At 45.9% G+C, this 115,343-nt stretch carries 118 protein-coding genes and 2 tRNA genes (1 of these 120 only partly in view); 47 read left to right on the top strand and 73 right to left on the bottom strand.

The genetic code is table 11. The features are described from left to right. Positions 1-3 precede the first annotated feature (3 nt). Entirely contained in the window at positions 4-285 is a 282-nt protein-coding gene (locus NWE92_07900; GenBank protein MCW4029553.1) for a winged helix-turn-helix domain-containing protein, read from the bottom strand. Beyond that, positions 282-956 (bottom strand): hypothetical protein, encoded by a 675-nt coding sequence (locus NWE92_07905; protein MCW4029554.1) that lies wholly within the window; start codon positions 954-956, stop codon positions 282-284. Before NWE92_07905 ends, NWE92_07900 begins: the two co-directional genes overlap by 4 nt. Positions 957-1,244: 288 nt before the next feature. Between NWE92_07905 and NWE92_07910 the strand changes: the two genes are divergently transcribed. Then, positions 1,245-1,601, top strand: coding sequence for a hypothetical protein (locus NWE92_07910; GenBank protein MCW4029555.1), 357 nt, complete (start codon positions 1,245-1,247; stop codon positions 1,599-1,601). Between the two features lie 101 nt (positions 1,602-1,702). Here NWE92_07910 and ftsY read toward each other — a convergent pair whose 3' ends face one another. From ftsY to rpl18a, 3 genes are read right to left on the bottom strand one after another with little or no spacing between them, the layout of a single operon-like run. Further along, complete coding sequence (gene ftsY / locus NWE92_07915; protein ID MCW4029556.1) at positions 1,703-2,608, bottom strand: signal recognition particle-docking protein FtsY; 906 nt, start codon at positions 2,606-2,608, stop codon at positions 1,703-1,705. Positions 2,609-2,610: 2 nt separating this feature from the next. Beyond that, positions 2,611-3,051, bottom strand: coding sequence for a prefoldin subunit alpha (gene pfdA, locus NWE92_07920; protein ID MCW4029557.1), 441 nt, complete (start codon positions 3,049-3,051; stop codon positions 2,611-2,613). A 5-nt stretch (positions 3,052-3,056) separates the two neighbouring features. After that, complete coding sequence (gene rpl18a / locus NWE92_07925) at positions 3,057-3,335, bottom strand: 50S ribosomal protein L18Ae (GenBank protein MCW4029558.1); 279 nt, start codon at positions 3,333-3,335, stop codon at positions 3,057-3,059. A 260-nt stretch (positions 3,336-3,595) separates the two neighbouring features. Here rpl18a and NWE92_07930 point away from each other — a divergent pair, with 260 nt between their 5' ends. Continuing rightward, a complete protein-coding gene (locus tag NWE92_07930; protein ID MCW4029559.1) occupies positions 3,596-5,491 on the top strand; it encodes a hypothetical protein in 1,896 nt (631 codons plus the stop codon). A gap of 17 nt (positions 5,492-5,508) precedes the next feature. Here NWE92_07930 and NWE92_07935 read toward each other — a convergent pair whose 3' ends face one another. Together NWE92_07935 and NWE92_07940 are read right to left on the bottom strand one after the other, a co-directional pair. Next, positions 5,509-6,222, bottom strand: a complete 714-nt coding sequence (locus NWE92_07935; GenBank protein ID MCW4029560.1) for a translation initiation factor IF-6 — start codon at positions 6,220-6,222, stop codon at positions 5,509-5,511. Positions 6,223-6,232: 10 nt separating this feature from the next. After that, positions 6,233-6,424 (bottom strand): hypothetical protein, encoded by a 192-nt coding sequence (locus NWE92_07940; protein ID MCW4029561.1) that lies wholly within the window; start codon positions 6,422-6,424, stop codon positions 6,233-6,235. A 56-nt stretch (positions 6,425-6,480) separates the two neighbouring features. Here NWE92_07940 and NWE92_07945 point away from each other — a divergent pair, with 56 nt between their 5' ends. After that, positions 6,481-7,590, top strand: coding sequence for a hypothetical protein (locus NWE92_07945; GenBank protein ID MCW4029562.1), 1,110 nt, complete (start codon positions 6,481-6,483; stop codon positions 7,588-7,590). Positions 7,591-7,812: 222 nt separating this feature from the next. Here NWE92_07945 and NWE92_07950 read toward each other — a convergent pair whose 3' ends face one another. The 15 genes from NWE92_07950 to NWE92_08020 form a co-directional block, all read right to left on the bottom strand. Further along, entirely contained in the window at positions 7,813-8,109 is a 297-nt protein-coding gene (locus NWE92_07950; GenBank protein ID MCW4029563.1) for a 50S ribosomal protein L31e, read from the bottom strand. 196 nt (positions 8,110-8,305) lie between these two features. Next, positions 8,306-8,464, bottom strand: a complete 159-nt coding sequence (rpl39e, locus tag NWE92_07955; GenBank protein MCW4029564.1) for a 50S ribosomal protein L39e — start codon at positions 8,462-8,464, stop codon at positions 8,306-8,308. A gap of 4 nt (positions 8,465-8,468) precedes the next feature. Then, complete coding sequence (locus NWE92_07960; GenBank protein ID MCW4029565.1) at positions 8,469-8,801, bottom strand: DNA-binding protein; 333 nt, start codon at positions 8,799-8,801, stop codon at positions 8,469-8,471. Between the two features lie 4 nt (positions 8,802-8,805). After that, positions 8,806-9,270, bottom strand: coding sequence for a 30S ribosomal protein S19e (locus NWE92_07965; GenBank protein MCW4029566.1), 465 nt, complete (start codon positions 9,268-9,270; stop codon positions 8,806-8,808). A 205-nt stretch (positions 9,271-9,475) separates the two neighbouring features. Then, positions 9,476-9,661, bottom strand: coding sequence for a hypothetical protein (locus tag NWE92_07970; GenBank protein ID MCW4029567.1), 186 nt, complete (start codon positions 9,659-9,661; stop codon positions 9,476-9,478). 89 nt (positions 9,662-9,750) lie between these two features. Continuing rightward, complete coding sequence (locus NWE92_07975) at positions 9,751-10,257, bottom strand: shikimate kinase (protein MCW4029568.1); 507 nt, start codon at positions 10,255-10,257, stop codon at positions 9,751-9,753. Between the two features lie 823 nt (positions 10,258-11,080). Beyond that, positions 11,081-11,566, bottom strand: coding sequence for a hypothetical protein (locus NWE92_07980; GenBank protein MCW4029569.1), 486 nt, complete (start codon positions 11,564-11,566; stop codon positions 11,081-11,083). Positions 11,567-11,876: 310 nt separating this feature from the next. Further along, positions 11,877-12,146: a hypothetical protein gene (locus tag NWE92_07985; protein MCW4029570.1), complete on the bottom strand. Its 270-nt coding sequence runs from the start codon at positions 12,144-12,146 to the stop codon at positions 11,877-11,879. A gap of 1 nt (position 12,147) precedes the next feature. Beyond that, positions 12,148-12,786 (bottom strand): hypothetical protein, encoded by a 639-nt coding sequence (locus tag NWE92_07990; protein ID MCW4029571.1) that lies wholly within the window; start codon positions 12,784-12,786, stop codon positions 12,148-12,150. A gap of 129 nt (positions 12,787-12,915) precedes the next feature. After that, on the bottom strand, positions 12,916-14,523 hold the full coding sequence (locus NWE92_07995) for a hypothetical protein (protein MCW4029572.1): 1,608 nt from the start codon (positions 14,521-14,523) through the stop codon (positions 12,916-12,918). Between the two features lie 120 nt (positions 14,524-14,643). Further along, the gene (locus NWE92_08000) at positions 14,644-14,958 is read right to left on the bottom strand and encodes a YhbY family RNA-binding protein (GenBank protein ID MCW4029573.1); all 315 of its coding nucleotides are present in this window, start codon (positions 14,956-14,958) and stop codon (positions 14,644-14,646) included. Then, complete coding sequence (locus NWE92_08005) at positions 14,921-15,280, bottom strand: hypothetical protein (GenBank protein MCW4029574.1); 360 nt, start codon at positions 15,278-15,280, stop codon at positions 14,921-14,923. Before NWE92_08005 ends, NWE92_08000 begins: the two co-directional genes overlap by 38 nt. Before the next feature lie 32 nt (positions 15,281-15,312). Beyond that, positions 15,313-15,453 carry a hypothetical protein gene (locus NWE92_08010; protein MCW4029575.1) on the bottom strand — a complete coding sequence of 47 codons (141 nt, stop codon included), beginning with the start codon at positions 15,451-15,453 and terminating at the stop codon, positions 15,313-15,315. Positions 15,454-15,549: 96 nt separating this feature from the next. Next, the gene (locus NWE92_08015) at positions 15,550-16,761 is read right to left on the bottom strand and encodes a hypothetical protein (protein ID MCW4029576.1); all 1,212 of its coding nucleotides are present in this window, start codon (positions 16,759-16,761) and stop codon (positions 15,550-15,552) included. A gap of 252 nt (positions 16,762-17,013) precedes the next feature. Further along, on the bottom strand, positions 17,014-17,541 hold the full coding sequence (locus NWE92_08020) for a hypothetical protein (GenBank protein ID MCW4029577.1): 528 nt from the start codon (positions 17,539-17,541) through the stop codon (positions 17,014-17,016). Between the two features lie 1,450 nt (positions 17,542-18,991). Here NWE92_08020 and eif1A point away from each other — a divergent pair. Next, entirely contained in the window at positions 18,992-19,297 is a 306-nt protein-coding gene (eif1A, locus tag NWE92_08025) for a translation initiation factor eIF-1A (protein ID MCW4029578.1), read from the top strand. Positions 19,298-19,647: 350 nt separating this feature from the next. On the opposite strand, the gene NWE92_08030 is transcribed toward eif1A, so the two are convergent. Next, positions 19,648-19,860, bottom strand: a complete 213-nt coding sequence (locus tag NWE92_08030; protein ID MCW4029579.1) for a hypothetical protein — start codon at positions 19,858-19,860, stop codon at positions 19,648-19,650. Between the two features lie 322 nt (positions 19,861-20,182). On the opposite strand from NWE92_08030, the gene NWE92_08035 reads away from it, so the two are divergent. Further along, positions 20,183-20,611: a hypothetical protein gene (locus NWE92_08035; protein MCW4029580.1), complete on the top strand. Its 429-nt coding sequence runs from the start codon at positions 20,183-20,185 to the stop codon at positions 20,609-20,611. 189 nt (positions 20,612-20,800) lie between these two features. Here NWE92_08035 and NWE92_08040 read toward each other — a convergent pair whose 3' ends face one another. From NWE92_08040 to NWE92_08050, 3 genes are read right to left on the bottom strand one after another with little or no spacing between them, the layout of a single operon-like run. After that, a complete protein-coding gene (locus NWE92_08040) occupies positions 20,801-21,739 on the bottom strand; it encodes an NAD(P)-dependent alcohol dehydrogenase (protein MCW4029581.1) in 939 nt (312 codons plus the stop codon). Positions 21,740-21,747: 8 nt separating this feature from the next. After that, positions 21,748-22,266 (bottom strand): flavodoxin family protein, encoded by a 519-nt coding sequence (locus NWE92_08045; protein ID MCW4029582.1) that lies wholly within the window; start codon positions 22,264-22,266, stop codon positions 21,748-21,750. Then, positions 22,263-22,544 carry a hypothetical protein gene (locus NWE92_08050; protein ID MCW4029583.1) on the bottom strand — a complete coding sequence of 94 codons (282 nt, stop codon included), beginning with the start codon at positions 22,542-22,544 and terminating at the stop codon, positions 22,263-22,265. Before NWE92_08050 ends, NWE92_08045 begins: the two co-directional genes overlap by 4 nt. Before the next feature lie 123 nt (positions 22,545-22,667). On the opposite strand from NWE92_08050, the gene NWE92_08055 reads away from it, so the two are divergent. Next, positions 22,668-23,426 (top strand): DUF1724 domain-containing protein, encoded by a 759-nt coding sequence (locus NWE92_08055; GenBank protein MCW4029584.1) that lies wholly within the window; start codon positions 22,668-22,670, stop codon positions 23,424-23,426. A 78-nt stretch (positions 23,427-23,504) separates the two neighbouring features. Here the strand turns inward: NWE92_08055 and rfbD are convergent, their stop codons facing one another. The 5 genes from rfbD to NWE92_08080 all read right to left on the bottom strand — a co-directional run bounded on the left by rfbD (position 23,505) and on the right by NWE92_08080 (position 29,020). Continuing rightward, positions 23,505-24,386 (bottom strand): dTDP-4-dehydrorhamnose reductase, encoded by an 882-nt coding sequence (gene rfbD / locus NWE92_08060; GenBank protein MCW4029585.1) that lies wholly within the window; start codon positions 24,384-24,386, stop codon positions 23,505-23,507. After that, complete coding sequence (gene rfbB / locus NWE92_08065; protein MCW4029586.1) at positions 24,383-25,390, bottom strand: dTDP-glucose 4,6-dehydratase; 1,008 nt, start codon at positions 25,388-25,390, stop codon at positions 24,383-24,385. Before rfbB ends, rfbD begins: the two co-directional genes overlap by 4 nt. A gap of 6 nt (positions 25,391-25,396) precedes the next feature. After that, complete coding sequence (locus NWE92_08070) at positions 25,397-25,900, bottom strand: dTDP-4-dehydrorhamnose 3,5-epimerase family protein (GenBank protein MCW4029587.1); 504 nt, start codon at positions 25,898-25,900, stop codon at positions 25,397-25,399. Between the two features lie 67 nt (positions 25,901-25,967). Further along, positions 25,968-27,026: a glucose-1-phosphate thymidylyltransferase gene (locus tag NWE92_08075; GenBank protein ID MCW4029588.1), complete on the bottom strand. Its 1,059-nt coding sequence runs from the start codon at positions 27,024-27,026 to the stop codon at positions 25,968-25,970. A gap of 410 nt (positions 27,027-27,436) precedes the next feature. Beyond that, positions 27,437-29,020, bottom strand: coding sequence for a flippase (locus tag NWE92_08080; protein MCW4029589.1), 1,584 nt, complete (start codon positions 29,018-29,020; stop codon positions 27,437-27,439). Between the two features lie 143 nt (positions 29,021-29,163). Here NWE92_08080 and NWE92_08085 point away from each other — a divergent pair, with 143 nt between their 5' ends. After that, positions 29,164-29,649, top strand: a complete 486-nt coding sequence (locus NWE92_08085) for a hydrogenase 3 maturation endopeptidase HyCI (protein ID MCW4029590.1) — start codon at positions 29,164-29,166, stop codon at positions 29,647-29,649. A 1-nt stretch (position 29,650) separates the two neighbouring features. Here the strand turns inward: NWE92_08085 and NWE92_08090 are convergent, their stop codons facing one another. Next, on the bottom strand, positions 29,651-30,121 hold the full coding sequence (locus NWE92_08090) for a hypothetical protein (protein MCW4029591.1): 471 nt from the start codon (positions 30,119-30,121) through the stop codon (positions 29,651-29,653). Positions 30,122-30,253: 132 nt separating this feature from the next. Between NWE92_08090 and NWE92_08095 the strand changes: the two genes are divergently transcribed. Further along, positions 30,254-30,733: an AIR carboxylase family protein gene (locus NWE92_08095; protein ID MCW4029592.1), complete on the top strand. Its 480-nt coding sequence runs from the start codon at positions 30,254-30,256 to the stop codon at positions 30,731-30,733. Between the two features lie 74 nt (positions 30,734-30,807). Here NWE92_08095 and NWE92_08100 read toward each other — a convergent pair whose 3' ends face one another. The 4 genes from NWE92_08100 to NWE92_08115 form a co-directional block, all read right to left on the bottom strand. Beyond that, the gene (locus NWE92_08100) at positions 30,808-31,308 is read right to left on the bottom strand and encodes a 4Fe-4S dicluster domain-containing protein (protein ID MCW4029593.1); all 501 of its coding nucleotides are present in this window, start codon (positions 31,306-31,308) and stop codon (positions 30,808-30,810) included. Positions 31,309-31,310: 2 nt separating this feature from the next. Further along, positions 31,311-33,167 (bottom strand): aldehyde ferredoxin oxidoreductase family protein, encoded by a 1,857-nt coding sequence (locus NWE92_08105; GenBank protein ID MCW4029594.1) that lies wholly within the window; start codon positions 33,165-33,167, stop codon positions 31,311-31,313. Positions 33,168-33,364: 197 nt separating this feature from the next. Beyond that, entirely contained in the window at positions 33,365-33,865 is a 501-nt protein-coding gene (locus NWE92_08110; GenBank protein ID MCW4029595.1) for a 4Fe-4S dicluster domain-containing protein, read from the bottom strand. A gap of 5 nt (positions 33,866-33,870) precedes the next feature. Beyond that, a complete protein-coding gene (locus NWE92_08115; GenBank protein ID MCW4029596.1) occupies positions 33,871-35,742 on the bottom strand; it encodes an aldehyde ferredoxin oxidoreductase family protein in 1,872 nt (623 codons plus the stop codon). A gap of 317 nt (positions 35,743-36,059) precedes the next feature. Between NWE92_08115 and NWE92_08120 the strand changes: the two genes are divergently transcribed. Next, positions 36,060-36,371, top strand: a complete 312-nt coding sequence (locus NWE92_08120) for a hypothetical protein (GenBank protein MCW4029597.1) — start codon at positions 36,060-36,062, stop codon at positions 36,369-36,371. Between the two features lie 8 nt (positions 36,372-36,379). Here the strand turns inward: NWE92_08120 and NWE92_08125 are convergent, their stop codons facing one another. Both NWE92_08125 and NWE92_08130 read right to left on the bottom strand, forming a co-directional pair. Beyond that, positions 36,380-36,886: a 4Fe-4S dicluster domain-containing protein gene (locus NWE92_08125; protein MCW4029598.1), complete on the bottom strand. Its 507-nt coding sequence runs from the start codon at positions 36,884-36,886 to the stop codon at positions 36,380-36,382. 1 nt (position 36,887) lies between these two features. After that, on the bottom strand, positions 36,888-38,774 hold the full coding sequence (locus NWE92_08130) for an aldehyde ferredoxin oxidoreductase family protein (protein ID MCW4029599.1): 1,887 nt from the start codon (positions 38,772-38,774) through the stop codon (positions 36,888-36,890). Positions 38,775-38,934: 160 nt separating this feature from the next. Here NWE92_08130 and NWE92_08135 point away from each other — a divergent pair, with 160 nt between their 5' ends. After that, on the top strand, positions 38,935-40,011 hold the full coding sequence (locus NWE92_08135; protein MCW4029600.1) for an aminopeptidase P family protein: 1,077 nt from the start codon (positions 38,935-38,937) through the stop codon (positions 40,009-40,011). On the opposite strand, the gene NWE92_08140 is transcribed toward NWE92_08135, so the two are convergent. The 4 genes from NWE92_08140 to NWE92_08155 all read right to left on the bottom strand — a co-directional run bounded on the left by NWE92_08140 (position 39,982) and on the right by NWE92_08155 (position 41,656). Next, positions 39,982-40,677 (bottom strand): hypothetical protein, encoded by a 696-nt coding sequence (locus tag NWE92_08140; protein MCW4029601.1) that lies wholly within the window; start codon positions 40,675-40,677, stop codon positions 39,982-39,984. The two genes, NWE92_08135 and NWE92_08140, sit on opposite strands and share 30 nt — an antisense overlap. A 177-nt stretch (positions 40,678-40,854) precedes the next feature. Further along, entirely contained in the window at positions 40,855-41,064 is a 210-nt protein-coding gene (locus NWE92_08145; GenBank protein MCW4029602.1) for a hypothetical protein, read from the bottom strand. A gap of 175 nt (positions 41,065-41,239) precedes the next feature. Beyond that, positions 41,240-41,416 carry a TRAM domain-containing protein gene (locus tag NWE92_08150; protein ID MCW4029603.1) on the bottom strand — a complete coding sequence of 59 codons (177 nt, stop codon included), beginning with the start codon at positions 41,414-41,416 and terminating at the stop codon, positions 41,240-41,242. Between the two features lie 166 nt (positions 41,417-41,582). Beyond that, positions 41,583-41,656: transfer RNA gene (locus NWE92_08155), tRNA-Ile, on the bottom strand. A 171-nt stretch (positions 41,657-41,827) separates the two neighbouring features. On the opposite strand from NWE92_08155, the gene NWE92_08160 reads away from it, so the two are divergent. Beyond that, entirely contained in the window at positions 41,828-43,594 is a 1,767-nt protein-coding gene (locus NWE92_08160; GenBank protein ID MCW4029604.1) for a PQQ-binding-like beta-propeller repeat protein, read from the top strand. Here the strand turns inward: NWE92_08160 and NWE92_08165 are convergent. After that, positions 43,591-43,842 (bottom strand): hypothetical protein, encoded by a 252-nt coding sequence (locus tag NWE92_08165; protein MCW4029605.1) that lies wholly within the window; start codon positions 43,840-43,842, stop codon positions 43,591-43,593. The two genes, NWE92_08160 and NWE92_08165, sit on opposite strands and share 4 nt — an antisense overlap. A gap of 164 nt (positions 43,843-44,006) precedes the next feature. Between NWE92_08165 and NWE92_08170 the strand changes: the two genes are divergently transcribed. Further along, positions 44,007-44,336: a non-heme iron oxygenase ferredoxin subunit gene (locus NWE92_08170; protein MCW4029606.1), complete on the top strand. Its 330-nt coding sequence runs from the start codon at positions 44,007-44,009 to the stop codon at positions 44,334-44,336. A 5-nt stretch (positions 44,337-44,341) separates the two neighbouring features. Here NWE92_08170 and NWE92_08175 read toward each other — a convergent pair whose 3' ends face one another. Continuing rightward, on the bottom strand, positions 44,342-45,202 hold the full coding sequence (locus tag NWE92_08175; protein ID MCW4029607.1) for an 8-oxoguanine DNA glycosylase: 861 nt from the start codon (positions 45,200-45,202) through the stop codon (positions 44,342-44,344). 2 nt (positions 45,203-45,204) lie between these two features. Beyond that, positions 45,205-47,319 (bottom strand): GTP-binding protein, encoded by a 2,115-nt coding sequence (locus NWE92_08180; protein MCW4029608.1) that lies wholly within the window; start codon positions 47,317-47,319, stop codon positions 45,205-45,207. 111 nt (positions 47,320-47,430) lie between these two features. Here NWE92_08180 and NWE92_08185 point away from each other — a divergent pair, with 111 nt between their 5' ends. The 3 genes from NWE92_08185 (at position 47,431) to NWE92_08195 (ending at position 49,783) form a co-directional block, all read left to right on the top strand. After that, positions 47,431-48,204 (top strand): serine/threonine protein kinase, encoded by a 774-nt coding sequence (locus NWE92_08185; GenBank protein MCW4029609.1) that lies wholly within the window; start codon positions 47,431-47,433, stop codon positions 48,202-48,204. A gap of 104 nt (positions 48,205-48,308) precedes the next feature. Continuing rightward, entirely contained in the window at positions 48,309-49,202 is an 894-nt protein-coding gene (locus NWE92_08190) for a PQQ-binding-like beta-propeller repeat protein (GenBank protein ID MCW4029610.1), read from the top strand. Beyond that, entirely contained in the window at positions 49,124-49,783 is a 660-nt protein-coding gene (locus NWE92_08195; GenBank protein MCW4029611.1) for a PQQ-binding-like beta-propeller repeat protein, read from the top strand. Before NWE92_08190 ends, NWE92_08195 begins: the two co-directional genes overlap by 79 nt. 10 nt (positions 49,784-49,793) lie before the next feature. On the opposite strand, the gene NWE92_08200 is transcribed toward NWE92_08195, so the two are convergent. The 3 genes from NWE92_08200 to NWE92_08210 are packed head-to-tail and all read right to left on the bottom strand — an operon-like array spanning position 49,794 to position 53,028. After that, on the bottom strand, positions 49,794-50,879 hold the full coding sequence (locus tag NWE92_08200) for a formate--phosphoribosylaminoimidazolecarboxamide ligase (protein MCW4029612.1): 1,086 nt from the start codon (positions 50,877-50,879) through the stop codon (positions 49,794-49,796). Then, positions 50,876-51,973, bottom strand: coding sequence for a formate--phosphoribosylaminoimidazolecarboxamide ligase family protein (locus tag NWE92_08205; protein MCW4029613.1), 1,098 nt, complete (start codon positions 51,971-51,973; stop codon positions 50,876-50,878). Before NWE92_08205 ends, NWE92_08200 begins: the two co-directional genes overlap by 4 nt. Next, positions 51,970-53,028, bottom strand: coding sequence for a phosphoribosylaminoimidazolesuccinocarboxamide synthase (locus tag NWE92_08210; GenBank protein ID MCW4029614.1), 1,059 nt, complete (start codon positions 53,026-53,028; stop codon positions 51,970-51,972). The genes NWE92_08205 and NWE92_08210 overlap by 4 nt, the downstream gene beginning before the upstream one ends. 308 nt (positions 53,029-53,336) lie before the next feature. Between NWE92_08210 and NWE92_08215 the strand changes: the two genes are divergently transcribed. From NWE92_08215 to NWE92_08230, 4 genes are all read left to right on the top strand, one after another. Next, positions 53,337-54,368, top strand: a complete 1,032-nt coding sequence (locus NWE92_08215) for a CorA family divalent cation transporter (GenBank protein MCW4029615.1) — start codon at positions 53,337-53,339, stop codon at positions 54,366-54,368. Positions 54,369-54,728: 360 nt separating this feature from the next. Then, positions 54,729-55,217 carry a hypothetical protein gene (locus tag NWE92_08220; GenBank protein ID MCW4029616.1) on the top strand — a complete coding sequence of 163 codons (489 nt, stop codon included), beginning with the start codon at positions 54,729-54,731 and terminating at the stop codon, positions 55,215-55,217. Positions 55,218-55,824: 607 nt separating this feature from the next. Beyond that, complete coding sequence (locus tag NWE92_08225) at positions 55,825-58,536, top strand: glucosidase (protein ID MCW4029617.1); 2,712 nt, start codon at positions 55,825-55,827, stop codon at positions 58,534-58,536. Positions 58,537-58,700: 164 nt separating this feature from the next. Beyond that, positions 58,701-59,585 carry a hypothetical protein gene (locus NWE92_08230; GenBank protein MCW4029618.1) on the top strand — a complete coding sequence of 295 codons (885 nt, stop codon included), beginning with the start codon at positions 58,701-58,703 and terminating at the stop codon, positions 59,583-59,585. A 47-nt stretch (positions 59,586-59,632) separates the two neighbouring features. Here the strand turns inward: NWE92_08230 and NWE92_08235 are convergent, their stop codons facing one another. After that, positions 59,633-61,414: a M3 family oligoendopeptidase gene (locus NWE92_08235; protein MCW4029619.1), complete on the bottom strand. Its 1,782-nt coding sequence runs from the start codon at positions 61,412-61,414 to the stop codon at positions 59,633-59,635. A gap of 272 nt (positions 61,415-61,686) precedes the next feature. Between NWE92_08235 and NWE92_08240 the strand changes: the two genes are divergently transcribed. The 3 genes from NWE92_08240 (at position 61,687) to NWE92_08250 (ending at position 63,014) form a co-directional block, all read left to right on the top strand. After that, positions 61,687-62,346, top strand: coding sequence for a hypothetical protein (locus tag NWE92_08240; protein MCW4029620.1), 660 nt, complete (start codon positions 61,687-61,689; stop codon positions 62,344-62,346). A 99-nt stretch (positions 62,347-62,445) separates the two neighbouring features. Then, complete coding sequence (locus tag NWE92_08245; protein ID MCW4029621.1) at positions 62,446-62,754, top strand: translation initiation factor; 309 nt, start codon at positions 62,446-62,448, stop codon at positions 62,752-62,754. Between the two features lie 32 nt (positions 62,755-62,786). Continuing rightward, a complete protein-coding gene (locus tag NWE92_08250) occupies positions 62,787-63,014 on the top strand; it encodes a hypothetical protein (GenBank protein MCW4029622.1) in 228 nt (75 codons plus the stop codon). Here the strand turns inward: NWE92_08250 and NWE92_08255 are convergent. Next, positions 63,011-63,958: a transcription initiation factor IIB gene (locus NWE92_08255; protein MCW4029623.1), complete on the bottom strand. Its 948-nt coding sequence runs from the start codon at positions 63,956-63,958 to the stop codon at positions 63,011-63,013. The genes NWE92_08250 and NWE92_08255 overlap by 4 nt on opposite strands. A gap of 382 nt (positions 63,959-64,340) precedes the next feature. On the opposite strand from NWE92_08255, the gene NWE92_08260 reads away from it, so the two are divergent. From NWE92_08260 to NWE92_08270, 3 genes are all read left to right on the top strand, one after another. Further along, a tRNA-Gln gene (locus tag NWE92_08260) sits at positions 64,341-64,413 on the top strand. A gap of 191 nt (positions 64,414-64,604) precedes the next feature. Continuing rightward, a complete protein-coding gene (locus NWE92_08265; protein ID MCW4029624.1) occupies positions 64,605-65,840 on the top strand; it encodes a hypothetical protein in 1,236 nt (411 codons plus the stop codon). Positions 65,841-66,311: 471 nt separating this feature from the next. Beyond that, positions 66,312-66,665, top strand: a complete 354-nt coding sequence (locus NWE92_08270; GenBank protein ID MCW4029625.1) for a hypothetical protein — start codon at positions 66,312-66,314, stop codon at positions 66,663-66,665. A 32-nt stretch (positions 66,666-66,697) separates the two neighbouring features. Here the strand turns inward: NWE92_08270 and NWE92_08275 are convergent, their stop codons facing one another. From NWE92_08275 to cobD, 4 genes are all read right to left on the bottom strand, one after another. Beyond that, positions 66,698-67,129 carry an OsmC family protein gene (locus NWE92_08275; protein ID MCW4029626.1) on the bottom strand — a complete coding sequence of 144 codons (432 nt, stop codon included), beginning with the start codon at positions 67,127-67,129 and terminating at the stop codon, positions 66,698-66,700. Between the two features lie 149 nt (positions 67,130-67,278). Beyond that, positions 67,279-67,968 (bottom strand): PT domain-containing protein, encoded by a 690-nt coding sequence (locus tag NWE92_08280; GenBank protein ID MCW4029627.1) that lies wholly within the window; start codon positions 67,966-67,968, stop codon positions 67,279-67,281. Positions 67,969-68,134: 166 nt separating this feature from the next. Continuing rightward, positions 68,135-69,115: a cobalamin biosynthesis protein gene (locus NWE92_08285; protein MCW4029628.1), complete on the bottom strand. Its 981-nt coding sequence runs from the start codon at positions 69,113-69,115 to the stop codon at positions 68,135-68,137. A gap of 8 nt (positions 69,116-69,123) precedes the next feature. Further along, positions 69,124-70,254, bottom strand: a complete 1,131-nt coding sequence (gene cobD, locus NWE92_08290; protein MCW4029629.1) for a threonine-phosphate decarboxylase CobD — start codon at positions 70,252-70,254, stop codon at positions 69,124-69,126. Between the two features lie 150 nt (positions 70,255-70,404). On the opposite strand from cobD, the gene NWE92_08295 reads away from it, so the two are divergent. Genes NWE92_08295 through NWE92_08315 form a run of 5 tightly spaced genes read left to right on the top strand, consistent with a single transcriptional unit; the run spans position 70,405 to position 72,744 of the window. After that, complete coding sequence (locus NWE92_08295) at positions 70,405-70,587, top strand: hypothetical protein (protein MCW4029630.1); 183 nt, start codon at positions 70,405-70,407, stop codon at positions 70,585-70,587. Between the two features lie 19 nt (positions 70,588-70,606). Continuing rightward, positions 70,607-71,404 carry a diphthine synthase gene (gene dph5 / locus NWE92_08300; protein MCW4029631.1) on the top strand — a complete coding sequence of 266 codons (798 nt, stop codon included), beginning with the start codon at positions 70,607-70,609 and terminating at the stop codon, positions 71,402-71,404. Next, entirely contained in the window at positions 71,401-71,694 is a 294-nt protein-coding gene (locus NWE92_08305) for a DUF357 domain-containing protein (protein ID MCW4029632.1), read from the top strand. Before dph5 ends, NWE92_08305 begins: the two co-directional genes overlap by 4 nt. Next, entirely contained in the window at positions 71,652-72,119 is a 468-nt protein-coding gene (locus NWE92_08310) for an FAD synthase (protein ID MCW4029633.1), read from the top strand. Before NWE92_08305 ends, NWE92_08310 begins: the two co-directional genes overlap by 43 nt. Positions 72,120-72,132: 13 nt before the next feature. Then, positions 72,133-72,744: a rhomboid family intramembrane serine protease gene (locus tag NWE92_08315; GenBank protein MCW4029634.1), complete on the top strand. Its 612-nt coding sequence runs from the start codon at positions 72,133-72,135 to the stop codon at positions 72,742-72,744. Here NWE92_08315 and NWE92_08320 read toward each other — a convergent pair. After that, positions 72,741-73,433 (bottom strand): CTP-dependent riboflavin kinase, encoded by a 693-nt coding sequence (locus tag NWE92_08320; GenBank protein MCW4029635.1) that lies wholly within the window; start codon positions 73,431-73,433, stop codon positions 72,741-72,743. The genes NWE92_08315 and NWE92_08320 overlap by 4 nt on opposite strands. Positions 73,434-73,683: 250 nt before the next feature. Between NWE92_08320 and NWE92_08325 the strand changes: the two genes are divergently transcribed. The 3 genes from NWE92_08325 to NWE92_08335 all read left to right on the top strand — a co-directional run bounded on the left by NWE92_08325 (position 73,684) and on the right by NWE92_08335 (position 76,126). After that, entirely contained in the window at positions 73,684-74,235 is a 552-nt protein-coding gene (locus NWE92_08325; protein MCW4029636.1) for a hypothetical protein, read from the top strand. Positions 74,236-74,307: 72 nt separating this feature from the next. Beyond that, the gene (locus NWE92_08330; protein MCW4029637.1) at positions 74,308-75,033 is read left to right on the top strand and encodes a class I SAM-dependent methyltransferase; all 726 of its coding nucleotides are present in this window, start codon (positions 74,308-74,310) and stop codon (positions 75,031-75,033) included. A 97-nt stretch (positions 75,034-75,130) separates the two neighbouring features. Further along, on the top strand, positions 75,131-76,126 hold the full coding sequence (locus tag NWE92_08335) for a zinc metalloprotease HtpX (GenBank protein MCW4029638.1): 996 nt from the start codon (positions 75,131-75,133) through the stop codon (positions 76,124-76,126). Here the strand turns inward: NWE92_08335 and NWE92_08340 are convergent. From NWE92_08340 to NWE92_08355, 4 genes are all read right to left on the bottom strand, one after another. Then, positions 76,123-76,740 (bottom strand): MBL fold metallo-hydrolase, encoded by a 618-nt coding sequence (locus NWE92_08340; GenBank protein ID MCW4029639.1) that lies wholly within the window; start codon positions 76,738-76,740, stop codon positions 76,123-76,125. The genes NWE92_08335 and NWE92_08340 overlap by 4 nt on opposite strands. Before the next feature lie 104 nt (positions 76,741-76,844). Further along, positions 76,845-77,111 carry a hypothetical protein gene (locus NWE92_08345; GenBank protein ID MCW4029640.1) on the bottom strand — a complete coding sequence of 89 codons (267 nt, stop codon included), beginning with the start codon at positions 77,109-77,111 and terminating at the stop codon, positions 76,845-76,847. A 108-nt stretch (positions 77,112-77,219) separates the two neighbouring features. Beyond that, complete coding sequence (locus tag NWE92_08350; protein MCW4029641.1) at positions 77,220-79,115, bottom strand: phosphoenolpyruvate carboxykinase (GTP); 1,896 nt, start codon at positions 79,113-79,115, stop codon at positions 77,220-77,222. Positions 79,116-79,261: 146 nt separating this feature from the next. Then, positions 79,262-80,233: an asparagine synthetase A gene (locus NWE92_08355; GenBank protein MCW4029642.1), complete on the bottom strand. Its 972-nt coding sequence runs from the start codon at positions 80,231-80,233 to the stop codon at positions 79,262-79,264. A gap of 118 nt (positions 80,234-80,351) precedes the next feature. Between NWE92_08355 and NWE92_08360 the strand changes: the two genes are divergently transcribed. Beyond that, positions 80,352-80,852, top strand: a complete 501-nt coding sequence (locus NWE92_08360) for an Lrp/AsnC family transcriptional regulator (GenBank protein ID MCW4029643.1) — start codon at positions 80,352-80,354, stop codon at positions 80,850-80,852. A gap of 13 nt (positions 80,853-80,865) precedes the next feature. Here NWE92_08360 and NWE92_08365 read toward each other — a convergent pair whose 3' ends face one another. After that, on the bottom strand, positions 80,866-81,882 hold the full coding sequence (locus NWE92_08365; GenBank protein MCW4029644.1) for an FkbM family methyltransferase: 1,017 nt from the start codon (positions 81,880-81,882) through the stop codon (positions 80,866-80,868). Between the two features lie 70 nt (positions 81,883-81,952). Further along, entirely contained in the window at positions 81,953-82,384 is a 432-nt protein-coding gene (locus NWE92_08370; GenBank protein ID MCW4029645.1) for a helix-turn-helix transcriptional regulator, read from the bottom strand. Positions 82,385-82,479: 95 nt separating this feature from the next. On the opposite strand from NWE92_08370, the gene NWE92_08375 reads away from it, so the two are divergent. Continuing rightward, a complete protein-coding gene (locus tag NWE92_08375) occupies positions 82,480-83,844 on the top strand; it encodes an NAD(P)/FAD-dependent oxidoreductase (GenBank protein ID MCW4029646.1) in 1,365 nt (454 codons plus the stop codon). Between the two features lie 257 nt (positions 83,845-84,101). Here the strand turns inward: NWE92_08375 and NWE92_08380 are convergent, their stop codons facing one another. Next, positions 84,102-85,520 (bottom strand): MFS transporter, encoded by a 1,419-nt coding sequence (locus NWE92_08380; GenBank protein MCW4029647.1) that lies wholly within the window; start codon positions 85,518-85,520, stop codon positions 84,102-84,104. A gap of 250 nt (positions 85,521-85,770) precedes the next feature. On the opposite strand from NWE92_08380, the gene NWE92_08385 reads away from it, so the two are divergent. The 3 genes from NWE92_08385 to NWE92_08395 all read left to right on the top strand — a co-directional run bounded on the left by NWE92_08385 (position 85,771) and on the right by NWE92_08395 (position 87,900). Continuing rightward, on the top strand, positions 85,771-87,240 hold the full coding sequence (locus NWE92_08385; protein MCW4029648.1) for a hypothetical protein: 1,470 nt from the start codon (positions 85,771-85,773) through the stop codon (positions 87,238-87,240). Positions 87,241-87,306: 66 nt separating this feature from the next. Continuing rightward, positions 87,307-87,657 (top strand): zinc-ribbon domain-containing protein, encoded by a 351-nt coding sequence (locus tag NWE92_08390; protein ID MCW4029649.1) that lies wholly within the window; start codon positions 87,307-87,309, stop codon positions 87,655-87,657. A gap of 24 nt (positions 87,658-87,681) precedes the next feature. Next, positions 87,682-87,900, top strand: coding sequence for a hypothetical protein (locus tag NWE92_08395; GenBank protein ID MCW4029650.1), 219 nt, complete (start codon positions 87,682-87,684; stop codon positions 87,898-87,900). A gap of 123 nt (positions 87,901-88,023) precedes the next feature. Here the strand turns inward: NWE92_08395 and NWE92_08400 are convergent, their stop codons facing one another. Further along, positions 88,024-90,111 carry an SMC family ATPase gene (locus tag NWE92_08400; GenBank protein MCW4029651.1) on the bottom strand — a complete coding sequence of 696 codons (2,088 nt, stop codon included), beginning with the start codon at positions 90,109-90,111 and terminating at the stop codon, positions 88,024-88,026. Beyond that, positions 90,108-91,313, bottom strand: a complete 1,206-nt coding sequence (locus NWE92_08405) for a DNA repair exonuclease (GenBank protein ID MCW4029652.1) — start codon at positions 91,311-91,313, stop codon at positions 90,108-90,110. The genes NWE92_08400 and NWE92_08405 overlap by 4 nt, the downstream gene beginning before the upstream one ends. A gap of 344 nt (positions 91,314-91,657) precedes the next feature. On the opposite strand from NWE92_08405, the gene rpsJ reads away from it, so the two are divergent. Next, positions 91,658-91,966 (top strand): 30S ribosomal protein S10, encoded by a 309-nt coding sequence (rpsJ, locus tag NWE92_08410; GenBank protein ID MCW4029653.1) that lies wholly within the window; start codon positions 91,658-91,660, stop codon positions 91,964-91,966. Positions 91,967-92,066: 100 nt separating this feature from the next. Further along, positions 92,067-92,234, top strand: coding sequence for a hypothetical protein (locus NWE92_08415; GenBank protein MCW4029654.1), 168 nt, complete (start codon positions 92,067-92,069; stop codon positions 92,232-92,234). 8 nt (positions 92,235-92,242) lie between these two features. Here NWE92_08415 and NWE92_08420 read toward each other — a convergent pair whose 3' ends face one another. The 3 genes from NWE92_08420 to NWE92_08430 form a co-directional block, all read right to left on the bottom strand. After that, positions 92,243-93,067 carry a hypothetical protein gene (locus NWE92_08420; GenBank protein ID MCW4029655.1) on the bottom strand — a complete coding sequence of 275 codons (825 nt, stop codon included), beginning with the start codon at positions 93,065-93,067 and terminating at the stop codon, positions 92,243-92,245. An 84-nt stretch (positions 93,068-93,151) separates the two neighbouring features. After that, positions 93,152-93,685, bottom strand: coding sequence for a DUF4184 family protein (locus tag NWE92_08425; GenBank protein MCW4029656.1), 534 nt, complete (start codon positions 93,683-93,685; stop codon positions 93,152-93,154). A gap of 419 nt (positions 93,686-94,104) precedes the next feature. Continuing rightward, positions 94,105-94,449 (bottom strand): transcription factor S, encoded by a 345-nt coding sequence (locus NWE92_08430; protein ID MCW4029657.1) that lies wholly within the window; start codon positions 94,447-94,449, stop codon positions 94,105-94,107. A 348-nt stretch (positions 94,450-94,797) separates the two neighbouring features. On the opposite strand from NWE92_08430, the gene NWE92_08435 reads away from it, so the two are divergent. Genes NWE92_08435 through NWE92_08450 form a run of 4 tightly spaced genes read left to right on the top strand, consistent with a single transcriptional unit; the run spans position 94,798 to position 98,675 of the window. Next, the gene (locus tag NWE92_08435; protein ID MCW4029658.1) at positions 94,798-95,352 is read left to right on the top strand and encodes a 4Fe-4S dicluster domain-containing protein; all 555 of its coding nucleotides are present in this window, start codon (positions 94,798-94,800) and stop codon (positions 95,350-95,352) included. After that, entirely contained in the window at positions 95,315-96,235 is a 921-nt protein-coding gene (locus tag NWE92_08440; GenBank protein ID MCW4029659.1) for a CoB--CoM heterodisulfide reductase iron-sulfur subunit B family protein, read from the top strand. Before NWE92_08435 ends, NWE92_08440 begins: the two co-directional genes overlap by 38 nt. After that, positions 96,232-97,221 carry an oxidoreductase gene (locus NWE92_08445; protein ID MCW4029660.1) on the top strand — a complete coding sequence of 330 codons (990 nt, stop codon included), beginning with the start codon at positions 96,232-96,234 and terminating at the stop codon, positions 97,219-97,221. Before NWE92_08440 ends, NWE92_08445 begins: the two co-directional genes overlap by 4 nt. Next, entirely contained in the window at positions 97,218-98,675 is a 1,458-nt protein-coding gene (locus NWE92_08450) for a Ni/Fe hydrogenase subunit alpha (GenBank protein MCW4029661.1), read from the top strand. Before NWE92_08445 ends, NWE92_08450 begins: the two co-directional genes overlap by 4 nt. Positions 98,676-98,733: 58 nt before the next feature. Here NWE92_08450 and NWE92_08455 read toward each other — a convergent pair whose 3' ends face one another. After that, positions 98,734-100,317, bottom strand: a complete 1,584-nt coding sequence (locus tag NWE92_08455) for an oligosaccharide flippase family protein (GenBank protein ID MCW4029662.1) — start codon at positions 100,315-100,317, stop codon at positions 98,734-98,736. Between the two features lie 473 nt (positions 100,318-100,790). Here NWE92_08455 and NWE92_08460 point away from each other — a divergent pair, with 473 nt between their 5' ends. Then, entirely contained in the window at positions 100,791-101,681 is an 891-nt protein-coding gene (locus NWE92_08460) for a hypothetical protein (GenBank protein ID MCW4029663.1), read from the top strand. Positions 101,682-102,016: 335 nt separating this feature from the next. Beyond that, positions 102,017-103,417 carry a nucleotide sugar dehydrogenase gene (locus NWE92_08465; GenBank protein ID MCW4029664.1) on the top strand — a complete coding sequence of 467 codons (1,401 nt, stop codon included), beginning with the start codon at positions 102,017-102,019 and terminating at the stop codon, positions 103,415-103,417. A 101-nt stretch (positions 103,418-103,518) separates the two neighbouring features. Here the strand turns inward: NWE92_08465 and NWE92_08470 are convergent, their stop codons facing one another. Next, positions 103,519-105,108, bottom strand: coding sequence for an oligosaccharide flippase family protein (locus NWE92_08470; GenBank protein MCW4029665.1), 1,590 nt, complete (start codon positions 105,106-105,108; stop codon positions 103,519-103,521). Positions 105,109-105,563: 455 nt separating this feature from the next. Here NWE92_08470 and NWE92_08475 point away from each other — a divergent pair, with 455 nt between their 5' ends. Then, positions 105,564-107,105, top strand: a complete 1,542-nt coding sequence (locus tag NWE92_08475) for a right-handed parallel beta-helix repeat-containing protein (GenBank protein ID MCW4029666.1) — start codon at positions 105,564-105,566, stop codon at positions 107,103-107,105. Positions 107,106-107,172: 67 nt separating this feature from the next. Here the strand turns inward: NWE92_08475 and NWE92_08480 are convergent, their stop codons facing one another. The 4 genes from NWE92_08480 to NWE92_08495 form a co-directional block, all read right to left on the bottom strand. Continuing rightward, positions 107,173-109,326, bottom strand: coding sequence for a hypothetical protein (locus NWE92_08480; GenBank protein ID MCW4029667.1), 2,154 nt, complete (start codon positions 109,324-109,326; stop codon positions 107,173-107,175). Between the two features lie 482 nt (positions 109,327-109,808). Further along, complete coding sequence (locus tag NWE92_08485; GenBank protein ID MCW4029668.1) at positions 109,809-113,987, bottom strand: hypothetical protein; 4,179 nt, start codon at positions 113,985-113,987, stop codon at positions 109,809-109,811. A 116-nt stretch (positions 113,988-114,103) separates the two neighbouring features. Beyond that, complete coding sequence (locus tag NWE92_08490) at positions 114,104-115,294, bottom strand: glycosyltransferase family 4 protein (GenBank protein ID MCW4029669.1); 1,191 nt, start codon at positions 115,292-115,294, stop codon at positions 114,104-114,106. A gap of 29 nt (positions 115,295-115,323) precedes the next feature. Continuing rightward, positions 115,324-115,343, bottom strand: partial view of a glycosyltransferase family 4 protein gene (locus NWE92_08495; GenBank protein ID MCW4029670.1) — the 3' end only. The gene runs 1,093 nt beyond the window's last position; only the last 20 of its 1,113 coding nucleotides appear in the window; its start codon lies off the right edge, out of view; the stop codon is at positions 115,324-115,326.

Consider the following 115,343-nt stretch of genomic DNA (forward strand, 5'->3'; position numbering starts at 1 on the left):
AGATTAGGGGTGAGTTATCCCCATGTCATCCATGAACCTAATGATTTTCTTATATTCCGCAAGATATTCTCTTCCCTTCTCAGTCAAATTAGGGGATGTTTCATTATCAATTAATCCCAGATGGTTTAGATCAGAGAGGTAACTTTTGAAGCGATCAAAGGGAACATTGAGTTTTAAGGAAATGGTTGTTAAGGGAAATTTATTTTTTCTATATTCAACGCTGTTGAGGATAGATAAGAGATCGTTGTAGATTTTTAGTGTGTCTCTACGAGCGGTCTTCCTCATGGGGGGTTCTCCGTTTTCGCTGGGCGGATGAAATTCTTGGTTACAACATATAGAAAAACTGCAAAGGCCAAAAAGCGAAATACTAAGCCTCCAACAAAGGCTAAACCATACGCGTAATTCTGGTCTACCATCCGAATCAGTTGCGAATATTCGCTAATTAACAAAAAGAAAAAGCCTAAGGGAATCCAAAAGGTCATCGGAACGGTCTTATCAAGTTGGCTTCGCAGTATGTGGATGCAGATATAGGCGAGACAGAATAGACTAAGAACCCTAAGGAAGATACTGAAACTTACTGGAACCAGCAAATTAAGCGCAGGAGCAACAAACAAAACCAAGCATACAAGGGTAAAACTTAAAATTGTTACACTAAGGGTTGCGCTCCAAATTAATTGGCTATCTTTGGAAGGCTTATTTGAGAAGTAATAGGTCAGGGCAATAAAGACAAACGCAAACGCCCTAATGGTAACGGAAAGGCCATTTAGCTGAGTAATGGGGTAGATGATTTGTGAGGCTAAAATAATTTCGGAGACGCCAAGAAAGAAAAAGCCCAAAGGTAAACCCAGATAACGGGTTTCTTTTGTTAATTTGTAGGGTTTTATCATGTAGTACAGTAGAATAAAATAAATTATGACCGAAACAATCTCGACTATGAAGCGTGGAATCTCATACATATAGCTTAAAACATTGATATGCTGACAATTTATCCTTATCTATCGGCACAATTTTTGGGTTTGCAGCTGTTTTCCTGCGTTTGAAGCTGAGATTGACGCCTAATAGGAAGTGGATGCAGTGCCTAAGGGGGGTAGGTCAGTATTGGTGGAAAACAAGCTCATTAGCATGTTGAAATACAGTAGAAATCCCAGCTTACCTCTGCGCCCAGCACATTGAGAAGTCCACCAGTTTTAGGCGGTTATGAGTAGACTAAAATATTGAGTTGCCTTCTTTTATTGGTGGTTTTTATGTCGGCATCTGAGCTTGAAAGTGAATGGAACTTCCGAGTTTTCGACCAACGCCTAATCGTAATCCGAACCAAAAGCGAAGCGGCGCACAAAGCAGCAGCCCTAGACGTGAAAACTAATTTGCTGTTTGCCCTCGAAGTCACCAACGAAGTGCCTATCGATAAAGTTGCCTTAAACCACCCCTACATGGCGAACCTACGCGTGTACACGATAAAAAAAGTCGGCGAAGTAGACGACGAATTCATAGACTTCTTCAGAGCGCTTGACATAGACCAGTCAACAGAGGACTTTATCCGCGCGTACTGGATTTATCCGGGCAAAATCCGCTTTGAACTCGTAGACATCCAAGAACCCTGAGCTTAGAGACAGGTTATAGTTCCAGATACACCCGCCAAAGCGCCCGAAACCAACTCAACCACTAGCACAAATTCAAACCAAATACCTAAAAAGGAAAGGGTTTATCGGAGGACCATGTTGACGAATTTTTCGGGATTAAACAATTCGAGGTCCTTGTAGGTTTGACCCACCCCGATGAAGAGAATCGGCTTCTGCGTCACGAACGTAACGCTCAACGCGGAGCCGCCTTTAACGTCGGCGTCTACCTTGGTGAGGATGGTTGCGTCAATGCCAACGGCTTTGTTGAATTCCTCCGCCTGCATCACCGCATCATTACCGATAAGCGAATCCACAGTGAATATTGTTAGGTCGGGTTTTACAACGCGTTTGACTTTGATAAGTTCGTTCATGAGGTTCTGGTTAGTCTGCATACGCCCAGCCGTATCAATCAAGACAAGGTTGATGCCGTGCGCTTTCGCATGGTTAACTGCATCGTACGCCACAGCCGCGGGGTCTCCGCCGTAGTTGCTCTTAATCACCCGAACGCCTAAGCGTCGACCGTGCTCTTCAAGCTGTTCAATGCTGCCCGCACGGTAGGTGTCTGCACCCGCCAAAACTACGGTATAGCGTTTGTCTTGGAAGTACTGGGCGACTTTGGCGATGGTGGTGGTTTTGCCGGTGCCGTTTATGCCGACAAACATTAAAACCAGCGGCTCCGACTTCGCACGCTTATCCGCGGCAAGCTGGAGCAAATCAATGCGTTTTTTGGTTAACATAACTTCGAGGAGAACTTGACGCAGGTTTTCGTCAACGAATTGTTTGCGGTCATCAAGCCGTTTTAGGGTGGTGCCAGTTAAACGTTTTTCGAGTTCATCACAGATTTTGTCTGCGACGGGAAAAGCCACGTCGTTTTCGGCTAGGCTCATTTTGAAGTCTGATAAAATTGGATTAAGATTGTCGGCTTTTAGCTCAGCCATGGTGACTTTGTTGACTAAGCCTTTAAAACCAGACTTGAGCTTCTCAAACACGACTACTGTTTCCCTTCTCTTGCTTGTGCAAGTAGGGCTTCAAGGCGGCCTCTGCCATTGTTTATGCGGTCAGCAACTTGGTGGAATTGCTGCTGGGCAGAAGTGAGGGTTTTTTCAAGTTCGTCGAGGCGTTCTTGGAGGGCTGCTTTGGCTTCTGGGAGAGTTTTCTCAATTGATACGCCAGAACCCATGCCGACGATGACTTTGTTTGTATCTGCGATTTTTGCTTTAACATAAGAGCTGCCACCGATGGGAACGAGCATTTCAGCGTTTTCCTGTTCTTTCTCGATACCTTCCAATGTTGCGGTTGCATAGGTTAAGTCGGTTATTGCGGCGTTAACCATGCCGATGCGTTGCTGGAGGGCATCTGCTGTTTGTTCTAAATAGCGCATTTCGACGCTGAGTCTGCGAAGTTCTTCTTCAGCTGGGGCTCTTTGTGCCAAACCGTTTACTCTCCGCTTAATAATCGTTTAAGGATTGGGTTTTCGACTTCTTCTGCGGTGACTTCTTGGACGCTTGTGATTTTGATTTGGAAACGTTTTACGCGGTGGCGACTGCCGATTTCAGCGTAGACTTTCTCTACAGCATGCTCGTTTTTGTCAGCTATGAGTTCTCTGACAAAGGGAGTTTTGAGTTCAGGTTTGGCGATTAAGCCAGTTACTTTGAAAGCTTTCATTTTTAATTCCTGCACAACATCCAATGCATTCCCAATTATAAACGTATTCACAAAAAAAGCGGCTCTATACCGTATTTTGTAAAATTTGGATTTTGGTTGGTTTCAGGTCGAGGACAGGAGCTACTCTCAAAGAGCCTACCCCTTTGATTATTTAAAGTATAAATAAGCTAAACGTTCGCTGGTTCTAAATGGGAGTTTGCAAGCCTCTAAAGAGTTGTTGCACGGTTTTGGTTTGAGCATTTTTCAGATTCACAGAAGTATAAAGGCTACCAAGGGCAAGTAGTATCATCAAACCCAAGGTTAGACCCCAAATGAAGGGTACCTCAAAACAAGCCACAAAGCCACTGCAATCAGCAACAGCGCTGCTATGGGTAGCTTTGATGGTTACGGTTTGCTTTGTGGGGATTATCGGTTTTGCTGTGGGCGCTGAGGACCAAACAGGCGAAGTAGCGACCCAATCGACGGGCTCTGCCGCGATAATTGAAGAGTTGGTAGCCACTGTTGCCGATAATGGTGGTTGGAATAGCAGTTTACAAACAATCTATGACGGCATAGCCTTAGGGCAAACCACAGTTAGCCAACTCCAAGCCGCCGTTGACTCCATAAACGTAACATCCACAAGCAGCGCAGAAAACGTGTTTTACTGGTATGTCCAGCTAAACAAACTTGGAGTACCAATCAACGAAACAACAATCAAAGCCGCATTAGATGCGGTTCAAATGCTTCCTGACGTCGGCGGCTTACCCTACAACTTCTACAACAGCAACACGCTAAAGGCTTCTTTTATAGTCTACAACCGACATGACTTATACGCCTATCAATGGGCAGACCAACTAAATTATCAAACCTCCAAATGGAATCTCACCCAAGCCTACGACGTCTTCAATAACAGCGTCACCGCCTATGGAAAACCGGTCCTCTGTGTCGGTGCTAATCAAGTCGGCTGGGGCATAAGTTACGGTCCCCGATACTATGACGAATGCGCAGAAACCATTGATATGTACGCGACTTTTTGGAAGCTGGGCATACCTGACGGGTTAGTTCAGGCTGAGCGCTGGTGGAATTGGGCAAATGCCCATCTTTGGGTCAACAGCACGGCAGGATACTTTTACAAGTATGGGCTAAGTTCGCAGCAATTTGAGTGCGAAGCAGGCGGGTTTGACCAGATTATTTGGAAACTCTACAACAGCAGCCCCCAACTCTCAAACACCACTAACCTGTTTATTGACATGAACACAAGAGCGCTAAGCCAAGGCTGGAGCAGCCCTCAATGGGGCAACTACGTGGTTAAGCATGCATCCAGCAATTCACAACTACGCCTACAAAACACAATAACCGCATGGGCGTCTCTGATTGGCTTCTACAGCAACCTGACTGCCCCTATGCAGAGTAAAGTTCAGGCGCTTCTAAACGGCACCGCAGGCTCTGCACCAGCATGGAACCTGACCCTTCAAAACAGACTCTACGATAACGCCACAGGAATGTTCAGAATGCAGTCAGACAAGGGGCTTAGCACGGAAGCCACAGCAAACGGCGCCGTCTTGTTGCTGTTGCTGTCTACTGTTCCAGTTACGGGTTCTTTAGCGGTACCCTTGCAAGATTATGTCTATGAAGATATCAACGGCATAATTGACGGAGGCTTAAGCAACATAAACATCGCTGAAAGGACAGTGACTGTTAGCGTTGCCTCGCCGGGAACGTTTCTGTCCATGTTTGGGACCAGCATCTTTGAGTATGAACTGGACAGTATCGGGGTATGGCAACTCACATTTGATAGCAACTGGAATACTCTTGTTTCCAAAACGTTGCTGTCAGAGTTACCTACCTCAAGAATGTATATTGGACTTACAGGTCAAACGGATTCCACCATTGCGCCCTTGCCCACGCCGACAGCTGAGCCAACCCCCACTCCTAGCCCATCCGCTGCGCCCCCAGCGATTATAGTTACCCCCACGGTGCCAAAAACAACATACACCCCCACTCCAACCACAACACCCAAATCAACCCCGACCCCAACCCCCACCCCTACCCCTGCTGAACCAACTACCACACCATCCACCGCACCAACCCAGAACCCTAAGCCTACATCCTCAAATCAGCCATTATTCAAAATTTCACAAATACCCCCCGTGATTATCTTAATTGTAATTTTACTGGCTGCCGTTGGAGCGTCTGCTGGGCTATTTTTCTTCCGCAAACACTCATAGAAAAAAGAAAAATTTGGTTATAGGGTTCCTAGGGCGTGTTCGATGATGAACATTTCAGGACCAGTAGTCATGGAGCCTGCCACTGCTGCTTTGCTATTGGCAAGTAAACCTGTCCCTACATAGGGGATACCGCAGTTTATTGTGCCTACATCGACGGGAACCTTAAAGACGTTTTCAAGGATTTTTTTCTCTTCTTCTTTAAGCAACGGATGTGCCAAGACTCCTTTGTTGGTTGCCACAGCAAGAGCACCCACATAGGGCAACGCGGCAATTTCAGTCGGTACTGCCTCTACGCCTAAAGCTTCAGAGATAAGTTTGATTTCATTTTCTTTGAAACGTGGATCCACAACTGCGCCTTTATCGTTTGCTAATACGAGGTTGCCATAGGCGGTTTTTTTGGTTTGCATTATGGTGATGTTGCCGTCGAAAACGGATTTTATATTTGCTATTTCTTCTTCACGAACCGAATTGGGGAGCAGCATACCGTGGGAGTTTGCGCAAGCTAACGCGCCAGACAAAACGGAACCGCTTATGTGGGTGTATGCAAGTTTAACTTGGAGCCAATCGGCGTATTCTTGGGCTTTCTCGCGTGGAACCATAACAGGAATTATCACTATGTTTTCGGTTGCTAATGCGTATACGCCTATGCTTGAGCTTCCAACTATGCTGGATAAGTAAACTGTCAAGAAACGTTGTCTCCTGAATTCTTTTAGCCTCGATGTTTGAGGCATTCTTCCTATTTTAGCTTGTGGTTAAATTCAACAGTTGAGGTGTTTTATTGACTAAAATTTGTGCAGCATCCAAAAAAGCTCCAGTTACACCAGAAAAAGGTCCACAAAAATAGAACATTGCCCCGTTTAATCTATAAATCTGCTGCTCTATTAACGTAGAATTCTGCTGTATTAATGTAGAACAGTAAAACAAGTTATCCATATCATTTTATATATCAATTAAGGGTTTCTTCATACTTGTATAAGGAGAGGCTCTACGTGCGATTTATAGCCATGTCAACCAACGAAGGCATACAGCCTAGACAACTCAGCAGACGCAATAGATTAGCCATAGTGCTTTTAGTTGTCACACTTATCATTGTAGGAAGCTGCGTTGCCACCATATCACTTTTAACAACAGGCCCAGGAAACACGCCAACTGGACCCGAAAGTACACAAACCACCCTATCTGCATCAGGCAACGCCGTACACTTTGACCACAGCGCAACCACAAACATCATCGTAGACATCACAGGAGATAGCATCCCTGACGGGACAGAGTTCACGGTAACCACCCTAAGCACAGGCACCGAAATTCCAGAAGACGCCGACGGTCACCCCCTAAACGTCAACGGAGCAGTAACCTACTATTACGATGTGAAAGTCACCTCAGCCGCGACCCTAACCCCCGACATAATGGCACAAATAACCATAACAAACAACGCCTTTGACAGCACAAGCGTCATGTACTACTATGACGCATCCCAGGCTGAATGGATCGCGTTAACCACCCAGTTTGAAGCTCCACACACCGTAATAGCCAGCTTACCAGCATCCACCTTAGCCGGAACCCCCATAGGCGTCCCCGGTGGAGGAGATGAACCCACACCAACCCCATCTACAACACCAACCAACGCCCCAACCAATGCACCCACAGCTACGCCAACTTCAAACCCAACTTATGCACCTTCAGCCACCGCAACCCCGGCACCTGAGCGTCACATCACAATCGAAGCAGCAGTCGGTGGAACAACTAACCCACTGCCCGGCACCTACATAACTAGCGGATATCCAGTAATCACCGTTACAGCAAACCCAGGCTACACGTTCACCCGCTGGGACATTTACCTCCATGACCAGTATGGTGACCACTATTGGAGTGAAAACCCCTGGAACCCATGCACAGTCATCTATGACTATGCAGTCATGACTCCAGTATTTACCTCCAACTCTGAACCTACACCTGTTGAACCCACACCCACGGGTATATGGGTGGTTCCAGAGTACACATGGGGTCCACTGCTGGTGTTGATGGCCTGCTTTGCTGCATTCGCTGTGCTAAAGTTCGCGAGTAAAATTAACTTTAATCGAAACTCTGTGAAGCTTTAACTTCCTTTTTCTTTTTATTTTTTTATTTAATCTGCAGCCTCTGAGTTTGAAAATACAATCCGCGGGTCAATTATTCACTAACACGGTAACTGCCTTATCCAAGAAGCATCAACCCGACAAATAGCACAACCAACTAATCAAGCAGAAAGCCACGGCTCATATAGACTACTAAAAACGAAAAATTACGCCTAAAACAAAGAACAAAAAATGAGAAAGAAAGGTTTATTGATTTTCAGCCAAAAACACGGTGACGTTACCGTCGCGGTCTTTGGTTGCACGCACCTTGATTTTGCGTGGTGGCTTCTCGATGCCTCGACCCCAGATTTTCTCGTTAACTTCTTGGCTAACGATTAATTGAGGTAACTCTTCTTCTTCCTCTTCGTCAGAAGCCTTCATCTCGACCTTCATGTGCTTGTTTATGAATTCTTGGACAAGCTGCATGGCGCGTGGCGCACGTTTTTTGGGTGGACGAATCAAGGCTTTCTGGAGGGGTATGGTGTAGAAGCGTTCTTCAACGATTTCGTCTTCTTTCTTTTTACGTTTCGGCTTCTCTTTTGCTTCTTCTACGGGCGCTTCTGCTTCTGCTGGAGTTTCCTCTTTAGCTTCGGCTTCAGCTACTTCTGTTTCCTCTTCAGGTAACTCTAATTCTTCAAGTTCTTCTTCTTGAGGAACTTGTTCTTGTTTAGATTCTTCTTTGGACATTCTATGCTTTCTCCTAAGCCTTTATCTTTCTAGTTCTCCAGTTGCGCCGCTGCTTAGGGTTAACTCTAACCTTACCGTCAGTTCGCGCAATAACCCAAGTTGGAACAGACTGTGATTCTTTGCCAGCCTTGGCTAATCGGAGCTTTTTCGCAGTTGGTTTTACTCGTGCCATTTTTCTATATCCTTCTAATTTTTGTCTCTCGCTTTCTTGATTGAAGCTGAATCAGGATTGATTTTAGCTGCGCATCAGAGAGCGGAATCGGCAACCTGCCGGTTTGCGCCATCTCGATGAGCTGCACTTCTATTTGCTCAGCGAAATCTTTTCTAACCATTTTAAGGTTATTGATTCTTTGTCGTGCTTCAGGCGACAATATCTTGCTGAGCAGAGCCTGTTTCTGTTGTTCAAATTGCTGTTCGGCGTGAGCTTGTCTTTGGTCTTCACTCATGCGAGCATTCTGCATTGAGAGAAGTTTCCGTTTACGGATTTGTTCAAGCTCATCATCCGACATCGCGTTATTCGCCTTGATACTTCTTGAGTTCAGGGACAGATTTAACCAGTTCTTTAGCTAGGTCTCCAGCTACTTCCTGCATCATTTTGCGTCCCTTTGGCGTCATGATTCTGCCCTTAGGACGTGTAACCTGGATTAAACCGGCGCTTTCTAGTTGCTGCATAGCCTTTCGTATGCCGCTTCCGCCTGCTTTGGTTACGCGGTTAGGTTTAGAACCACGGTTTTTTCTTCCGCCGTAGTCGGCACGTAATGCTTCAAGACCGATGGGACCATGGACGTAGACTTTGCGTAGAACGCTGGCGCTTCTTGTGTACCACCAGTTAGGGTTCTGTGGCTGCTTCTCGACGTGGGTGCCTGTTTTTGCGAAGGTAGCCCATGTTGGAGGCTGGACTTCGTCAACGTTTTCCCTAAGATACTTTGCTAATCTATCGATGAATTTTGAAGCTGGAACGTCATGAGGAGTCGTCAAAGATTCTCTATCCTATTGGTTTTTCCTTGCAGTAAAACAATGAAGCCTAATATAAATATTCTCTGAACAACTAAGCCGCATACAACACTTAATCCCCAATAAAAGGACTAAGCGTTTGAATGATGCCGCCTCAATTTTTGTTCGCAGAGACTATTTGACGTATAGGCACGGATGCATATTAAGTGTTTTTCTCTTCTCTGCAGGGCTATGCTTTTCTTCGTCTACGCACCAAATAGGCGAAGTTCATAACTAAAGATAAACCCAGCAGCAGCCCTTCAAGAAAAGAAGAAACGTTAAAACCTAAATATTCAAAATTCGAAAACGTGCCAATTAAGATGCCAATAGTCAGAGATAACATGCCTACCGCCAAAATGTTTTCATCTTTGAGCAACAGGACAGCCCACCCCAGTTTCTATTTATTCCACTAAAAATTTAACCTTTCTGCCCTAAACAAAAGGCAATAACATCAATTGGCGACTGTCACCGCAAAGTTCCCAAGGTTTTTTGAATAATCATCTCAACAACCGCCTCGTCACCAAGACCATCCACATCTATAGTTACGTCAGCGTATCTTCTGTAAAGCGGCAACCTCTCCAAAAAGAGCTGCTCCAACCCCTTCTGCTTCAACCCAACAATGCCGCGCTCCGAAAAATCCACAGTTCGCCGCTTAATTTCCTCTAAAGAAGCATTCAAAAAGACCACCACAGAGATACCTTTCAAAAAAGCCATAGCACGCTCCGAATAAATGGAGCTGCCACCTGAAGAAATGACTGTTTCGTTAACTTCGCCTAAGTTGAGGACAGCAGTCTTTTCTAGCTCCAGAAACTTGGCATCACCCAAACTATCAACCAAATCCTGCAATTTCTTGCCAGAGACATCCTCAATGACCCTGTCAACATCAATAAACCGATAATTCAACTTCTCAGCCAAAAGCAACCCTATACGACTCTTCCCAACACCAGACATACCAATCAAAGAAACATTCATAATAACAACCTAATGTGATTGCAGCTATTTTCGTTTATCGACATTTCATGTGGAAGTGATGCTAAATTTTGGGTAGCGCCTGTTTGAGGGTGATGAGCGGGCTAACTATTTGAGGTCTGCACAATGGGGTTGATTGTCTGATTTATGAATATTGAAATTTTTTGAACGCTAGTTTTTAGTGTCCCCTTCATTTGAAACGGGGAAAAATGTCTCAACCCGTTTGGTGTTTTGATATTTCTTTTTAACCCCCGTTTGGGGCTTAAATTTAGTGAAGTCTGTTTTGTGTGTTAAGTCATGATTTTTTGATTTTTTCGACGTCATTCTTTTCTACCTCTAAAATTTTGTTTCAAAGAATTGATTTCATCCGAGCAGGGAAATGCTGTTTTTAATAATTTCTCGCCTGAGGCGGTAGTGAATAAGCAGTTTTCAGTTTTTCATATCCCGCATCAGGTGGTTCGGGTTGGAAATTTACCTATTTACTTACTTTCGCCTTAGACTCGGATGGTTTAGTTCTGTTTTTTACGTTTACCATCCGAATACTTGCCCATTCCACAATCAAAACATTTTGCTTCTTTTTCCGAGCTTTCAATTTTGCTACTTCCACAATAAGGACAAGCCTTACCAAATTCCTTAGACATAATAAATCATATTCTCCAGACCTTCTAGGCAATACGTCTCCCTGTTAAAGATTGAGTAAAAAATTTTTAATTCCGAAAGGGCATCCCCATAAGTACTTGCAATTTTTGAGTGCGGGCGGCATTCTTCAAACCAACCGCCTTTAACTACTGAATGCTTAGCACAAGAAAACAAAAAAGAAAGAAGGTCAGGGATGTTGATTGCGGACTTGGCGGTTTTTCACCACCACAAAACCAGCAATACACGCAATCAACGCGCCCAGCGCGCCAAAGGCATATTCGGGCACTACAAATAGTCCTTCCTGACCCGTAAACGCGTTGGATGACAGGTAGGGGTTGCCGTCGCCTGTGTAAACGTCTTGAACCATATGAATCCCATTAGCTAAACCGGACGCTGTCCACAGATAGGAATAGGAGCCATCGGGTTGGGTGGTTGCTGAGCCGAGGTCACGCCATGCACTGCCGTCATCGTATGAGAGCATAATGGTTTGACCACCGATGGGTAAACAACCATCAGTAGTTAAGACGCCAGAAATCACAGTATTCATTGAACCAGCTGTGTCGACGGTGTCGGGTGTGCAAATGACGTTTAGATTTGTTGCAATTGGTGTGAGGGCAAAGGTTGCGGTTGGGGTGTGGGGTTCTTGAACGTCGACAAAATCATAGTGGTACATACAAAAAAATGATGCTGACTATTTTAACAGAGATAAAAATTTTTGTTTGTGTGCGTGTACGCGTTGTTGGTTCTTGTGAGAAAAAAACCAGTCTATACATGCCTCCGCATGCACATTGCGGCGGTTTCAACATACTTCTATGTTGGGCGTGTGGTACCCTTTTGTTATGCCACATCCAAACAGACCCCAAAACACATTGTAACCCCAAAAAGCAACCCAAACCAACAACCATCATGTGGTTTCCTGTAAACCGACACACCCACACAAAGAGAAAAATCAAAAATTTGATCTACCGTTTTAAAAAGGAAAGCTAAAGCCTGAACTCGGGGATATCATCAAAAAGTTCCCGATACGTCTTGTTAAATAACGCAATGTATTGGCTAGCCGCTTCGGTAGATTTTAGCAGGGTCATGCCGTCTTTTTCGATTTCGACCAAAAACTGCCTTTTCTTCAGGAAATCGATGTGGATCTGCCCAATCTTGGAATTAAGATTGCAACGGTTTATGACACTGGTGAAAGACTTCGGCTGTTTGCAGAAGGTGAGGATTTCCCAGAAAATCTCGTAATGCGTCCGCTTCATCTTAAACTTCCCCTAACACCTTTTGCAGTTCCACTTCAGCCTTTGCGGTCTGGCTTAATCGTTGGTCCCAGATTTCGGAGTATTTCCTCAAAAAATGAGGGATAATGTAGCAGGCAACGGCTACACCGTAGCAGACGCCAGCGTTTAAGATGCCCAGCCAAAAGGACATGTCAAAGACGCCGCCTGCGATTAGAGATATTATTTGCAGAGAGGCTCCCAACGCGAAGAGGGCGCAGGCAACTTTGCTTATGGTCATCATTAGTTTGATGGTGGGTTTGTTTTCTCGGTAAGCAGCCGTTAACCCAACGATTAAGCCAGTTAGTGTTTCGTCGTCGAGGGTTTTTTCTTTTTTATGCTCGGTTAGGTTGTTGCCCATGTCGAAGGAAAATTCCAGTATTTTGATTGTGGAAAACATCCATCGGAAGCCAATTGCGAAAGCCAAGCCGCCCAGCACCATTAACCCTAATTGGTCAAGCGGCGGAATGGTGAGCGTTGTTGCGGCTAAGACAAGGTTGGGCATCAAGAAGTACGCGCCGAAGGCAAACGCCATTGCGCTACACATTAGGTTGATTATTGATAGCCCTTGTAGGCTGTTGAGTTCATGTTGGAGTTTTAGGGCTGTGCTTTGCATGTTTATCATCAAAGCGTAGTTATGCTTAAAAAGCTAATAAATAACCACGAAACATCGTTACATACCCAAGTTATACCGCAAAGATAGTAACATATTTTTTCTGCTGAACCCAAAAAACGGGAAAAACAAAAAAGAAGTTTATTTATGCAGGCTGCGGCGTGCTCTCACGACCACAAATCCTGCAAGACATGCGCCTAAAGCGCCAAGTACACCTAGACTGTACTCAGGTACGACGAAAAGTCCGCCACCTTGAGAGCTGCTTGTGGTTTCAGCGCTACTTGATTGATACGTGTTTTCATCTCCAGTAAATTCGGCTTTTACCACGTAGAAGCCATTTGGCAAATCTGGCGTAGCCCAATTATAGGTGTAGGAACCGTCAAGTTGCGTGGTTGCTGTGCCTATGGTGTGCCATGTGTCATCGTTGTAGGAGAGTGTGATTGTTTGTCCATTAAGGGGTGTACCTGAGGCGGTTAAGGAGCCAGATATTGTGGTGGATTGGCTGCCGTCATTTTGGATTGTGTCGGGAGTACAAGATACGGTTACGGTTGTGGGGAGGGCTGCCTCAAATGTGGCTGAGATAGTGTGGTCTGTGACTACGCTGTAGAATGTGTAGGTGGATACTGCGCCAACTGAGTTGTCGTCGACTAGGACATCTTTAATGTGGTATCCGCTGTCGGGGGTGATGCTGAATTGCTGGTTGGCATTGGCTGCGACGTTTACGTTTCCAGAGGGGTTGATGCTGCCGCCTGTTCCTGCGGACGCCGTTATGGTGTTGTATTGCAGTGTAGCGTAGAGGTTGTAGTTTTTGGTTCCTGAAGAGGAGAGGGTAGTGGTGGCAAAGGTTCCTGAGCCAGTGAAGGCTGGGGCGGTGGCTCCGTTGTAGAAGAGTTTTGCACCAGAGTCAGATGACCAAGCAGCCAGAACGTATTTTGTGTTTGCAGTCAATGTGGGGTTGGTGTTGAGGTTGAATGTGACCCATTTACCGGTGGTGGAGGTTAGGATTTTTTGTTCGGTTACAGCAAGTTTGGTGGTGCCGTCTGCTGAGTATAGGGCGCATTGTACGTTAGCAACGGTTTCGTAGTTGCACCAGATGAAGTAGTTCCGGTTGGTTTGGGTTGAAAAGCTCACTGATGAGGGCCAATCTCCGTAAGTCGCGGATACAACTCTACTGTTGGAAGTTTCTTCAGTGTAGACTAAGTTAGCGTCTGCTGTTTGGTCTTGTGCCCAAACCACTAGGATGTAGGTTGTAGAGGCAGATAGCACAGGGTTGGTTGTTAGCATAAAGGTTCGGTCTGCAGTTGTGGGGGCACTCAACGATACTGGATTGCTGTAGGCTACGAGGTTACCGCTTGCATCATAAATTGCTGCCTTAACATCATGCGACATTGTGCAAAATATGCGGGCAGAGACACTTGTGGCAACAACGGGATAGGCAGGTGTAGTGAAAGCTTGGCCGCGAATGCTGTTGTCAATGCTGACAAAGTTGAGGCTGAATTTGGTATGTTGACCAAAATCGCCGGTAGAGGGAGTGTAGCTAAAGTAGGCGCTTACGCTGGCGGCTTGGCCAGTAACTGTGTTTAGGTATTGGGCGCCTTTTATTGTATTTAGAGTAGAGGCGCTTGTGCCAGATTGGGTTGGTTGACCCAATGTCGCCGTGGCCGCGGAGACGTTTGGGGCTCCGAGGGTTAAGAGGGCGGAGGAGAATAGTAAAGCCATAATCGCGAATACGAAGATATTTTTCTTCATAGTTAATTCACCAGTTATAAGAAGCAGACTCCCAGTCAACTAATAAGTATGCATGCGATTATGGGAATATTACGAAAACTGACTTATATCAAAAAAAGAAATAATAAGCTAACAAAAAAATTAAGGTTGATTTTCGGGTTCCTTAGACTCAGGCGTCCTACGTTTCCTAAACAAAATGAAAACGTGTCCTCTCACTTCAACCAGCGCAGCTTCAGTTTCTTTAGCTGCTTTAGCTGCAATCTCTTCAGCGGTTGTGAGCTCCTTTAGAGCCGCGGGTAAAATTCGGATTTTGACCATCTTGTTCTGTTGTAGCTGTTTCTCTATCTCCGCAACTGACTGCGCTGTTAGGCCATCTTTGCCAATCCAGATGGTGGGGTTTTCGTCTTTTAGGACATGCCTAACATGACGTTTCATGCGTGTGGTTATCTTGCTCAACTTCACTGTGCACCTTTTTCTTAAGCATTATACGGGTTTGTTCCCCGCAGTTTAAACATGTTACTACGACGTGAGGCTCCCTTTTCTGCTTTACCCTAACACGGCAGTTAACGCCATACACAAACAGCGAGTTACATTGTTTGCAGGTTTGCCGTCCAAACTCTGTGGGCAAACGGATTTTGGCTGCCATGGCAATCCGTCGGGCGGACAGGATGTATTGCGCCGCAAGTTTGGGGTCAGCTTTAGCTACTTTCTGGGCATGGGCGAAGAGGATTTCGATGCGTTGCCGCGCAATCTGCCTAATGTTGCCTTGCTTCATCATAAGCCTAAACAATCCAGAAAAGCACGGTTCGCTTACATAATAGTTGCGCCTCTGCTGGCTTTGTTTGTCTCTTTGTGTGGGTTTGGCGGTTTACGGGATGCCACAAGATAGCCGTAGGTGGCGTTTGTTTTTTGGGTTTGCTTTGTGTTTCTGCGTCTGTTTGGATGTGGCATAATTAGATTTTACCACACACTCAACATAGTTCTATGTTAAAACCGCTGCAGTGTGCGTGTGGGGGCATGTATAGACCGTTTTTTTCTACACAAGAATTAAAGCAGGTTTGGTAAGTCAAGAAATTTGGCTGGAAAGCCGCTTAGTTGCTGGGTTTGTTTGGCGGTTTTTTCGTGTTGGCGGTGGCGCACTAGGATGGTTGTTGCCGCTATGACCATGCAAGCTACAACTACTCCAGCAATTATCGCTGTCATTTCGGGGGTGATTGGTTGCGAGCTTGTACTGTTTGACGGCGAAGCCGAGGGCTGTACTGTACCATAACCAAAAGGCGTATACAACTCAACAACACCCGTAAGAGTACCTATCCCAATCCCTAGTAGTTCTGTGGCGCCGCCAATGGCGTAGATTTTATCTTCCACTACCGCAACCGCCGTCTCATAGCGTGCAGTGGGCATATCAGCTGTTATATTCCACGAATCCGTTGTAGGGTCATATCTGAAAGATGCATTAACACCCTCATAATGAGCAAAACCATCAAGAACCATCAGTCCACCCACTACACAGATTTGCTTTGGAGCATGCTCCCCAGAGATTGCAACTAAGCGACTATGTTTGTAGAAGGTGGGCAGGGTTGCTCCTGTGCTCCAATTACTTGTTGTAGTGTCGAAAATGTGCAGTTTTCCTTCTCCCATGTCAACGTTGTTGCCTCTGCTATCCGAAAGTACGTAAATTTTGTCGTCAATGGCGCACGAGTCAAGGGGGTCTGATACTTCTTGAGGCAAGGCCGATATCCTTGTCCAAGTGTCTGTTTCTGGGTAATATACATCAATGTTTGAACCTGTACCCGCCATATTTGAACCATAGTATCTTGCCCCGCTATACATAACGTAAATTTTTCCATCGATGGTATTTGCAACCAGCCTCCAGCTATAGTCAATTGTGGGTTGTTTTGTTTCCCAAGTGCCTGTTTGCGTATCATAGGCTTCGGTGACATTAGTCGGGTAGACTCCCACCGCTCCGCTTGGAAGAGAGTAAGATTGCTCCCCGCCTATTGTGTAGATTTTGTGGTCTACTACGGCTATGCCGAAACTTGTCCTGTATGTTGGCATAGATGCTGTTTGGGTTAGGGTTTGGTTTTGAGTGTAGTACACAAAAAGGTTAGTGGTATAGTTCCAGCTGTAAAATATGTATATTTTATCGTCTACTGTTACTGCAGGGCCGGCTAATGGTTCAGGTAGGGGTTGTAGGGTTTGCCAAGTGTTTGCCTCAGTTTCTTGGATTGCTTGAGCGGTTTGTGTATCGATAACCATGGAACAAAGAACCATTAAACAAGCCAGCGCTAAACAAGCCCACTTCACACAGCTTCACCAGACGATGAGTTAGCCTTTCTGCGCTTATGTAATTTACTAATCAACAGAGCAGTTCAAAAAATACTGTGAAAAAAGACGAATTAGCGGTTATGCCCTGCTTGAGAAAGAAAGATGTCCATGCCCTATAGAGAATACTCCAAAAATAGGCTATAGACCCCAAGTTCCTACAGTCAAAGTCTACGAATCACTTACTTAACGAGCGAATAATAGTTTACACACATGTAACGCCTTTGAGTTATTCGCATATTCATTTTCAAATAATTGAGAATAGTATTCCTCAGTTAATTTTCGTACCCCAACTTCGTCGCTCCCATATTTCAAGTGAAGCAACTCATGAATTAGCGCGGCTCTAGCCCTATTTCCTGCATAAGCAACCAATAGATATTGTCCATATTCCTTCCTGAAGGCATCACAAAACTTTAATGGTTTTGGGTAAATACGAATTTTGCCCTTAAGTGTGTTACATTTTCCAGCGATAGTTAAACCATTTTTTCTTAGCGCAGGAAAAAATTCGATACGAATGCTATCAATACTCTTTTGGGAAATCTTTTCTAATTTCAACATATCGGATAAAAATTCTTGAAAGACACTTTTACTTAGCGCTTTAAGGGTAAAGCGGGAATATTTTAGGTAGAAGCTATTAATAGACAAATTAAGGTCGTTATCATCGGCACTAGCTATTGATATTTTGTTGGCGAGTATGTAACTTTGTTTCAACATTGTGCATCTATGTATGTTTTATTATTGATTCGGTTTTAACAAGAAAAACGCTGTTTTTGTTTGCCTTAGCAGCCTTACTTGGAAATCCATATGAATCAGGTCTACTTTCGGGGGTATGACTCGCAGAACATTGGATTCCAACGACCTGTTTATTTTGTGAGATCCAAACAATGCGCCCAATTCTGGTGCATTCGGGGCACTGCGCATAATCCCCTATACGTGCCATTTTGAATCACCTTTTTTATTGCTATCGCCATCTCTACAGATTGCCTCCGTACAGAAACCAAAAATGATTTTCACAGATGACCTAAATGCGGCATCTGTGATTTTTAATAATTCAATATTTTGCTTCATTTCTCTCTCTTCTAACGAAATTAAGAAAAGTAAGTCACTTAGCTAAAGTCTAAGCAAAGGACTTTTCACTCTATAACATACACCGCCCCGCTTATAAACAACTGAGGCTAAAGGGAGTTTATTTCAAAAACGATCGATACGATGGATAATTTGAGCGGTGGCACAATTACTACTTATACTTTCTATCAATGAAGATAAGGGTGTTTCATAGACGATTAAACTATAGCATGTGTCCTTTATGTTGAACCATCCGATGAATCCTTAATTCCTCAGGGCTATGGAAAGCAGTATTACAAATTCGGCACTTAAACGGTTGATCATTGTACGCTAACATTTTAAAATTTCACTATTCCAGCAATGATTTAATATGCCCTATGAGAACAGTATCCCTCTTATAAAGAAGGCATTTTTGATTCTGCAAAAGTATGACTCAATAAGTCTGTTATTTATTGAGTAATTATTTTCCATAGGTTAAGTGGACACTGATTCCAACAGTAAGTGCTTGCTTTATACATGCAACCTTGACATTCTACCCTGTCAAAGCGTTTCTGACAATATTTACTCATAGCAGCACCTAAAAAAGGAAAAGGAATTGTTATGCCGTTGGTTTCTTCTTGACATTATTTGCAAAGATTTTCTTAGTGGTTTTCTTTCTGTATTCACAATGTGGCCGTACTGATGATTTGCATCTACGGCAGTTTTTAACTAGACCAACTCTGAGTTGACACATATCTATTTACCTCTATGTTGTTTTGTGTTTAGAAAAGAATCAATTATTCAATCAGTCAATTCCAAGAGGATAATAGAGACTCTTCAATCAACAATACCGTTGGGTCAGACTAATAAAGGTTAAAATATTCAGCGTTTTTTCGATTAGAAGTTATTTTTCCAGTTTTTTCCTGAAAAACAGTTTTTTAACGCTTTTTCCACGTTTTTAAGCCAGAAAAATCCTTTTCGAGCGATACCCTAATGTAGTTGGTGAAGTCATGTATGTGTCATTGGAATTTTTAGAGGAAGAGTCAACCCAAAAGTTAGTTGCTTTTTCTCAGATCATTCTGATTATAACGTGGTTTAACGCCACACTGGACAACATAAAATGGGTAAACGAAAAGTAACAAATGAAGGCAACATAGACAGTATGGTTCTGCCTTCGCCAAACGATGTTTTGGGCATAGCAGTGAAAATGCTGGGTGCCGAAAGAATCATGGTTAAATGCCAAGATGGAAAAGAACGTCTCTGTAGAATCAGAGGTAAACTGAAAAAGCGCGTCTGGATAAGAGAAGGCGACATAGTTTTGGTTTCACCATGGGATTTCCAGACCGAAACTAGAGGCGATATATTTTGGCGGTACCGAAAGAACCAGTCAGATTGGCTTAGAAACCACAATTACCTAACAATGTAGTGAGGACTGATTAAAATTAACCTTAAATGCACCGAGTGCGGAAACACATTCAAGAAAGATTGTATAGCACTTGACGAAGTAGTTATCTGCCCAATCTGCGAAGCAGAATACAAAGTAGTGGCAACAACGGATGGCAAACTACGTCTAAAAGATTTTGTCCTCGACGAAAGTGACTTTGGTGAACTAAGCGTTTCACGAGAAAAATAATCGAACTTCTGAGGTGACGAGTTATGAAGTATAAAACTCCTGATAAAAAGGTAGAACGTTTAGGCGGCGGTAAAATCCGAGGCTTAATCGTCAATGAAAACATTGACGAAGCGATTACTTAATTTACACATAATCGGTCAGAACTATCGATTTAATTCGCTATGGGTTTCATACTCTGAGAGAGTATGGAATTTTGAATGGGGCAAACGGATTCGTGCCGCCATCGCAATCCGCCGCGCCGAACCCACATATTCTGCCGCCAGTTTGGGGTTGCTCTGGGCGACTTTTTGGGCTTGCACAAAGAGGATTTCGATGCGTTGCCGCGCAATCTGCCTAATGTTGCCTTGCTTCATCATAACCTAAACATGCAGAAAAGCACGGTTCGCTTGCATAATAGTTGCGCTTATGCTAGCTTTGTTTGTCACTTTATGTTGGTATGACAGTTTACGGCGCGCCACAAGAATACAAATAGATACGGTTACGTTTTGGGATTACAATGTTTTTCAACGCCAGTTACTTTGTGGTGAGTATGTTTTCCTCTATACACGATACATGACGTTATGTTGGAACCGTCGCGGTGTGTATGTGAAAACATGTATCGATTGCTTTTTTCGTCAAGTTAGTGCTTTTATATTCCTTAACAGAATAATTCAAACCCAGAGGCTGGGCACTTAACCTTTGGACTTGATTGGCAAGATTTTAGTAGTAATAGGCAGCACTATCTCAATTGGTTTTGGAATTTGGCACTTCACTGTGCCCGAAGCGTGGAAATGGTATTCATATATCGCGCCCAACGCCACTGAGTTAGTGTTAGCCGTCCAAGCTATCAACGTGTTCTTCTCTTTGACTTTAGTTCTGTTTGGAGTCGTAAACATGCTGCTAATTTATGGAAACAAAGCCAACAATTACTCAGTCATGATAGTGCTGACTGCAACAAGCATCTTGTGGATAACAAGAGTTGCATTGCAGATCGTTTATCCTCAAGGTTCAATCTACCCTGCACTCCAATACGGGATGCTATCCGCCTTCGTAATTGTGTCGCTATGCTACATCACCCCATTAACCACGGTAGTTAGAAAAGAAATCAGGGCTAAACATAAAACCTGAATTAGGTAGGGCAACAAAAAGGTCTATTGACCTTCTTCTAACACAGAAGAAAGAAAGCTGTCCGTTTAAGTAATCCGATGTTAAGGAAAAGAGAAAGTAGGAAACCCATTTGAGAAAAAAAACCAAACTATCATGGGCTAATCTGGTTCCCGTGGCTCCTCGCAGCTGAATGTATCGCCAATCACTCATCTACGCAGACAAACTATGTCCCACAGTTATGACGACGTTTCCTTTTTTATGCCCAGCTTCAACGTAGCGGTGTGCCTCAACAATCTGCTCCAACGAATACTGTCGGTCGATGACTACTTTTACTTTGCCAGTTTCAATTAGACCGCTAAGGGTTGACAAATCGTTTGGCTCCATGTCTCCTGACCCCCAAGTGGAGAGAAAGACACCGGTTTCTGTCAGTGACCCCTTCGCCTTTGAACGCGAAATTTTGCCTACTGCGTCAAAAACCAAGTCATACTTCTGACCATTTTTAGCGAAATCTTCTTTGACGTAATCAATCACAACATCCGCCCCTAAAGATTTGACCAACTCCAAATTAGCGGCGCTACAAACGCCAGTAACTTGTGCCCCGTAATACTTGGCAAGCTGAACGGCGTAGGTACCAACGCTTCCCGAAGCTCCATAAACAAGGACCTTCTGTCCATTCTTGACGTTTGCCTTCCTAAGAAAAGCCAACGCCGTCATTCCCCCGATGGGAACCGCAGCAGCTTCCTCAAAAGTCAAATTTGCAGGTTTCTTTGCAACCTCGATAACTACTCTGCCCACCACGTCTGTTTCTGGAAGACAAATATACTCGGCATATCCACCGCCAAAACCAGTTGCAGCCAAAACTTCATCACCGACCCTAAATTTTTCCACACCCTTGCCAATTGTCTCGACGACCCCCGATACTTCCATCCCAAGAACTTTTTTTCTTGGCCCCGTTAAACCTAAAGCTAACCGCATAGGGAGCCAAAATTTCGTTGGGACTTTAAAGCCGCGCATTCGTATATCTCCTGCTGCTATGGTAGTCGCATTTATTTTCACTAGTACTTCATTGTCCTTTGGAACTGGTTTTTCTATTTCTTTGAGACTTAGGACCTCTGGCGATCCATATTTTTCGTATATGACTGCTTTCATTTTCAAAACTACTTTCCTCCAAGATTGCTATGAAACATGTTTTGTTTCAACTGTTCAGAGAAGGTTTCCGCATTTTGGAGGTCTTCTTCATTGGGTCTTCCTTTGTTCATGCCTCCAAAATATTTGAGGAAGACATTGGTGTTGAAACCTTTGCATTGGAATTCATCAATTATTTTGTAGCCTTTAGCCTCCAATTTTTCTCTAAGCGCCGAATGATCCTTGGCTAGTTTTTTCTTCCCTGTTATTCCAGCGGTTGAAAAAATGAACGCAGGTTTGCTTTCTACCTGTGGTAGTTTGTCAGCGAAGTCAAGTAGGGGTTTGTAGTGTTTTCCGCTGTCTATGCCTGCGCCAAACCCAACTAGGCCAAACTTGTCGAGTTCTTGGGGGTTTGTTTGTTGGGGCGTTTTTATTTGTGCATTAAGAACTTTTGCAATAACCTTGGCGATTTTTTCAGTATTATTGTGATGATACGAAAAAAGAACTATTGCAGCAGCTAAATCCACATTTACGGCTATTTTTTCACTCATTTCTGTCCCTCCGGTAAGGCTTGTGTTTTTTCATTTGTCTTGGTCGAAGGCAGGAGTTTGCGCAGTTCTTCTTCAGTTAAGTCAATTCTGAGAATCCCGTTGGTTCCCTGTATCTCCAGAATGATGCCTTCGGTTATGCCTATTTCCTTGAGTTCGCCAAGATACCCCTCAATTAGCACCTTGTCATCGCTGTCGCTGGATATTGCGAAGCGTTTGACAAAGTTCTTCGAAGTCAATTCTATGGAGAACAAATGGCTCAAGTTTTGGGAGTTTACCATTTTTTTCAACACCTTTATGAGACTTCTTGGGCGTAAATCAAAGATTAAGTTATTTTAGGAACTGATATCAAATAATACTAAAGACCCGAAAATTTCAGCATCAGCAACAAGGTGTGCAATTAAATGGAAGTGTACGAGTTATTGTTTGAACTGGCGAATAGCGACAGGTTCAAGATAATGCTACTAGCCGAAAAACAAAAACTAAAGCTATCGCACATATCAAAAAATCTTGACATGACTGTAGCTGAAACGTCACGGCATTTAGATAGACTACGTGAAAATAGTCTGCTTGAAAAGAACGCTGAAGGACTGTATGAACTTACACCGTTTGGTCAGCTTACTTTGTCTTTGACCCCCAGCTTTGAATTCATATCCAAGCACAGAGACTATTTTAAAGATCACACGCTTTCTCATTTGCCTCAACAATTCATAAGCAGAATAGGTGAACTGGAGAATTCTATATACACTAACGACGTTATGGTAGCTTTTGATTTAACGGAAAAAGTTATTGACGAAGCCCAAGAGTACATTTGGATTCTTTCCAATCAGGTGCTTGTAAGTACCTTGCCTTTTTTGGAGAAAGCCATTAGACGGGGAGTCAAGTTCCAACTTATCTTGCCTAAAGATTTTATGCCCACGCCAGGTTTCAAGCCTTTACCTATAATCCCTAATTTGATAGAAAGGCGTACTCTCTCAAGAGTTGACTCGGTTATAATTGTGTCTGAAAAGAAGGGACGTTTGGCTTTTCTAAACAAGAATAGCACAATGGACTACATGGGGTTTGGCTCAACAGATGAACGTGGGCACAAGTGGTGCCATGATTTGTTTGTTCATTACTGGGAAGAAGCAAAACACGAAAAACCAAGCAACTACCCTTCTTAAAATTTAGTCAGCCTCAAAGGTAATTACAACGTTTCCTTTTTTGTGCCCGCATCAAACGCACCCCTATATTTGGTGGAGCTAAGAGGATAGTTCATGTTTTAGCTGCTTTAATGCGTCTGCCATTTGGAGTGGCTTGCAGTTTAGGTTTCGCTGTGCTTTGGCGGTGTCAAGAGAGGAATCCACGGGGCGTTTGGCGGACCAAGTAAACTGCGCCGACGTCACAGAGTCAATTAGGCTCTTGTCCAACCCAAAGACATCGCATATTTGGTTGGCGAATTCAAGGCGGCTGACGCGTGTGGCACCACAGAGATGGTAGATTCCTGTGAGGCGGCGCCCCAGAATTTCAAGCGTCATCTCCGCGAGGTTAGTGTTTAGCGTGGGCGTATTATATTGGTCGGTGACGATTTTGACGCGGTTACCCTTGCGGAGGGTTTCGATGAGCCAAAGTGCAAAATTGACTTTTCCCGCGGCTGGCGTGGAGCCATAGATGACGCTGGGCCGAGCAATGCAGAATTCGGGCAGGGTCTGAACGATTTCTTCCGCTTTAAGCTTAGTCACCCCGTAGTAGTTTATGGGGTCAGGTTTGTCACTTTCTTTGTATCTTCCCTTTGCGCCGTTAAAAACGTAGTCTGTGGAGACATAAAACAGGAAAGAACCAGCCGTCTGCGCTGCTTTTACGATGTTTTGGGTGCCTTCAACGTTAACTTTCCAAGCCAACTCTTTGTTTAATTCGCATTTATCAACGTCGGTCAAGGTGGCGGCGTGAACGACAAAGTCAGGTTTTATGGTTTGAAGGGCTTCAGCTACCTGTTCCTTAGCTGAAACATCAATTTTTACATAGGTGCCTACCGCGGATATGCTCTGGATGTCTGAAGAATAAACCTCTAAACCTTGAGCAAGCGCCAGTTGCGCCAGTTTCGAGCCGTAAAGCCCGCTGGCACCCGTGATTAGAAGCTTCAACGCATACCGCCTAGTTTCCAAGGCGTCGGATGCAAAATAACTTCAGTTGCAAACGGCGTCCACCAGCGTTCATTCTCCAGATACCACTGAACGGTAGATTTTAGGCATTCTTCAAAGCTTGCCTCGGGTGCCCAGCCTAATTTGCTGCGGGTTTTGGTTGAGTCTAAGCTGTAGCGGGTGTCATGTCCGGGGCGGTCTTCAACAAAAGTTATCAGGGCATCTGATTTGTGGAGGTAGCTGATGATTTTTTTGGCGATTTCAATGTTAGGCACTTCGTTGCCTGCCGAGACATTATAGATTTCTCCCGGTTCGCCCTTTTCAAGCACTGCATCGATGGCTTCGCAGTGGTCACCCACATATATCCAGTCGCGGATGTTTGTGCCTTTTCCGTAAATTGGGATGGGCAGATCCCTTAATGCGCGGATGACGGTTTTAGGGATTAATTTCTCGGGAAGCTGGTAGGGTCCAAAATTGTTGGTGCATCGAGTGATGGAGACGTTTAAGCCGTAGGTTTTGTGGTAGGCTAAAACGAACATGTCTGCTGCGGCTTTTGCTGCGGAGTAAGGATTAGAGGGTTTAGGCGGAGAATTTTCAGTGAAGGAGCCTTCTAATGCTTCGCCGTAGACTTCGTCGGTGGATACTTGCAGAAACCGGGCTTTGTGATTATGGCGTCGCAGAGCCTCCAAAATAGTGAAAGCACCCAAGGTGTTATTCTGCAAAAAGACAAAGGGTTCAACGATGCTACGGTCCACATGGGTTTCCGCGGCAATGTTTACGACGGCATCAACTTGATGAACCAGCCGATTCATAAGTTGAGGGTTGCAGATGTCGCCTTTTATGAAGGTGTAGTTTTTGTCGTTTTCGATGTCATGGAGGTTAGCGGGGTTTGCGCCTATCCCCACCTTGTCGACGTTTATTATTTCGTAATCGGGGTGTTTTGTCAGCATCAGCCGACAGAAATTGCTTCCAATGAAGCCTAAGCCGCCAGTAACTAACACTTTCATAGTTCATCACTTATGGGGAGGGAAATTCCAATCCCAAGGTTTACCAACACGTGGGTCTGTGGTTTTGCCGTTTATTGTTTTTGGGATGAGTGTTGGGTCATTCCAAGCGCGGCGTTCCTCGTCGGGGTCTGCTGTGTTGTAGAGGTTGGTGGTGAAGTAGAGCAGCATTGCTGGTTCGACACCTAAGGCTTTAAAGCCATGCCAATAGTGCCCCGGTACCCGTACAATCTGCAATTCTGAGCCACTTGACACTACTTCGGTTAACTCAGAGGCGGCTTCGTCGAAAGCACAGATTTTTATTGCGCCCTTCAAAACCAAAAAATAATCATCTTGACCCCTAACGTGACGATGCCAAGCGCGGATAACACCGGGAAAGGTGGAGGAAATGTTTGCTTGCGCTATGGTGTCTTCTCCAAAAAGGTCTGCCCAGTCCCGCCGCATAACCTCGGAGAAGGCTCCTCGCTCATCTGAAAAACGCTTAACGGGTTTAATCTTAATCCCCTGTAACATAACCTACACCTTGCTACCTTCAATCATATTTCGGCGAATTCTTTATAATGATTGCCTTTTTTACGGTTTAAACTTCTATTTCGGAATAATCGCCCACATGTAACTTTATGGTCCGATTCCGTTGGTTACGTGTGACCTTGGCGTTTTTGCCGATTAAGCTCTCTTCTAACCGCTCTATGTCTTTTATGGTTACAGCTGTTTGGACCACACAGCATTCAAGATTAGAGTTGAAGATTTTTGAATCCTCGCCGACGCTTGTGTAGGGTCCGATGTAGGAGTTTTCGATAATCACGTTCTTGCCGATTATACATGGACCGCGAATGGTGCTGTTTGTAATTGTTGCAGTTGAATCAATCTTTACACGGCCATCAATTACGCTTCCTGTAATGGTGCCTTTGATGTCTCGCTGTATGTATTCGTCCAAGATTCGTGTGTTTGCAGAGAGGATGTCATCTTTTTTGCCTGTGTCAAGCCACCAAGAGGTAAGAATCTCGGCTTTCACTGAAAAGCCCAGATTAATCATTTCTTGGATAGCATCGGTGATTTCTAGTTCATTCCGCCAAGACGGCTTTATCCGCTCAATTGCTTTGTGCACTTTATTGGAGAAAAGGTAGGTGCCGATGATGGCTAAATTACCCATGGGAGTTTTGGGTTTTTCTACAAGCCGCACGATGTTGCCTTTCTCGTCTAATTGGGCGATGCCAAAGCTTGACGGGTTATCTACTTCTTTTAGTACGATTAGCGCATCGAGGTGTTCGCTCTTGAACTTTTTAATAAACCCCTTCAAACCCTGCCCGGTTACGTTGTCGCCTAAACACATCACAAAAGAGTCCTTACCTAAAAACCGCTGAGCCGTCTTGACTGCATGTGCTAATCCAAGGGGTTCTTGCGGGATATAAGAAACCGTCAGGTTCCATTCAGCGCCATCTGCAACGTAGTCCTTCACGTTTTGACCCGTTTCAGGCGCGGTAATAATGCCCACCTTTTTTATGCTCGTAGCTGCAACTTGATCCAGCACATAACCTAATATGGGTTTGTTAGCTACGGGAATTAGTTGTTTGGCGCAGGTAAAGGTTAAGGGTCTTAGCCGTGTGCCTTTACCGCCACTTAAAACTAGCGCTTTCATAGTGTATCTTATAGTGAGATGAGGTTGGTATTAATGGCTTGCTATAAACAGAGTAGAGCTAACACAGTTGTGGTTGGGCTTGTGCAGTCACATAATTTTATTACTAAAACCACCGAATTTAAAGTGCTGAGTCGGTAGAAGGGTTGAGTTTTTTGAAAAATGATTTTTTTCTGCCTCTTCGAAAAAAGGCCAAATGCAAATATGCAAACATATGTGACTTATACTCCTCATCAAGCGTCACTTGTACAAACGTAGGCGGAGAATACTGTGGCAGATACCGGGCCTTAATAAAACGCCAAAAGCCCAATAGAGAATCGAGTTCACTTCAACAAGTACTCGCCTAACATCAGGCATCCATTAGGACGTCCGCTACGCTGTTGAATGCTGATTATTAGCAAACGGCTTATGGCTCATCGTTGAAAGAAGTTAATGAGTTTCTCAACTAAACTAACAAACACATTCAAAATGCCCCGCAGGGGCCCAAGCGAATTAACTATATCACGCACACTTTTTACATCAGTTTTGTTGACTGTCCGAGTTAAAACTGCAACCAAGACAAACAGCACAACAAATGCAACCACACCAATAATTAATTCAAACAACGCTGAAAGATTAAGGAACAAAACCAGCAGATAGGTTAAGATGCCGGCTATGCCAGATGAAATCGAAATTTTTATTGAAGAAGACCACTCGATACCGACGCCGAAGTGATTTTTGATAAATCGCAAGCTTAGGAACATGCCGGGGAGGCAAACTATCAGGGTAGTTACAATTAAGCCTATTACGCCGAATTGGGAAATCAAAATGAAGCTCGTTGGGAATCCAAGAATAGCTGTCAGTATGGTTATTTTGAGGTTGTATCCTGTATAGCCTTGCCCATTAAGCAGGTTGCCTACACTCAAATATCCTATTGCTGTGTACAAGTATTGGATAGCTAACAACGCCAAAAACAGGGGCGCAATCACATATTGGGTTTGGAACACCGTATCAATGGCGGGCTGCGCAAGCGCCATAACCATCACTGTGACTGGCACAATGAGTAGAGATGCATATTTGACGGAGAATTGGAAAACGCCTTTGAGCAGGTCTCGGTCGGTTTCGGGGTTTAGTTTAGAGAAGGCGGGAAGCATCATAGTTGTGACTGGAGAGGCAAAGAAGGTAATTAAAACAATAAAGTTCAAGGCAACGTTATAGTTTCCGATGACCGCGTTATCGGTAACGTAGATCGCCAGGATGAAAGTGTAAAAATAAGTAAGGACTGCGGTCACAATGGTACCGATTGATACGGGCAAACCATATTTTATCATCAGCTTAACGTTGCTAAAGAATGCTATGTTGCGGTGACCTTGGGGTGGTTTAGGCAGGGATTTATACATTACATAGACAAGCAAAACCCCGATTATGCCCGCAAATAGAGTAGATAGGGTGTAGCCCCAAACTGCACCCGGGGTGCCAAACCCTAAGAGAACCAAAACAAGAATCAGCACGGTCTTTAATGTTGACTGAACGATTTGCACGATGCTGTTTAGATGCATGCGCTCCAGACCCGTAAATGCTGCTGCCGCTGTATTCATGAGGGCGCCTGTTAAGACGAAAAAGGATGCAATTTGGATAAGAGGCGTGATTGTTGGACGGCTAAAGGCTACTGCTAAAAAGTCAGATAACCCAAAAGACACCAATGTTAGAACCACGCCTACAAGAGCTTCGAAGAGCAGCCCCGAGAAGAGGATGCTGCGTATTTTTGCTACATCCCCTTCGCTATTGTACTGTGCGGAGTACTTTATCATGCCTGTTGTGATGCCTAAATCGCGGATAGTCGCGATTAGGTTGGGGGCGGTTAGGGCGATTCCGTATAAGCCGTAGTTATCGGCGCCTAAAATCCGTGCGATAAATATGGTGCCGACAGCTGAGATTATGGTGGATAAAATCAGGCCCCACATAACGTGGAAGCCGCCTTTCGTGCTTACCCGCGCCATCTCTGTTGCTTTGGTCATACCCCTCTCTCAGCACCCTTAAACTATGTTGTGTTAGTGACGTGGTGTTTATCATTTTTGGTATTTCAAGAAACCAGAAAAGACGCCCTTACGCGGATGTTGCAAGCTTTTTATCTGTGCACTGCGACCTTTGATTGACGCGTATGCCCTCAGACATCGAAAAGCAACTCAAAGAATGGTTTGCCGACTTTAGAAAAGTCGTGGTGGCAGGCATAGGGAACCCAATACGCTCAGACGATTATGTAGGCATAAAAATCGTAAAAAACCTAAAAGGAAAAGTGCCGCCTAACGTTTACCTGCTAGAATGCGAAACAGTCCCAGAAAGCTACATCTACGACATAGAAAAATTCAACCCCACCCACATCCTACTCATCGACGCAGCAATTTTAGGCTTAAACCCAGGAGACGTCCGCTTAGTAAAAACCGAAGAATTACACCCATCCTCGGCGATTTCATCCCACATGTTGCCGCTAAGGATTTTCTGTGACTACCTCAAAGCATCAACGGAGGCAAAAATCGGTCTGCTACTGGTCGAGCCTAAAAGCATGGAGTTTGGGGAAGGATTAAGCTGTGAAGTTGAAGCTTCAGCGCAGAGGCTAACGCAGATTCTTCGGGGCTTTCTTAAATGAGTTACCTTTTTCGTTTAAAGACGTAGTCAATAGTCAGATTGGTTTGACCGAATTGCTTGTTTTCTTCTTTGACTTCAAAGTGGTCTTTGCTGACCCATTTTAGGGTGACGTGTTCTTCGAGTTCTTGATCTTCAAAGGTGCCTCTCCAAAACAGCTTGAGGGTTTGGTCATCTACCCAGGTTCCTACATGGTCATGAACTATCCCCTCGGATGTGATGCGGAACATATGCACTTCGCCGTTGTCGGGGTTTAGGCTCCAAAAGTCATTTTGGTAGTAGTCCTCGTAGCCTTCAACCTCTATGTTCATTTCTGAGTTTATTCCATCTTCGCCTACTGCAAGCGCCGTCATTTCTCCGCAGCCTGAAACGATTTTGCCATTAGAGGACTTCATTGCGATGCCCACTGCCCATTCGCCTATAAGCTGTTTTAGCAACTCCGATTGTTTGGAGTTACGGGTGCTTTGCTGTGTCATGGTTTAACCTCTAAATCAAGCTTCACAGCTTCGAGGACAGTTATAAACAAATGTGGTAACCAACACACAACCACTTGCCATGCAGGGTATGTTAATTAGCAAGTGTAACCCTAGCATTAACTGTGAAGAGCAATGGCTGGCAAAGCAATAATTATTATGGGTTCAGAGAGGGATTTGGATTTCTCCCGAGAAATCGCTAAATACCTCAAAATCTTGGGTGTAACCTACGAGTTCCGCATCGCTTCTGCTCACAAAACCCCCCAGACCGTTTTGGAAGTCATTAAAGAATTTGAAAACGAAAAAGTCATCTACGTTACCGTGGCGGGACGCTCTAACGCATTAAGCGCCTTCGTCGACGGAAACACTTCCAAACCCGTCATTGCCTGCCCACCCTACAGCGAGAAATTCGGAGGCGCAGACATTTACTCCTCGCTTCGGGTTCCAAGCGGCATCGGCAGCTTAGTTACCATTGAACCAGAAGGTGCAGCGATTGCTGTTGCAAAAATCTTGGGTCTAGAAGAGTCGCAGATTGCAGCCAACGTGAAGGCTTATCAAGAGGACAAAAAGAAGGAACTTGATAAGGCTAACGAGTCGGCAAAAAAACTCAAATAATTTTTCCTTTTTTGTGTAAAGTATAGAAATTTTAAATTTTAAAAAGAAGAAAAATTAAGAGGGCAAAAAGGCCCTTATGGTTTGTCTTGTTTCTCTTGGAAGAGCTTCTTGATTGCGCTGATACGAGCCTTCTGCGCCAACACATCACTGGTAACCACAGTCAAAGCTTCTTCAGGACACCACTTAACACATTGGGGACCGTCGGCTTTGTCTTTGCAGAGGTCGCAGACGTATACCCGTTTGGTTTCGGGGTGTAGCATCATAGCGCCGTAGTCGCAGGCTTCAATGCACCAGCCGCAGCCGTTGCATTTGTCTTTGTCTAAGACGATGTTGCCTGTGTCGTTTGCTTGAGAGAGGGCGTCACGTGGGCAGGCGGCGACGCATGCTGGTTCTTCGCAGAGTCTGCAGGTGACTGCCATGTTGGCTACTTGGCTGACTCGGACGACGCGTATGCGGGATTTCATGGGGTTGAAGCATTTTTCTTTGTTGAAGCTGCAGGCGTATTCGCAGACTTGGCAGCCAACGCATTTTTCGGGGTCAGCGGAAATGAATTTTCTTTGGTGAACTTTGACCATTTTTAATCCTCCTTGCCTTTCACTATGCTGGAATACTCTTCGAGTCCAAGCGCTTGCAGCTTTTCTTTACTGGGGATACCTTGCTTAGACCAGCCTCGGGCTTGATAGTAGTCATCCAATAAGAGGTTAAGTTCATCTTTGGTTACTACTGCACCTTTTACGGGTCCATCATCAGGGACTGGTAGATTCATAACTTTCCAAGGTAACGTGTCGTCTTTTCGGGTCAAGCCCTCGCGGAGGTTGATGAGTTTGGCTAAGTTGATTATACGTTCACCTACAAGGCTAAGTGCCTCTGCAGAAACATCGGCTCCAGTGACTAAATTATAGAGTTTAGCCATGTCCGCGACTTCTTTGTAGAGGGTACCCTTTGAGTTCTTGCAAATAATAAAAGAGTCAATTAAAGCAAAGATGTCTTCGCCGTCTTTGACGATTTTTCCGCGTCCTGCTTCCGCCTTCAAACGGTCAACTTTTCCTTTCAAGTCAACGGTGTAGGCGCCGCTTCGGTTTTGATCTGCGCCACGGAAGGAGACCGCCGCGGCTAATGCTGCAGTTTTAAGGCAACGTAAATCAAAGCCAGAGGCTTCTAAACCTTTAATGTGTTGGGCAAGCGGAACGAAATCTTTACCCATTTTTTCGGATGCTGCTTTAACGCCGTCTGCTAAAAGTTCACCGACGCCTTCGCGTTTGCCGATTTTCTCGACCAGTTGAACAACTGCTTCTGCGTTGCCGAAGTGGGCATCGATACCGCCGAGGTCATCGTGGTTTATTAGACCTTTTTCGTGGACTTCCATAAGGAAGCTTATGGCAACGCCAGTGCTGGTTGCGTCTAAGCCGTAGAAGTTGCAGAGTTCGGCGGCTTTAATGATTGCGTCAAGCCTGTCTACACCACAATTGGGACCAAGCGCCCAGAGGTTGTCATATTCCATACGTGCTAAGGTGCCTTTGTAGGGTCCTTCACGAACGGTTGCTTCGTGCTCACATCGCATGGCACAGGAGTTACAGCCGATGACCTTTGCGATGTAGCGTTCGTTTAGTAATTGGCCGCTGACTTTGTCTGCGTCTTCGAAATGAGCGTTAGTGAAGTTACGTGTGGGCATGCAGTAGAGTTCATTTTGTATCATAACGTTCTCGCTTGAGCCAAGAGTGCGGTACTTCTGTGCTGCGGGACCCTTCATACGTTCATGGAATTCTCGAACCATGTCGAGGAATTCTTCAGGTTTTGCAACGAACACGTCGCTGGTTCCCCGCACAGCAATAGCTTTGAGGTTTTTGCTGCCCATAACAGCGCCTAAACCGGTTCGTCCGGCAGCGCGGGTTTTTTCGTTAATGATATTGGCGATTTTGGATTGCAGCTCACCTGCTAAACCGATGGATGCTACACGGATGTAGTAGTCGCCAAGTTCTGTTTTTAGGGCATCCTCGGTTTCACCTGGAGATTTACCCCAAACATGTGATGCATCATAGAGCTGAACTGAGTCATCATCAATCCAGAGGTAAGAGGGCTTCTCAGCTTTGCCAGTTAAAATTATTGCGTCGTAGCCTGCGCGTTTGAGTTCAGTGCCGAAGGTGCCGTGGCTTACAGCTTCGCCTAAGGCGTTTGTTTCGGGTGATTTGGATATGAATGCATGTCCGTTTCCGCCTGTGGGGAACATGGTGCCTGCGATTGGTCCAACTGCTAAAACAAGCGGGTTTTCGGCGCTAAGGGGGTCTACGCCGGCTTTTGAGTTGTCTAGCCAAAGTTTCATGCCTAAACCGATTCCGCCGATGAACTTCTTTGCGACGTCTTCACTTAGTTTTTCGGTTCGGGTTTTCCCCGTAGCTAAATCAACGTGGAGGATTTTTCCTGAGTAACCTAGCAAACCTTTCTTCTCTCCGAGAGTTTAGAATATTTAGTGAAGGTGAAAAGTATATTAAGCTAATGGGTTCTTCGCGGTGAAATGCACGTTTTTATGTTCCTTTGGGCTCTGGCAGGGTATCAACTGCAAATATAGACAGCGCTATACCCAAAACCAAAAAAAGCGCCCGAAGGAAAGCTCACCTAAGAAAAGACAGGGGTTTATTTTTCGGCTTCCCGGGTTTGGAAGAGCTTCTTGATTGCGCTGATACGAGCCTTCTGCGCCAACACATCACTGGTAACCACAGTCAAAGCTTCTTCAGGACACCACTTAACGCACTGAGGACCATCAGAGCGGAATTTACAGAGGTCACAGACGTAGACTGTTTTGGTTTCGGGATGCATCATCATAGCGCCATAACTGCAGGCTTCCATACACCAGCCGCAACCGTTGCATTGGTCTTTGTCAATAATGATGTTGCCGTTAATGGGTGACTGTGAAAGGGCATCTCTTGGGCAGGCGGCGACGCAGGCGGGGTCTTGGCATAGACGGCAGGTAACAGCGATGTTTCGGACTTGATTATCCCGAACGACGCGGATACGTGATTTGACTGCGTTGAAAACTTTTTCTTTGGCAAATGAGCATGCGTATTCGCAGATTTGGCAACCGACGCATTTGTCAGGGTCAGCGGAAATGAATTTTCTTTCGTGCAGATTAACCATTTGTTTTAGTTCCTCCCTTCAACTAAGCTGGTATAGTTTTCAAGACCTAACTCTTTTAGGTGGAATGCTGAGGGTAAGCCCCGTTCGTTCCAGTTGCGGGCGTGATAGTAATCATCTAAGAGCAACTTGAGTTCAGCGGCAGTAACTACTGCACCTTTTGCGGGACCATCATCTGAGATGGGTTGATTCATAACTTTCCAAGGCAAAGTGTCGTCTTTGCGGGTTAAACCCTCGCGTGTGTTGATAAGTTTAGCAAGGGTCTGTATCCTTTCGCCTGCAACAGCCATTTCATGAGCTGTAACTTCAAAGCCTGTAACTACATTGTAGACTTTTGCGATGTCTTCTAAGTCGTTGTAGAATGTGCCTTTAGCGTTCTTGCAGACAATTAATGAATCAATCAAATTGAACATGTCTTCAAGGTCTTTAACGAGCTTACCGCGGCCCTTCTCGGCAACCAACCGGTCGACTTTCCCCTGTAAATCCAGATTGCAAGCGCCGCTACGGGAATGGTCTGCGCCACGGAAGGATACAGCAGCGGCTAAGGCGGCTGTTTTAAGTGACCGTAAGTCATAGCCAGTGGCTTCTAAACCTTTAATGTGCTGGGCTAGTTGGTCTGATTTTTTGCCGATTTTTTCTGAGGCAACCTTTACGCCATCCGCGAGCAGGTCACCGATGCCTTCACGTTTGCCGATTTGATCGATTAGTTTGATTAGGGCATTGGCATTGCCGAAGTGCGGGTCGATTCCTACAATTTCTTCGTGTGAGAGAAGCCCTTTTTCGTGGCAATCCATAAGAAAACCGATGACAGCGCCTGTGCTCTGTGCATCTAAACCATAGAAGGTGCATTTTTCTGTGGCTTTGATGATGAAGTTTAGTTGGTCTATACCACAGTTGGGACCAAACGCCCAAAGGTTATCGTATTCCATGCGTGCCATGGTTCCGACGTAATAGCCTTCTCGGATTATAGCTTCATGTTCACAACGCATAGCACAGGAGTTACATGCAATAATTTTGGCAATGAAATGTTCGTTTAAAACTTCGCTGCTGATTTTGTCAGCGTTCTCAAAGCGAGACTCGTTATAGTTGCGTGTTGGTAGACAAGTTAGGTTGTTATTGATTTCAAGGTTCTCGGTGGAACCCAAGGTGCGGTATTTCTGTGCCGCGGGACCCTTCATGCGTTCATGGAATTCTTCCACCAGATTCATGAATTCGGTCGGGTTTGCAACTGCAACATCATAGGTGCCGCGGACCGCGATGGCTTTGAGGTTTTTACTACCCATAACAGCACCCAAGCCAGTTCTGCCGGCAGCGCGGGTTTTGTCGTTAATTATGCTAGCAAGCTTTGACTGCTTCTCGCCTGCCAAACCAATAGCAGCTACTCGGACGTAGTGATCGCCAATTTCCTCTTTGATAGCGTCTTCGGTTTCGCCCGGAGACCTGCCCCAAAGGGTGCGGGCGTCACGTAGTTGCACATTGTCGTCATCAATCCAGAGGTATACAGGTTTGGGAGATTGACCTGTTATGATGACGGCGTCGTATCCGGCACGTTTAAATTCTGTACCGAAGGTGCCGTGACTTACGGCTTCGCCGACTCCGTTGGTTACGGGTGATTTTGAGATAAAGGCATGTCCGTTTCCGCCTGTTGGAAACATTGTGCCTGAAAGGGGACCTACGGCTAGTACGAGCGGGTTTTCTGGACTCAAGGGGCTCACGTTTGCCTTAGAGTTCGTTAGCCAAAGGTGCATTCCTAAGCCGATGCCGCCGATGTATTTCTTAGCGACGTCTTCGCTTAGTTTTTCGGTTCGGGTTTTACCCGTGGCTAAATCGACGAATAGTAGTCTTCCAGCATAACCAAACAATCGTTTCGTCTCCAACATTTTAAATTCATCAATTGAATGGAGAATATATTAAGCTAATGGGTTCTTTCGCTTGAAATTCATGGCATTCCTTGACGTTGGAGTTGCCAGCTCAGATAGCCGTTCTGAGTTATTTTTTAAACCGAATTTATGAGAAAAATCTGTTTTTGAAACAAAAAACATTCTAACCTGATTATTCAACTAAACGCAATTGAAAAAAAAGACAGGTTCCAATTCCCCTAAACAACATTGAATAAACAATACCCTTCAATATTAAACCTAAAGACTACCAGTATACGCAGCTTTTAAAAGCAAACTGATTAGGTATAAAATACCATATGACCGGCAGAAAAAAACTATGCATCAACGCCATAGGCTTCACACTATATGTACTCTGCATAGGCATAGCCCTTAGCATAACGATACTGTGGCTAAAAATACTAATAACAGGGTTAATAGCAGCCGTGACGGCAGGCCACATATATGCACTCTACCGTTACCGACACGCAAACAAACAACAAAAACAAAAAAGGGACGACCAAAAAACTCTATACCGCTACTACTATGACCGATGGTACACCCCGGCGGATTCAACAAGAATAGAACACGAGAAAGAAAAACTAAAAAAGTTATCCCGAAAACAAAAATAAAAAAAGAATCATTGGCTATTTTTGGTTGCCGCATCAAAAAGGTGCTTAACAGCTTTATTTCGACCCCTCTGCGCCAACGTCTCCGCATTCACAACAGTCAATGCATCGTTTGGACACCATTTGACGCACTGCGGCTCCTTTTCGTCATTTTCAGTGCAATTATTACAGAGGAAAACAACGCGCTTGCCGGGGTGAACAGTTATGGCACCGAATTGGCAAGCGTTGATGCACCAGCCGCAGCCGTTGCAGATTTCTTCGTTGACGCGGATGATGCCTGTGGCTTCTTCTTGAGTTAAGGCGTTTCGTGGGCAAGCTGCAACGCAGGCGGGGTGTTCACAGTGGCGACAACTGATAGCGAGGTTAGTTACAGGGTCAAGACGCATGGCACGGATACGGGATTTAGTTGGGTTAAAGGTTTTCTCGTTTGCCATGCTGCAGACGTATTCGCAGACCAGACAACCTGTGCATTTTTCAGGGTCAGCAGTTATGAATTTTCGGTCATGAGGTCGAACCACACTATGCGCCTCCCGTCACGGTTTGATTATTAGTGGTTTGAGCATTTTTGACGATAGAAGCTAAATCAGCTAAGCCAAGTGCTTGGAGACGATCAACCGTTGGGACGCCATCTTTAGTCCAGCCACGCGCTGCATAGTAGTAATCGAGACCCAATTGAAGTTCGGGGTCGGTTACGCAGACTCCATGTGTAGGACCACGGTCGGGTATAGGTTGCTTGATTTTATAGGGGACAGTGTCGTATTTGCGGGTGCCTTTGCCTTCTCGGATGTTGAAGAGGCGTGCAAGGTTTTCTACGCGGTCGCCTACTTGAGCTAATTCTTCGGCTGTCACCGAGATGCCAGTGGCAAGCGTGTAGTACGCGGCAAGTTCGGGGTAGCCTTTGTATATGGCGCGGCTGTAGTTGCACAGGATAAGCGAGTCCAAAACGTTGTACATTTGGGTTTCTTCCAGGACTATTTTGCCGCGGCCTGATTCGATTTTTAGGCGATTTACTTTTCCTGATATGTCAAGGGTAGCAGCGTTGCTTCTTAGCTGTGAGGCTCCTGAGTAGCTGACGCTAAATGCTAAAGCGGCGGTTTTGAGGCTTCGGATATCGTAGCCGGGTACTTCTAAGCCTTTGATGTTGCAAGCGTAATTCTCGGCTCCTTTACCGATTAATTCGGCTGCTTTAGCTGTGCCTTCAGCGAGGATGTTGCCAAGCCAGCCTTCCCGTGTGCCAATTTTTTGAATTATCTCAAGTAGTGCGTCGGCGTTTCCAAATTTGAGTTCTAAACCGTTGGTTTGCGCCCTTGTAAGTATACCGTGCTCGTATAGGTCCATGGCAAATGCCACTGTGACCCCAGTGGAGGTAACGTCTAAGCCGTACAGGTTGGCTAGATGAATAGCCTGGACTATTACGTCTAATTGGTCGATACCACAAAGGGGACCCATACTCCAAAGACCCTCAGAAGTGAGACGAACCGTAACACCTTTGAAAGGACCATCAGGCACAACCGCAATATGGTCACAGGACATACCGCAAGTTGCACATCCAACAATTTTTTTGACGTAAACGCCTGTCAGTTCTTCGCCGCTGATGTTGTCTATGCCTGCGAAGGCGGCGTTGGTCCAGTTTCGGGTCGGCAACGCAGAAAGCGCATTGAGGACTTCAACGTTTTCGGGGGTGCCTGCGGTTGTGTATTTTTTTGTTTCAGGGTCTTTCATGCGTTCAAAAATGATTTTGATGAATTCTCGAAAGCCCGCAAAGTCAGCGGCGCCCACGTCATGTGAACCTCGGATGGCGATGGCTTTGAGGTTTTTACTGCCCATAACGGCGCCTAGTCCTGTGCGCTCGGCACCGTGGAAGCCGTCATTAACTATGGAGGCAAATCGACAGAGTTTCTCTCCTGCTTCGCCGATGGTGGCGATGCGGATGTAGGGGTCTCCGAATTCATTTTGGATTATTTGCTCCGTTTCGTTGGAGGGTTTGTTTCTGAGTTTTTCGCTGCCGCGGATTTCGATTGTTTCGTCATCAATCCAAAGATAAGATAAACGGGAAGCTTTGCCCGTTATGACTATGGCGTCGTATCCGGCGCGTTTAAGTTCAGGACCGAAAAAGCCGTGAGCGACCGATTCGCCGACTCCGCCTGTGGCAGGGGATTTGGAGACCACGGCGTAGCAGCTGCCGCCTGTTGGAGCCAATGTACCCGTTAAAGGCCCTGTGGCGAAGACAAGGGGGTTATCAGGATGTAGAGGGTCGGTACCCGCTGAAGAGTTATCCATAAGTAAACGTATGCCTAAGCCGACGCCGCCGAGATAGGCTTTAGCCAAATCATTAGTGAGGGTTCTGGTTTTTGTTTGCCCAGTAGTGAGGTTAACATACAAGATTTTTCCTGCATAAGCAAACATGATGCTTCCTCAGTTAAGAAGACTCTTAGTTAATTGAAAACTATATTAATATAATGGGATACATGTTAAAAAAATTCCGAACAAACCAAAGCATTTCTGAATTAGAAGCGAAAACTTAAAGCCACCCCAAATCTTCCCAATCTAGTAGGCGAAAAACCTTTTGACACGCACCCAAAGCCTAAAAACAGCCGCTGCCAAACAAGGCAAACCTGACACATACGCAATTTTTAACCCCACAAACATAACCTACTACACCAACTTCCCAGCCGCAACCGCCCTGCTTATCCCGCCTGAAGGCAAAAACATCCTCTACGTCTCGGGAACCAACTATGAACAAGCCAAAGCCGAAGCCCAAAACGTGACCGTGGAACTGCTCCGTCGCGGGGAGAGCGTTTATGAAAAAATCGCACAGCAGGTCCCTAACATGAAAATCGGCGTGGACACGTTGAGTTTTGAGAGTTGGCGTTTATTTTCGAAAATCTTGGGGGGAGCGGACAAGCTTGATTCCGTTGGCAGCATTATTCGTGACCAGCGTGCCGTCAAAGACGCACAAGAAATCGAGCTTATCCAAGCTGCCTGCAAAATCGCGGATATAGGCATCCAAACAGCCGCGGAGTTCATCCGTCCCGGCTTAAAAGACAAAGAAGTTGCCGCTGAAGTGGAGTATGCAATGCGTAAGGCGGGGTCTGATGGCACTGCCTTTGAAACCATTGTGGCATCGGGGCATTGCTGCGCGTATCCTCATGGCACATTCACCGAGAAAACCATTCAAGAAGGCGACTTAGTGGTCGTGGACATTGGCGCCACCATCAAGTTTTACCGCTCCGACATAACCCGCACCTTCGCCGCAAACAGCCCCACCGAGAAACAACGCCGCATCTACGAAGCCGTAAAATTAGCCCACCAAGCAGCATACCAAAAAATCAAACCCCACGTCTTGGCACGGGAAGTAGATATGGCAGCAAGACAAGTGATTGAAACTGCTGGGTTCGCCGAATTCTTCGTACACAATCTGGGGCATGGAGTCGGCTTGGAGGTACATGAAGCGCCTGTGCTGAGTCCTGACAGCAAAGACCTCCTCGAAGAAGGCAACGTAGTCACAGATGAGCCAGGGGTTTATCTTCCTGGGTACGGCGGCGTCCGAATAGAAGATACCGTGCATGTCACGGAGAATGGCGCAGAAAAGTTAACACATGCGCCTATCGGGTTATCTGCGGAATTTCCTGAAAGAAAATAGCAAACCCACGGCAGCTGTCAGAGTCGTGGCAAAAGCCGCTATGATAAACACCGTTGGGGAGACAGAGGACAAAGGTGTTGGCTGCTGAGCTACAACAATAAAGGTGCATTGTGCAGAATTGTTAACCTGCCTGATTTGGTCGCTTTCTTGAATTTCTTGACCAAACGAATCGGAAAAAGCACTGTGTGTTAAGTTGCCAAAATACGCCAGCCCCTCTGCAGTAATTGTTACGCTGTGTTGCCCAGCGGATAGCTGCCCAAGATTAACAGAGTAATGGGAGATGCCGCTTTGGGGATTGTATATGTGGCTTGCTTTTAGTGGTGACTCTGAAATTTTGTTTGCGGCAATTTCAGGGTTATCGTCTAGCGAAAACCTAACATCCGTTAGTTGACCCATGGTGGTGGCATAAGACTCAGGGTAGAAACGATGTGATGTGCTGTACCAGTCAGTTATAGGCACAGACACCGTAAAATTAAGCCACACCTCACTGCCAATCCAGTGCTGCCCAGTCCAAGTGGGCGATTCGATGATAATTACGGGCGCGACGGGTTCATCGGACCAAGAACCACTCGGCATAAAAGGATTCGCCAAAGCAACCCCGACAAACAGCATAAACGTCAATGCCGCAATAACTGCAAAGCTTAACGGAAAGGCTTTCCTGTCCATGCCTATTCATCAGTTTCTCTTTTAATTTAAAAAGCTAAAAAGCGTTTTCGTCAAAGTTTCTTGACTAACGCAACAGTACAAAGACAAGCTATTGTTTAGGGCTTGAAGTATCTAGAGTACGTGTATGGCGCGAAGGTCATGTCTGTTTATGAGGTTATCCAAGAAATAGTCAAATAACTATTTGCGAGGGCGACGGCTGGTTTGGGTTATGGCGGCGCCGACAAGCACCCCAACAGCTAAGGCAACGGAAGCGATAGCGAAGGTTTCATGATGTATATCACCCAGTTGGAACCATACGCCAAACGTGACTTTCTGCTGATACAGAATCAAAAACGCCACAGCAAAAAAGACCACTGCGACAAGCACCGCTACCCAACGATTACTCACCAAAAATCGCCTAAGTGAACAAGGGAACGGTGGGGTTTAAAGTTAGCTGAAAAACGGCTGGAGCCTACGCGGGTTAGGTGTTCTTTGAAAGAACAAGCTTGTTCTTGGAGGAGAATTATGTGCCGCTCTGCCTGACTAGGAAGCGGCGAAAATCGAGAAAAAACTACTCACAGGGTCAGGTGGCTATTTCGGCGTCTGCGGCGCCGCCAATTAGATTGGTGATTCTTACTCGTACATGGCTGTTGAGTTTTGCGCCCTTTATGAAGACGGGAAAGTTTTTGATTTTGGCGACACCCTCCCCGTTGGGGGCAACATCAAAAATGTCAACTTCAAATTCGTCCCCAATATCCATTGGGTAGGCTACGCCTCTACCGCGGTTTTTGGCGTTTCTTGGTGCTCGTTTTTTTGGACTTATGGTTCAATTCCTCTGTTATAACACAATACAATCTAATGAGGCATAAGGCTTTTTCTTTAGAAGCCCAAAAAAGGATACGCACTATTATTCGTGAAATATAATGTGGGCCCGGCCGGATTTGAACCAGCGACCAACAGATTATGAGTCTGGCGCTCCACCGAGCTGAGCTACGGGCCCACAAGACTAACCTGCCTAATATTGCTCTCTCAAACCACATTTAAACATTTTCCGAGCCACACAACAACCCAGAGATAAATTAGAAAGGAAGACTTAAGTCAAGAAAATTTGACACCGCCAGTCAATAAAGGTTGACGACAAATCTTTTATCATTAAAGATGCGAAGAGGAAATGGCGAAAACAAGGTTGAAAACTTGGGGCGCAATCGGCATACTTCTTATGGTAGTTATAGCGTTTGTGCCGCTCTCCAGCGCGGACTGGCCCATGTTTCATTCTAATCCAGCCAAAGATGGCATTGGCACAGGTGCGCCAATATACAGTTTAACGTTACTCTGGAACTTCTCCACAGGAGACACTGTAAACACATCGCCTACGGTAGTCAATGGCACAGTGTATGTGACTGCAGGCGGCTATATCTATGCTTTAAACGCTGCCACGGGGGTTCAGCAATGGAGATATCGCCCCGTAGACAACTCAATGGATTCTTCTCCCGCAGTCGATAATGGCATAGTCTATGTAATGGGTGGACCACGAAAGGTCTATGCAGTTAATGCATCAAACGGAGAGTTTCTGTGGGGCTCACAAATTTATGAAGATTTTGCTTCACCGCCAACTGTGGCAAACGGGATTGTTTACATAGGCACACGTAATACCTATCACCTACCAGATTTTTTGGCGTTCAACGCCACCACAGGAGTTCAAATTTGGAATTTCACTACCGGGCAAGGCGGCGCCGAATATAGTTCTCCCGCAGTAGTTAACGGCATAGTCTACTTTGGAGCAGAAGATGGCTGCGTTTACGCATTAAATGCTACTAACGGTTTTCAAATCTGGAAGTACACCGCCTATTCAAGCGCCATTATCACTTCGTCGCCTGCAGTTATCGACAACACGGTTTACATAGCCATTAGCGGTCATGAACTTAACACCTATACTTTGTTTGCGTTGAACGCTAGCACGGGAGAAAGATTTTGGAGTTATACCTCTAGTGGGGGTCAGAATTATTTTACAACTTCTCCCGCTGTTGCGAATGGTGTTATATACATCGGTTCAAGAGACGGCGATGTGTATGCTTTTAACGCTTTAACTGGCGCACAAATCTGGAAAGTAACGGCAGGCACTTGGCTTTTTTCGTCACCAGCAGTCGTTGATACTGTGCTTTACTTAGGTTCAGGTGACGGAAATGTTTACGCATTAAACTGCAGTGACGGCAGTTTAATCTCAAATTATACGGTTAATAACATTCCCGGCAGGTGGGTTTATTCATCTCCCGCAGTTGTCAACGGCGTTGTATACATAGGCTCAGGCGACCATAACGTCTATGCCTTAAATGGATCACTCGAACCTTTACCTCCGAAGGCGACGCCCACCCCGACAATCCAACCCACATCGTCCTCCACAAAAACCTCAACGCCAGCACCAACGCCAAAACCTACTACAACCCCTTCATCTAAACCACCAACCCCAACCCAAACGCCCGATATAACAATAATACAAGCAATAAAAAACAACGGAGAAAACGTGACCCTAAACATCGAGGGCAATATTACCTATGCACAAATCTTAGGCACCACCATAACTAACAATGAGTCAACACTCACCACAACCGTTGGGTTCACATTAACTGGACAAACAGGAACAGCAGGCTTCGGTAACATAACCCTTCCAAGAAGCGCCATACCCTACGGAACCACGCCCACCATCTACATTGATAACCAAAAAACCCAAACCCAAGGCTTCACCCAAGACGCAGACAACTATTACGTTTGGTTTACAACCCACTTCAGCACCCATAACGTCTCAATCGTGTTCGCCGCAGCATCAGCCGAGGTACAGCCTCAAACGTTCCTTCAACCAGTAATTATTGCAGTAATGGCAGTGATAGTTCTCATAGCATTAGGTGCATTAGGGATTCAGTTAAGAAAAGCAAAAAGTTAAGGTTTACCGAACCATTTTTGGACCCATGCAGTGTACATGGAGAGGCACTCTTTTTGGTAGGCGTCTTCGCTTTCTTCGCGCAGGCAACTGGCGAGTTCGAGGTTGCGGCTAAGTTCAGCTTGGGCTTCTTGGAGCGCGGTTTGCACGTCGTCAAGCATGTCGTTGCCGCCTTGGGCGTAGTCTTTTAGTGCTGCTTGCAGGAATGCGCGTTTTTGTTGGATTAATTCTTGGATTTTGCCATCAACCATACATGTTTCCTCGGTTAGGGTGGGATGGCTTGTTTAGCTTCACGGGTTGATTTGAATGTTTCCCACCCACCGCAACTCAAACAGTTGTTCAGTTTTTTATGCAGAACCCAGATAAGCCCCGTATATCACTATCAAGCTACCGATAACTAAGTTTTGGTGAGAGTATGGTTTTTGAACAAGCAGCCCAAACCCAAGACATCCCAGCGGGACAAATGAAAGCAGTCAAAATTGGAACCCAAGAGGTTTTAATCGCAAACATAAACGGCGCCTTCTATGCGGTCAGCAACGTGTGCACCCATCAAGGCGGCAACCTCTCTAAAGGCAAACTAGAAGGCAACGTCATAACCTGCCCTAGACACAAAGCCCAATTTGACTTAACCAATGGCAAAGTCGTTTCGCCGCCAAAAATCATGTTTATGCACCCAACAATCAGCGACCTGCCTACGTTCACTGCAAAAGTCGAAGGCAACAAAATCCTAATAGAACTCAAATAGCCACGTCACTGCTGAGTTCGCTCATAATGGTAGAGGTATTCCTGTGCGTAGCCAGCGTATTTGCCGAAGTAGCTTCGGGCGAAGTCGCCGATTTTTTGGTATTCCCCATTGGTTAAGGAATTGCGGCTCTGCATCTTCGCCACCAACTCAGGGGGAAAATGGTTAGCATAATATTTGAGGACAACACGCTTCACCCAGACATCCACGGGAAACGCTTCGGTTTTCTCCAACGAAAACAGCAACACACAATCCGCGACCTTCAAGCCTACCCCAAGAAAACCCAACAGCACATTACGCGCTTGCAGATAGGGAAGAGCCTGAAGGTCATTGAGGTTTATGTGTTCGTCACAGATTTTACGCGCCGTCCCCTGCACATACTTAGCCCGAAAACCCAAACCACACTCCCGCAAACCGTTTTCGCTTGCCACAGCCAACCTCTCTGCAGAGGGAAGGAGATAGAAGTCTTTGCCGTCGAAAACCCGTTTCTCACCAAATTTAAAAGCCATTTTGGAAAGCATTTGTTCGATGGCAGGGATGTTTTTCTGGATAGAACAAATAAAGCCGATTAGGCACGCCCAAGGTTCCTGCCGCACCAACCGCAACCCACCAAACCGCTCAAGCGCCTGCTCGATGACGGGGTCTTTGTTGATGCTTTGGCTGATTTGAGTTAAGTCGTCGTTTAAGCCGAAGTAGTGCCGCACAAACTCCTCCGATGCGCCTTCAAACTCTAGTTGGTTGTCGCATTGGCGGATTTTTATGATGTTGTCGCCGACGACGCCGTACCACCAGTTGCCCATTTTCTTCCAGCGGAAAACCTGCCCACAGCACAGCGAGAAATCCAAGTCAAACGCTACATCAAGCCGCATGCCTATTGCTCCATGAATTTGTCGGGTTTTGGCACCTCGGGCACTAATCCTTTGCGTCGGCGTAGGTCTCGGATGACTTCGGCGGCGAGTTTGGGGGGCAGGGTTTCCCAGTGGTCAAAGAGCAACTGCCAAAACGCTCTACCTGAGGTGGCTGAGCGAAGTTCTTTGGAGAAGCCAAACGTTTCAGCGACGGGGATGTAGCCTGTGATGTGGGTTAGGAGACCTTTTTGTTCGTATTGGGTGACTTTGCCGCGTCGGGTGCACAGTATTCGGGAGGATTCGCTGGCGAGTTCGGCGGCGACGGTTATGATGATTTTGTAGATGGGTTCTTGCAGGATGGGGTCGGCTGTGAGGAAGCTGCCAAAGACGGCTTTGCCGATGCCCCGCATCACTTCTTGGTCGCCTAATTCTGTTTCGCCGAGTTGGAAGTCGGTTAAGGTGGCTTTGACTTGGCGGAGGGGTTCACCGCACTGTGGTCCCGCTTGGCACGCGTATTTGAAGCCCGCGACAACGGCGTCTAAAACCTCTGGGGGGATGGATTGTGCTTTGCCTGAGCCGTCTATGAGTAGGTTTTGGTGCTCATCAACAGATAAGACTACGCCTGAATCCTTAGGGGGGGTTTCTGTTTGGGGAGCAACCGTTATCCAGAAGCTGTGCAGCTTATTGGGGCTCTTAGCCAACGCAACCACACCCTCCGCCTGCACACTCTCCATGTAAACCACCCGCGGAGAAGAAACACCAACCTCAAAGCCCAAGAGCCGCCTGAGCTGGTTGATGGCGACTTCCAGATGCAACTCGCCCATGCCACTAAGCAAGTATTCTCCAGTTTGTTTGTCTAGGGAGGTTTTGAGGTTCGGATCCTCTGAGGCTAATCGCTGCAGACCCTCGAGGAGCAGGGGGATGTCTTGGGGGTTTTTGGGTTCTACTACCAAAGTCACCACTGGCTCCGAAACGTAGGTTATAGCTTCGAAAGGCACCATACCCTCCTTGTAAGAGGAGTCGATAAGTGTTTCTCCTGCCGCTACCTTGCCTGTGAGAGTCACTGACGCCAAGTTCCCCGCGGAGATTTCTGGAACAGCTTCCCGAAAAGAACCCATGTCAACCGCGATTGTTTTGACCTCAACTTCAGCGTTGGCGTTGACAAGATGAAGGTGGTCGCCAACTTTGAGGGTACCTGAAAACACTCTACCAGATGCGACGGTGTCGCCGTTGGATTCGTTGTGGATGTTAGTTACAAACATAACAGCTGGGGCGGTATCGCTGCATTCTGAGAGTGCCTTGCCCATCTTTGAGTGGACTGAACCGCACCAGATTTTGCCCGTTCGATAAGCTTGGGCTTCCCGCGGGTTAGGAAGCTGCTTGATTGCCAACTCAAAAATCGCCCCGTAAACAGGCAAAACCTGCTGTATCTTACTATGTTTGCCGTTGACGTAGGCTTGGATTATTTCGGAAAATTTGATGCCCCTCTGCTTAGCCATGCCCAACGTGAAGCCCCAGCCATGCAATGCAGAACCGAACGCAACATTGCCAGCGGCAGCGCTGATTTTCCATTTCGACCTGAAGGGGGCTTCGGCATAGACTTCAAGCAAATCGTTGAAACCCCCGATAATGTGGTTGAGTTTGCCTTGGAGCTGTTCCTCAGTGAGTTGAAGTTCGGTGATGAGACGGTCCACCTTGTTGATGAAAAGTACGGGGCGGACGCGTTCCTCAAGCGCTTGACGAAGAAGCACCTCGGTTTGCGCCATAATCTCCTCCACTGCATCCACCACCACAACAGCGCCATCGATTACGCGGAGTGCACGGGTGACTTTGCCTGTGAAATCCACGTGCCCGGGTGTGTCGATGAGGTTGATGATGTAGGCCTGGTCGGGTTGGCGGGTGAGGAGGCTTATGTTAGCGGTTTTGATGGTGATTTTGCGCTTTTGCTCTTCAGCCAAATAATCCAAAACCCGTGCGGTTCCAGCCATCTGAACCGAAAGTAACCCCGCTCCCGCGAGCAGTGAATCAGCAAGCGTGGTTTTGCCGTGATCGATGTGGGCGATTATGCCGATGTTTCGGATGGCTTGCTTTTTAGCCATTAACTGCTGAATTTCTTGGATATGCTTGAACCGCGGCATACAAAACCCCCTTAGAAAGCTAATTTGAAATGGCTGCCTATAAATTTAATATTTACACTCAGGAGAGGCGAAAAGGCTTATTCTTCTCAACGCCATGTTTGTGCGAGCAACATGCCCAAAAAACCCGCAGTAATCCCCATTGACCAGCTTGGAGAAGCCCCCTACGCCGCCGTAGTCTGCTATCCCAGAGCCACCGCAGCCGAAATCAAGCAACGCATAGAAGAACTTGGGCAGCACAGCATCGAAGCGCTCGAGTTTAATGGGCAAGCGGAGGCGTTTGGCGTTCCTATACTTGGCAAAGGCTACGTGGGCATCGTTGTGGTCGGTCACCTGAAGGGAACGCGGGTAGCGGTGAAGATGCGGCGGGTAGACGCGGACCGCGTAGACCTAAAAGCGGAAGCCGAGTTGCTCCAACGCGCCAACGTGGTGGGTGCGGGTCCAAAATTCATCGGTGTTAGCGGGAACTTTATGGTTTCGGAGCTTGTGGATGGGGATTTGCTGGTGGATTGGCTCAAAAAAGCCCCCGCCAAAGCGGAGGTTCGGAGGGTTTTGGGGGACATTTTGGAGCAGTGCTGGCGACTTGACGAAGCAGGCTTAGACCATGGCGAACTCAGCAAAGCACCCAAACACCTCCTCATCAACAACACGGGCAAACCCTACATTGTAGATTTTGAATCCGCCAGCCCCGCCCGCAAAGTCATCAATGTCACATCGGTTTGTCAGTACCTCTTCCAAGGCCGCAGTGACGCACACCAAGCCATTGCACAGGTTTTGGGTGAAAAAAACTGGGATGAGTTAGTGGCTGCTTTGAGGAAATATGGAAAGGAGAGAAACCGAACCAATTTCGACGCCTTAATGAAGCTCTGCTTATCGGATGTTCTTTAAGCATATAGTCTACTCAGAGCAGCTTATGGAGCGATACTAGAAGTCAAAGGGCGAAACAAGTAAGCTTTATACTCTGCAACCTCCGAGATGAAACAGTGGCTAGTGTGAAGCGAAACACCGCTATCTCGTTGATCTTCATTATGCTCCTTGTAGCCTCTACTTTTGAAGTAAACCTAAGCAATGTTTTCGCTAAATGCCAATCGCAGGGGTTCTCTGAAAAATGGCTTTCCTCTAATGCAGGGGATGAAGATACAATTCACTCCGTCATTACCGAAAATGGGTACATCTATGTTGCGGCAGGCGGAATCTTTGAGGGTAGCAGACTTTACTGCCTAAATGCAGATACGGGTAGCCAAGTATGGAATTATAGTATATGGTATCTTTGTTTCAGTGTTGCTAAGGGCGTTATCTATGTCGGGGGTTCCCACGTTTACAATACCGCGGGGAGTATTCTCTGTCTTGATGCCTCAAACGGTGCCCAATTGTGGAAAAGCGACCTGAATGGAAAAATCGACAAAATAGCGGTGGTTGGAGACTGCGTATACGTTATGGCAGATAGCACTGTATATTCATTTAATGCTGAAACAGGCGCAAAAAACTGGGATTATTCGGTTCCTAAAGGCAATAAGCTTGGGTCCTTTTCGGTTGGCGTGGGATATATTTGTGCAGTCAGCATAACAGACGACCAAAATTCCAGTTCATACCTCAACTATGTTTATGCATTAAATGCTTCCAGCGGTCAACCAGTATGGACCCAAAAAATCTTAGGTAACACTTCACCTTCAAGCTATGCCTATTCAATTAGCGCATCCAATGGAACAGACTTTGTTCTTCAAAAGATTTATTCACAAAACATCGCTGGCTCGGGCAATGTATATGCATTTGACGCCCAAAATGGGACGTTACTAGGAAGTATGGAATCGTTGGCACTCCCAGCGACTTTACCGTTGAGAATAACGTTGTTTATGGTGCCACAAGTTCGGGGGTTTTCGCGGTGAACGCATCAAACGGTAACGAACTCTGGAACTATGAAGGCAACTCACAGTTCGGAACACTCATCACTGATAAGGACTTCCTGTATGTTAGTTCTACCAAAGGCGTTTGCTGCTTTAATGCTGGAAAGGGCGTTTTGATTTGGGATTACCAAGCTATTGACTATAATTCTAACCCCACCGACGGAAGCATGGTTGATGAACTATTGCCAACAACCCCAACATTGAGGGATGGAATAATTTACTTCGGCTGGAACGGCCCACAGAGGTGGCTAGACACAACAGAGCATAAATTTTATGCAATAAATGCTTACTCGGGGGAGGTTCTTTGGACGGATACCCTTGCGTACCGCTTCCAAGCAACGCCAGTGGTTTATAACGATACGCTCTACCTTGGCGGTTCGGCGGTGACTACAAAGAGCATGACGGGGGTAGGTGCAGGCGCTGTTATTGCTTTAACGCCAGATGTCACAGCTATAGAGCAAAAAAACCATGAGGTTACATCTATAATTATTGTTTTAACTATACTAATCATCACCGTCTTGTTATCCATTCTATTTATCATTCGAAAAACAAGGAAAAGATAACAAAAAATGGTTAAGCGACTACTTCGTGTAGACGCTTCTGCTTCACTGCCTCTTTAAGCTCAAGCGCGATACGTCTGCCCATGTACATGTTCTCGCCGTAACGCAAGTATGCGTAGGGTGAGGTGCCGATGCCGACGTTAGTGCCAGCCACGATGCGCGCGGAGATTTCGAAGGTGTAGATTTTGAGGTCGTCGGTGATGACGGTTTCGAGGCAGAAGGGACCAATGATGCCAGGCGGAGCGAGTTCAGCGGCTTTTTTATGCACGTTTTCGCCCATGCGCATGATTTCGGGCAACAATGATTCGCGGAGTACGATGGGGAAGTTGCCGACTACGGTGTAGGTTGGGGCAACGTCGATTTCGAGTTGTTCCTGCGCAGGGATTTTGCCGATGCTATCCACTGCTGATTCGTAGCGGCGATCCATCGCGAGCAGTTCCACGTCGTTGTTGAGGATGCTACTGAAGTAGCTGGGGTACACGTTGACGCCCAGCGCATATTCTTGGAGATGCACGCCTTCTAAGTCAGCTTTGGTGACTAGGCCACGTTTGATCATTTCGTCAGCTTTCTTGTAATAGCCTTTGGGTGAGTTGGCGAGGAAGTAGCCACGTCCGCCCTTGGCTCCCTGCAACTTGGCGATGACGAGGCGGTCAATATCATCGGGCGAGTTGAAAACGGCGGGGAGACGCAATCCAGCCTGCCGTAGCCATTCTTCTTGGCTTTTGCGGTTGGCTTCCCAATGGAGCAGTTTACGGTTTCCCATCATGGGCACGTTGAGGCTGTCGGTGAGCTGCTCGGTGCTAAGATATGCAGTGAAGCTGCCATGGGGGATTAAGACGACGTTTAGTTTGCGTAGTCGCTCCTGTAGGGCGGGGCTGAGAAGTTCACTGAAGTCTTTGACTATGATTAATTCGTCGACGAGGGGGTACTTTTGGTACATGATGGCGTCTTTTTCTTTGCAGATACAGACGGTGCGGAAGCCTTCTTCTTTGGCGCCCTTGAAGATGTTGAGTGAACTGTGTGAGCCTAACGTGCCGATTGCAAGCTTGGACTGATCATATTTCTCAAGGATACGAGCAACGTCAGCGGCTTCAATCATGTAACCACATCAGCCAATCTGCCAGCCTTCACAGCAGCCTTAATTTCCATGGCGACACGTCTGCCGGGACCCACTTCGATGCCATACTTGTATTTCATGTAGGGTGAGGTGGCTTCGACGCAGGGGCAACCAGGTACGCGGGGGCTTACGTCGAACACGTAGAAGTCAAGGTCTTTGGTGACGGCGCCTTGCAGGGCGAAGAGCCCAATCATGCCGGGTGGATACTCCTTTTTGCAGGCTGAGACGAATTTTTCTGCAGCTTCAAAGATTTTCTCAATTTGACTTTCCCGCATGGTTGCGCCCATGTGACCGATTTCGATGTTCTGGGTGGGGATGTTAAGTTCCATTTGCTCTTGCGCGGGTAAGTCAAGCACGCCGTCGAGGTCGGTTTGGATGCGGCGGTCAAAGCCCAAGAGGTCAATATCGTCGGTTAATGGCGACCAGAAGAGGTTAGCGTTGAATTTAGCTCCCAACACATACTCCTCAATAACCGCCTGCCCAAGCGCTTCGCGGGTGATGATGCCCTGCTCTATGCGCTTCTCAGCAACCTTTTCGTATTCTTGGGGGTTGGAGGCGTAGAAGAAGGCACGTTCGATGCTACGGGTTTTCTCGGGGACTTTGATGATGGCTAAGCGGTCGATTTCCTCGGGGGAGTTGAAGGTTTTAGGGGTCTTGATACCTGCTTGTTGGAGGAGATAGAGTTGGTTTCGGGGGGTGTTTCGTTCTTCGGTGCGGAGCATGCTACGGTTACCCATCAACGGCACAGCAAACTGGTCCTCGACGGGCTCGTAGCCAGCGTAGACTGAAAAGGAACGGTTAGGCACAAACACCGTATTTAGGTCTGTTAGCTGCTTTACGGCGTTGGGGCTGGTTATGTCTGAGAATTTGTCCAGCGCAATGACGTGGTCGAATACGTTTTTGTAGTATTTGGTGTATGTTTTGTCGCGACCCTTCTGGACGACGACTACGGTTTCGAAGCCTTCCTGTTTTGCGCCTGAAGCAATTTCTAGCGCGGAGTGGCTTCCCAGTACGCCTATTCGGATTTTGCTTTGGTCATATTTGCTAAGGATTTGGTTTAGGTGCTCGGTTATCATGCTTTTTCACTCATATACTCCTTGTAAGCGCCTATCACTGCTGACAGCGAGGGTACATCAAACAGTTTGAGACGCGTCATCTCATTTGCAGTTGCCATATACATTTGGCTAATAACGGTTTTAAGCTTGGCGTCCAACCGTGGCGGCTGCGACTTGCACAGCGATTTCCAGTCCTGTACGCCGTGGGCTTCAGCGTCCTTTTTGGCTTGCTCCAAATCCGTATACCACGCGGTTTTCTTGTAGAATTGCCGCGCCACCTCTTTGCTGACGTGTACGCCGTCGTGGGTAAAGCGGCATTCATCTAGGGTGCCTAAGACGTCGACGAGGATTAGTCTGCGTTTGTCGTCGAAGCCTAACTCGATTTTGCCGTCCTCGTTTTTGAGCCCTGCGTTTTGGGCGGCTTCGGTTATGGTTTGGTCAGCTTTGAGCAGCACTGCTTTGACGTCTGCGAGTTCTGTGGCGGTTAAGCCAGCGATTTTCTGCGCCTCGGTCCATGTTACGTAGCGGTCGGTTTCTTCGAGTTTGGTGCTTACGTCGAAGATTGGGTTTTTGAGGGTTTCGCCGGGGGTGGGTTGGTGGTCTAAGCCCAAATCGGCTAGGGTGGTTTTGCCTTGGGCGAGGCGTTTAAACACTGAGGAGCCTTCGGGTAAGCCGTTGCGGTAGATGATTTCGAGGGGTATGAGGCAGTTTTTGAGCGTCTGGTTGTAGATGCTGTAGTCGTGGACGATTTTGCCGCTTGTGACTGTGGTTTGGGGTCTGTAAACGTTTACGAGTGCGACTTCCATGATGCTGGAGGGCGCTTTGAGTTCTTTGACTTTAACTGCTTTGCCTTCTGCGTTGACTAAGCCGCGGTAGTGGCTGTTTACGCCTAGTTTTTCGAGTTGTTCAAAGCAGTATGCCCCCATCAGGCAGAGCGCGGCGCCTTTGCCGTCGATGTGGTCGGGCATTTCGCCCCAATCAAATACGCTGTAACGGTCAGAGAATAGAAATCTCCCAAGCCCCATAGCTGTCGGGGTTGGTTTTTGGATGATTTGTAGGTCTTTTACGCTACCCATTCTGTTCCCTCGGTATCGGTGATAATCTGTTTTCCACTTATATCACTTTATCCTATTAAAAAAGGGCTCTAAACGGCAATTTTAAGCAAAAGCTATTTATCCATAACAGAATGGTGTGAGCTAATAGGTTAAGGGGGTAAATGGCGATGGCGGCACCGGCGCAAAATGTTACAGCACAGACAAGATTTTCCAGCAGCCAAACAAATTCTTTAGAGTTATTGCCAAAACGTTGGTTCTGTGCTGGATTGGAACCTTCAGGTCGTGCGTTTAAGATTGAGTCCGAATCACCGGATAATTTTCTTGAGGCAATGAAAAGCTCAATCATTACATGGGTTGACTACATCACCGACGACCAAGCCAAAGATTTACCAATAGTAGCCGCCCAGATGGGTTTTAGCGATGCCATCATTACTAACTTAGCCAGCTGCGACCAACTTAACTATTCAGACTTTGACAGTGAAATGTGGCTAACTTTCCCGACCATTCAAATAAGGGGAAACGACGTTAGACCCTATTCACTTGTTGTTTTAATTCGTAAAAACCTAGTTTTCACCATACATGTCCGCATGATAGATAAACGGTTTCTAAGGCTGCGAAGATATTCAGAAACGATTCTTAGGAAAATCCCCACAGACATCAAATCTGAAGACAGACTGACGCTTCTGCTTTCACGCATTCTCGAGGCTAACAATGACAGTAACTTTAGGCACCTACGAATCATCGAAGAATACGGCGACGAACTGAACCGTGATTTGATGGATAAAGACGTGGACAAAGCTACGCTGGGGCCTAAAATTTACCAGATGAAACACGCCCTAATCGTTTACCTAAACGCGCTGTGGGAAAGCGTGGATGTATTACAGACGATTCGCTTCGGAGACGCAGAACTGCTCACAGATGACCCCAAAATTGTGAACTTGTTCGCCGGCATGGTTGAATCAGTGAAAAGCCAAATAGGCTTATCGGAGCACATGTCTGAAGTTTTAGCTTCAGGCATAGAAGCGACACAGTCAATATACAACAACCAGCTAACCATCGCAAACAATCAACTAACCATCTCAAACAACCAGCTAACCGTATTTAACAATCGCTTAGCAAAGGTTGTTGCGTACCTAACCATTGTGGGCACCGCCATCTTGATTCCCAACACCATCGCCACCATGCTTGGAAACTCTGTTTGGGCGATTGGACCTGAATTTTTCTGGACATATGCGTTGTTGATGATTGGAGCCACTGGTGTGGGTAGTGTTTTGATGTGGGTGTGGATTAGAAAGACTGGACTTATGATGGAAGAAAAAGAACACCCGCCGAGACCAAATAAAACCAAACCCCCAGCTTAATTGCGCTGTGTCGCTTTTTAGCGCCCGCATAAACTCGTAATACTCGCAAATTTGATAGCGCTGAAAAGTGAAGTTTATGTGCCAGTAGGCCGAAAGGGGATGGGTCTACTCTGCCTAAGAGGGGTAGGTCACTATTGACGCAGAAACAGCACATTAGCATGTTGAAAACCAGTAGAAACCCCTACCTAAGGGTCTTTGAGGTCCCCTGCAGCGTTAGGGTTTGTGAAAGACAATGTCGCTGTGGTCTATAAGCAGATAGAAAAACACCTTGAGGTAATCAGTCAAGACAAAAGCAATGAGCGCGTATCCCCAAACGAATCTGGCTAAGCCCCATGCGGGAGTTGCGAATGGTTTAAAGAATTGGCAACAGTTAATTTATTGAACATTTTTGGTTGTGATTTTGTGGCTTTAACTTATGTGGATGTAGTGCGTAGCGTGCGGGATTATTTTGAATTCCAAGGCTACACAGTGTCTACTCAGCTAGGCCCCAGCGGTAAAAGTGAAGAAATCACTGCAACTAAAGACAAAGACAGCTACATAATCGAAGCCGTCGGCGATTCCGCCACAGCACAATTGGCAAGCGACGGGAACGTTGTGTATGCAGTCGGCAAAATTGTGAAGCGCATGAAGGAGAAAGGGTTTTGGATACATTACGGAATTGCGATGCCTAAAAGTGACTATAAGCTGCTTAGAGATTTTGAAATTGAGGGGTTCGAGACATTGGGGCTGCATTTGTTTTTGGTGGAGAACCTTTTCTCACTGCTTCATTTGCATCCGCAGGAAGCGGTGCAGTTGCTGGAGCAGCTAAAAGACATCGGCATCGTCAACTTTAACGCGTGGAAACTTTAACTTGGAGAAGCATGAGGAAGAGGCCCGTTTGAACCGTTAAGCGAAGGCGGGAGCAACCCTTGAGCTTACCCCCCACATACGTTTGAATCGTGAGACTCAACGTCTGTTAAAGCTCTGCAGATTGCAGCCGCTTGTTCGCTGCCTTGTCCATTCGAACCTCTTCCCATTGCGGATCTTTGTTAGCTTTTGTTGGGGTGTTCCTTTAACAGGAAACCTCTTCTGTTATCGTAACTCTTACGATAATACTATAAAAGGGTTACGTAGCCCAAACCATGATTACAAAAAACAACCACACAAAACCAGTTAATACCCACATAACACCAAAGCCGAGCTCCCACTCCCCAGGACCTGTTCAGAGAGCCTCTCCCGCCCTCATCTAAACTACAAATAGGCAGGGACCCGCCGAGAAGAGCGGTTGTAGATTTGAGAAATCGCCTAAGTCAAAGAGTTGCTGTTGAGGCACAACCACACATCCTTAAGCCATGGTTCATGTAAAAACTCTTGGAAGGCATGGAACCTTTACCCCGAAGACAAAAAGACACAAGTTGCCATGACAACTGATCAATGCACCGTGCCTTCCAACGTTTTTAGGTGAACATTTTTGGATATGGAAATAGAGCGTTTATCGGATATGCGTCTCAAAAAGACGCCTTGGCATAAATGGGGACCCTATCTAAGTGAACGTCAATGGGGAACTGTAAGAGAAGATTACAGTAAAGACGGAGCAGCATGGGATTATTTTTCTCATGATCAAGCAAGATCGCGAGCGTATCGTTGGGGCGAAGACGGCTTAGCAGGAATCTGCGACGAGAATCAGAAGCTGTGTTTTGCGGTAGCCTTGTGGAATGGGCAAGACCCGATTCTTAAAGAACGACTTTTCGGCTTAACCAACAGTGAAGGCAACCATGGCGAAGACGTTAAAGAATACTACTTCTACCTAGACAACACCCCAACCCACTCCTACATGAAGTACCTCTACAAGTACCCACAGAGAGCCTACCCCTATCTGGATTTGGTGGAGACTAATCGGCAACGAACCAAATTTGAATTTGAATATGAACTCCTTGACACAGGCATTTTTGACGACGACCGCTACTTTGATGTCTTTGTCGAATACGCCAAAGGCGCACCAGAGGATATTTTGATTAAAATCTCCGCGTACAATCGAGGACGAGAACCCGCCGATCTGCATATTCTGCCCACCTTATGGTTCCGCAACACCTGGTATGGAAGCACCACACCTGTCGAGCGACCCAGCCTCTTAGAGATAACGGCTATGCCAAATGTGAATGCCGTCGAAGCTCATCTGCCCAACGTTGGAAGATATTACCTCTACTGCGAACCCGCTCCGCTGCTCTTCACGGAGAACGAAACCAACAATAAACGGCTATTTGGAACCGAAAACGCAACACCCTACGTTAAAGATGGCATAAACAATTATGTCGTAAACAAAGAGGTCGACGCCGTTGACCCTGCGAAAAGAGGTACCAAAGTGTCCGCAGACTACCAGTTCATTATTCCCAGCAAAGAATACCGAACCGTCAAACTAAGGTTAACCAACCTAAAACCCGAACATTTGCCTCAGGAAAACTTTTTTGGCGCAGACTTCAACGAAATATTCAATTTACGCAAAGATGAAGCAGACGAATTCTTCAACGTGTTTTCGCCTTCAAAATTCAGCGCAGACCAAAAAAACGTTCTACGACAAGCCGTTTCAGGTATGCTTTGGAACAAGCAATACTACGAGTATGATGTGGCAAAATGGCTAACCGAACACCACATAGACTACTACAATGAAACAAGCGATACCATTCGGAATCGTCAATGGTTCCACATGATGAACGGCGACGTAATCTCCATGCCCGACAAATGGGAATATCCTTGGTATGCGGCGTGGGACTTAGCCTTCCATACGATGGTTTTCTCATTGTTTGACCCCGAATTTGCGAAACAACAGCTAAAACTGATGTTAACCGAACGTTACCTTCATCCTAATGGCCAATTCCCCGCTTACGAGTGGAACTTCAACGACGTCAACCCACCCGTCCACGCCTGGGCGGTACTCTTTAACTACTATATTGAAGAAGCCCTCTACGGCAAAGGAGACTTAGCCTTCGTTGAGGACGCCTTCCAAAAACTGCTTATGAACTTCACATGGTGGGTTAACCGAGTAGACAGCACAGGAAAAAACATCTTCGCAGGCGGCTTCCTCGGCTTAGACAACATAGGGCTTTTTGACCGAAGCGCCAAGCTTCCTTTGGGAGTAACGTTAGACCAAGCGGATGGTACAGCGTGGATGGCGATGTTCTGCCAAAACATGCTCACTCTTGCCGTGCTGCTTGCCAGACACAACCCCATCTACGAAGAACAAGCCATAAAATTCTTTGAACACTTCCTATGGATTGCCCACGCAATGGCAACAGGAGGACCAAATAAGGAAGGGCTATGGGACGAGGAAGACGGCTTCTTTTATGATAATCTGCGGCTACCAGACGGACGCTCAGTACGACTAAAAGTTCGCTCGATGGTTGGGTTGATTGCTTTATGTGCCACAAGCGTTTTCCCCGGAGACTCGCTTCAGAAGATGCCGAGATTTGCGGAACGCGCCGCATGGTTCACGCGTAACCACCCTGAACTCGTAGCTCACATTCATCGCCCCGGCGTACAAGGACTCAATGGAACCTTCATGATTGGGCTGCTAGATGAGAGTAAGTTGCGCCGCATACTCGAAAGGATGCTCGACGAAAACGAGTTTTTCAGCCCTTATGGCATACGTTCGCTCTCCAAAAGCTACGCAGAACAGCCCTACAAGGTGGATTTAGGGGGGCAGAGCTTTGAAATCGAATATGCCCCCGCGGAATCCACAACGGGCGCGTTTGGCGGCAACTCTAACTGGCGTGGACCCGTATGGTTCCCCATAAACCTCCTCCTTATCCGAGCGCTCATTAACCTCTACTCTTATTACGGTGACGACTTCAAAGTCGAATGCCCCACTGGCTCTGGCAGAATGATGAACTTTTTTGAGGTAAGCCAAGAAATCGCTACTCGGCTAGAAAGGATTTTCCTCAAGGACTCTGAGGGCAAACGACCTGTCTATGGTGGATCAGATAAATTCCAAAATGATCCCTACTGGAGAGACAATATTTTGTTCTACGAATATTTCCATGGCGACAACGGTGCAGGTGTTGGCGCAAGCCATCAGACAGGCTGGACAGGACTTATCGCAACGTTGATGCGGCTTTATGGCTCCATAACTGTGAAGAGCTTTGGTGCTGGTCGCAAGGGCCTGTACGAGAACATGGTCAACTATCGCATATAATCAAAAATTAATATTTTTTTTATTTTTTAATACATTTTTCTAGATAATAATTTACTATTTCAAATATGTATCAGAGATTCAGATTTCTAAGTCGTAATGATATTATATAATGTCCGTCAAAATTGTGTAGCAAGACTCAAAATCAGGAAAGGATGAAAAGTTAAATGACTCTTGCATTGGAAAACGACGACGTAAAGAAAGTCTACAACAAGCAACCCGATGCCTGGAAAATTGCTAAAAAAGAACAAACATACGCTAATCAATTAACCACCATCGAGGATACCCTCGCAAGATTCGGACTTCTAAAAAACGAAATCCGAGTGTACCTCCACCTCGCCCGCGCAGGCGAAAAGAAAGCCGGCGAAATCGCCGAAGCCATAAGCCTCCACCGCACCGAAACCTATCGCATACTGCGCGACCTCGAAAAGAAAGGCATAGTCTTCAGCATCTTTGAGAAGCCACTCAAATTCACAGCTGTCCCCCTTGACAAAGCCATCGACCTCCTCGTAGACGCCCAGAAAATCCGCATCAGACTCCTCGAACAAGAAAAACCCAGCCTAGTTGAACTCTGGAAAACCATGCCTAAAACCAAAGTCGAAAGCACCAAAAAAGAACTCTTCCAAATGCTAGAAGGCGAACAACAAGTCCTCATGAAAGCCAACGACCTACTAGAAAAAAGTCAACACAAATTCGAAATCTACGCCTCTGCAGAGTACCTGTCCGAACTCTATTACAACGACTTCTCCGACAACCTCAAAGCCCAAGCCAAAAAAGTTCAAGTTAACCTCGTCACTGATAACACCATCAAAAGCGCCTACTTCATCGGCCAAATGCAGTGGCTAACCGACTCACACCACATCAGCGACGAACAAAACCTGCCCTGCTTCATGATATCAGACAGCAAAGAAGTCCTAATAGCCTTCCACGAGAAGGAAAGCGACGGCAACGATGACGCCAAAAAGAAGCTCCGAACCGCAGCCATCTGGACCAACTACAGCGCACTCGTCAACACGTTACAGATACTCTTCGCCAAACTCAAACAAGACTAACCATTTTTTGGTTGTTCTCTTCTTTTATCACCCCTCAAAAAAAGGGGTTAAATGACTTTTTTTAGGTCACCTACAAAACGTTCAAACACTGCCATGCCACCCCGCCAAAAACTGGGGTCCGCTACGTTTAAGCCCACGGTTTCGCCGATGCCCAACGGGGACAAGCTGCTTCCAGCCGAAAGTGCACGCACCAGTTTAGGCACAAACGCCTTGCCTTCCTTGAGGTACTGCTCGTAGAGGGCATACACGAACATTTGCGCGTAAACGTAGGGGTAGTTGTAGAAACGGTAGTTTGCCATGTAATAGTGGGGTTTCATGGTCCACTCAGCGTCCATCTCTGAGAACCAGCTTACTGCGTCGCCGTAGATTCTGTCTCGGGAGGTTGTCCAGTGACTGCAGATGGTGGGGTAATCGAGGAATTCACCTTTCTCGATGGATGCGTAGAGCGCCTGTTCAAACCACACCCGCGCCGTAACCTGAAACGCAGTCATCCCCGCTTCATCAAGAACCAAACAAAGCACTGCGCTGCGTTCAGCATCTGATTTGGCGCCCTCCAACATGAGGTCAGTTAGCAAGAGTTCCCCAAAAATCGAGGCAGTCTCAGCCACCACCGAAGGCACATTAATGTTGAGGGGGGTCTGGTTCCGCGCCATATACCAATCATGAGTGGCATGTCCTAATTCATGCGCCAATGTGAAAACATCGCTTAAGGTGCCGTTGAAGCTTTGTAGGATGTAGGCGGATTTGCCGTTGTAGTGGTTTGCGCAGAAGGCGCCGTTGCGTTTGCCGAAGCGTGGGGTGGCGTCGATGTGTTGCTTTTGGAACATTTCCTTAACCCCCAAAGCATACTCAGGGTCAAAGCGGCCGTAGGCGTCCACAACCAGCTTCTCGGCTTGCGCGAAGCTGTATTTTAGTTCAGGCGAATCGGGCAGAGGCGCAATGATATCGTGGTTTCCAAGTTTAGGCAACCCCATGAGCTTGGCTTTCATCTGAAGATAATCCCGATACTTCACTGCGCCCTCTTCTATGGTTACGAGGAGATTATCAATTATGCCCTGCTCGGTATCGTTGCTTATTAAGCTGGACGCCATGGGCGAAGCGTATTTGCGACGCTTAGATACTGTGACCCAGTCGTTGCAAATGCTGCGTAACGCCGCCGAGAAAACTTCGCCGTCTTTGCCGAGCAAACCATAAATGGCACGGTTGGCTGATTCCCGAGTGGCGCGGTCGCTATGCGAGAGCAATCCGTTAGCTTCGCCATAGCTTAATGTCTTCTTCTCACCCAACACGGTCACTTCGAAGAGGCGGGTGTTGAGCCACTTGCTCTGAAGCTCCTCCCATGCATACACGCCGAATTGGTCTTTTTCAATTATAAGCTGCTCTTCTACCTCACTTAGTTGGTGCTCTACACGGCGGTAGACGCGTTCAAGCATATGACGATAATTGCTTAAGGCGGGGTCTTGGATGTAGGGGGGGTTGTTTTTGAGGAGTTTGCCAAGTTCAAGCGAGAAAAACGCTAGCTGCTTGCCGAGTTCTGCGTCGAGTTTGTTGACGCGGTCGTTGAGGGTTTGTGTTTGGGGTAGCGTCATGTTTGCGGCGAAGCAGAGGCTGGCGTAGAGGGAGAGGTCGCTGGTTTTTTGCCTAAATTCCTCCATGCCTTGCAGGCACTCTAGCAGGCCTTGTGGGGTTAGGTTGGTGATTTTGCTGCGCCATTTTTGCTCAAAGGCGTCGGTCAATGTTTTGGCGTCTTTGATGGCGTGTTCTATTTTGGGGTCAGATATGCTAGAAAACAGGCTGGATAGGTTCCAGGTGACTTCTTGCGTAACCAAAGTTAATGCGCCTCTACGGGGATATACGCCGCTGGGTTATTGTGCGTTTTGATGCAGCCAACCCGAGCCAGGCCTGTTTTATTTTTGTGCTTAAATACCGTTTATGCCTCGGCGCCCATGGCAAACGGCAATTTTCATGGAAAAAACTCCGCAGCAACCATTGGGGGTTTAAAGGTTGATTTAAAAAATGGCGTGGTTGATTGTCGGTTTTTACCTTATTGGTTCGAACACTCTTTTATAACCTGCAGGTAGCTGGGGTTTAGGCGACTAATTTGGTTAAAGGTTTCACTGACCGCTGGAAACAAAACGAGAAAGACCCCTCCATAGTATCCAAAATTGCAAATGTGGGTAAATCACAGGAGAGCATAAAAGATCAAATTACACAAGTCACCAAACGGCTCGACATGCAAACACAGGGCCTAGACGCCGCCATCGTGCGCTTCCAGAATCGGGACAAAGAAATGTTTAACCGCGTTGTCAAAGCCATGGCAAATCATGAAGAGGCACGCGCCAACATCTTTGCAACCGAACTCGCCGAGATACGTAAAGTAACCAAGATGCTAAGCCATGCCTCACTGGCATTGCAAAGCGTTTCCATGCGGTTGAGTACTGTCTCTGAAATGGGAGATTTAGTGGCGGCTCTTAGCCCAGCCAAGACCCTGCTTAATGATGTCCGCGCGGAAATGTGCGGTATCCTTCCTGAAGCCAGCCAAGAACTTGGAAGCATCGGGGACTTGCTAGGCGAAATCTGCACTACAACCAATCAGGACAGTGGCATGTCGCTTAATCCAGGCGGTCCAAGCCCCGATGCTTTAGGTATCCTTGAAGAAGCTGAAGCTGCAGCGGCACTCAAACTTAACGAGCGACTTCCGGAAGTTTCCAATGAGCAGCCCCTTAAACGTAGAACAGGGCTGGAATCTTCCTCTTTATAGTAAAAAACGCAGGCAACTCGCAGTATTAAAACCTAAAAATTTGCTACTTAACCCTTGAAACTCTTATATACACCCGATGAATATTCACTGATGAGTGTCATGGCTGAAGTTTGTTCGACATGTGGACTACCTAAAGACCTATGCGTTTGTGGCGAAATAGAGAAAGAGCAACAACGTATACGCATACGCCTTGAAACCCGAAAATTCGGAAGATCAACCACCATTATTGACGGAATGGACGACAAAAACACCAACCTGCAAAATGTCGCCCAGAAACTAAAAACCTACTGCGCCTGCGGAGGAACCCACAAGAACGGGCTAATCATGCTCCAAGGCGACCACCGCGACCGCGTTAAAGAATTTCTCATAAAAATCGGCTATCCACAAGAAAACATCGAACTCCAGTAACCTACCGCTAAGATCAGGGTGTACCTTCATAGATGGGAGCATTAGATGGCTTACGAGATGTATTCAAACACACTAAACATCGTAGCCCTACCCAGATTTTTTGTCCCCGTTGTTGCAGCCCAAAAATTAATCTCAACAGTAGCTTAGACGTGTGGTTAACGCCCAAAACTTATCATTGCGAAAACTGTGGATACACTGGCATCTTGGTTATGGAGTTAGAAGAAGAAAAAGAAGAAAATAAAGAGGAAGAATCGCCTTAATCAGGCAATTCAAGATTGAGTTGTTTTTTGAGGGTCTTGTAGCGGTTACGAACCGTGACTTCTGTTACGCCGGCGGCTTCTGCGATGTCTTTTTGTGTCTTCTTTTCGTTGTTCTGTAGACATGCAATGTAGAGTGCTGCTGCTGCTAAGCCCATGGGGTCTTTTCCTGCGGCGGCGCGTTTTCGTCTGGCTTCTCGAAGGATGTTTATGGCAGCGCCTTGAGTCTTGCCGGATATGCCTGTCTTCTCTGCGATTTTAGACACGTATGTTAGAGGGTCAGCGATGGGCATGTGTACTTCAAGCTCACGCAACAAGAGTCGGTAGCATCTTGCAACGTCTTTTTTGTCCACTAAGCTGGCTTCTGCGATTTCTCGTAGAGTTCTGGGAGTTCCACTTCCGCGGCATGCAGCATAAAGCGCGGCTGCAGCTATGGCGGCGATGGAGCGTCCGCGTACGAGTCCTTTATCGAGAGCTTTGCGGTAGACAACGGCTGCTTTTTCCTTGATTGGAGGAGGAATGTAGACTTTGTCGGATAAGCGGTCAAGTTCAGCCATTGCTTGTGCGAGGTTACGGTCGATGCTTGAGTGAACACGGCTTCGGATTTGCCATTTGCGAAGACGCCACATCTGTAGCCTTGTTGAGAGGGGCAGTTTTCTGCCGAAGGCGTCGCGGTCGACTTGGCTGATGGCTGTTGATAAGCCTTTGTCATGTACGCTGTAAGAGGTGGGTACACCGACGCGGCTTCTGGATGCTTTTTCTTCTTGGGTGAATGCACGCCATTCTGGGCCTTTGTCCATCATCTGTTCGTAGAGGACTAGTCCGCAGTCGCCGCACACGGTTTCTCCAGTGTCATAATCGTGAACAAGATTTTCTCCACCGCATTCTGGGCATTTGTCTGCTGAGCGCTGGGTTGTTCTTTGGGGTGTATCTTTCCTTATACTCATGTTGTAGTCTACCTCTTTTTAATGTGCGTAGAACCGTCACCATAAGGCCAAACCTGCCTAGAATTAGTACATTCGGCCCGCGCAAACTAAGCAAAGGAACTGATATCATATTTAAGTTTTGTGGTTTATTAAACCTATTGCACATTATAGTTTCTATTTATCACACAACACAGCGGCTGCTTAATGAGAAATATTGTAAAAATGTGTAAAACCGCGAGCGCGGCAACCCCCCAAAATATAATAAAAAGTTTTATGCCAGAACACAAACCCAAACCAAAACCCACACAAAACAGCCCCAACCCAACAAAAACCTGCCTGCACCTTGGGGAACGCTTATTAGGAAAAAACACGTCCCATTAAAACCCAGCAACAAAAACCGCGCAGCCCGTTGGTGTAGTGGTCAAGCATATCGGGCTTTGGACCCGACGACGAGAGTTCGAATCTCTCACGGGCTACTTTTACACCTCGATAAAGAATACTGAATCCGTCCCCTTGATGCACTCATACGCATCATTAAAAACGATTCTGCGGGGAGCTTGGAGTACCTATAATTAAGAAATAATTGCCAAAGCACCTGTATTTGTAAAATAATATATACGGTATTTTATTACACATGTTTACAGGTGTAAAAAGGAGAAAGTAACAATTGAGAGAGAACAGACTGGTTTTTATTTTCGAAATATTTTTGATGGCTATTCTTTTCTTTGGAGTTTTTATCTCTACGGCTCAAGCTGCAACAATAAACACATCTTTTCTTTCAGACACATCTATTACACCTAACCCCGCAGGTCTTGGTCAACAGATTAGGATAATTAAGACCATTTCACCTGAGCCACCGGCAGGATATTCTTATCATGGAATCAGATTTAGTGTTATAGACAGCAATGGGAACTACCAGATTGTAGGAACAAATAGCACTCAACCGGGAACGGGAACATTTTATTTTTCCTACACACCCGATATCGCGGGTGAATATTTATGTATGTTTAATTATCCAGGAGAAACGTTAGCGGGCAATGTTTACTCTGGTTGTCAAAGCAATAATTCATTTTTAGTTGACAGTTCTCTACCGACACCATCTCAGACCCCAACATCAATGCCTACGCCAACATCAAACAGCACACAAACTACAAATCTTGGAACAGTCCTCAACGTTTACTGCCAAAGCTCAACAACTGCCACAAACTTCAAAGTAAACATACAGGGAACTCTGACAGCGGATAATTCAGGCATATCTGACGCAGCAATTCAATTATCATACAGTGTCGATGGCGGCAACTCATGGACACCATTGACATTTGTAAGCACTGATAAAGGTGGGACATTCCAAGCAGTTTGGACACCATTGGTTTCAGGTAATTACTTTTTGAGAGCCCTATACGAAGGCAATTCAGAGTTGGCGCCTGCAAGCACTGTTGTAAATTTTGCGGTTCTGCCTTTCGATGATGATTCCGTTTTCTCAGTAGCATCTAATTCGACTGTTACCGCTCTGGCTTTTAACTCCACTATTCAAGAGTTAAGCTTCACAGTAAGCGGAGAAGCAGGAACAACAGGATACGTCAATGTCTACATATCAAAGTCACTGATGAGTGATGTATCAAATCTAAAAGTATACTTTGACCAAGAAAACCTCGGGCCCGTTACTCAATCTTTAGGCGAGTCATGGCTTGTCTCTTTAACATATCACCACAGTATACATACAGTAACCTTGGCGCTGAATTCGAATACAATAAACACTCAAACGCAAACAGAAAATATACAGTACATTACTGCTGGTGTGGCAGGAACGATTTTAGCTATTGCAATAACGATGGTGCTCCTGAAAAGTAAAAACTTGAAAGGTAAAACTAAACGCAAATTCAAAAACACTAAAGAACTTTGAACTTTAAAGAGCAACTTTCTCAAATAGAAAATTTGGGTGCAACAATGGGGTAAAGTACAGATACGGCAACAATTGAAAGCGCAATAGCACCAATCAGCCCAAGCATAAACAACAAAGCAAATTCACCCTCATTACGTTCAAACAGCTTTTTTGTATTGTAAATGGCATAAACTAGAATTATGCTGAGTAAAATTATGGGTAAACTGACTAATATTGGAGCACTAAAAAGTATCCCAGATAATGGAAATACTACCCAAGATAAGGGAAGGTATAGTAAAATACAGCCTATAGCTAGAAGAATTACTCCTACCTCTCTGAGCATAATCTACAATCAATGCCAGAAGCATAAGTATTTTTGCAATACGCTCCAAAAATGGTTCTCATCGGCTGATTAAGTGGGTATACCACCTTCAAAAAAAGTTAAAAAAGTCTAAGTATCTGCTCGAGTAACATACTTTGAAGAGGAACAGTATGCCTCATGTTGTTTTAAACGGAGTTGTTCGGTTAGAAGAGGTTTTTGATCAATTAAAACCGATCATGATACGAGAAGGACAGACAATTCTTCGAACAAATGAGCTATACCTTGAACACAACAAGGATGCAATATTGGTTGATTCGCTCGCTATTGAGGCGGGAAAGAAAACGGCTTTTCTAGCTATGATATCGAGCAGGGATGATGGTTTGGTTGTCAGGCTATACCCTAAGTTTGAGGTTGAAAAGACAGGCGGCGTTAAGAAGATATTAGCTGAAATAGCCAAGCAGATCATCGAGGTTTTTCCTGCGTTAAAAGTAGGCGAAACCAATCTGCAAGACTACCTAAAATAGACACAAATAGAGTCGTCTGATTGCGGTTAAATTTATTCTTCTATTATCTCGTAGCTGCTGGTGATTTCGGCGGTTTTTTTAATCATGGCTTCAATAGGGCAGTATTTCTCGGTTGAGAGCTGAATTGCCCGTTCTACGGCTTCTTTTGCGATGTTTTTTCCTCGGATTATGTATTTAACGTCGATTTTTGTGTAGACCGTGGGAGGTTCAGCGGCGCGTTCAGCTTCGACTTTGATGCTGTAACCGGTGATGTTTTGGCGTTTCTTTTTAAGCACACTCACCACATCATAACTGGTGCATGCTGCCAGCGAGGCTAGAAGGGTCTCCATGGGGGAAGGCGCGGACGCTTCGCCGCCGTGGTCGATTGGCGCATCAAAGTTTATTTTTAGGCCCTTCTCGGTTTTTGCTTCAAAACGGAAATTACCCTTCCAGTCCAGAACAATTTTTTTTCGGTTAGGCGTCATAATAGTAATGGAGGCGTAATGTAAGAAAAAGTTTGCCTAAACCCTCGGCATGAATCGCCATTTTCCGATTTATATGCTTAGGGGTTGGAGTTGTCTGCTTAATGCCTCTACGGCAGCTACGCAACTCGTAGAAAAGGGATGAAAAATTGTTATGGGTGATTTTTTTTGCGGTACATCCAAAATGCGGTGCCGCCAACAAATACCAGTGCCAAGGGAACTACTAATGCGATTACGGTTAGGGTTGGGAAGGGTTCGCCGGGGGTTTCGGTTTCAGTTGGAGAAGCAGTGGGTGATGATGTTGCTGCATCAGTCGGAGAGGCGGTTGGAGAGTTTAGGGGTGAGGATGTTGGAGAGGCAGTTGGATTGTTATTGGAGTTGGATGTAGGTTTGGGGGTGGGAGTGGGGGTGCTTTCGGGTGCTCCTTCGTCATATTGTAGGACTAAATTGTAATTTGCCACGTTTTCCACGGAGATTGTGACCGTGACGGTTGCGGGTTGGGTTTGAACAGAGTAAGAGTTTGAGGTGATTTCGTGAAGACCCGCTTCTGCGAATGTATATAGGGTTCCGCCTCCTGTGCCTCCGCCGTCATAGGTTAAGGACAATTTAGAGGTTTCACCAGTGGCGTTGCAGGTTCCTACAACGCGGATGAAAGAAGGATTGGGAACAGATGCAGATACCTTTTGGTTTTCGCTGCCGGTTATGGTTTTTACGTCTTTCCAAACGGCGTCCTCATTGGTCCAATCAGGGTTTGCCTGCACAGAATTTACTAGGAAAGCTGCAGCTAAAATCGTTAGCAGACTTATAGTGAGCAGAGTAAGGGTCAATGCTGATTTCTTCATCCAAGCACCAACTAGTATTAGTCGGGCGACCAATTAAACCTTTATGAAGCAATAAGTCACATTAGCCGATAGTTAACTAATCAGAAAAATATTTTCAGATACAATTAATCCCTTCAAGTTATGCATCGAATCAACAAGATGAACCACACCAAAATTATGAGGGTAATTAGACCCCTATAAGGTAGATTCTCGCAGCCAAAATGGGCAAAACAAGCACTAACCCAAACGACGCCGCAGACAAAGTCATTATCCGCAAAGCTTTGTTGATGTCGTCTCCTGAAATGTGACCATGGTCGTCGCCTAGTGTGTAGTAGCCTTGCTTTTCAAGTTGGATGTTTAAGGCGCCAGCCATTGCGCTGATGGTGAAGCCTGCGTTGGGGCTTGCGGTTTTGTGTTTGTCACGTTGCAGAATACGCCATGATTCACGCCAATCCGCGCCCAACATGAAAGCAGCGGCAACCATGAGGTAGGCGGTTATGCGGGCTGGGAGGTAGTTGGTGTAAGTGTCGAGTTTGGCGCTGAACCATCCGATGTTGCGGTTCTCCACGTTCTTGTAACCCACCATTGAATCCAAGGTGTTGATGACTCGATAGGCGAATGCTCCAGGAACGCCAAAAAACGCATAGAAGAAGAACGGTGCGGTTATGCCGTCGGTGGTGGATTCGGCGATGGATTCGACGGCGGCGCTGATGATTTGGCGTTCGTTTAGGCTGTTGGGGTCTCGGCGGACAATGTAGGGGAGCCATTTGCGTGCGCCTGCTAAATCGTTTTGTTTGAGTGCTGCCGCGATGGGTTTGGTGTATTGTCCCATGCCAGAAATGGCAAAGGTGGCTTTGAAAAGGAGCGCGCCAGCGACTATGTAGAGAACTTCACCATATGGAAAGGGCAGGGTGCGTAGCCAAAAAAGAAGCACGAACGTTGGTAGGGCAAAGATGAGCATGATTGAGAGCGCCATTAGTACGCCGTTGATTTTTTCCCGTTTCGGGTTTGGGTGTTTGGATTTGCGTTTGAAGAAGGTGATGAGTTTGCCGATGCCTATGGTTGGGTGGATGCGGTCGGGGTACTCGCCGAAAACTAAGTCTATAACGAAGGCTAAGGCGAAGATGCAGACCGAATCAATAAACCATGACAAGTCAAACCAGAACATACCGTAAGCTAAACCGCCCTAACCGCTTCATGTAACGCCTCAATCAAACGTTTGTTTTCTGTGTGAGTTTTGACTGCTATGCGAATATAGTATTGGTCTAAGCCCTTAAAGGAAGAGCAATCACGAATCAAAAGACCTCTGGATAGCACTCGGTTTTTGAGTTCTTGAGCCGTTAAACCAGAGTTGCGTATGTCTATGAAGAAAAAGTTCGCATCTGGCTCCCCAAACTTAAAGGAGGTAAACTTGGAGAGTTCCGCCTGCAGCCACGCTTTTTCTTTTTTGATGATTTCGCGTGTTAATTTGAGGTGTTCCTCGTCGCGTAGTGCAGCTATGGCGGCGGGTTGCGCGAGGCAGTTTACGTTCCAAGGGATTTTTGCGCAGAGCAGGGCGTTTATGAGTTCGGGGTTGGCGATGCCGTATCCGACGCGTAACCCTGTTAAGCCATAAATTTTGGTGAAGGAACGTAGGATGAATAGGTTAGGGTACTTGTTGATGTTGCCAATCATGGATTGGGCTTGTTCGGCTTGGACGAATTCTAAAAAGTCCTCGTCAAGAAACACCAACGTATTCTGCGCTAGTGCATCCTCTATGATGCCTTTTAGCGTGTTGGGGGGGATGAGCATGCTGGTGGGGTTGTTGGGGTTGCAGAGGAAAACGATTTTTGCACCCTTCATCTCTTGACGAAAACGTAGAGCGTCAATGTTTAGGTCCTTACCCATTTTAACGAACTTTGGGCATTCGCCTGCTTTTCGGACGGCACTTTCGTATTCGCCAAAGGTGGGGGCAGGCATAACCACGGTTTCGCCGGGTTTTAGGAAGGTTTCGGCAAAGAGGTACATGAGTTCGGTTGAGCCGTTGCCCACGATGAGGTTGCCGCGGTTTATTCCGTAGTGGTTGGCTAGGACGTCGCGGAGTTCGTTGCTGTTGGAGTCAGGGTAGGAGGCGATTTGGTTAAAAGCGGCTTGGGCGGCGGCTAAGGCTTTTTGTGATGGACCCAAGGGGTTGACGCTGCTGCTGAAGTCTAAAATTTCTGTGGGGGCTTTTCCGCTTTGTTGTGCGGCACTTATTACTTCTGCGCCGTGGACGCATGGCTTGAGACTTCGAATGTTATCCCTTACTAAGCTGTCTATGGGATTCATGTGTGTCTTTCCTTGCTGTGCCCCTAATCTGAGGTTTCTTGTAAACGTAAATGATATAAATGTTTGGTTGGATGCTCCAACCAAATGCACAAGTTAGAAAAGGGTTTTTGAAGTAGAAGAGGAATCCTATAGGTAAGCAAGGGATGAGAAATGAGCAAAAAACCAGACAGCCAACACATGAAAGAATACCTCAAAGACATGCTCAGAGATAAACCCAAAAACGAACCCGTCGAAAAAACGCTTGCCATCTTCTGCGAACGTTACGGCGTAAATATGGAAGAATGCCAAGTCCACTACAATGACTTAGTCAAAAAGGGCGTTATCAAAGAATAATCACGGAAAGGGGCTACGCTTGAAGGAACTTGTCTTTGTAGGATTAGGATTAAACGACGAATACGGCATCACCTTAAAGGGCTTAGAGGAAACCCGAAGCGCCGACGCCGTATTCATGGAAACGTACACGAGTCGCATGCCCGATTTCAGCATAACCCACTTTGAGGAGCTCTGCGGCAAAAAAATCCAACCCGTCACCCGCCAAATGCTCGAAGAAGAAAACGGCCAAGCCCTCCTCAACGCCGCCGCAGCAGGTAAAGCGGTGTTTTTGGTACCCGGCGACCCCTTCATCGCCACCACCCACATCACGTTACGTATCGACGCACAAAAAAAGGGCATCCCGACCCGAGTTGTCCACGGCATATCCATCATGTCCGCCATCGTTAGCCTCTCGGGCTTGCACAATTACAAATTCGGCAAAACCGTCACTGTCCCCTTCCCCGACAATTTTAGCGAAACCCCCTACAACGTCATAGCCCAAAACAAGCAACGAGGACTGCACACTTTGTGTCTTTTGGATTTGCGGGCAGCTGAAAACCGCTATCTCCCCATTAACGAGGCGCTAAAGATGCTACTTGAGGTCGAAGAGAAACGTAAGTTGGGCGTGCTTAGCGGGGATGCAGTTGCGGTTGGCATCGCACGTGCTGGAGGCGAGCATCCTGTTATGAAGGCGGATTTTGTGGCGGAACTGGCAAAGTTCGATTTTGGGGAACCCCCATTTAGCCTCATAATCCCGGGAGAGTTGCATTTTATGGAGGTTGACGCGTTAATCGCGTTGGCTGGGGCGCCTGTGGAGTTTCGGAGGCTTGCCCATTGAGTTTAGAGGCGCTTGCCGCGAAATATATTGGTTCAGCCGAGAAGGTTTTAGGGGAACTAAAACGCAACCCAACCCCAATAACAATAACGGAAGATGCTGTCGCGACGGTTCTTCGTTGGTGCAGAGATTATTTGGAGGATGCAAAGTATTATAAGGCGCAGGGTAAGCTTGAAACCAGCTTAACCAGTGTAGCTTACTGCGAAGGGCTACTAGATGCACTTCGACTGCTAGGTGCGGTGACGTTTGAATGGCCAACCAAACAAGAAAAACCCGAGCCAAAGTTGTCTTAGCCTCAGGCGTATTTGACCTGCTCCATCTGGGGCATGTACGGTTTTTAGAGGAAGCCAAACTTGCAGGCGGTCCCGACGCGCGGCTTGTCGTCATCGTTGCTAAAGACAGCACTGTGGAGAAGACAAAGGGAAAAAAACCCATACTCTCCGAGGGGCAACGGTGTGCGGTGGTTGCGGCGCTGCGAGTTGTGGATGAAGCGTTGGTGGGCTATGAAGGGCTCGACATCGGCGAAGTTATTGAAAAAATCAAACCTGACGTCATCGCGTTGGGCTATGACCAAGAGGCGATGGAGCGGGAAGTGGCGGCGTATGTGGCTTCGCATAAATTGCCTGTGAATATTGTTAGAATTGGCAAATTTGGAGAGAACTCTTTAGATAGCTCGACGAAGATTAAACAGAAAATACTCGACCGACTCTCTAAGTGAGTGGTTATCCGCCATGAACTGCACCAAATACAAACCCACCTACATACTCATCGCCATAAACATCGCTATCTACATTTATGGAGCCATCGTAGGAGGCGACGCATTCACCACAGGCGACAACGTCGTGTACATGTGGGGGCAAGTGAACCTGTTTATCTTTCAAGGTGCATATTGGCAACTCATCAGCTCCATATTCATCCATGCCTCCATCTTCCACTTAGCAGGTAACATGCTGTTCCTCTTAATCTTCGGATTACGGGCAGAAGAAATGTTTAGCCTACCCGAGTATCTCTTAATCTATTTAGCAGGCGGCTTAGTAGGCAACCTGCTATCGTTGATGTTTGGCCCCTATTTCATTTCCGTGGGGGCATCGGGCGCCATATTCTCAATTTTCGGCGCAGTCGTCATCTATAACCGCCGAGCCGTACGACAATCCATCTTAGGCGCATTAGTATACGCGTTTTTCCTGTTCTTCCTAAACGTTGGTGAAGGCACCAACCTCGTTGCACACCTTGGCGGACTCGCATTTGGCTTGCTGATAGGCTACTGGATAGCTTCAAAACGTAAACAAGCAGAACAATACCAAACTCAATACACGTATTCGACGACGGCAACGCCGTTTTAGTTGGACTGCGTGTAAACCTCAACTTTCACTTTATGCCCATCTTTCAAGTTAAGATGCTTGCGTAAACAAACGGGCGCGATGAGTTCAAGCACCGAAGCATCATAGTGGCTACGCATCGCCGTCACCAAGGCACCCTTAACTTTGTTGTCAATCAGGGCGGGAAAACATTTGACGAGGCCGAAGGTGCGGTCTTCGTTTTGGAAGCCTTTGACCTCGATACCGGGGTAGGCGTCGAGTTCCGTGCGGGTTTTGATGTCATAGTCCGCGGTTAATTTGAGGTTGAGGGTACCGGGGTAGGGTTCGAAGCCGAGTTTTTCCACGATTTGCTTGCGGTAATCGGTTTTGCCCACATAGTAGGCGCCTTCACCTAAACCCGTGAAGACTGTGCCTTCTACCGTGACGGAGGGCGGGTAGGATTTTTCGATGAGAACTTTGAGGTTGCTGTAGAGTTTTTGGATTTCTTTGGTGCCCTGCTCCTCGATTTTGATTAAGCCGCCATCGGGGGTGATGTCTCGTTGAATCCAGCCTTTGCGTTCTAACTCGATGAGGTAGCGAGATGCGGTCTGCTGGGATATGCCGAGTTTCTTAGCTAAATATTCTGTAGAAACCTTGGCGCTTCGCCGATAGGCGCCCAACTCGGCAAGTTTTATGAGCATATAGAGGTGCTGCCACTGTTGCTTTTCCGTCAAAGGGTGATTCTCCGATGATTTAGAAATATAGCGCTGAATATTTAAGCGGCTCGGGGACAAACTCGTAAGTTTAAAACAAAACAGACTCCTTTACAGAAAGCCCAGCATAAGTCAAGGTTTCTTGACGAATAATTTTTTATCGTAAACCGCCTAAATCACAAGCATGAGCAAATTCAACAAACGGCTAACATTTATTCTGATTCTCTCACCATTGCTATTTTTGTCCTTTTCAAATTCAATGCAATTTGCTGTGAGTCAAACAACCGGATACAAAGCCATTGTACATATAACTTCTCCAGTTCAAGACCAGATTTACCGAACAAATAATATACTTGTGAATTTTACCTGTGACACAAACATTCCCGAATCAGAAATCTATTCTTTTATGTTCGCTGGCAATATTGATGGACAAGTAGGCTATCATGGTGGAGACCGCCTCTGGTTAGGTACTTTTCAGAAACCCCTTAGTAGTTTCTATAGCATTCCCGTTAACGTGTCTGAGGGCACTCATTTGCTTTGGGTACAAGTGAGCATTGGAATCAGTGAAATGGATTCAGGTGTTGCCTATCCTAGTGGCGTTATTGTGGAGGATTTGTCTCAAATCGTCAGTTTCACAGTAGACACAGGGGCAGGCACTCCAAATCCAGCAGTTACCCCTACGCCGCAACCCACAAACTCAGCCGCCTCAAACACAGAACCAACCGCTACACCTACCGTTCCAGAATCCTCATGGGTGGCAATAGCGGCTTTACTTGTGTCTGTGCTCTGTGTTGAGATAATATTTAGGCATCGAAAACACTAATTGAGAACAATGACCTTTTTGGGCTCGATATAACTAACTATTCTTTAGGGGTAATCCTCAAGCTGGGACAGCATGAACGTTTTTGATGCGATGGGCAAGTATTGGGCAGAAATCGCCGACGCCAACCAGACCCCACGCCAAATCAGCTTCCTCAAAACCCACCTACCAAGCGGCGGCTACGTGCTCGACCTCGCCTGCGGCACAGGACGCCACATGACGCCGCTTATGAAAGCGGGGTTTGGTTTAGTGGGGCTCGATGTTTCTGGCAAACTGCTGCGTCTTGCCAAACAGAGGGATAAGTCGGTGCAGGTGGTCTGCGGCGATTTGCGGTATCTGCCTTTCAAAAAGGACACGTTTGGGGCTGCGGTGAGCATGGATACGAGCATTGGCTATCTGCCATCGGTGAAGGATGATGTAGGGGTGTTAGTTGAAGCTCATCGAGTACTAAAAGAGGGAGGCGTGTTGGCGGTTGATGTTTTCAACAAAAGCCACCTCACAGCGAAATACAAAGGTAAACCTGCAGCGACTAAAAGATTGCAATATCCCAATTTCACTCTGGAGCAAACAAGAACAGTGAGCGAGGACGGCGTTTGGCTTTGTGATTTGTGGACAGTGCAGGGCAAGACAGGAGAAGCCAGGACGTTTGAGCATAGGGTGCGGCTATATGAGCAGGAGGCGCTAAAGATGCTGCTTGTTGCGGCGCGTTTTGGTTCCCAACAGTTTTTCGGCAACTATGACGGTCAAGCGTTTGGGGCGGATTCGCCGAGACTCATCGTTGTTGCCGCCGCTGCCAAGTGATGCCTGCTAAAGCATTTTTAGGCGTGTATGATGCTTTCTACCGCATAACAGTTATAAGCGTCAACTAAAAGACATCAAAACACAGAATGTGAGAAGCATGAACGCTTGGAAGCTTCACTTTTCGATGGTTGCTACCTTAGCAGCGATTTTTGGGTTAACTACGTTAGTTTTCGCGGTTGTACTAACTTGGGCGGGTCTTGGGCTAAGCTTAGCCATGATTGGCCTTTTAGTGGTCGGGCTAAACATTGCCCAGTGGCTCCTCTCGCCTTACCTCGTCGGAGCCATCTACCGCGCCAAAGCGTTGCCTGAAAACGAGAACCCCAAACTCCACCAAGTCGTAGCGGACCTTAGCAAGAAAAGCGGCATCTCCAAACCCCAACTTATGCTCTCCAAACTAACCATACCCAACGCATTCGCTTATGGGTCTCCTTTAACGGGTAGCCGCGTCGCCGTAACCGAGGGACTAATCAAAAACCTTGACGACGGCGAAGTTGAAGCAGTACTGGGTCACGAGTTGGGTCACCTAAAACACCGCGATGTCCAAGTCATGATGGTTGTTTCCTTTTTGCCCGCCCTGTTCTACTATATTGGTTACTCCATGATGCTGTCGGGAATGTTTGGCGGCGGCAACCAACGTGAAGGCGGCCAAGGTGGCGGTAACGCCCTAATCGGCATTGCTTTCATGGCTTTCTCATGGATTCTAACCTTATTCACGCTCTACCTTAGCCGACTCCGCGAATACTACGCCGATCGCCACAGCGCATCCATTGTCGATAACGGCGCCGAAAAACTCTCCACTGGCCTTGTCACCATCGTGGAGCAAAGCAAGCGCAGCGGTAGACCTACACGAGAGCAAGCCCAAAACAACAACGCCTTCAAAGCGCTCTTCATCTCGGACCCAGACCGCGCAAACGTCGACGCAGAAGAACTCCACGCCAACAACATCACCAACAAATACGACCTACTCAGAGAAACACTTGCCCAAAAACCCAGTGGCGCAGAGAAATTCGTAGAAATCTTCTCCACCCACCCCAACATCATAAAGCGGCTGCGGGCGCTACAGGAACTTCGCGAAAACCCACGCGGGTACTAAAGCAAAGAATCCGCATCAGTGAGGAAAGGATTTACTTTCTTTTCTTGCCCAATCACTGTGGCTTCGCCATGACCGGGGTACACCAGTAGGTTGTCGGGCAATTGTTTGATTTTTTCCAGCGACTGCCGCATGTCACGCATGGATCCGCCTTCAAAGTCCGTTCTGCCTATGCTTCCAGCAAAAAGCGTATCCCCAGTAAAAACAACTTTCTCGCCCACAAGACAGATGCTTCCTCGGCTGTGACCGGGGGTATGCAGAATGTTTAGGGGTTCGGAACCGAAGACGATTTGGTCGTGTTCCTCTAAAAGGACGTTATCGGGGTTTCCGAAACGAGAGATGCTCTCGATGTATGAGGCGTCAAAGGAGTGGATACAGATGGGCACGCTGTATTTTCTTTTGAAGAGGTCATCGCCTTTGATGTGGTCATCGTGTCCATGAGTGTTTATGATGAATTTTATGGTTAAACCGTTTTTTTCGATGTAATTTACGATGGCTGTGGCTTCATGCACAAAATCTAAGCCGGGGTCGATTATGACGGCTTCTTTGGTTTGGGCGTCACTTGCAACATAACAGTTAGTGTAGAGCATACCTACGGGGAAGGTTTCAACTATCATAGCAACCAAAAGAAAATACCCACAAAGATAAACTAAATGTTTTTGCTTCCAAACGCTAAAAACATCATCAAAGACTTTTGAACTAAAAAATCAGTGATCCTCGATTATGTGCCTGTGACCTGAAGAAAGCCAGTGAGTTTAATGGTGCTTCCGCATTTGCCGCAACTGATGACTAATTCTGAAAGTTCATCGTTAACTACTTGGGTGTCAAGGATTTGGTAGGTTTCTTCTGACGAGTCATCGGGCGAAATTGACGTTCCACATTTTGGGCATGGGAAAGAACCGTCACCTTCAACACTCGATAGGTCAATCTTGTATTCCTTTTCTTTGTCCAGTTTTTTCATCATCATGGGTTCTTCCTCTAATTTCAATTATAGTTTTGTTAATTAAACAATTATGAATCTCTAGTCAGTAACGAAGTCTTTAAAAAGCTGTCCCAAAAAAAGGAAAAAAAAGATTTTGAATTTAGCATTTTCAAGTCAAGCCTTGTTCTCTTTTTCGAACTGTTCAGGAGAAATATAGTCGCCGTATTTAGCTTGAGCAGCCAGTAGCCGTTCGCGTTGCATGTATAGTAATCCGAAGAGTTCCAGAGGGTTGTCAGTGACGTTTTCTTGGTAGAATTTGGAGACGCGTTCGATTTTGGAGAGGTTTTCGGGGACGCGGATGGTGAATTGTTTGTTGTAGTCTGCTTTTTCGTAGCTTCGACCCAGTACTTCTTTGAAGAGTTTCTTGAGGTCTTCATATTTGGGTATGTAGCCTGTGGGGGTGGGGATAGCTTCGACTTCGTTGTGCACTCGGAGTTCCATCCACTTTACCCAGACATGTTTGTCTCTGGGGGTGTTGAGGTATTTGCCAGTTTCGATGTCACGAAGGAAGTAGTTCACGCCGAAGACGATGGGTTGCTTTTGGAGTTTTTTACCGAAGTTTAGGTTATTCTGCACGTTTCGACCCATGGGGATGCTGATGAAGTCCTGTATGCTCATCATGTTAATTTCGGGGACACCTTCTTTGCCGACGGTTGCAAAAGTGGTTTCAGTCTCCAATGAAGCACCGTAAGCGATGATACCGTGCTCCCAGCTAAAACTCTGTTGAACAGGCACGTAGGCTTTTGCGTCTCGACCGCCATACATGATGCCGCCTAACTCGACTCCGTTGGGGTTGTTGAGTTCAGGGTCAACGTTTTCTAGGGCTGTTAATGCCACGGCGTAGCGGGCGTTTTTGTGAGCTGCTGGGATGTCGTTGCCGTTTTCGTCTTTTTTGCCTTCAAACCATGTACCAGTGTAGTTGATGCCGTCTTTGGGTAATTCCTGCCCCATACCAAGCCAGTAGGGCTTGCCGTCTTTCACTAAGATGTTGCTAAATACGATTTCGCCAGGGGTTGTGAGTACCTTCCAGATGAGAGCGTCATCTTTGGGGTTGACATCTTGGATAATGCCAAAGATGCCTGATTCCACGTTAACGGCGCGGGCGACAGAGTCGATGTCGCGGATGTAGGCGATGTCGTCACCTAAGATTTTTTCACCCGGCAACATAGCTGTGGATGTTTTGCCGCATGCACTTGGGAAGGCACCTGCAAAGTAGGTTTTGCGTCCACCAGGACCAAACACGCCCATAAGCAGCATGTGCTCAGCTAACCAGCCTTCACTGCTGGCTTTGCGGATGGCTAAACGGAAGGCAAGTTTCTTGAAACCCACCGAGTTGCCAGCGTACTGGGTGTTGACGCTGTAGATAGTGTTATCCATGTGGTCGATGTAGATGCGTTTTTTAGCGTAATCTTCGCTGACCATGTCACTGGTGAGTTTCCCCGCGGAATGAACCACACGCAGAAAATCTGTTTTTGGTCCAGCTTTAACGAATTGTTCAAACCCTGCCCTGTAGAGTAGCGATTCAGTGTGGGCAACATACCATGAATCGGTGGCTTGTAAACCTAATATCGTGAAAACCGAGTCGGGGGGTCCAAGAGAAATGAAGCGAAGAATCATGGTTCTGCCTGCCATGGAGTTTCGCAGCAACCCTCGAACTTCTACGAGACCCTCTTGGCGGTCAATCTGGTTAAGCGCCTTGCTCAACGTTAAGCCTTTGGGTACGAGGTATTTGGTGGCTTGGCGGTCGCGTCCTTGGTCTTGTTCGCCGTCGAAGTGAAGAGTGTGTCCCTGTAGGGTTAGGGTGGCTTGTTCTTCTCCGGAGGCGATAGCTTGTTTGCGGACGTAGGCTATGTCTTCGGCGGAGTCGCTGCATATGAAGATTTTTTCGGGGTGACAAAGATCGCTTTCTTTGGCGATGAATTCGTGTACGTTGGGGTTGTCGATTTTTTGAAGTTTTTTAAAATCGGCTTCGGTTAGTTTAGGTTGGAGTGCTTCAAGATAGGGATTCATTATTGCCATGTATTTTTCACCATTAAATTCTTGAAATTAAGTCTAGGCTTCCTTTTTGTAACTTGCATTAGTAAATGATAAACCTTGTGCAAAGAAAAGAAATGTGGAGAATTGTAGCGTTCCATAGGCAAATTCTTTACACAAACCTATAGTTCGTTTACAGTTCCGGGGACTCGGGGGAAAGGTTGGCATTCAGCAATGTGGTCAACACCAGCAAGCCATCCAACTAAACGTTCCATGCCTATGCCTCCGCCGGCAGTGGCTTTGAGCCGTCCGTCTTTGGCCATTTTAAGCACTAGTGAATAGTTGTCTTTGTTGACTTGGTCACGCTCAAGCTTGCTCAAGATTTTGCTGTACTCAAATTCACGCTTAGCACCCGAGAGTACTTCGCCAAACTGGGGCAAGAAGAGGTCATAGTTGTCCCATTTACCCGTCGCGAAATCTTCAAAATCATAGAATTCACGAGGTATGTTGGTTACCCACACGGGTTCAGTAATATCTTTTGCGACGCCTGCTTCCCAACCGTCAGCGCCGTATTTAGCTTCTAAATCCAAGCGGTCAATGACTTTGAAGGGTGCCTTTGGAGCTTTGAGGCTGTCACAGCGGCACAGAGTGGTTAATTCGCTTTTCATGTCGCGTTTGAGGTCTTTAACAAGGGTGCAGATAGCGTCTTCTACCAATGTAAAGACATCTTTTGAAGTTGCACCGCTCACTTCAAAGTCTAATTGAGTGAATTCGTATATGTGCCTTCCAGTTTTTGCGCGTTCCGCCTTTTCAATGCGGATGTTGGGTGAAAGGATGAATAGTTTAGGATAGGCAGTGGATGATGCGACGAGTTTGTGGATAATCATGCTGGCGGTGGTGCGAACGGGTTTGCCGTAGATGTCGACTTCAATGCGTTTCTCGATGGATGCACCAGGGTCTGGCCAGAGGGGGTCAGTGCTTTGGCTCAAAGCAACTGGGAGGAGCCATTGGAAGCCCTTGTTAATGTATGTGTTAGTGAGACTTTTGAGAGTGTAAGTCATAATTTTGCCTATGCAGGCTTTTCGTTCTAGCTCGGTTGTCGTTAGTTGGTCTAACGGTTTGGGAATTTGGATTGCTTTACTCAAGGTAATCACGTGAAATGGTTGTGTTGGATTAGCACAGTACACGGGAGGTAATAAATTTTTTATAATAAAAAATGATTAATTTACAATAACTACAAGTTTTTATACCTGAAACATGTAAGATTTACATATGAGCATTAAACTTGACGAAAAAGACCTCGCCATCCTGCTCCTAATCCAAGAAAACAGCAAACTCACCGCCAACCAAATCGCCAAAAAAATAAATGCCCCAATAACCACCGTTTTCGCCAAAACCAAACGCATGGAAGAAATGGGCATCATCAAACAATACCGCGCCATACTCAGCGCAGAAAAACTCAACCTCGCCACCTCCGCGTTTATTCTCGCCCAAGTCAGCTACCAAGCCCAAAACCACGAAACCCCCATAACCCAACGTGACGTAGCCGAAGAAATCGCCAAGTTCCCCGAAGTCCAAGAAGTCCACATCATAACCGGCGACTGGGACCTCCTCATGAAGTTACGGGCAGAAAACGTGGAGGCAATCGGCAGATTTGTGGTGGATAAACTGCGCCGCATCAAAGGCTTAGAGAAAACCTTGACATGCATGGTGTTTGAAACCGTTAAAGAAACCACTAGCCTGCCGCCGCCCCCAAAGAAAAGCCACCCCTAAACGGAATGTAGAGTCAGCTATTTCTTGTGAAGTAAAGCATTGCGGTGCCATCATTGAGTTGCGTTGGCTCTCGCGCTTTCTTGAAGCCTGACTCTAAAAATTTTTTCTCCACCAAAACTTGGAGTTCTCTGGTGTGAGTTTCAATAAAATAATAGTGAACTAACCCCAAAACCTCGGGGGCTACATTGATTAGGCAGGTTTCGGCTCCTTCGCAGTCAATTTTTGCGATATTAGGTTTAGTTTCCTTAAGGATGCTGGAAATTTTTTTGATTTTTATAACAGCGCTCTTTTGTCCCTTGGAGAGTAATCCGAAGCCTACGCCAATCTGGTCATAGTTGATGGTCTGCGATCCGTCGGTCTCGCCGATGCCTTCATTGTACAATTCAGCGTTAACGTGATTTAACCGAATATTTTGCTCAATAAAAGTCTGATACTCACTGATGGGCTCATAGATTATGACCTTAGCAGCACCTAAACTGGAGAAGAGCGCGGCTGTTTCTCCACAGAAGCCGCCGACGTCGAGCACTACTTTGCCTTGGAAGTTGGTTTCGTAGAGTTTCTCTTCGCTGCATTCGATGAAGTAAACGGTGGCTAAGTCTATGGGTCCGACGAGGTGGATTTTTTTGGATTGGATTTCAAAGAGGTTGTCGCCCGTTTGGGTTATGGTGTAGGCGGCGCCGTCTTTTTGGAGACTGTATTGGGTTTTGGTTCGGTTTATGCTCCAGCCTCGGCATTTTAGGTCAAGCAACAAGTCGAACAACAACCAGCCCGATGCGGGATAGTTTGTTTGGTAGATAAATTCGCCTTTTTTGACTATGCAGCCGCCCTCAGTTTTCTCGATGCGGTACCCTTGTTTTTGGAGTTTCCAAAACCAGTCTCTAAGCAGCGTGTATTGGAGGTAGGTTGTTTTTGCTTCGACGCCGTTTCTAAACTTGATGGTTTGAGGGGTGGACGAGTTTCTTAGCTGCATGACAGCCCAAAAGCTGCGCGTTGTTTGAATCGTTCGGTACAAGCCACTTAGTGTTGGCATATAGCACTCCAAATTAAGTCAGGGTGTAGGCATAAACATTTTTCGTTTGTCGTATCAAACCAAAAAAGGGTTAGACAGAACTTGAAGTATAATACAGCAGCGGCAGCGCTAAAAGTACGGTGTCTTTGCCTTTGGAGGTTAAGGCGTATTCTACTCGAAGCGGCGGACCCGGGGTGACGTTGCGTGTTATGTAGCCGTGTTCTTGGAGCATTTTTAGTTTGCCAGATAAGGTGCGGCTGTTTACGCCTAGGATTTTTTTGATGTTGCCAAAGCCCATGGTGTTTTTTAGGATTAGGGTGTAGAGGATTTCGAGGCTCCATTTTTGGAAGAGGAGGTTGAAGCTGTCTTGGAGGCTTTCGACTTCGTCTTTGAGTTCTTGGGGAGTGATTTTTTGGGTTTTTATGATGTCGTTGAAGACGACTTCTACGCCTTGGAGCACGTGGGTCATGCGTTCTTCGACGATTTTTCGGAATTCTGCACTTAGGGTTAGGGGGGCGCTCATGGTTATACTCGGTTGGGTTTAGGTTACTTCACAGTTTATTAAGCTTTACATATACAACATGGTATACAAAGTAAAGTTACATTGGAGGATACATCATGGAAAAATATGACGCCATAGTTGTAGGCGCAGGCACAGCCGGCTGCCTTGCAGCAAAAACCGTAGCTGAAAAAGGCCTCAAAGTCTGCCTCATCGAAAAGAAGCCCAAAAGCGAAATCGGAGAAAAAATCTGCGGCGACGCCCTAGGCGACCACCACCTAAACACTCTGGGTCTTGAAAAACCCACAGGCGGCGAATTAGAAGCCAAAATCGACGGCATCAAAATCTACAGCCCCGACGAAAACACCGTGTTCACCATCGCGGACAAAGACTTCGTCGGCCACATCCTAAACCGCCGCCTCTTCGGGCAGTGGCTGCTCAAGAAAGCCACCGACGCAGGCGCGCAATTACAGGATAACATGAATTTCCGCAGCCCCATAATCGAAAACGGCGCAGTCGCGGGCATAACCGTCAAAAACATGAAGACGGGCGCAGTCAAAGAATTGCGCGGCAAAGTAACCATTGACGCGACGGGCTACTTTGGCATGGTCCGCAAGCAGCTCCCCGCCGAACTCGGCATTGACCGCGAAATCGACAACGCCGACGTGGAAGCTTGCTACCGAGAAATCCGCCAGCTAAAGCAAGAAACAGAGGATACTCGTTTCTGCGAAATTTACCTTAACCAACAAGCCTCACCAGGCGGCTACGTCTGGATTTTCCCCAAAGGCGGTGCACGCGTAAACGTAGGCATCGGCACCTGCATGCGCAAAACAGGCTATCCGAATCCTAAAGAGCAACTCTACAAAACCGCGTTTAGCAAACCCATGTTCGACGGTAGCCTCGTGTTGACGGGCGGCGCATGGTTTGACCCTGTCCGCAGACCACTTGACAACATGGTCGGCAACGGTGTTATGCTGGTCGGCGACGCTGCCTCACTGGTTAATCCGATTCATGGCGGCGGTATTGGTCCCAGCATGCTCAGCGGATTCTATGCGGGTCAGCAAATCGTCGATGCACTCGGTAAAGGTGAGCCCACCAAAGAGGCGCTGTGGGGCTACAACAAACGCTACATCAACACCTACGGCAAAAAACAAGGCACCCTCGACATCTTCAAAATCTTCCTCCTATCCTGTAGCGACGACGACTTAAACTATGGCATGAACCAAAAACTCATGACCGAAGACGACGTCTTAAAGGCAGGCATGGGCGACGACTTCCACCTCAACATCACCGAAACCGCCAAACGAGTCTTCCGCGGCATCCGCAAAGTCGGCTTCCTCAACAAACTCCACAACACCGTAAGCATGATGAAAGAGCTAGGCGCACACTACAACACCTACCCCGAAACCCCAGTCGGCTTCGAAGCATGGCAAGCCCAGACAATAAAGCTGATTGAGGAAGGACACAAAAAACTCGTCGACTAAAACCAACAAAACCAACCTTTCTTTTTTTCTTTATTTCAAGTCTTATTTTTGCACTTATAGAATGCGTGTCCGTTTGCAGTTGCTGTTCACTGCTTTCCGATGCTTTCAACGAACCTATTTGCAGCCTATTTGGATCCTATTAGTGGTTCTATGTAGAAACCTAAGAGGGGTAGGTCACTATTGACCCAAAACAAGCCCATTAACATGTTGAAAACCAGTAGAAATCCCCGCTTCAAAAAGTTGGGGGAGGGTGCGGTTTATTTGTTGTCGGCTTTTTTGGCTTTAAACGTATAATTCTTGACGGACAGGCTCAACGCAATGATGACTATGGCTAGGGCGATGGCTACGGCGAAGATGACGTTGAAGGCTGTGGCGTCGGCAAGCACCTCGTTTAGATGCGTCACCGTATAGGTGGACATCAGCGTGGTTGCGATGACGGGTCCGATGGCGCCGCCGAGGTTGCGTAGCATCGTGTTCATGCCAAACCCTACGGCGACTCGGTCAGGCGGCAACGAAGTCGAAATCATGTTCACAATCGGAATCGTCAACGAGAGAACGCCGACAAACGCAACGGCGGAGTTAAGCATCAAATTCAGCGGCGAAGAACGCTCAAAAATGAACATCAACAACCCCAAAATGCTCACCACTGCGCCCACCAGGAGAATGGGCTTAGGCCCGATTCGGATAACCAGCTTACCCATCAAGGGCCCCATGAACAGCATAATAAACGTGCCCGGCGCTAACGTCAACCCCGTCGCCACAATATCGAGCCCCAACCCGTAAGGCGTCGGCTGCTGGGCATAGTAAACCACGGCGAAGAACAGCAAAAACATCACCAAATTCGTGATTATACCGACGAGGTTGGCTACTAGGACGTTGCGGATTTTTAGCAGCCCCAACTCTATTAGCGGGTGGGAACTGCGATTTTCGTACACAAAAAAGCCCACCGTCAAAATCGCGCCAACGATGAGTATGACTAAGTTTTGCAAAGAAGCCCACCCCGACGTCGGCGCATTCGTGATGTAGAGCAAAATCAGCACAATACCAGCCATAAGCATCGAGACGCCCACATAGTCCACTTTGCTTTTCTGCCCCGGCACATCCTTCTTAATCATCTTAAACGCCAAAAAAAACAGCACTATGCTCAAAATCATGGCAGTGTGGAAAGCCCAGTGCCAAGAAAGATCCTGCACAATATAGGCGCCAATGATTAAGCCGATTGCTGCTCCGATGGCGAAGGTTCCGCTGATAATCCCCTGCGCGGTTGCGACTTTCTCTTTGGGGTACACGTCGGCGATTATCGCTAACCCCAAGGGCACAATCGCAAATCCGATGCCTTGAATGGCTCGGGCAAGGATGAGCAGATAGATGTTGGGGGCAAACCCCGCTAAACCCACACCCGCCATATAGAAGAGCAGGACTAAAAGGAACGTTTTTTTCTTGCCGTAGATGTCGCCGAGTTTTCCAAATAGGGGGGCTACGGCGGCGCCGACGATGAGGAAGGCGGAGGTTATCCAGGAGGCGGTGGTGTCGGAAGCGTGGAAGTCGGTTTGGATGTTGGGGATGCCAGGGATGACCATGGTTTCGACGTAGTTGACGAGTAGGCTGACGGCGGTTACGGTTAGGAGGATTTGGGTGGCGTAATGGCTTGGGCTGGGGGATTTGGTTTTGTTCAAAAGTGTTTCGCCTTGGCTGGCGGTTGGGGTTCCACTGGCGTGGTGGTGGACCGTTGGACTGTTGGTCAGCCAATTATGCCAGAGTAATCGTTGGATATAAACAAGTCGCGGTTTGGTCAGCTGTTTGTTGTTTATTAATCAAACAAGCAACCATATACACGCTACATATAATAATTTTAAGCTATAGCTGAATTGTTTGATGCAGTTTTAAGCGAAGCTTTATCAATTAAGCTTTGCCATGCTAGAGTATATGAGCACCCAAGCTTCTATGGAGCCCTTACCCCGTTCGCTCTACCCCCCAAAAGCAGACCCCCGAGCAGCCATGCGAGAAATGGTCGACGCAGTATTCAACGACAAATTCATGATAATCATCTCCACCATAATTATACCCATCATCTTAATCAACTACTTCTTCACCGTCACCCCCCAAGGCCAAAGCTTCCTCGACATCACCGACTGGACCATCGTCATAATATTTGAGGTCGAATACTTCTCCAAACTCTACCTCGCCCCCAACCGCTGGGAACACTTCAAATCCCCCTGGCACCTAGTCGACCTCTTCATAATCACCATCCCCCTCATCCAAATAACACAAGTTTTTAGCTTCGCACTCCCAAGCCACCCCACGCTTCTGCTTAGGCTCCTAACCATCCCCCGCGTCTTCGCCGTCGGCAGCCGCGCCGCCATAGGACGAAGAACCAAAGGCACCACCGCAGGCGTCACCAGCCAACAGCCAAACACCATCATCCAGCTAGTCGACATAAACCAAAAAACCACAACCCCCATCAGCTGGGATGAACTGCAATCCCGCCTCGTCAACGACCCAACCCAAGAATGGATAGACATACACGATATATCCGACGAAGGCTTCGCCCAGCTAAGCAACATGCTAAACATTCCCGAAGCCCAATTCAGGGGCAACCTCATTGACGAAATCTATCCCCACCTTGATCATTCTGAAAACGTCAGTTTGCTGTTTTTGCAGTCAGGCAAAATCATCTACCCCAAAACGTCCGCGAATTACTTAACCATAGTCCGCTCAGGCATCATCGTAATCAACCGCAAAAACAAAATCTTAACAGTCTCTAAACATAACGTTGACTTGCCAGACAAGGTATTTCGCAACTTGCCAAAGACCACTGTGGAAGGCAACGTTGTCGCAACCACGCTTTTTAGCATCCTTATGAACGTTTTAAATGACTACAAAGCGCTCCTATCCGAAGTTGAGATGGAAGTCATCAAAATCGGTGACCTGCCAAAATCTAGGTTGCCGCAGGATTTTTTGGAGCGGATGTATCGCTTCGGCAAAGAGGTGGGCCGCGTCGCCTCTAATATTGTTCACTTCAAAGAGATGCTTAGCCTCATAAACACCGGAAACATTTTCGTGGAGCGGTTTGACCACAAAACTGAACAAGCCTTCCACATCCTGCAGGATACCACACAGTTTCTAAACGAGATAGCCGATGACGTCACGGGCAGTTTGCAGTCCATAATTGACCTCTACATCAACCAGACATCATTTGATACGAATCGGATTCTCAAAATTTTAGCGGTCATCACGGCGTTGGCGATTTTTCCCTCGGCAATCGGCGGCATTTTGGGTATGAACCTGCTTGATGTACCCTACACGGCGGTGTTGTGGCAGATTGTTATGGTTATTTGTTTAATCATGTTTTTCATGGGGTATGCGTGTTTGAAGCTGGGTTGGCTTAAAACGTAGCAGTTTATGCCTTGAAGGTAAAAGGCTTAAATTCAAAATTGACGTTGCATAGTTTGGTGAAGAAATTTGGTTTATTGCTCTAACTGTGGCTCAAAAATAGATGATGAATCATTCTTCTGTCCCAAATGCGGCACCCGCACGCCCAAGGGTAAAGCCGCAAACGCAGCCTACCCAACTGATGAACTCCGAGACGCCTTCTATCAAGTCGGAGTCGAAGTCGAGAAAGCATTCACCCTAGCAGCCCACGAAATGCATGCTGCCTTCAAAAGAGTCAGCGAAGACATCAACCAAAAACACGCCACCACCCAAGGCGGCACAATCTGCTCCAAATGCGGCACCCGAAACCCCGAAGGCTCAGACTTCTGCAGCAGCTGCGGCGCAAAAATCGAAACCGAAGCATCCACCACAACCACATAATCCCACTTTTTTGGATAGGTTCTTTTGGAAAAATCATCCCGAAATCGAGGAATCAAAGCAGATGCCTTACTTTGCCCTAGCTGCTGCGTAGAATATGTGGCAGTAAAGTTTGATCTTGACATAGACGGCAGTATCCTACATGATGTAGACGCACTCAAGTGCCCATCGTGTGGGGAGGAGATGTTTACGCCTCAGCAGCTACAGACAATACAAAAACGCAGCGAAAACGCCTCTAAACCTTAAATTTCCGAAAAACTATTGATGCGCTAAAAAGCCAATACCGACCTACCCCTCTATAGGTTCTGCATAGAGTTTCTAATAGCATCCAAATAGGCTACAAATAGGTTAAAGTCCGAAGCTGACAAGTTAGCGTTCGATGGAGATTTTGCTTATTGAAGCTTCTTTCTCCAGAACTACCACATGTTCAGCTTTAGCAGCAAATGCCTCGCTGTGGGTGACGGCGATGATTTGTTCGATGGCTTTGAATCGGCTAATGGCGTCGGCTAAACGTTCGATGCTGCCGTCTTCGCTGCCCAAGTTCTCTGTTGGCTCATCCAAAACCAACATGCTCAAACCGTGCCCCGTCCGCGACTGCATAATAAGTTGCCCAAGCCCCAACCGATACGCAAACGCCAACAACGTGCGTTCGCCGCCAGAGAGGTTGCTGACTTCCCGATTCTGCCCCGACTCACTTTTCACAAATGGCGTATAAGATTCGTCAATGAGAACGTTTAGCAGGGGAGTTTCGCCGCCTACTAAACTGTCAAGTACCTGCTGGACAAAATTACGCAGCACCTTGACGTATTCTCCTCTGAGTTTGGGTTGAATGCTGCGGTAGGCATCTCGGATGGCAGTGAGAAGTTCGGCGGTTTTTTGTATTTTTTGCATGCGGTCAAGTTTTTCTTGAGCTTGATTAATGCGCTCTTTTGTGTCGTCTAGGCGGCGTGATAGGTCTTGTTTGCGGTTTTCTTTGGTGCGTAAATCCGATTCGATGGCAAAAACCTGCTTTAAGGCTTGGTCGCGCTGCAGGCGTGCGGCGTCCACGTCTTGGAGGTTAAATCTGCCGATTTCTAGCTGAACCGCCGCTAATTCTTGGCGCAATTCGCCGTCTGACCTTTGTTTTTGCACAAACTCCTCAGAAAGGTGGGATAGGTTAGTTTCTTCTTCAGCTATGCGCGACTTCAAATCCGTCTCCTTGGTGAGGCAGGTTTGGAGGTTGGTGCAGGCTTCGGATGCTTGGGTTTTGCTTTTCTGCAAATCCGCTACTTGAAGCCGAAGCAAGTTGATGTTTTTTTGGCGTTCTTGGTTCTCGTGTTCTATGCGGTGCATGAGATCAGTTTTATAATCACCCGTCAGGGGCTGGATACAGAGGGGACACATGTCCTCTTTCTCCAACGACACAGCACGTTTCTGGTCCTGCTGCATACTACGGGCGGTGGCTTCCTGCTCAGCACGCAAGGTACTGATTTTATCATCAAACCCAGCCAGACAAACCCGCAACTCCTCAACCGAGAGGTTTGGCGCCAGCCCCACCTGCGTAAGCTTCTCGATGCAAACCTTAATTTGGGTTTGCAAAGATGTTTGGCGTTGGATAAGGTTGTCGAGTATTGTTTTTTTGCCCTCTAAGCGTTCCGTGAGTGAGGCGAGGTTGTTGGTTGTGTTTTGGATGTTTGCGTTTAGGCGGGCTTCTTTGCGTTTGAGTTCCTCGACAGCGAGTTTTTTGTCCTCGAGCGCTTTGAGTTTTACATTAGCTTCTTCAAGTAGCTGTTTGGCGATCTCAACCCGTTGCTTTTGGTCCTCTAAATCTATCTCTAAAAGCGTGAAATCTTCGCTTGCCCGATTATAATCAGCGTTAAGCTTCTCTAACCCGTTGACGTCAGGGTCTTTTTCGTATATGCGCTTTTCGGTTTCGTAGTCGCGTTGGTATTGGGCGATGTTGGTCCATGCTTCCTCATAATCAGATAAGCCGAAGAGTTCGTCAAGTTTTCTTTGGCGGTCCCGAGGCGTAACATCCAACAGTTCCTTGAGGTGCTCTTGGCGGAACCAAACAATTTCACGGTACAAATCCTTGTCTAATCCCGTGATGGCTTTGAGTTGCTCAGCTACCGCGTCGGTTTTTGAGCAGGCAAGAAGCCGCTCGTCTTCAAAGAGTTTGAGCTGCTCCACATCTTGACTAATACCCTTGCCTTTGCGTCGGAGTCCACGGACAAGTTTGTAGGTGCTGCCGTTATGGCTAAACTGCACCGTAACCTTTGCCGCCTCCGCGTTTTCCCGCAGCAAATATTCAAAACCCCGACTCACCGAATCGCCAAACAACGCAAAATCCAACGCATAGAGCACACTGGATTTGCCGCAGCCTAACCCGCCGACGAGACAGTTGAAGCCGCGGGTGAAGGGTACTGTGGATTTTTGGTGGCTGCGGATGTTTTCAAGTTGGACGATTTCGATTTTCATTTGGTGAGCTCCTCGATTTGTTGTCTGACTTTTTCGTCCTGTTTGCGGGTCAGGGGCTCGATTAGGTTGACGGCGCCGTGGGCGATTTTGTCTGCTTCTTCGGGGCTGTAGCGTTCGCTAAAGATTTGGAGGAAGTACTCGTAGGATTTGGTTTTAAGGTCCTTGAAGTCGCCTTCAAAGATGGAGCGCACCACCTCGTCAGAGACAGCGGTTTCTTTGAGCAGCACAATGGGGTGGACAAGGAGCGCTTTGGGGGCGGCGGCGCGGATTTTGCCGATTTCAATTTCAGTGCGGCTCGCCTCCACAGGCAAAGTTCCCCTAAGCACAGGTATGACCACGGCGTCGGCGGAATCAGCTTCACGAACCATACCCGTCGCGTTCTCGGTGATTTGAGCCGCCGACATGCCTGTGTAATCCTGCTCTAGAATAATGAAGCGACGCGGACACGCCAAGTCAATGAGTTGCGGGGTGGCTTGCCCCTTTGCGTCGACCGTAACGTGGTAGAAGCCTTTGATGTAGTGCGCTTCATCATAGCCCACGGTTTCGGTGCAGCCTGCATACGCTAAGACGCCACCTTTGAATTTGCCCAAGAACCGTTCATGAATGTGCCCCGCCGCGTAGTAGCAGAAGCCATCAGGTAAGTCATTGGGGCTGAGTTCAGCTTCTATAAAGGGCGGTTTCACTTCGGGCAGGTCGAGAGCGCCGTGGAAGACGAATATGTTGGCGATGTCTGGTTGGGGAGTGGGAGGGTTGTCGGCGAGGAAATGGGGAAGGGCTTCTTGAGTCTTGTGACGGTTATGATAATTAGGTATGCCATATACGTAGCAGGTGTCGGGTTTACTCCAGCACGCGCCGGGATGCCGCGGCAGATGAGTTATGAGTCCTGCACTATCAAGGGGGTAGAGGATGGTGCTGGTTATGGTGTTAGGCGCCGAATCATGCGACCCATCCACAGTAAGCACAGGGATGCCTGCGTCTCTGAGGCGCTTAAAGCTGCGAATCGTGTTTTCCAAGGTGATGTTGGAGGGGCGAGGCTGATGAAAGAGGTCGCCAGCGATAATCATGAAGTCGGGATGAAGCTCGATGGTTTTGTCCACAAGTTCGCTAAAGGCATTATCGAAGTCTTGGCGGCGTGCCTCTAACCCATACTGTGAGTAGCCTAAGTGGAGGTCGGAGGCGTGGACAAAGCTAAACGGCTTCAAAGCGATTACCTTTTTCTTTGAAGGTAGAGTTTGGGGTTGCCTGTTTTAAGTCTTTACCATCTTAGTGGATTAAAATTTTGGGCACACTAAATGACTGCCACAAAGTCCGCAGACGCTAAAACCTATTTATACTTATATAAGGGAGGGTGTAGGTTTCTGAACTGATGACCACCAAGCCAAAAGGGCATACATCACGGCTGCATTTGACGCGTTCCAGCAGTCAACAAGTGTATTTGGTTATGCGCTTTGTCTGTGGGCGTCGATAAGTTTTTATGTTCCGTCTAAGTCTCATAGGTGCACCAACGTATATTAAACACAGCAAAATAATGGATTGATGGACCAAAATGGTAAGAAAAGCTCGAATACGCCTCACAAGCACCGATTACGCGAAACTTGAAACGGTTTGCGGAGAACTCAGAAGCATAGCTCAGAAAACAGGCGTTAAAATGAACGGTCCAGTACCGCTTCCCACTAAACGTCTACGTGTTCCAGTCCTTAAGGGTCCATCCGGCGAAGGAACAGCCACATGGGACCGCTGGGAAATGCGCATTCACAAACGCCTCATCGACATCGACTCTGAAGAGCGCGTTATGAGACGCATTATGCGTATCCGTGTACCCGAAGAAGTGCACGTAACCATCGAACTCATCTAAGCCTTTTCTGCTTGTCTTCTTTTCCATTTCATTTTTCCTTTTAGCCCAGAGCATACCCTTTTTAGCCAAATTTAGCTACACCCTTGATTGAGGTGAGGGCATGAAGGAATGGCGATGTATAATGGTGGAACATCATGACACTGTTGGACCCGCAATCATAGAGTGGGAAAAACAGGGCTGGCGGATCCATACATATTCGACCGCGGGGCTAGTCGGCGCACTCAACTATACCGTGAATCATTACCTGCTTTTTGTCAGAGGAGAATAACACTCCGCTTACCAGAAGAAAAACCAGCCAGTAAAAACGGCCAAGATGACGCTTGGGATAAAGACGGCTGCCCAGATTTTCTTGTTCAAACTAAATACTTTATAGCCATCCAAGATTCCGAACGGAACCATGTTAAATACCGCCATGAACGCGTTAATGTAAGCTAGAAAGGCTAACACAACCAACATTGCACCACTTACCGGCAATGCAAAGAATAGTGCGAGGAAGGCTACGGAAAGAATCAAGTTGGTTAACACTCCAGCAACAGAGATTTTTACCATGTCTTTTGCGCTTGAGGGTTGACCGCCAATCATCATGGCGCCTGGTGAAATCATCTTAAAGGGCAGAAACACCGAGAACAGTGTTAGAAGGGCACCCCAAGTGGTAAGTCGGAATTCAGCCCATAAACCTGCTTTCTGTGCCGAAACTTTGTGGGCGATCTCATGCACCAAAAAGGACGCGGTCATTAAAACAGCGAAAATTGACATCGCCGTCAAATCCCATGGCCACCCGTCCAAGAAAACCTCATATAAGTACATCGAGAAGCCGATGCCGATGACAAGGGCTGCTGCGATGCTTATGTGTTTGACTTCTTTTTGGCTAAAGAGGATGCGGTTTTTACGTTTGTAGGGGTCTTGACCGTAGACGTAGCTGTAGTTGTAGCTGTTGTAGGCTTGGTTGGTCATAACTTGTTCTTGGCGTTGCGCGCGGGCGTTGCTTATGCCTGGGCAGTTGTGGTTTTCTGGTAGACGGTGTGCACTGCAGAATTGTCCGCCGCAGAAGGGGCAACGGAATGGAAGCATGGTTTCTTGTCCACAAGCTTGGCACTGCATCTAGATGACGCCTTTTTTATGATAGTGCATGTGGTTTCTTATATTTTTACGCCAAAACTAAACCCAAAACGCAAGCCCAAACCATCACGCACTGGGCACTGCGCTCTGTTTTTTGTTGGTTTGGTAGCTGGAATATGCGATCAAGGCAGCCCAATACGCGACGCCAAATATCCCCAGATAAACACACAACAGGTACTCTTCAGGACTACCTATACCAGCTTGCAGCATCGGGTTAGCTGTCCACGGATAAAAAGGCTCCATCTCCGAGTAAAGAAAAGCATCCAGCAACACGTGCAGCCACGCCCCCAGGACGCCCGCCAACAGAAACGACCTAAGTTTTAGGGGCTTGCGGGTTTCTAGCTGGATTTTTTGGTAAAAAGGCTGCAACGGCTTCTCAATCCAAAACATCACCGCCCCCAAAGCCAGCCCCACCGCTGAAGCCAACAGCAAAGAATGCAGATAGCCATGCAGTGGGTAAGGCAGCCCCAAAACCAGAACCAAAAAAGGCTCCACATCCAAAATCACATTAGCAACTATGAAGGTAGGCGCATGCAGGTACCTTCTCAGCGGCAACCCCACGGCTAAGGCAGGGCCTAAATGGAATGGCGTGAAGGGCATAAAGCAGCTTATGTGTTGGTTGCTTGTTATGGTTTTGGGTATTCGCTACCTGTGGGAGATGTTGGTAGTCTCTGAAGGAAACCCCGCCATAACAGTAGATCAAATTTTTTGTTTTGTCTCTTTGTGTGGGTGTGGCGGTTTACGGGATACCACAAGATGGTTGTAGGTCTGGGTTGTTTTTTGGGTTTGCTGCCTGTTTTGGGGTCTGTTTGGATGTGGCATAACCAGAGTCCCCCACACGCCTAACATAGAGGCATGTTGAAACCGCCGCCATGTGCATGTGGGGCAATGTATAGACTGGTTTTTTCTCCACAAGAACCAGCCACAAACAAACTTTTTGATCTATGTTAAAAAAAGTCATAATGGAAGAATGGGGGTTTGCGCCCTCTATCCAGAGTTTTGGACAAAAGGAAAGAGGGTTAGCTATATTCTCGGAAGGTATGGCCGCAGTCGGTGCACCGCAGAAACTGAGTGGATGATTCGTCTGCGCCTCGAGTTTGTACCAACCAAACAAACACTGTGCTGTTGTTGCATTTTGGGCATTTGAAATGTATTGTTGGTTGGGTGCTTAGCTGTTTCTCCTTGTCGATTACGGCAACCATCTGTTTGGGGTTATGCGGGATATTCTTTAAATCCACTTTACCCACGTTAACGTCTCGATTGGTGTAGCCGCATTTTTTGCAGGTCAACACAAGCATAGCTTGCGTTCCTGTCTCAACAGCTTTTGTCGCTAGAATTGAACCACATTGGGGACAAAACTCCATTCAACATACCTCACATTTTCGGGGCTGTCAGTGTGGGGGTTAACCTTATGCAAGCAATTTTTAGGAAGGGAGAGGGAGAAACTTTTGCTGCATTGAAGTTAACCCTGATTACTGAAGCCTCCATTTTCGTTACCCACCATTTAGCTCAATTGAAAAATAAATAACAGTGTGACTGCACTCTGCCTACAACAACCGTGATCCATGGTATTTTTCAATATTTTTCTCTACAAAAAACATGGAAGAACTTTCTAAAGAGGGGCTCAAACTTTATGTAGTTGTTCAGGTTTTTTGTGAATCTAAGCACAATAGTATAGTGCCTTGATTTACTCTTAGTGTAGGTGAAACTTTATGGCTGAAGCAACAGCCCCAGTAACGTCCACAAAAGATCAGCCTATAAAAGCTTCCGAAATCGACCCCAAATTCAAATACGAACTCCAAAAAATCCACGGAAGCGAATCAATTTTGAAATGTTTCCAGTGCGGAACATGTACCTCGGATTGTCCAGTAGCAAGATACAGCGATTCATATCGACCCCGCACGCTAATCCACATGGCGCAGCTAGGCCTCAAAGAGCGCGTGCTCAGAAGCGATACGCTTTGGCTCTGTGCTGCCTGCTTCACCTGCACTGACCGATGTCCCCAAGATGTCGAAGTTGCAAACGTCATACGAGTTTTCCGTAATCTCGCTATAGAAAAAGACTGTATCCCCCAAGTTTTCAAGGATCAAACCCAGAGCTTGCTTGAATCGGGCTACGCTTACAAAATCCCCGAGCTCAGAGTCAAAAAACGTGAATCTCTGGGGTTACCGCCACTGCCAAAGGGCGATGCGGAAAACGTAAGGAAGGTCCTCAAAGGCGTAAAATATATTGAAAGAAACTCAGGAGCAAAATCCAGTGGGCAATAAATACCTAATTTTCCTCGGCTGCGCTATCCCCTACCGTGTCTCCAGTTATGAAATCAGCGCCCGTAAAGTCCTCACGGGACTCGGCGTAGAACTCGTCGAGATGCCAGAATTCAACTGCTGCGGACTCCCCCTTGACGCCGTAAGCCACGAAACAATGCTAATTCTCGCAGCCAAGAACCTCGCCATAGCCGAAAAGCAAGGCCTAAACATTCTAACATTATGCCCCGGATGCGCGGGAACCCTCAAAAAAGTTAACAAAATCCTAAAAGAAGACAAAACCCAACGAGACGAAGTCAACAGCCACCTAAAAGAGGCTAACCTCGAATTCAAAGGCACCATAGAAACTAAACATCTTCTCCAGTTCCTAAAGGAAGACGTCGGCTTAGAAAAAATCAAAGCCGCGGTCACCAACCCCCTTATAGGTCTAAATGTTGCTGAACACAACGGCTGCCATATCCTACGCCCCAAAGAATACATTGACTTTGATGACCCCGAAGACCCTCAAACCCTCAAAAACCTAATTGAAGCAACAGGCGCCACCTGCCTCGATTATATTGATGAAACCGAATGCTGTGGTGCACCCAGCGTCGGTGTCAACGACAAAATCGCCTTATCTCTTGCTCGAGACAAACTTGACCACATAAAACAGGTCAACGCCCAAGCCTTAATCACCATATGTCCTTTCTGTCACATCATGTATGATACAAACGAATTGAGAATAGAAAAAATGTTTAATGAGGCCTATGGCATTCCCATACTGCACTATCCCCAACTGTTAGGATTAGCCATGGGCATGACTCCTGAAGAGTTAGCAATGCATGAACTCAGAGTAAACCCAACAAAAATAATCCAACAAACCACCCAAGGAGCAAACAAACCGTGACGCAAAACAAACTAAAAATAGCCTTTTACTGGGCTGCAAGCTGCGGCGGCTGCGAAATCGCCGTCTTAGACATAAACGAAAAAATCCTTGACGTTACCAAAATCGCTGACATCGTATTCTGGCCAGTAGCCTTAGACGTCAAATACAAAGACGTTGAAGCCATGGAAGACAAATACATTGACATCACCTTCTTCAACGGTTCCATCCGCAACAGTGAACAAGAACATATGGCAAAACTCCTACGAGCAAAAACCAAAACCTTGGTAGCGTTTGGCTCCTGCGCCCATGAAGGCTGCATTCCAGGCTTAGCTAACCTTAACAGCAAAAAAGAGGTATTCGAGCAAGTTTACCTTAAAGAAAAATCAAACGTTAACCCAAACGCGGTAACACCTAAAACCCAAAGCCAAGTTAAAGAAGGCACCCTAAAAATCCCCGAATTCTACGACACCGTCAAAACCCTATCCCAAACAGTAGAAGTCGACTACTTCCTTCCAGGCTGCCCACCGCCAGTTAAACTAATCGCCGCCGCCATCGACGCCATCGCCAACAACAACTTACCCAAAAAAGGCTCCGTTCTTGCCCCTCCCAAAGCAGTCTGCGACGAGTGCCCCCGCAAACGCGAAAACAAAAAAATCGACAAAATCTACCGCGTCTACGAAAAAACTCCTGAACCCGAAAGGTGCCTCCTTGAACAAGGTATCCTCTGCATGGGACCCGCAACCCGAAGCGGCTGTGGCGCACAATGCCTCAAAGTAGACATGCCATGCACTGGTTGCGGTGGAAAAGCCCCCAACGTTCCTGAACAGGGAGCAGCCATGATAACTGCGTTAGCCTCTATCCTTGGCTACGACAGTGTAGAAGGCAAAACCCAATACACCGAAAAAGAAATCGAAGATTTAATCAACCAAATAAAAGACCCCGTTGGCACCGTATACATGTACAGTTTGCCATCTTCAATCCTTAAACGTAAGGTGATAAAAGAATGAAAGAAATCCTAATTGACCCAATAACTCGGCTCGAAGGACACGGCAACGTATCCATATTCCTCAACGACCAAGGCGAAGTAGAAAACGCCTACCTCAAAATCCCCGAACTAAGAGGATTTGAGAAGTTCTGCATCGGCAGACGAGCCGAACTCATGCCCCAACTAACCACCCGCATCTGCGGAGTCTGCCCAGTCGCCCACCACTTCGCCGCAACCAAAGCACTTGACCAAGCATTCAACGTCGAAGTCCCATCCGCAGCAAAGAAACTCCGCGAACTCATGTACACAGCCTACTTCATCTACGACCACACACTACACTTCTACTACCTAGGCGGACCCGACTTCATCGTAGGCCCCGAAGCACCCCCAGAAAAACGAAACATCCTAGGCGTCATCGAAAAAGCAGGCATAGAAGTCGCCAAAGACGTCATCAAACACCGCGCCTACGGACAAAAAATCACCGAAATCATCGGCGGAAAAGCCACCCACCCCGTCTGCGGACTCCCCGGCGGCATATCCAAACCATTAAGCGAAGAAAACCGCCAACAAATCGAAACCATGGCATCCTCCTGCCGCAACTTCGCACAGTTCACCCTAAAACTCTTCCACCAAATCGTCCTAAGCAACAGCCAATACTTAGACATGATAACCAGCAAACCCTACACCATGCCCACCTACTACATGGGAACCGTTGACGAACACAACAAAGTCAACTTCTACGACGGCAAAACCCGAGTCGTAACCCCCAACGGAAACGAATTCCTCAAATTCAACGCCCAAGACTACCTCCAACACATCGGCGAACACGTCGAAGAATGGACATACAGCAAGTTCCCCTACCTCAAAGCAGTCGGTTGGAAAGGAGAAGTCGCAGGCCCAGACAGCGGCATCTACCGCGTTGGACCCCTCGGCAGACTAAATGCCTCAAACGGCATGGCAACTCCGCTCGCACAGGCAGAATACGAAGAAATGTATAGCACCCTCGGCGGCAAACCTGTGCACAGCACACTCGCGTTCCATTGGGCACGCCTAATCGAGCTCCTTTACGCTACCGAACGATGCATGGAACTCGTCACTGACCCCGAAATCACCAGCACCAACGTCCGCAACAAACCCACCCAGGAACCCACCGAAGGCGTCGGCATCGTCGAAGCAGCCCGCGGCACCCTCATCCACCACTTCACACTCACCCCAGATGCACTCGTCAAAGACGTCAACATGATAGTCGCCACCACCAACAATTACCCAGCCATCTGCATGAGCATCCGCGACGCAGCCAAAGGCCTAATCCACGACGGCAAAATCGAGCAAGGCATCCTCAACAAAGTCGAAATGGCATTCCGCGCCTACGACCCCTGCTTCGGCTGCGCAACCCACGCCGCAACCGGACAAATGCCCCTAACAGTCGAGGTTTTCGACGCACAAAAACGGTTACTTGACAGCGTTAGCCGTTAACTTTGTGCCTTTTGGCACCCAGCTTTTTATTTTTAACAATTTTTTGCAAATCGGCGTTTTAGACCCTTAGCAGAGTCATCAACTTCTCAACCAAAACGAGCAGCCTACAGAAAAACCTGCCAATAGCCCCCAAACCTTCAACCATACCCCTCAAATTAGCCAAATCCGAACGGGTAATTGAGCGAGTAAGCAACATAGCAACAAGCACCACCAAAACAAAGAAGGGGACGCCTACAACGAGGAGAAGCCAACTCGCCAAAGGCAAAGCAGCAACAACAAGATACGTTAAAACGCCAGCCACGGCTGAAGAAAGCAGGATTTTAGCTGAAGAAACCCAATCCACAACTACGCCATAAGTTTTTTTGATAAACCCTAAACCGATAAAGATGCCAGGTAGAACAGCAGTCAACGTTGAAAAGATAAGGCCATACACGCCGAAATTCATAATCAAAAGATAACCCATCGGGAAACCTATCAGCCCAGTTAATAGGCCCAGCTTCATCATGTAGGTTGTTTGGCCCTGACCATTCAGAAACCCTGTTAAACTAAGATACCCAAAGGCGGTATAGAAATATTGAATCGCTAATAGCGCCAAAAAAAGCGGAGCCAAAGTATAGGTGGCGCCGAAAAGTGTTTCAACACCCGGCGTAGCCAAACACATCACTAAGGCAGTGACTGGAACCACAACAAAAGCGGCATATTTAACAGAGAACTGAAAAACGTTCCTAAGAACAATCTTATCTTTCTCTGCGTCGAGTTTCGAGAAGGCAGGAAACATCATCGTCGTAACGGGAATTGCGAAAAAAGTGATTAACACAACAAAATTCATTGCGATACTATAGTTGCCTATAGTTACGTTTTCTGTGGTGTAGTAGATGGGGAGCAGAAAGGCGTAGAATTGTGGAAGCAGCAGTGTAACAATTGTTGCAAGCGATAGGGGTAAACAATACTTCAGCAGGGTAGTCAAGTATGCCGTTATTTGCAGCTTATTTGAGGGTGGTTTGGGTAGCTTTCGATAGATAACCAAAACAAGACCGACCCCGATTATGCTGGCAATAAAATTACCCGCTAAAAAGCCAACAGAGGCTCCAGCCGTTCCCAGACCTAAAGCAACAAGGGCTATGATAAGCGCAGTTTTTGAGATGCTTTGACCAATAATCATGATGCTGTTGAGTTCCATTTTCTCAACCCCAGTAAAAGCCGCCGTAGCAGCATTCACCAAGCCGTTGGCGAAGATAGAAAAAGACACAATTTGTATAAGCGAAGCAATCTCGGGACGATTAAACACGCTTGCAGCCAAAAAATCAGCCAAGAAAAAGGATACAACCGAAAGAACAAGGCCTATTATCATTTCAAAGATTATGCCCGTAATATAGATGCTGCGGATTTCATCAAGCCTGCTCTCGGCACGGTACTGCGCGGTAAATCGAACCATGGCAGAGGTTATGCCCCAATCACGGAAAACCTGAATAAACGTCGGAACCGTCAAAACGACAGCGTACAATCCATAGAGGTCTGAGCCGAGGAGACGTGCAATGAAAATCGTTCCTACTGACAGAATTAGCGTTGAAATTACTAATCCCCAAAGCAGGTGAAAACTTCCTGCAGTTGAAACCTTGGCAATATCAACAGCTTTACTCATTGAACATCCTCAAAAAAGACACATGAATATCAAAAAAACCGTCTATTGATATTAGTAAAAAAGTAGTTCATCCGCATTAACGTATTCTTTTTTGTTGACCCGCGGGTTGATTATACAGTTTGCATATACAGTTTGATATACAACTCATAGGCAGCAAACCAGAGAAGAGTGAAATAGGTAACTAGCTGCGAAAACACGTTTTTCAAAAAGAACCCAGTGATGCTATTCAGCGCGGCATTTCCAATTGAAAACAGACCCCAACGGGAGTATGACCATTAACCAAATCTGCGAAGTTAGCCAATAGTCCCCCAGCATAAACAAAACTATAACTTAGATGGTTAATTCAAAAACCTTGAAAGCGAAAAGAGAAAAATTGAGTGATCTTACGGACAGTACATAATTGAGCAAAACATACTTCAGTACTTACGCTTAAATAGTTAAAAAATCACTTGTGAATAATTCCGGTGGAAAGATTGGCAAAAGAAAGCGTATTAATAATTGGACTCGGCGAAATCGGACACACACTATTTGCACTCTACACAGAAAGAAAAACAGAATTTGACTCCTACGGAATAGACTTAGACCCCGCCAAAATGGCTGAAAATAACCAAAGCATTGAAAATATTCCAAAAAACGTCTCAGTCCTACAGGTTGCTATGCCTTGCGGCAACCCAGACAATTTCGCCAAAATAGTAGCGGGCTACGTAGACCAATACAAACCAAATCTCACAATCATCAACAGCACTGTTCCACCAGGAACCACCCTAAAAGTCGCGGCTAAATGTGGTTGCTTGACAGCACATTCACCTGCCCGAGGCGTCCATATAACCACTGAGCATATGATTTGGGAAATGAAACGCTGGCCAAAATACGTAGGCGGCGCAACACCTCAAGCAGGCGAACTGGCAAAGGCACATTTTGAGAAACTCGGGCTACAGGTGAAAATGCTCAAAAGTTGCCGTGAAACCGAATTAGCTAAGCTTTTTGAAACCACATACCGCGCATGGATGATTACTTGCTTCCAAGAAATGCACCGCATCGCACAATCCTTCGACGCAGACTTCAATGACACCGTAGACTTCCTAGAAGACACCCACCGACAACGCCTAGACAGACCAATAATGTTCCCAGGCTATATCGGCGGCCACTGCCTAATCCCCAACACAGAGTTACTGCTGAAATCCTATGATTCAGATATGCTACGGCTGATTTTGGAGTCCAACGAAAAGCGTAAAGAGGAAATGAAAAACCCAACAATTAAGCAGGAAGCAGAAAAAGTCGCCGCAAGAGCAGATAAGTTACAAAAGGACTTAACTGGCGAGAGGAATGTGACTTTACCCCAAAGCCGAGGAAAAACGCGATAATTTTTTTTGACTTTTATCGATCCCCCAAATGAGCGATGAAAGTCTTTTCTGAAGCAATTAGGCTCAAGAAGGAAATATCTATCGGGGCTTACGAAATTATTAGTGAATAGTAACATTTGGAGTTTTGCGGAAATATGTATAACGATAGAATTCAGAGGGTCTTAGCTGCTTCTGAAGCCCTCACGGGCACCAATTTGTTAAATTGTAGAGGTTAAAGCCTAAGGTGTTAGTTTTTACCTGTAGGCTGTCGGGCAGCGGTTGTAAGGTTGAATAATAAACAATAAATAACTTACTTGTCCAATAATATAAAAAAGGCTGTCCCTGGTGGCAATTACTTGATTGATGAATTAGTTAATAAAATTCACTCAAAGCAATTTAATTTGGCAGTTATAGGCGCTGGTTACGTCGGACTTCCTACTGCTGCATTATTTGCTGATGCCGGTTTTTTTGTTACTGCTGTTGATATAAGGCCGGCTATTATTGAGGAAATTAATAATCGAAAATCCCCAATTGATGAACCTAATTTAGAACAGATGATTGCCCGTAATGTTGAAAAGGGCAAGCTTAAAGCATCTCTAACATCAACTCTAGATTTCACCAACTTGGATGGAATAATATTTTGTGTACAAACACCAATAAATAACCTAAACAGCCCTGATTTATCCTATCTTCTTACAGCCGTTGAAACTGTTGGTTCCTATCTGCGCAAGGGTGCATTGGTCACCATTTGTAGTACCGTTCCACCAGCAACCGTCCGCGATAGGATAAAACCTATGCTGGAATCGCTAAGTGGGCTAAGCGTAGAAAAAGATTTCTTCTTAGCATATGCACCCGAAAGAATTGCACCTGGAAAAGCACTTAACGAGTTTGTAGAAAGCCCTAGACTAGTTGGTGGCATTGGACCTTTGAGTACAAAAGTGGCTGTGGCGTTATTTAATTCAGTCTGCAATGAGGTGATAGAAACCGATGCCTCAACTGCAGAGATCTCTAAGCTTGCTGAGAACACATTTAGAGATATCAACATTGCTTTTGCGAATCAGTTAGCGCTCATTTGCGAACAAAAAGGCGTTGACTTTACTAAGGTAATTGCGCTTGCAAATACGCACCCGCGAGTTCATATTCATACCTCTGGACCAGGGGTGGGTGGGCCTTGTCTAACAAAGGATCCGTACCTTCTCATTCATGAAGTTTCTGATTTTGGAAAAAACATAGTCACAACCGCTCGAGAAATTAACAATTACATGCCTCGGCATATTGTAGAATTAACTTTGAATGCCCTGAAACTTAACGGCAAGAAGATAGATCATTGCAAAATAGCCGTGCTAGGAACCGCATACAAAGCTGATGTAGATGATCATAGGCTCAGTCCCGCTGAACCAATCATTTGGCAACTTGTTCAATTAGGCGCAGAGGTTTTTACTTTTGATCCTCATTGTGCAGAAGCTTTCGCCTCGAAAAAGGCAAAAAATATTTTAGATGCCGCTAAAGAAGCCGATTGTCTTATAATAACTGCAGACCACTCTGAATTTAAGAATATGTATCTACCTGACATTCGTACTGTTATGAATGAGAAGCCATCAATTATAGATGGTAAAAGGATAATCAATCCACAGGAAGCCGAAAAACTTGGTTTTTCGTATTTTGGTGTAGGTTACGGTAGACAAAACGATGTAGGTGCACAATCAATTATGTTAAAAGAAAAAGTGTTTGCCACATCAAAAAGCACAACCAGCTAAGTTAATATGCGAAATAAAGCCTTTAACGGGAAAAAACCCCTACCGTGTTTGATGGGTCTTCGCCATTGGAATAATAAATTCCCGTGTTAGCTTCAAAAAAATTAGCCCTGCTTACCCAAAAGTTTCATCAACTTTTCAAGAATTATTAGCAGCTTGTTAATAAAACGGCTAAAAGACCCCAAACCTTTAACCATAGACCTCAAAGCTACCACGTCGGATTGTGTAATTGACCGAGTAAATAACAACGCGGCAAGCACAACCACAACAAAGAAGGGGACGCCTACAACGAGGAGAAGCCAACTTGCCAAAGGCAAAGCAGCAACAACAAGATACGTCAAAAGCCCAGCCACAGCCGAAGACAGAAGAATTTTAACTGAAGAAACCCAATCCAGGCCTATATTGTAGGTTTTTTTTATGAAACGTAAACCCATAAAGATGCTCGGAAGCCCAGCGGTTAAGGTTGTAATAATGAGACCTAAAACTCCATAATTCATTATCAAGAAGTAACCCACCGGGAAACCAATTGTGCCAGTCAATAAACTTAGTTTTAACACGTAACTCGTTTTACCCTGGCCATTCAGAAAACCGCTTACACTTAAATTACCAAAAGCTGCATACAAGTACTGAATCGACATAAGTGTCAAAAAAAGAGGCGCCAAAACGTAAGTTTCACCAAAAAGCGTTTCGACACCTGGCCCAGCCAAACTCATAACTAGAAAGGTAACAGGAACCACAATAAGAGAGGCATATTTAACAGAGAACCTAAAGATGTTTCCTAGATCCACTTTATCTTTTTCTGCATCCAACTTAGAGAACGCAGGAAACATCATAGTGCTTATGGGCATGGTGAAGAAGCCGATGAGAACTACAAAATTAAGCGCTATGCCATAATTTCCGATGGGAACATTGTCAGTTACGTAATGTATGGGAAGCAGAAATGCATAGAACTGAGGAAGCAAAGTTGTGATAATAATACCAAAAGACAGGGGCAAACAGTAACTCAACATGGTAGTTAAGTATTCTTTTAGATGCAGTTGTTTCGACACTGGCTTCGGCAGGCTGCGATAGATAACGCTGACCAAGGAGATTCCGATTATGCTTGCAATAAAGAGGCCAACGGTGTAACCTATCGTGGCTCCAGCAGTACCCATACCAAAAGCCACCAGCACGATTATAATTGCTGTTTTAGCAATATTTTGACCAACAATCATTATACTGTTTAGCGCCATTCTTTCATAGCCTGTGAAAACAGCTGTAGCCGCCGTGACTAGGCCGCTGGCAAAAATGGAAAAAGAAGCGATTTGTATAAACGGAGCAAGCAGTGGCCGGTTAAATACAGTAATCGCTAAGAAATCAGCGGAGAAAAAGGATAAAACCGAAAGCAACAAACCTAGTATAACCTCAAATATTATTCCGGTAAGGAATATACTGCGGATTTCATCAAATCGACCTTCAGCTCGATACTGAGCGGTAAACCGGATCATAGCCGAGTTTATTCCCCAGTCACGAAAAACCTGCATAATTGTTGGAACAATTAAAACGATCGTATACAAACCGTAAAGATCTGAACCAAGAAGTCGAGCGATAAATATAGTGCCTATGGAGGAGATAAGGGTTGAAATTACCAAACCCCAAAGCAGATGAAAACTTCCAGTTGTTGAAGCTTTTGCGATGTCAACTGCTTTACTCATCTGCTAGTTCCTCAGGAATGCAAGAGTGTTAGCAAACAATGGTTTATCATTTGTGGTAAAACGAAGGCTCCTCCGCTTTAAAGAGTGCTTGTTAGCCGCAAATTGATTGTACAGCTTCCAACTGCAGACGTATTATTTATGTAGTTTTGCGGTTCACCTTGTTTTATAGAGTGGGCTCTCAGGAATTTGGTTATTTGTAACTGGCTGTAACCACACAAGTTTTTATTCAAAAAAGGACCCGTTATTCTTGTAGCGATAGTTTGCTGGGATATTTACCCCACTGCATTCCACCAACCATAGTTGCCCTCAGTAAAAAACTGATTTTCAACAATGCACTTCCCAAGAAAGGTAGCTGCTCGTAAAATTGGCAATCATTCGAGCAGCACAAAAATGCATTGAAAAGCATTCACAGACGGGTTGAATCCCCCCTCGCAGGAGGAAAAATTTTCTTGAAAATGCATTTTAATTTGAAGCTACCCTTAGCATTATCAGTCGGCTTGCTTTTAATTGGATTATTCGTAGGTCACGTCGGCTTAAACAGCGATTTAAGCAATGACCAAGCAGTCGTAGCTTTGCCTCAAACACTCAAGGTATCAATCAACCCCCAAGGACCCGTACTAATGACGTTAAACCAGATTCAAAGATTCACAGCTAACGTCAGCGTTGAAGATGCAGAGGCAAATTATGAATGGTCTATAGAAAACGCTTCAGCGGATTCTTCGATTAACGGAACGGAGCACCTTTTAGTAACTCAAGGGAAAGAGGCTTCTTTCCAGTTTCTGATGCCAAGCATAGACAATTGTTGGTTGAATGTGACCGTAGAGAGCAATAACCAAGAAGCAACAGACAACATCAACATCCAATACATATCCAGCCAACCGAACCCTACCAGCAAACCACAAAACCCCACCCAACAATACCCAACCCAAACACAAACACAACAAACCACCTCAAACCAAACCCAAAACAACAACATATCCTATGCCCCTCCGCTACCGCTAAACCCCAACTATATCATACAAAAAACAAGCGATAACCTGTACCAAGCCATCAACTGCAGCAACGGAAACATTGATTTTTCGTCAACAGACGCAGACTCAATCTTCCATAACGTATTCGCCTACCCAGATATACAAGTGGAAGTATCATCAGGCATCTATAACCTCAACTCAAGCATCACCGTAAAAAATAATCAGCACTTATCCGGATACGGGGCAACCATAAACATGACGTTAACATCAATAAAACCAACCCGAGGCCCCGCAGTGTTTTGTAGCGACAAACCAATAAATAACACCATAATCGAAGGCTTCACCATCCAGTTACACGCAGATGGATACTTCAACCAAGGCATATACCTCAACAACCCACACAACTGCACATTACAAAACAACAAAATCTACGACGCCTACAACCGAGGAATTAGCCTAGACGGATGGGCTTACAATTATGGCGGCTCAGAAAATAAAATCTTAAACAACTACGTAGAAAAAACATACTCAGACCAACTAGGTGAAACTATCGTTTTAGGTAACCAGAATGATTCGCGAGTAAGCGGCAATGTAGTGATTGGAAGCCAGCAGGGCGGTATCACTTTGAGCGGTTGCTTTAGAGTAGAAGTAACAGGCAACACTATAAGTTATTCAGATGGGCAAAATGTTGGATACGGCGGCATAGACCTAGAAGCCTCAAGCAACAACACCATAACAGACAACACCATAAACGGAAAAGGCACAGGAACCGGCATAAGAGTAAGCCGCGGCGCCTACAACAACACATTCAACCACAACAACATATCCAACGTAGCATACGGCATAAAATTGATAGACACCATGGGACCAGCTTCCTACAACAGCTTCTCAAACAACAACATAAGCAACACTATAATCGGAATTTCCATTTGCAGCAACACCTGCAATTTCAACACTTTCACAAATAATACAATAACAGCAACGGGCAAGAGTATTGAAGACTATGGCAGTTACAATAGTTACTGAGAACGGGATTGAGAATTCCAGTTGAAACTTATCATTATGCTGAACCTACGGAGTACATTTTCCGCCATCATTTCTTTACAAAGACAGCCGTAAGATTATAGTCCCAATAGTTAACTCTGACTGGATTTTCAGGACCACAAAGGCGCTCATCATTTAGCATCCAATGATCCAAGCGGTAACCTTCATCGGGATAAGCGTAAATCGCCTGCACTCCCCAATCGTAATAGATTCCTGAAGGCGGATCCGTGTATCCACCCTCCGATGGCAAGATATTAATGAAAGTGGGATAACGCCAAGAACTAACGAAAGGCGACAAAGGAGAAGCGTCACTGTAGGCAACCGTAGCAGCTGAAGAGTTGAATCTGAAAAGCCATGCATCACCAACCTGCTTAGCAACAGAAAAGTACGGGGTCGAGAGAAATTGGGTAGCGTTAAAGTGTCTATACTGGGGGTTTTGGAGTGAATACATAGTTGCTTTTGCGCCAATATAGATGTAGGAAATGTTGTATTGGATTAACAGTGGAACCGCATGCAGATCGAACGCGTCAGCTGTTAATATTGTCATCAAATCGGTGTAGTTTTGAAAATTGCTGTATCTAGAAACAGTTATCCGCTGGGTTATGGAAGTAACGTATTGACCGCTATCCCCCATGGAAGTTAAGAGTACATCAGACGTAGGTACATTATCGGAAATCCAGTTCATCAAAGCCAAATCGTCTGCCCCAAGCGCAGAGTAAGTATTCAACTGTGAAGAAGCCAGAGCGTATTTATGCAGTTGCTGATCAACGGTCGGAACAAGTAACAAAAAAGCACCAATTACAACCAGAACCACCAGAATACACGCAACTATCCGGGGTGTAAATCTACCCAGTCGTCTACCAGCAACAAAAAATAACCGCTTCAAGGGGGTATACACAAAATACAAAACACAAAAGACCACAGCCGACGTCAATACGGTTCCAGCAATAAAAAAGTGCTGCCAAATTCGTTGGGAATCAAAAAAAGATAACAAAAGATTGATCGGCAAATCAATTGTTAAAGTCAAATAGGTCAGGAGCACTAACATAAAAGCGTAAATAATCAAGATACCCATAGCGAACTCTTTTGCTTGAATAAAAAGATCAGACTTTCTTCTAATTTGAATAAATATTAGGAAAAGTGCCATTAAAAGAGCGCACGGAGTCAAAGCTAACAAATAACTAAAATCAGAAAATAAAGAGGACAATTTAGGGAAATCTAACAACCAATTAAAGTTTATCCAGTCAGCGACAAGCGTAGCATAAACAGTTGAAGCTGGACCAGAGTCTATAGGTGAAAGAATGTTAGCAATAACATAGCGGTCAAAAATTAAGCAGAGGTAAGGAAAAGCAAAAAGCAAAGGTATAAAAAAACAAGCTATGGACTTGGAAGCTTTGTTCCAAGACCACGTATCGTGTTCCGTCCAATTACACGCATGCCGCAATTTTTTGATTGCAAAGATTATTGTAAACCAAAAGAAAGTTAGCAACAAAGCTACGGGATAGGTCTCCGATGCAATAAAAAAAACCAATCCCATTATTCCCGCCATTAAGGGTGTGATACGCCGTTCCTTTAACAAAAATAGAAAAACCAAACTCATGCCACTTATCGAGACGTATAGAGATGTTAAAAGCGGCAGACCCCCCCAAGATAATGGAAGCCAAGATATCGCACCTGTAAAAAAAGCTGTAATAATTAAACCTAAAATCGCAAGAACCCTACGCTCGAAAAGGCATTGCAACATCACATACATAGAAAGCGCTATCAAAGCAGGCAAAAAAGCGCTCACCATCAGAACTATTTTGGGTATGCTAACACACAATACAGTAGACAGAAAAGCACACAAAACATGCACTCCTGTTGGATAACTAAGAACAAAGTTACCATAAGGTTCTGCAGAACGCGTTAACAATGCATTCGGATTATCAAATATCAGTCGTGTTACTAAGGTATGGAAGGCAGCGTCATCATTAGTGGAGCCATAGTAACCAGTTATGAGTGAAGCGGAAAAACAAAGAACCACCAAAATAACAATGAAAACTATAATGAGAGGTAAATGTTTTTTCGGAGAAAATTTGGGCAATATTTGTTTATTCAGCAATGACCTTGAAAACCAAAGACCAATTGCTGCAACAGAAACGGTAGCTATTGCAGTCAGCGCATACGAGAAAGGAAACAGTGCAAAAAACACAGAGAAAGCCAAAACAAACCCGAAGCCCGCGAAAACTCTGAAATTGACTCTCTGAAGAAAAGGGTAATGACTAAAGGGATCATCTTTTTTGCTTAGCCTGCAGATTACCTTCAAAATTCCGAAGCCGACCAAATAAAGTAGTAAAATGCTAAGGATGGAAAAAAGAACAGAATCAACCAAAGATATCTGAGTCCAATCCCACCACATAGCATATCATCGCAAGGTTAGTTAATGCAAATTGAGTAAACACTAACATTCTAATACATTTGCCAAAAAAAACATTAAAAGGCACCAACATGTATAGCACGGTCAGAACGAGTATTCAGCGTTCTGCACGCACCCAGCCTAAATTTCAGTCACAGCGACATTCATTAAATTATAGTGCAAAGCATTAACCAATACAATGTCAGCACATCGAAAGTTCAATAATAGTATCCATTTTCACCACCGTCACCACTTCTTCCAGCGACACCCAAAAAAAGACCCCCGTATTCTCACACCAATTTTTTCAAAACTAACAAAATTAATAGAGCAACAGGGAGCAACAGTAAACAAATTAAGAAAAATATAGGCATATTTGAAAAAATAGTGTACTGAGTTGCTTGGGAATTATCTCCAGAAAATTGTGGCAAAGTTAAGTCGCTAATGGCTTGGTAATTATCGGAAATGGCAACAGTAAACTGCGTGAAACCAGTAAGGGACAGATCTTGACCGTAAACCTCAACCGAGAGATTTGGATAATTATTCAGATATAATTTAGAGAAAGTAACGTTCTGAGAAGTTATCTCAGGCGTTCGGGCATATAAATTAAGGGAATTAATAGGCAAAATCGAAAGCGTTTGTACATCATCCAGATATGTAATGTTTCCATCAGCAGTAGTTATCTTTAAAGTTGCGTTACCCAAACCATTAATTGAAAAAGAGGCATTAAATCTGAGCAAAGAGTAGAAACCACTACCACTATCGATTACAATCGAGGATGAAAAAATAGAGCAAGTTGAGTAGTTAGCCAACTCAACAGCCGTCACATTGAAAAATTCCGAAAGACCCTTTTGAGAAGCAACATTAACAGCACCAATATGTTGAGTACCTGAAAACAAGACGGAATTAGTTTGGACAGTGGTGTTTGCACTGGTTATCGATTTTGCGTAACCGTTCAGTTGGCTTAAAGGATTTGTCCGCACTATTTCAGGCAGATTACTCGTCTTGAGAATGTTGGTTACAACGTTATACCATTCAGATTTTTGGCTACTACTGTAGATAGCATCATTAATTGGAGCTAAATTAAAGTACAAAACGTTCCCGCCCGAAGAATAACCTTTTTCTACCAAGAGAGGAGAAACCGAATCACCATAATAGCATAAAACTGTAGTATCACTATTTGCTGAAGTAACGGGTATTGATAGTTTAGTAGGTAGTGAATATTTCGAGCCATTTACTACATTAATAGTTTGGATGTCAGCAACGTCTCCCGGAGAGGATAACATAGTTTGGGCAAAGTAGCCAGTTCCTGTTTTGTCCAGAATAATTAGGTGACCGCCCGATTGAACGTAGTTCAAGTAATCGGTGACTGGCCTAAAAGTTGTAGAATAGTATTCAACTAAAAAGTCATCGAACCCTACTTGGAAAAATCTGTTATAATGAACTCCAACTTGTCCAGCTACATTATTTGTATGGGAAATTAAGTTGGTCCCGTTCAAAGACATTACTCTATTCTCACCACTTACGGTTAATTTTAGGTTAAAGGTGTCCTCAAATGCCCAAGTGACATTAGTTTTAAGACCGGGCCAAGATGGTGAAGCTCTTTCTACGCCGTTAATGAAGTCCCGGTATAGAAGGTAAACATTATTGTCATTACTGAAAAATACATCTGCCAAGCGGTAGTTTTTTGCGTCTTCCCATGAATAAACAATACTCGCATAATTAAGTATCGAAGAGTTTCCAATCAAAGGAGTAATATTAACACTGATTGAAAAATTGTCTGCGGTAACTGGGTACAAAATTATGCCCTCATCACCCCTTGCGTTTCCTCCGATTAGTTGCTGATTTTTAAGTTCCCACGTTCCTTTTTGAGAAGAATAATCCTCTAATGTTTCCCGCGTAAAGGCATCAGCCATTGTGTGTACAACATAATTTTCACGTGGAGGATCAAAAGGAACTATTAAAGTGGAATAATTAAGGGCAGCGTGGTCAAGGTCGGAGACTGTTGTAAAATTAAAATTGTTATATGCAAGCGAATCATAGACCAAATTTTTATCTATCGAAAGTGATTGATCGTAGGGGATAATTAAAGCTGTTTCACTATTTGATTGCGGATAAGAAAGAGCTGGAACAGCATATATTGAAACCTCGGAATTTTCATAAGATTTAGAAAGCGTTGGAAGATAGTTCGCAAGGAAGCCATCACCATAATTCGCTAAGAATGCCTGGTCACGGGCATTGATATACAGGTATGCATGCGAATACATTGACGCACGGTAAAGTTGAGTTAGGGCTAATTCTTGAGAAGCAGCGTTATACAATAATTGCTTCAACCCAAGTGAATCAGGAGGACCCGCTAAGGTCACCATTTCCCCTGAAGTGCTCGTTACTGTAGCCACCCATGCATTCGGATCATGATTTAAAATGTCTTTTAGAGAAGATATCGCAGAAGATTCGTTCGAAGTAGCAAAGTGGGTACTTTCGGAGCTTGAAAGTGACCAATATTCAGCATTTAAGAAAGCTGTAGAAATTCCGTAACAACAAACTAAACCGATTAAAGTTATCGAAATGAGTTTATATCTTGAGGGAAAAGTGAATTTTAATTTGTTTATTAATAACAGCAGAGGCAAAGGCGATAAAATCGCAAGAGGTATTTTTATGAACCACAAAAACCGCTTTTCCCAATAGCCGGCATTAAAAAAGTAAAGATTCATTATTGAAACCAGTGTTCCAGCCAAGAAAACGAAAAACAAAAACGCAATAAAGAATTTAAGCGAATTATATTCATCAGGCTTTCTAACAACTAAGTTAATTGCAGCCACCGAAAGTAAGCCAGTGATACCCAAGATAAAGGGATAAACAAACCAAGGTACCAAACCAATACTGTCCACCTGAGAAGTCCGAAAACTATTCAAAAAGAAGAGCCAAGAGACCAACGCGATAATATATACAAATGTCAGAGCATACACAGACAAACGTAATAAGCTACAACGAGTTTCACGTAAGGGTTTGATTTTTTTACTCAGTTCTGGAAGTTTGATGGCGCGAGTGCAGAGTGAAAGAATAACTGCCAAAAGCGGCAAGGCGATAGATGCCATTAATGCCGTGTCGAAAATAAAACGGGAGGTAAAAAGCGAAAATAGGTAATACACAAGAGGAATAACTAAAAAGGCTAGTAAAGCGCCTTTTAAGGCACCTGAAATATTTAGGGGTGATTTGCGAGCAAATATACCATAAACAGCCAAGAAGGTAACTAAAACGACTGCTTCAGTGATATGTGTTAAGTATAATATGGTTACAGTTATTGAAAAAAGCGCAATGAATGAACGGGAAGATAAATCAGTTTTACTGAGGAGAAACAGCGCGGCAATTAAGAGCAAAAATGAAACAGTGCTCGGAACATACCATAATCCCAGAAGACCATACAAAGTTCCATTGTAAGTCTTATCTGCAACAGCAGTCAGCAGTTGTAATTGTGTTAGTGTAGAGCCCTGAAGCTTTAGATAAGCTAAATATATCCACGAAAAACCTCCGTAACTATTTGTGAATAAACTCCAAAATAAGGTGGCGACAGAGGGTAAACTTGGGTGGATATTATTTAGGTAACGTTTCGCCATTACATAGAAGGCCACAGGTAACAGAAGATTGATAGATAACTGGGCAAGTTGACTACTAAGATATTGAGCATCAGAAACAGCCAAGAAAGTTGACTGATTTAAATGACTGAACAAGTAAGCGGAACCAATGTACAGTTGAGGCGATCTGTTGAGAGTCAAACACCAGTTATAATGGCGAGTTATATCGGTTCCCGGCATCAATGCGAATCCGGGATACATCGAAAAGAAAGTAATCGCAAAGAAAAGAATCGCGATTAACAAAGCAAACACGTCAATAGATTTTGAGAAAGACGGTTCTTTCGAGAAGGTGAACGTTTTACGAATGTATAGACAGTATACTGAAACTATACCTAAAATGATATACCCTGATAAAGTGGCGATAATGCGAGTTTGCTCACCAAAGGACAAAAGAATAAGTGCAAGAAAACCGGTGACTGCGAAGCTCAGTACATATGAAAGAAGTAAACCTTCAAGTTTGGTGAGATACTGGTGAAGTTTAGCTATATTAACAATAGCAAACCCAGGAAGGAAAGTGGTAATGAATAAAGACAGGAAAAGCTGAGGAAGAGTATTCTCAAAAGATAATAAATGAAGAATAAGCAGTATAACGCCAAAGATTATTAACAGAAAACTCAACAAGTATGAAATTTGGAGCGAATTAAACTTATTTTGTTTTAAATTCAATCGAACATCATTGCCTATGAAAATGAAATAAATAACTAAAATTGTGGCAACTTCAAGAACAAATAATGGATATTTAACCCATGATTGTAAAAGCCAGAGGGTTAAAGAGGAAAAAAGAATTGAAATGCATAAAAGCACTATAAAAAACGCGCGTGAATTCAATTTAACCATTTAGATACACACGCAGCTTGATTCGCTTTTGAAAGTATGAAACCCTCAAAATCGTCGAATATTAAATGTCGAGCTAACAAATGTACTGCAGGATGTTTTTTGCCAAACATTGTTCGTTAATGAGCGCTTGTAAGATATATGTCTTTAAGATTGTTAAGATATAACTCAGAGATTTTCTTTCTGTCAAAGTTATTTTTGACAAATATCTCAGCGTTGTGCCCCGCGGTTTTTCTTAATGAGACATCTGCGACGAATTTGGAAAGAACATTTGCCAATTCTTCATCATTTAATGGGTCCACAACAAAGCCAATTTCATTATCGCGTATTATTCGAGCTAATAAAGAATCAGGATATGCTGTTGCCACGACAGGTTTCCCGCAGGCGCAGTATTCAAAGAATTTTGCAGGCAGAGAATTTTTCCAAAGCGGGTTATCATCATAGGGTATTATACCTACATCAGCGGAGGATATTAAATCGTTTAATTTTTGTTTCTCGCTTATTACCCCAAGGTAAATAATTTTGTTGCTTATACTCAGTTCCTTGGCTAACTCAATAACCTTATTTGTGTCGCCCTGACCAGCGATGAACAGTTGAACATCATAACAGCCATTTATTAACCTCTTAACGGATTTGAGAACAACATCCAAACGATAATAAGAGCCTATTCCGCCAGAGTAAATGAGATTTAACTTTTTATCAGAAGATGCAAACGTAGGCAGCGGTTTAAATGTTTTAATATCAGCACCGTTGGGCAATATTTTTACCTTCGATATGCCGTTGCCGCGCATTTGTTCATAATAAATTTTTGTCACGACCACCATTAAGTTCGATTTGAGATACATAGAAAAGGCGGTTTTTTTGACCATAGAATAAAAAAATTTGTTAATGCCGTTTGAATTATTTATGCTGAAATTTTCCCATTCATCTCGGTAGTCCATAACATTTTTTATCCTCAGTAGTTTACATGCGGCTAAAGCGCCGATGCCTACGTCGCCGGGAGGGACAGAAATCACTACAACATCCGGTTTTTTAATACCTAGGAAAAAGAAAGAGCTGAAAAACGAGGATACACAGTTAAGGGCAAATATAAATGGACTATGAGAACTTATGTAAAATGCCAAATTGTAGATACCAATGTTAGGGGACGAAGAGTTAGAACCTGCCTGTTTTAGCGTTGATGGAGTAAAAGTTCCCAATACGTCAATTTTGTGGCCTTGCCCAGACCAGTCATTTGCAAAAAAATGAATTCGAGTCCAAGCTGCTCCAGCAAAAGGATTGGGAAAACCTAAGATTAATGAAACTTTCATAGTATCTCGACTTTTTTTGATGCGTTTAATTAGTTTGACTCTGCCTTAT

The sequence above is a fragment of the Candidatus Bathyarchaeota archaeon genome (genome assembly GCA_026014745.1).
GTDB lineage: Archaea > Thermoproteota > Bathyarchaeia > Bathyarchaeales > Bathycorpusculaceae > Bathycorpusculum.

Bases quoted from the DNA above. Each gene is read 5' to 3' on its own strand.
- NWE92_07930 (MCW4029559.1), top strand. From the start codon at position 3,596: ATGAAGGGTACCTCAAAACAAGCCACAAAGCCACTGCAATCAGCAACA.
- NWE92_08450 (MCW4029661.1), top strand. From the start codon at position 97,218: ATGAAAGAAATCCTAATTGACCCAATAACTCGGCTCGAAGGACACGGC.
- NWE92_08295 (MCW4029630.1), top strand. From the start codon at position 70,405: ATGAGCAAAAAACCAGACAGCCAACACATGAAAGAATACCTCAAAGAC.
- NWE92_08080 (MCW4029589.1), bottom strand. From the start codon at position 29,020: ATGACCAAAGCAACAGAGATGGCGCGGGTAAGCACGAAAGGCGGCTTC.
- NWE92_08420 (MCW4029655.1), bottom strand. From the start codon at position 93,067: ATGCAGTGCCAAGCTTGTGGACAAGAAACCATGCTTCCATTCCGTTGC.
- NWE92_08370 (MCW4029645.1), bottom strand. From the start codon at position 82,384: ATGAGCGCCCCCCTAACCCTAAGTGCAGAATTCCGAAAAATCGTCGAA.
- NWE92_08360 (MCW4029643.1), top strand. From the start codon at position 80,352: ATGAGCATTAAACTTGACGAAAAAGACCTCGCCATCCTGCTCCTAATC.
- NWE92_07905 (MCW4029554.1), bottom strand. From the start codon at position 956: ATGTATGAGATTCCACGCTTCATAGTCGAGATTGTTTCGGTCATAATT.
- NWE92_08015 (MCW4029576.1), bottom strand. From the start codon at position 16,761: ATGGTTATCGATACACAAACCGCTCAAGCAATCCAAGAAACTGAGGCA.
- NWE92_08215 (MCW4029615.1), top strand. From the start codon at position 53,337: ATGAAAAGCTCAATCATTACATGGGTTGACTACATCACCGACGACCAA.
- NWE92_08040 (MCW4029581.1), bottom strand. From the start codon at position 21,739: ATGAAAGCAGTCATATACGAAAAATATGGATCGCCAGAGGTCCTAAGT.
- NWE92_08095 (MCW4029592.1), top strand. From the start codon at position 30,254: ATGGCTGGCAAAGCAATAATTATTATGGGTTCAGAGAGGGATTTGGAT.
- NWE92_08255 (MCW4029623.1), bottom strand. From the start codon at position 63,958: ATGAGTATAAGGAAAGATACACCCCAAAGAACAACCCAGCGCTCAGCA.
- NWE92_08330 (MCW4029637.1), top strand. From the start codon at position 74,308: ATGAACGTTTTTGATGCGATGGGCAAGTATTGGGCAGAAATCGCCGAC.
- NWE92_08275 (MCW4029626.1), bottom strand. From the start codon at position 67,129: ATGACGCCTAACCGAAAAAAAATTGTTCTGGACTGGAAGGGTAATTTC.
- NWE92_08090 (MCW4029591.1), bottom strand. From the start codon at position 30,121: ATGACACAGCAAAGCACCCGTAACTCCAAACAATCGGAGTTGCTAAAA.
- NWE92_08045 (MCW4029582.1), bottom strand. From the start codon at position 22,266: ATGAGTGAAAAAATAGCCGTAAATGTGGATTTAGCTGCTGCAATAGTT.
- NWE92_08415 (MCW4029654.1), top strand. From the start codon at position 92,067: ATGAAGGAATGGCGATGTATAATGGTGGAACATCATGACACTGTTGGA.
- NWE92_08385 (MCW4029648.1), top strand. From the start codon at position 85,771: ATGAGCACCCAAGCTTCTATGGAGCCCTTACCCCGTTCGCTCTACCCC.
- NWE92_07960 (MCW4029565.1), bottom strand. From the start codon at position 8,801: ATGTCGGATGATGAGCTTGAACAAATCCGTAAACGGAAACTTCTCTCA.
- NWE92_08310 (MCW4029633.1), top strand. From the start codon at position 71,652: ATGGCCAACCAAACAAGAAAAACCCGAGCCAAAGTTGTCTTAGCCTCA.
- NWE92_08335 (MCW4029638.1), top strand. From the start codon at position 75,131: ATGAACGCTTGGAAGCTTCACTTTTCGATGGTTGCTACCTTAGCAGCG.
- NWE92_08200 (MCW4029612.1), bottom strand. From the start codon at position 50,879: ATGATTGAAGCCGCTGACGTTGCTCGTATCCTTGAGAAATATGATCAG.
- NWE92_08005 (MCW4029574.1), bottom strand. From the start codon at position 15,280: ATGATGAAGCAAGGCAACATTAGGCAGATTGCGCGGCAACGCATCGAA.
- NWE92_08245 (MCW4029621.1), top strand. From the start codon at position 62,446: ATGGCTGAAGTTTGTTCGACATGTGGACTACCTAAAGACCTATGCGTT.
- NWE92_08185 (MCW4029609.1), top strand. From the start codon at position 47,431: ATGCCCAAAAAACCCGCAGTAATCCCCATTGACCAGCTTGGAGAAGCC.
- NWE92_08085 (MCW4029590.1), top strand. From the start codon at position 29,164: ATGCCCTCAGACATCGAAAAGCAACTCAAAGAATGGTTTGCCGACTTT.
- NWE92_08130 (MCW4029599.1), bottom strand. From the start codon at position 38,774: ATGTTTGCTTATGCAGGAAAAATCTTGTATGTTAACCTCACTACTGGG.
- NWE92_08230 (MCW4029618.1), top strand. From the start codon at position 58,701: ATGACTCTTGCATTGGAAAACGACGACGTAAAGAAAGTCTACAACAAG.
- NWE92_08055 (MCW4029584.1), top strand. From the start codon at position 22,668: ATGGAAGTGTACGAGTTATTGTTTGAACTGGCGAATAGCGACAGGTTC.
- NWE92_08485 (MCW4029668.1), bottom strand. From the start codon at position 113,987: ATGGTTAAATTGAATTCACGCGCGTTTTTTATAGTGCTTTTATGCATT.
- eif1A (MCW4029578.1), top strand. From the start codon at position 18,992: ATGGGTAAACGAAAAGTAACAAATGAAGGCAACATAGACAGTATGGTT.
- NWE92_08140 (MCW4029601.1), bottom strand. From the start codon at position 40,677: ATGGACAGGAAAGCCTTTCCGTTAAGCTTTGCAGTTATTGCGGCATTG.
- NWE92_08430 (MCW4029657.1), bottom strand. From the start codon at position 94,449: ATGGAGTTTTGTCCCCAATGTGGTTCAATTCTAGCGACAAAAGCTGTT.
- NWE92_07910 (MCW4029555.1), top strand. From the start codon at position 1,245: ATGTCGGCATCTGAGCTTGAAAGTGAATGGAACTTCCGAGTTTTCGAC.
- NWE92_08205 (MCW4029613.1), bottom strand. From the start codon at position 51,973: ATGATAACCGAGCACCTAAACCAAATCCTTAGCAAATATGACCAAAGC.
- NWE92_08050 (MCW4029583.1), bottom strand. From the start codon at position 22,544: ATGGTAAACTCCCAAAACTTGAGCCATTTGTTCTCCATAGAATTGACT.
- NWE92_08270 (MCW4029625.1), top strand. From the start codon at position 66,312: ATGCCTCATGTTGTTTTAAACGGAGTTGTTCGGTTAGAAGAGGTTTTT.
- NWE92_08075 (MCW4029588.1), bottom strand. From the start codon at position 27,026: ATGAAAGCGCTAGTTTTAAGTGGCGGTAAAGGCACACGGCTAAGACCC.
- NWE92_08160 (MCW4029604.1), top strand. From the start codon at position 41,828: ATGGCGAAAACAAGGTTGAAAACTTGGGGCGCAATCGGCATACTTCTT.
- NWE92_08375 (MCW4029646.1), top strand. From the start codon at position 82,480: ATGGAAAAATATGACGCCATAGTTGTAGGCGCAGGCACAGCCGGCTGC.
- NWE92_08470 (MCW4029665.1), bottom strand. From the start codon at position 105,108: ATGAGTAAAGCAGTTGACATCGCAAAAGCTTCAACAACTGGAAGTTTT.
- NWE92_07990 (MCW4029571.1), bottom strand. From the start codon at position 12,786: ATGATAAACATGCAAAGCACAGCCCTAAAACTCCAACATGAACTCAAC.
- NWE92_08150 (MCW4029603.1), bottom strand. From the start codon at position 41,416: ATGGATATTGGGGACGAATTTGAAGTTGACATTTTTGATGTTGCCCCC.
- NWE92_07900 (MCW4029553.1), bottom strand. From the start codon at position 285: ATGAGGAAGACCGCTCGTAGAGACACACTAAAAATCTACAACGATCTC.
- NWE92_07995 (MCW4029572.1), bottom strand. From the start codon at position 14,523: ATGAAGAAAAATATCTTCGTATTCGCGATTATGGCTTTACTATTCTCC.
- NWE92_08180 (MCW4029608.1), bottom strand. From the start codon at position 47,319: ATGCCGCGGTTCAAGCATATCCAAGAAATTCAGCAGTTAATGGCTAAA.
- NWE92_08110 (MCW4029595.1), bottom strand. From the start codon at position 33,865: ATGGTTAATCTGCACGAAAGAAAATTCATTTCCGCTGACCCTGACAAA.
- NWE92_07975 (MCW4029568.1), bottom strand. From the start codon at position 10,257: ATGAATGTTTCTTTGATTGGTATGTCTGGTGTTGGGAAGAGTCGTATA.
- rpsJ (MCW4029653.1), top strand. From the start codon at position 91,658: ATGGTAAGAAAAGCTCGAATACGCCTCACAAGCACCGATTACGCGAAA.
- NWE92_08425 (MCW4029656.1), bottom strand. From the start codon at position 93,685: ATGCCCTTCACGCCATTCCATTTAGGCCCTGCCTTAGCCGTGGGGTTG.
- cobD (MCW4029629.1), bottom strand. From the start codon at position 70,254: ATGAATCCCATAGACAGCTTAGTAAGGGATAACATTCGAAGTCTCAAG.
- NWE92_08475 (MCW4029666.1), top strand. From the start codon at position 105,564: ATGCATTTTAATTTGAAGCTACCCTTAGCATTATCAGTCGGCTTGCTT.
- NWE92_08070 (MCW4029587.1), bottom strand. From the start codon at position 25,900: ATGTTACAGGGGATTAAGATTAAACCCGTTAAGCGTTTTTCAGATGAG.
- NWE92_08170 (MCW4029606.1), top strand. From the start codon at position 44,007: ATGGTTTTTGAACAAGCAGCCCAAACCCAAGACATCCCAGCGGGACAA.
- NWE92_08210 (MCW4029614.1), bottom strand. From the start codon at position 53,028: ATGGGTAGCGTAAAAGACCTACAAATCATCCAAAAACCAACCCCGACA.
- NWE92_08435 (MCW4029658.1), top strand. From the start codon at position 94,798: ATGGCTGAAGCAACAGCCCCAGTAACGTCCACAAAAGATCAGCCTATA.
- NWE92_08285 (MCW4029628.1), bottom strand. From the start codon at position 69,115: ATGTTCTGGTTTGACTTGTCATGGTTTATTGATTCGGTCTGCATCTTC.
- NWE92_07935 (MCW4029560.1), bottom strand. From the start codon at position 6,222: ATGCCTCAAACATCGAGGCTAAAAGAATTCAGGAGACAACGTTTCTTG.
- NWE92_08175 (MCW4029607.1), bottom strand. From the start codon at position 45,202: ATGCGGCTTGATGTAGCGTTTGACTTGGATTTCTCGCTGTGCTGTGGG.
- NWE92_08030 (MCW4029579.1), bottom strand. From the start codon at position 19,860: ATGATGAAGCAAGGCAACATTAGGCAGATTGCGCGGCAACGCATCGAA.
- NWE92_08225 (MCW4029617.1), top strand. From the start codon at position 55,825: ATGGAAATAGAGCGTTTATCGGATATGCGTCTCAAAAAGACGCCTTGG.
- NWE92_08280 (MCW4029627.1), bottom strand. From the start codon at position 67,968: ATGAAGAAATCAGCATTGACCCTTACTCTGCTCACTATAAGTCTGCTA.
- NWE92_08400 (MCW4029651.1), bottom strand. From the start codon at position 90,111: ATGAAAATCGAAATCGTCCAACTTGAAAACATCCGCAGCCACCAAAAA.
- NWE92_08340 (MCW4029639.1), bottom strand. From the start codon at position 76,740: ATGATAGTTGAAACCTTCCCCGTAGGTATGCTCTACACTAACTGTTAT.
- rpl39e (MCW4029564.1), bottom strand. From the start codon at position 8,464: ATGGCACGAGTAAAACCAACTGCGAAAAAGCTCCGATTAGCCAAGGCT.
- NWE92_07940 (MCW4029561.1), bottom strand. From the start codon at position 6,424: ATGGATAACTTGTTTTACTGTTCTACATTAATACAGCAGAATTCTACG.
- NWE92_08365 (MCW4029644.1), bottom strand. From the start codon at position 81,882: ATGCCAACACTAAGTGGCTTGTACCGAACGATTCAAACAACGCGCAGC.
- NWE92_08315 (MCW4029634.1), top strand. From the start codon at position 72,133: ATGAACTGCACCAAATACAAACCCACCTACATACTCATCGCCATAAAC.
- NWE92_08100 (MCW4029593.1), bottom strand. From the start codon at position 31,308: ATGGTCAAAGTTCACCAAAGAAAATTCATTTCCGCTGACCCCGAAAAA.
- NWE92_08455 (MCW4029662.1), bottom strand. From the start codon at position 100,317: ATGAGTAAAGCTGTTGATATTGCCAAGGTTTCAACTGCAGGAAGTTTT.
- NWE92_08490 (MCW4029669.1), bottom strand. From the start codon at position 115,294: ATGAAAGTTTCATTAATCTTAGGTTTTCCCAATCCTTTTGCTGGAGCA.
- NWE92_07985 (MCW4029570.1), bottom strand. From the start codon at position 12,146: ATGAAGCGGACGCATTACGAGATTTTCTGGGAAATCCTCACCTTCTGC.
- NWE92_08165 (MCW4029605.1), bottom strand. From the start codon at position 43,842: ATGGTTGATGGCAAAATCCAAGAATTAATCCAACAAAAACGCGCATTC.
- NWE92_08020 (MCW4029577.1), bottom strand. From the start codon at position 17,541: ATGTTGAAACAAAGTTACATACTCGCCAACAAAATATCAATAGCTAGT.
- NWE92_08250 (MCW4029622.1), top strand. From the start codon at position 62,787: ATGGGAGCATTAGATGGCTTACGAGATGTATTCAAACACACTAAACAT.
- NWE92_08010 (MCW4029575.1), bottom strand. From the start codon at position 15,453: ATGCCACATCCAAACAGACGCAGAAACACAAAGCAAACCCAAAAAACA.
- rfbB (MCW4029586.1), bottom strand. From the start codon at position 25,390: ATGAAAGTGTTAGTTACTGGCGGCTTAGGCTTCATTGGAAGCAATTTC.
- NWE92_08120 (MCW4029597.1), top strand. From the start codon at position 36,060: ATGACCGGCAGAAAAAAACTATGCATCAACGCCATAGGCTTCACACTA.
- NWE92_08350 (MCW4029641.1), bottom strand. From the start codon at position 79,115: ATGAATCCCTATCTTGAAGCACTCCAACCTAAACTAACCGAAGCCGAT.
- NWE92_08115 (MCW4029596.1), bottom strand. From the start codon at position 35,742: ATGTTGGAGACGAAACGATTGTTTGGTTATGCTGGAAGACTACTATTC.
- NWE92_07980 (MCW4029569.1), bottom strand. From the start codon at position 11,566: ATGTACCACTATGATTTTGTCGACGTTCAAGAACCCCACACCCCAACC.